Origin of the sequence: Bradyrhizobium sp. SZCCHNS30572 (genome assembly GCF_032484415.1) — a bacterium.
GTDB lineage: Bacteria > Pseudomonadota > Alphaproteobacteria > Rhizobiales > Xanthobacteraceae > Bradyrhizobium.
In genome coordinates, this window is sequence record NZ_JAUESY010000009.1 from 110,547 (window position 1) to 224,856 (window position 114,310).

At 65.9% G+C, this 114,310-nt stretch carries 100 protein-coding genes and 3 pseudogenes (2 of these 103 only partly in view); 53 read left to right on the forward strand and 50 right to left on the reverse strand.

Features of this window, described 5'->3' with window-relative positions; translation table 11 throughout:
• A protein-coding gene (locus QX048_RS25575) for a M23 family peptidase (RefSeq protein WP_315826898.1) crosses the window boundary here: on the forward strand, positions 1 to 785 show its end. Its footprint begins 832 nt before the window's first position; the window shows 785 of its 1,617 coding nt (coding positions 833-1,617); its start codon lies off the left edge, out of view; it ends in the stop codon at positions 783 to 785.
• Between the two features lie 61 nt (positions 786 to 846).
• Complete coding sequence (locus QX048_RS25580; protein WP_315712100.1) at positions 847 to 1,110, forward strand: hypothetical protein; 264 nt, start codon at positions 847 to 849, stop codon at positions 1,108 to 1,110.
• Positions 1,111 to 1,196: 86 nt separating this feature from the next.
• On the opposite strand, the gene QX048_RS25585 is transcribed toward QX048_RS25580, so the two are convergent.
• Positions 1,197 to 1,379, reverse strand: coding sequence for a hypothetical protein (locus QX048_RS25585; protein WP_315712101.1), 183 nt, complete (start codon positions 1,377 to 1,379; stop codon positions 1,197 to 1,199).
• Positions 1,380 to 1,438: 59 nt separating this feature from the next.
• Positions 1,439 to 1,909 (reverse strand): carboxymuconolactone decarboxylase family protein, encoded by a 471-nt coding sequence (locus tag QX048_RS25590; protein WP_315826897.1) that lies wholly within the window; start codon positions 1,907 to 1,909, stop codon positions 1,439 to 1,441.
• Between the two features lie 54 nt (positions 1,910 to 1,963).
• On the opposite strand from QX048_RS25590, the gene QX048_RS25595 reads away from it, so the two are divergent.
• From QX048_RS25595 to QX048_RS25610, 4 genes are all read left to right on the forward strand, one after another.
• Positions 1,964 to 2,518: a MarR family winged helix-turn-helix transcriptional regulator gene (locus QX048_RS25595; RefSeq protein WP_315826896.1), complete on the forward strand. Its 555-nt coding sequence runs from the start codon at positions 1,964 to 1,966 to the stop codon at positions 2,516 to 2,518.
• 60 nt (positions 2,519 to 2,578) lie between these two features.
• Entirely contained in the window at positions 2,579 to 3,799 is a 1,221-nt protein-coding gene (locus QX048_RS25600) for a lytic murein transglycosylase (protein ID WP_315826895.1), read from the forward strand.
• Between the two features lie 91 nt (positions 3,800 to 3,890).
• Positions 3,891 to 4,661 carry a DUF6968 family protein gene (locus QX048_RS25605; protein WP_315826894.1) on the forward strand — a complete coding sequence of 257 codons (771 nt, stop codon included), beginning with the start codon at positions 3,891 to 3,893 and terminating at the stop codon, positions 4,659 to 4,661.
• 317 nt (positions 4,662 to 4,978) lie between these two features.
• Positions 4,979 to 5,557 (forward strand): hypothetical protein, encoded by a 579-nt coding sequence (locus QX048_RS25610; RefSeq protein WP_315826893.1) that lies wholly within the window; start codon positions 4,979 to 4,981, stop codon positions 5,555 to 5,557.
• A gap of 54 nt (positions 5,558 to 5,611) precedes the next feature.
• Here QX048_RS25610 and QX048_RS25615 read toward each other — a convergent pair whose 3' ends face one another.
• A complete protein-coding gene (locus QX048_RS25615) occupies positions 5,612 to 6,409 on the reverse strand; it encodes an NYN domain-containing protein (RefSeq protein WP_315751654.1) in 798 nt (265 codons plus the stop codon).
• Positions 6,410 to 6,689: 280 nt separating this feature from the next.
• Here QX048_RS25615 and QX048_RS25620 point away from each other — a divergent pair, with 280 nt between their 5' ends.
• Complete coding sequence (locus QX048_RS25620) at positions 6,690 to 7,091, forward strand: hypothetical protein (RefSeq protein ID WP_315751655.1); 402 nt, start codon at positions 6,690 to 6,692, stop codon at positions 7,089 to 7,091.
• 153 nt (positions 7,092 to 7,244) lie between these two features.
• Here QX048_RS25620 and QX048_RS25625 read toward each other — a convergent pair whose 3' ends face one another.
• The 3 genes from QX048_RS25625 to recJ all read right to left on the reverse strand — a co-directional run bounded on the left by QX048_RS25625 (position 7,245) and on the right by recJ (position 10,962).
• On the reverse strand, positions 7,245 to 8,252 hold the full coding sequence (locus tag QX048_RS25625; RefSeq protein WP_315826892.1) for a serine hydrolase: 1,008 nt from the start codon (positions 8,250 to 8,252) through the stop codon (positions 7,245 to 7,247).
• A gap of 73 nt (positions 8,253 to 8,325) precedes the next feature.
• Positions 8,326 to 8,505 (reverse strand): hypothetical protein, encoded by a 180-nt coding sequence (locus QX048_RS25630; RefSeq protein ID WP_315826891.1) that lies wholly within the window; start codon positions 8,503 to 8,505, stop codon positions 8,326 to 8,328.
• A gap of 615 nt (positions 8,506 to 9,120) precedes the next feature.
• Positions 9,121 to 10,962 carry a single-stranded-DNA-specific exonuclease RecJ gene (gene recJ / locus QX048_RS25635; RefSeq protein WP_315826890.1) on the reverse strand — a complete coding sequence of 614 codons (1,842 nt, stop codon included), beginning with the start codon at positions 10,960 to 10,962 and terminating at the stop codon, positions 9,121 to 9,123.
• Positions 10,963 to 11,270: 308 nt separating this feature from the next.
• On the opposite strand from recJ, the gene QX048_RS25640 reads away from it, so the two are divergent.
• On the forward strand, positions 11,271 to 12,359 hold the full coding sequence (locus QX048_RS25640) for a methyl-accepting chemotaxis protein (RefSeq protein ID WP_315826889.1): 1,089 nt from the start codon (positions 11,271 to 11,273) through the stop codon (positions 12,357 to 12,359).
• Positions 12,360 to 12,369: 10 nt separating this feature from the next.
• On the opposite strand, the gene QX048_RS25645 is transcribed toward QX048_RS25640, so the two are convergent.
• The 5 genes from QX048_RS25645 to QX048_RS25665 all read right to left on the reverse strand — a co-directional run bounded on the left by QX048_RS25645 (position 12,370) and on the right by QX048_RS25665 (position 17,419).
• Positions 12,370 to 13,089: a haloacid dehalogenase type II gene (locus QX048_RS25645; protein WP_315826888.1), complete on the reverse strand. Its 720-nt coding sequence runs from the start codon at positions 13,087 to 13,089 to the stop codon at positions 12,370 to 12,372.
• Positions 13,090 to 13,211: 122 nt separating this feature from the next.
• Complete coding sequence (gene glpX / locus QX048_RS25650) at positions 13,212 to 14,213, reverse strand: class II fructose-bisphosphatase (RefSeq protein WP_315712118.1); 1,002 nt, start codon at positions 14,211 to 14,213, stop codon at positions 13,212 to 13,214.
• Positions 14,214 to 14,417: 204 nt separating this feature from the next.
• Positions 14,418 to 15,737, reverse strand: a complete 1,320-nt coding sequence (locus tag QX048_RS25655) for a homoserine dehydrogenase (protein ID WP_315712119.1) — start codon at positions 15,735 to 15,737, stop codon at positions 14,418 to 14,420.
• 39 nt (positions 15,738 to 15,776) lie between these two features.
• Positions 15,777 to 16,997 carry an LL-diaminopimelate aminotransferase gene (locus QX048_RS25660; protein WP_315712121.1) on the reverse strand — a complete coding sequence of 407 codons (1,221 nt, stop codon included), beginning with the start codon at positions 16,995 to 16,997 and terminating at the stop codon, positions 15,777 to 15,779.
• Positions 16,998 to 17,230: 233 nt separating this feature from the next.
• A complete protein-coding gene (locus tag QX048_RS25665; RefSeq protein ID WP_315712122.1) occupies positions 17,231 to 17,419 on the reverse strand; it encodes a hypothetical protein in 189 nt (62 codons plus the stop codon).
• A 369-nt stretch (positions 17,420 to 17,788) separates the two neighbouring features.
• Here QX048_RS25665 and QX048_RS25670 point away from each other — a divergent pair, with 369 nt between their 5' ends.
• On the forward strand, positions 17,789 to 19,594 hold the full coding sequence (locus QX048_RS25670; RefSeq protein WP_315826887.1) for a class I poly(R)-hydroxyalkanoic acid synthase: 1,806 nt from the start codon (positions 17,789 to 17,791) through the stop codon (positions 19,592 to 19,594).
• A 73-nt stretch (positions 19,595 to 19,667) separates the two neighbouring features.
• Positions 19,668 to 20,066 carry an MAPEG family protein gene (locus tag QX048_RS25675; protein WP_315751659.1) on the forward strand — a complete coding sequence of 133 codons (399 nt, stop codon included), beginning with the start codon at positions 19,668 to 19,670 and terminating at the stop codon, positions 20,064 to 20,066.
• Positions 20,067 to 20,075: 9 nt separating this feature from the next.
• Here QX048_RS25675 and QX048_RS25680 read toward each other — a convergent pair whose 3' ends face one another.
• From QX048_RS25680 to QX048_RS25725, 10 genes are all read right to left on the reverse strand, one after another.
• Positions 20,076 to 21,125, reverse strand: coding sequence for a LacI family DNA-binding transcriptional regulator (locus tag QX048_RS25680; RefSeq protein ID WP_315712126.1), 1,050 nt, complete (start codon positions 21,123 to 21,125; stop codon positions 20,076 to 20,078).
• Positions 21,122 to 21,766 carry a ThuA domain-containing protein gene (locus QX048_RS25685; protein WP_315712128.1) on the reverse strand — a complete coding sequence of 215 codons (645 nt, stop codon included), beginning with the start codon at positions 21,764 to 21,766 and terminating at the stop codon, positions 21,122 to 21,124. The genes QX048_RS25680 and QX048_RS25685 overlap by 4 nt, the downstream gene beginning before the upstream one ends.
• A gap of 10 nt (positions 21,767 to 21,776) precedes the next feature.
• Positions 21,777 to 22,874, reverse strand: coding sequence for a Gfo/Idh/MocA family oxidoreductase (locus QX048_RS25690; protein ID WP_315826886.1), 1,098 nt, complete (start codon positions 22,872 to 22,874; stop codon positions 21,777 to 21,779).
• 22 nt (positions 22,875 to 22,896) lie between these two features.
• Positions 22,897 to 23,745 carry a carbohydrate ABC transporter permease gene (locus tag QX048_RS25695; RefSeq protein ID WP_315826885.1) on the reverse strand — a complete coding sequence of 283 codons (849 nt, stop codon included), beginning with the start codon at positions 23,743 to 23,745 and terminating at the stop codon, positions 22,897 to 22,899.
• Positions 23,738 to 24,679: a sugar ABC transporter permease gene (locus tag QX048_RS25700; protein WP_315712132.1), complete on the reverse strand. Its 942-nt coding sequence runs from the start codon at positions 24,677 to 24,679 to the stop codon at positions 23,738 to 23,740. Before QX048_RS25700 ends, QX048_RS25695 begins: the two co-directional genes overlap by 8 nt.
• 1 nt (position 24,680) lies before the next feature.
• Positions 24,681 to 25,940, reverse strand: coding sequence for an extracellular solute-binding protein (locus tag QX048_RS25705; RefSeq protein ID WP_315826884.1), 1,260 nt, complete (start codon positions 25,938 to 25,940; stop codon positions 24,681 to 24,683).
• Positions 25,941 to 26,186: 246 nt separating this feature from the next.
• Positions 26,187 to 27,413, reverse strand: a complete 1,227-nt coding sequence (locus QX048_RS25710; RefSeq protein WP_315751663.1) for a threonine ammonia-lyase — start codon at positions 27,411 to 27,413, stop codon at positions 26,187 to 26,189.
• A gap of 114 nt (positions 27,414 to 27,527) precedes the next feature.
• Entirely contained in the window at positions 27,528 to 28,520 is a 993-nt protein-coding gene (argC, locus tag QX048_RS25715; RefSeq protein WP_315712138.1) for an N-acetyl-gamma-glutamyl-phosphate reductase, read from the reverse strand.
• A gap of 10 nt (positions 28,521 to 28,530) precedes the next feature.
• Entirely contained in the window at positions 28,531 to 29,181 is a 651-nt protein-coding gene (locus QX048_RS25720) for an FMN-binding negative transcriptional regulator (protein WP_315712139.1), read from the reverse strand.
• Positions 29,182 to 29,426: 245 nt separating this feature from the next.
• Entirely contained in the window at positions 29,427 to 29,957 is a 531-nt protein-coding gene (locus tag QX048_RS25725; RefSeq protein WP_315712141.1) for a DedA family protein, read from the reverse strand.
• Positions 29,958 to 30,228: 271 nt separating this feature from the next.
• On the opposite strand from QX048_RS25725, the gene parE reads away from it, so the two are divergent.
• From parE to QX048_RS25745, 4 genes are all read left to right on the forward strand, one after another.
• The gene (gene parE / locus QX048_RS25730) at positions 30,229 to 32,292 is read left to right on the forward strand and encodes a DNA topoisomerase IV subunit B (RefSeq protein WP_315826883.1); all 2,064 of its coding nucleotides are present in this window, start codon (positions 30,229 to 30,231) and stop codon (positions 32,290 to 32,292) included.
• Positions 32,293 to 32,530: 238 nt separating this feature from the next.
• The gene (locus QX048_RS25735; RefSeq protein ID WP_315751666.1) at positions 32,531 to 33,307 is read left to right on the forward strand and encodes an outer membrane beta-barrel protein; all 777 of its coding nucleotides are present in this window, start codon (positions 32,531 to 32,533) and stop codon (positions 33,305 to 33,307) included.
• A 202-nt stretch (positions 33,308 to 33,509) separates the two neighbouring features.
• Positions 33,510 to 33,695: a hypothetical protein gene (locus QX048_RS25740; protein WP_315712631.1), complete on the forward strand. Its 186-nt coding sequence runs from the start codon at positions 33,510 to 33,512 to the stop codon at positions 33,693 to 33,695.
• Between the two features lie 28 nt (positions 33,696 to 33,723).
• On the forward strand, positions 33,724 to 34,491 hold the full coding sequence (locus QX048_RS25745) for a glucose 1-dehydrogenase (RefSeq protein ID WP_315826882.1): 768 nt from the start codon (positions 33,724 to 33,726) through the stop codon (positions 34,489 to 34,491).
• Between the two features lie 8 nt (positions 34,492 to 34,499).
• On the opposite strand, the gene QX048_RS25750 is transcribed toward QX048_RS25745, so the two are convergent.
• A complete protein-coding gene (locus QX048_RS25750) occupies positions 34,500 to 35,999 on the reverse strand; it encodes a caspase domain-containing protein (RefSeq protein WP_409999246.1) in 1,500 nt (499 codons plus the stop codon).
• 480 nt (positions 36,000 to 36,479) lie between these two features.
• On the opposite strand from QX048_RS25750, the gene QX048_RS25755 reads away from it, so the two are divergent.
• Together QX048_RS25755 and QX048_RS25760 are read left to right on the forward strand one after the other, a co-directional pair.
• Complete coding sequence (locus tag QX048_RS25755; protein ID WP_315712146.1) at positions 36,480 to 37,937, forward strand: DEAD/DEAH box helicase; 1,458 nt, start codon at positions 36,480 to 36,482, stop codon at positions 37,935 to 37,937.
• Positions 37,938 to 38,266: 329 nt separating this feature from the next.
• Positions 38,267 to 39,334 (forward strand): GGDEF domain-containing protein, encoded by a 1,068-nt coding sequence (locus QX048_RS25760; RefSeq protein ID WP_315751668.1) that lies wholly within the window; start codon positions 38,267 to 38,269, stop codon positions 39,332 to 39,334.
• Between the two features lie 31 nt (positions 39,335 to 39,365).
• Here the strand turns inward: QX048_RS25760 and QX048_RS25765 are convergent, their stop codons facing one another.
• The 8 genes from QX048_RS25765 to QX048_RS25800 form a co-directional block, all read right to left on the reverse strand.
• Positions 39,366 to 39,923 carry a TfoX/Sxy family protein gene (locus QX048_RS25765; RefSeq protein ID WP_315826943.1) on the reverse strand — a complete coding sequence of 186 codons (558 nt, stop codon included), beginning with the start codon at positions 39,921 to 39,923 and terminating at the stop codon, positions 39,366 to 39,368.
• A gap of 117 nt (positions 39,924 to 40,040) precedes the next feature.
• Positions 40,041 to 40,442, reverse strand: coding sequence for an iron-sulfur cluster assembly accessory protein (locus tag QX048_RS25770; protein WP_315712149.1), 402 nt, complete (start codon positions 40,440 to 40,442; stop codon positions 40,041 to 40,043).
• 61 nt (positions 40,443 to 40,503) lie between these two features.
• On the reverse strand, positions 40,504 to 40,875 hold the full coding sequence (locus QX048_RS25775; protein WP_315712150.1) for an SUF system Fe-S cluster assembly protein: 372 nt from the start codon (positions 40,873 to 40,875) through the stop codon (positions 40,504 to 40,506).
• Positions 40,872 to 42,119, reverse strand: coding sequence for a cysteine desulfurase (locus QX048_RS25780; RefSeq protein WP_315712152.1), 1,248 nt, complete (start codon positions 42,117 to 42,119; stop codon positions 40,872 to 40,874). Before QX048_RS25780 ends, QX048_RS25775 begins: the two co-directional genes overlap by 4 nt.
• Positions 42,116 to 43,429 (reverse strand): Fe-S cluster assembly protein SufD, encoded by a 1,314-nt coding sequence (gene sufD / locus QX048_RS25785; protein ID WP_315826881.1) that lies wholly within the window; start codon positions 43,427 to 43,429, stop codon positions 42,116 to 42,118. The genes QX048_RS25780 and sufD overlap by 4 nt, the downstream gene beginning before the upstream one ends.
• A 22-nt stretch (positions 43,430 to 43,451) precedes the next feature.
• Positions 43,452 to 44,204 (reverse strand): Fe-S cluster assembly ATPase SufC, encoded by a 753-nt coding sequence (gene sufC / locus QX048_RS25790; protein WP_315712154.1) that lies wholly within the window; start codon positions 44,202 to 44,204, stop codon positions 43,452 to 43,454.
• A gap of 115 nt (positions 44,205 to 44,319) precedes the next feature.
• Entirely contained in the window at positions 44,320 to 45,816 is a 1,497-nt protein-coding gene (sufB, locus tag QX048_RS25795; RefSeq protein ID WP_315712155.1) for a Fe-S cluster assembly protein SufB, read from the reverse strand.
• An 84-nt stretch (positions 45,817 to 45,900) separates the two neighbouring features.
• Entirely contained in the window at positions 45,901 to 47,064 is a 1,164-nt protein-coding gene (locus QX048_RS25800) for a cysteine desulfurase family protein (RefSeq protein WP_315826880.1), read from the reverse strand.
• A 115-nt stretch (positions 47,065 to 47,179) separates the two neighbouring features.
• On the opposite strand from QX048_RS25800, the gene QX048_RS25805 reads away from it, so the two are divergent.
• Both QX048_RS25805 and QX048_RS25810 read left to right on the forward strand, forming a co-directional pair.
• The gene (locus QX048_RS25805; protein ID WP_315826879.1) at positions 47,180 to 48,028 is read left to right on the forward strand and encodes a LytTR family DNA-binding domain-containing protein; all 849 of its coding nucleotides are present in this window, start codon (positions 47,180 to 47,182) and stop codon (positions 48,026 to 48,028) included.
• 318 nt (positions 48,029 to 48,346) lie between these two features.
• Positions 48,347 to 48,994: an alpha/beta hydrolase gene (locus QX048_RS25810; protein WP_008971476.1), complete on the forward strand. Its 648-nt coding sequence runs from the start codon at positions 48,347 to 48,349 to the stop codon at positions 48,992 to 48,994.
• 189 nt (positions 48,995 to 49,183) lie between these two features.
• Here the strand turns inward: QX048_RS25810 and QX048_RS25815 are convergent, their stop codons facing one another.
• Together QX048_RS25815 and QX048_RS25820 are read right to left on the reverse strand one after the other, a co-directional pair.
• Positions 49,184 to 49,861: a glutathione S-transferase family protein gene (locus QX048_RS25815; RefSeq protein ID WP_315712159.1), complete on the reverse strand. Its 678-nt coding sequence runs from the start codon at positions 49,859 to 49,861 to the stop codon at positions 49,184 to 49,186.
• A gap of 81 nt (positions 49,862 to 49,942) precedes the next feature.
• Positions 49,943 to 51,046: an anhydro-N-acetylmuramic acid kinase gene (locus tag QX048_RS25820; protein ID WP_315751675.1), complete on the reverse strand. Its 1,104-nt coding sequence runs from the start codon at positions 51,044 to 51,046 to the stop codon at positions 49,943 to 49,945.
• Positions 51,047 to 51,239: 193 nt separating this feature from the next.
• On the opposite strand from QX048_RS25820, the gene tyrS reads away from it, so the two are divergent.
• The 3 genes and pseudogenes from tyrS to QX048_RS25835 all read left to right on the forward strand — a co-directional run.
• On the forward strand, positions 51,240 to 52,493 hold the full coding sequence (gene tyrS / locus QX048_RS25825; protein WP_315712161.1) for a tyrosine--tRNA ligase: 1,254 nt from the start codon (positions 51,240 to 51,242) through the stop codon (positions 52,491 to 52,493).
• 55 nt (positions 52,494 to 52,548) lie between these two features.
• Positions 52,549 to 53,808 carry an MFS transporter gene (locus QX048_RS25830; protein WP_315712162.1) on the forward strand — a complete coding sequence of 420 codons (1,260 nt, stop codon included), beginning with the start codon at positions 52,549 to 52,551 and terminating at the stop codon, positions 53,806 to 53,808.
• A 124-nt stretch (positions 53,809 to 53,932) separates the two neighbouring features.
• A pseudogene (locus QX048_RS25835) lies at positions 53,933 to 54,509 on the forward strand (methyl-accepting chemotaxis protein); the annotation flags it as partial.
• Positions 54,510 to 54,560: 51 nt separating this feature from the next.
• Here QX048_RS25835 and QX048_RS25840 read toward each other — a convergent pair.
• Positions 54,561 to 58,259 carry a DUF3971 domain-containing protein gene (locus tag QX048_RS25840; RefSeq protein ID WP_315826878.1) on the reverse strand — a complete coding sequence of 1,233 codons (3,699 nt, stop codon included), beginning with the start codon at positions 58,257 to 58,259 and terminating at the stop codon, positions 54,561 to 54,563.
• A gap of 516 nt (positions 58,260 to 58,775) precedes the next feature.
• Here QX048_RS25840 and QX048_RS25845 point away from each other — a divergent pair.
• Both QX048_RS25845 and QX048_RS25850 read left to right on the forward strand, forming a co-directional pair.
• Entirely contained in the window at positions 58,776 to 59,477 is a 702-nt protein-coding gene (locus tag QX048_RS25845; RefSeq protein ID WP_315826877.1) for a peroxiredoxin, read from the forward strand.
• Between the two features lie 105 nt (positions 59,478 to 59,582).
• The gene (locus tag QX048_RS25850; protein ID WP_315712165.1) at positions 59,583 to 60,947 is read left to right on the forward strand and encodes a M23 family metallopeptidase; all 1,365 of its coding nucleotides are present in this window, start codon (positions 59,583 to 59,585) and stop codon (positions 60,945 to 60,947) included.
• 63 nt (positions 60,948 to 61,010) lie between these two features.
• Here the strand turns inward: QX048_RS25850 and QX048_RS25855 are convergent, their stop codons facing one another.
• Positions 61,011 to 62,246, reverse strand: a complete 1,236-nt coding sequence (locus QX048_RS25855) for a LysM peptidoglycan-binding domain-containing protein (protein WP_316172211.1) — start codon at positions 62,244 to 62,246, stop codon at positions 61,011 to 61,013.
• A gap of 351 nt (positions 62,247 to 62,597) precedes the next feature.
• Entirely contained in the window at positions 62,598 to 63,545 is a 948-nt protein-coding gene (locus tag QX048_RS25860) for a LysR family transcriptional regulator (RefSeq protein ID WP_315751682.1), read from the reverse strand.
• 185 nt (positions 63,546 to 63,730) lie between these two features.
• Here QX048_RS25860 and QX048_RS25865 point away from each other — a divergent pair, with 185 nt between their 5' ends.
• The 5 genes from QX048_RS25865 to QX048_RS25885 all read left to right on the forward strand — a co-directional run bounded on the left by QX048_RS25865 (position 63,731) and on the right by QX048_RS25885 (position 70,574).
• Positions 63,731 to 64,891 (forward strand): MFS transporter, encoded by a 1,161-nt coding sequence (locus QX048_RS25865; protein ID WP_315826873.1) that lies wholly within the window; start codon positions 63,731 to 63,733, stop codon positions 64,889 to 64,891.
• Positions 64,892 to 64,916: 25 nt separating this feature from the next.
• Positions 64,917 to 66,386: a carotenoid oxygenase family protein gene (locus QX048_RS25870; protein WP_315826872.1), complete on the forward strand. Its 1,470-nt coding sequence runs from the start codon at positions 64,917 to 64,919 to the stop codon at positions 66,384 to 66,386.
• A gap of 114 nt (positions 66,387 to 66,500) precedes the next feature.
• Positions 66,501 to 67,160: a glutathione S-transferase family protein gene (locus QX048_RS25875; protein WP_315751685.1), complete on the forward strand. Its 660-nt coding sequence runs from the start codon at positions 66,501 to 66,503 to the stop codon at positions 67,158 to 67,160.
• Between the two features lie 35 nt (positions 67,161 to 67,195).
• Complete coding sequence (locus QX048_RS25880; protein ID WP_315826871.1) at positions 67,196 to 67,630, forward strand: GlcG/HbpS family heme-binding protein; 435 nt, start codon at positions 67,196 to 67,198, stop codon at positions 67,628 to 67,630.
• A gap of 793 nt (positions 67,631 to 68,423) precedes the next feature.
• Entirely contained in the window at positions 68,424 to 70,574 is a 2,151-nt protein-coding gene (locus QX048_RS25885; protein WP_315826870.1) for a methyl-accepting chemotaxis protein, read from the forward strand.
• Positions 70,575 to 70,586: 12 nt separating this feature from the next.
• Here QX048_RS25885 and QX048_RS25890 read toward each other — a convergent pair whose 3' ends face one another.
• Positions 70,587 to 71,141 carry a DUF3124 domain-containing protein gene (locus QX048_RS25890; RefSeq protein ID WP_315826869.1) on the reverse strand — a complete coding sequence of 185 codons (555 nt, stop codon included), beginning with the start codon at positions 71,139 to 71,141 and terminating at the stop codon, positions 70,587 to 70,589.
• 25 nt (positions 71,142 to 71,166) lie between these two features.
• Here QX048_RS25890 and QX048_RS25895 point away from each other — a divergent pair, with 25 nt between their 5' ends.
• Entirely contained in the window at positions 71,167 to 72,894 is a 1,728-nt protein-coding gene (locus QX048_RS25895; protein ID WP_315826868.1) for a cation:proton antiporter, read from the forward strand.
• Positions 72,895 to 72,947: 53 nt separating this feature from the next.
• Positions 72,948 to 73,583, forward strand: a complete 636-nt coding sequence (gene upp / locus QX048_RS25900) for a uracil phosphoribosyltransferase (protein WP_315751689.1) — start codon at positions 72,948 to 72,950, stop codon at positions 73,581 to 73,583.
• 15 nt (positions 73,584 to 73,598) lie between these two features.
• Here upp and QX048_RS25905 read toward each other — a convergent pair whose 3' ends face one another.
• The 5 genes and pseudogenes from QX048_RS25905 to QX048_RS25925 form a co-directional block, all read right to left on the reverse strand.
• On the reverse strand, positions 73,599 to 74,543 hold the full coding sequence (locus QX048_RS25905; protein ID WP_315826867.1) for a DMT family transporter: 945 nt from the start codon (positions 74,541 to 74,543) through the stop codon (positions 73,599 to 73,601).
• Positions 74,544 to 74,600: 57 nt separating this feature from the next.
• Positions 74,601 to 75,503: pseudogene (locus tag QX048_RS25910) on the reverse strand (NAD(P)-dependent oxidoreductase); the annotation flags it as partial.
• Positions 75,485 to 76,619 (reverse strand): peptide chain release factor 2 gene (gene prfB, locus QX048_RS25915; protein WP_315712184.1). Its coding sequence is split into 2 segments (ribosomal slippage): positions 75,485 to 76,549 and positions 76,551 to 76,619, totalling 1,134 coding nucleotides; the frame shifts between segments, so codons are not numbered across the junction. The pseudogene QX048_RS25910 and the gene prfB, both read right to left, overlap by 19 nt.
• 125 nt (positions 76,620 to 76,744) lie before the next feature.
• The gene (locus QX048_RS25920) at positions 76,745 to 79,252 is read right to left on the reverse strand and encodes a penicillin-binding protein 1A (protein ID WP_315712186.1); all 2,508 of its coding nucleotides are present in this window, start codon (positions 79,250 to 79,252) and stop codon (positions 76,745 to 76,747) included.
• A gap of 230 nt (positions 79,253 to 79,482) precedes the next feature.
• The gene (locus QX048_RS25925; protein WP_315751757.1) at positions 79,483 to 80,805 is read right to left on the reverse strand and encodes an N-acetylmuramoyl-L-alanine amidase; all 1,323 of its coding nucleotides are present in this window, start codon (positions 80,803 to 80,805) and stop codon (positions 79,483 to 79,485) included.
• 805 nt (positions 80,806 to 81,610) lie between these two features.
• Here QX048_RS25925 and QX048_RS25940 point away from each other — a divergent pair.
• A complete protein-coding gene (locus tag QX048_RS25940) occupies positions 81,611 to 84,856 on the forward strand; it encodes an Rne/Rng family ribonuclease (RefSeq protein ID WP_409999245.1) in 3,246 nt (1,081 codons plus the stop codon).
• A 116-nt stretch (positions 84,857 to 84,972) separates the two neighbouring features.
• On the opposite strand, the pseudogene QX048_RS25945 reads toward QX048_RS25940, so the two are convergent.
• Positions 84,973 to 85,125 (reverse strand): annotated as a pseudogene (locus tag QX048_RS25945) (dicarboxylate/amino acid:cation symporter); the annotation flags it as partial.
• Between the two features lie 7 nt (positions 85,126 to 85,132).
• The gene (locus QX048_RS25950) at positions 85,133 to 86,332 is read right to left on the reverse strand and encodes a pyridoxal phosphate-dependent aminotransferase (protein ID WP_315826864.1); all 1,200 of its coding nucleotides are present in this window, start codon (positions 86,330 to 86,332) and stop codon (positions 85,133 to 85,135) included.
• A 152-nt stretch (positions 86,333 to 86,484) separates the two neighbouring features.
• Here QX048_RS25950 and QX048_RS25955 point away from each other — a divergent pair, with 152 nt between their 5' ends.
• Together QX048_RS25955 and QX048_RS25960 are read left to right on the forward strand one after the other, a co-directional pair.
• Positions 86,485 to 87,879: a M48 family metalloprotease gene (locus QX048_RS25955; protein WP_315826863.1), complete on the forward strand. Its 1,395-nt coding sequence runs from the start codon at positions 86,485 to 86,487 to the stop codon at positions 87,877 to 87,879.
• 125 nt (positions 87,880 to 88,004) lie between these two features.
• Positions 88,005 to 88,769, forward strand: coding sequence for a DsbA family protein (locus tag QX048_RS25960; RefSeq protein WP_315712195.1), 765 nt, complete (start codon positions 88,005 to 88,007; stop codon positions 88,767 to 88,769).
• Between the two features lie 122 nt (positions 88,770 to 88,891).
• Here QX048_RS25960 and QX048_RS25965 read toward each other — a convergent pair whose 3' ends face one another.
• The gene (locus QX048_RS25965) at positions 88,892 to 89,563 is read right to left on the reverse strand and encodes a GntR family transcriptional regulator (RefSeq protein ID WP_315712636.1); all 672 of its coding nucleotides are present in this window, start codon (positions 89,561 to 89,563) and stop codon (positions 88,892 to 88,894) included.
• Positions 89,564 to 89,768: 205 nt separating this feature from the next.
• On the opposite strand from QX048_RS25965, the gene tcuA reads away from it, so the two are divergent.
• The 10 genes from tcuA (at position 89,769) to aat (ending at position 99,777) form a co-directional block, all read left to right on the forward strand.
• Positions 89,769 to 91,184 carry an FAD-dependent tricarballylate dehydrogenase TcuA gene (gene tcuA / locus QX048_RS25970; protein WP_315751696.1) on the forward strand — a complete coding sequence of 472 codons (1,416 nt, stop codon included), beginning with the start codon at positions 89,769 to 89,771 and terminating at the stop codon, positions 91,182 to 91,184.
• Positions 91,171 to 92,268 (forward strand): tricarballylate utilization 4Fe-4S protein TcuB, encoded by a 1,098-nt coding sequence (gene tcuB / locus QX048_RS25975; RefSeq protein ID WP_315826862.1) that lies wholly within the window; start codon positions 91,171 to 91,173, stop codon positions 92,266 to 92,268. The genes tcuA and tcuB overlap by 14 nt, the downstream gene beginning before the upstream one ends.
• 186 nt (positions 92,269 to 92,454) lie before the next feature.
• Entirely contained in the window at positions 92,455 to 93,162 is a 708-nt protein-coding gene (locus QX048_RS25980) for a DUF1236 domain-containing protein (RefSeq protein WP_315826861.1), read from the forward strand.
• 264 nt (positions 93,163 to 93,426) lie between these two features.
• Positions 93,427 to 93,906, forward strand: coding sequence for a type II 3-dehydroquinate dehydratase (gene aroQ / locus QX048_RS25985; RefSeq protein WP_315712200.1), 480 nt, complete (start codon positions 93,427 to 93,429; stop codon positions 93,904 to 93,906).
• A 50-nt stretch (positions 93,907 to 93,956) separates the two neighbouring features.
• Positions 93,957 to 94,442, forward strand: coding sequence for an acetyl-CoA carboxylase biotin carboxyl carrier protein (accB, locus tag QX048_RS25990; protein WP_315712201.1), 486 nt, complete (start codon positions 93,957 to 93,959; stop codon positions 94,440 to 94,442).
• A gap of 90 nt (positions 94,443 to 94,532) precedes the next feature.
• Positions 94,533 to 95,882 (forward strand): acetyl-CoA carboxylase biotin carboxylase subunit, encoded by a 1,350-nt coding sequence (gene accC / locus QX048_RS25995; RefSeq protein ID WP_315712202.1) that lies wholly within the window; start codon positions 94,533 to 94,535, stop codon positions 95,880 to 95,882.
• Positions 95,883 to 95,997: 115 nt separating this feature from the next.
• Positions 95,998 to 97,518 (forward strand): sensor histidine kinase, encoded by a 1,521-nt coding sequence (locus QX048_RS26000; protein WP_315826860.1) that lies wholly within the window; start codon positions 95,998 to 96,000, stop codon positions 97,516 to 97,518.
• The gene (locus QX048_RS26005) at positions 97,515 to 97,952 is read left to right on the forward strand and encodes a response regulator (protein WP_172109443.1); all 438 of its coding nucleotides are present in this window, start codon (positions 97,515 to 97,517) and stop codon (positions 97,950 to 97,952) included. The genes QX048_RS26000 and QX048_RS26005 overlap by 4 nt, the downstream gene beginning before the upstream one ends.
• Positions 97,949 to 99,037 (forward strand): sensor histidine kinase, encoded by a 1,089-nt coding sequence (locus QX048_RS26010; RefSeq protein WP_315751700.1) that lies wholly within the window; start codon positions 97,949 to 97,951, stop codon positions 99,035 to 99,037. Before QX048_RS26005 ends, QX048_RS26010 begins: the two co-directional genes overlap by 4 nt.
• 59 nt (positions 99,038 to 99,096) lie before the next feature.
• A complete protein-coding gene (gene aat, locus QX048_RS26015; protein ID WP_315826859.1) occupies positions 99,097 to 99,777 on the forward strand; it encodes a leucyl/phenylalanyl-tRNA--protein transferase in 681 nt (226 codons plus the stop codon).
• Positions 99,778 to 99,783: 6 nt separating this feature from the next.
• Here aat and QX048_RS26020 read toward each other — a convergent pair whose 3' ends face one another.
• The gene (locus tag QX048_RS26020; RefSeq protein ID WP_315751702.1) at positions 99,784 to 100,770 is read right to left on the reverse strand and encodes a DUF2155 domain-containing protein; all 987 of its coding nucleotides are present in this window, start codon (positions 100,768 to 100,770) and stop codon (positions 99,784 to 99,786) included.
• Between the two features lie 213 nt (positions 100,771 to 100,983).
• On the opposite strand from QX048_RS26020, the gene QX048_RS26025 reads away from it, so the two are divergent.
• From QX048_RS26025 to QX048_RS26065, 9 genes are all read left to right on the forward strand, one after another.
• Complete coding sequence (locus QX048_RS26025) at positions 100,984 to 101,757, forward strand: SDR family oxidoreductase (protein WP_315712210.1); 774 nt, start codon at positions 100,984 to 100,986, stop codon at positions 101,755 to 101,757.
• A 44-nt stretch (positions 101,758 to 101,801) separates the two neighbouring features.
• Positions 101,802 to 102,764 carry an alpha/beta hydrolase gene (locus QX048_RS26030; protein WP_315826858.1) on the forward strand — a complete coding sequence of 321 codons (963 nt, stop codon included), beginning with the start codon at positions 101,802 to 101,804 and terminating at the stop codon, positions 102,762 to 102,764.
• A gap of 182 nt (positions 102,765 to 102,946) precedes the next feature.
• A complete protein-coding gene (locus tag QX048_RS26035; protein WP_315712213.1) occupies positions 102,947 to 103,303 on the forward strand; it encodes a cupin domain-containing protein in 357 nt (118 codons plus the stop codon).
• A gap of 78 nt (positions 103,304 to 103,381) precedes the next feature.
• The gene (locus QX048_RS26040; RefSeq protein ID WP_315826857.1) at positions 103,382 to 103,711 is read left to right on the forward strand and encodes a hypothetical protein; all 330 of its coding nucleotides are present in this window, start codon (positions 103,382 to 103,384) and stop codon (positions 103,709 to 103,711) included.
• Positions 103,712 to 103,902: 191 nt separating this feature from the next.
• Positions 103,903 to 105,069 (forward strand): amino acid aminotransferase, encoded by a 1,167-nt coding sequence (locus QX048_RS26045; protein WP_315826856.1) that lies wholly within the window; start codon positions 103,903 to 103,905, stop codon positions 105,067 to 105,069.
• 25 nt (positions 105,070 to 105,094) lie between these two features.
• On the forward strand, positions 105,095 to 105,709 hold the full coding sequence (locus QX048_RS26050; protein ID WP_315826855.1) for a YitT family protein: 615 nt from the start codon (positions 105,095 to 105,097) through the stop codon (positions 105,707 to 105,709).
• A gap of 261 nt (positions 105,710 to 105,970) precedes the next feature.
• On the forward strand, positions 105,971 to 107,035 hold the full coding sequence (locus QX048_RS26055) for a ketopantoate reductase family protein (protein WP_315826854.1): 1,065 nt from the start codon (positions 105,971 to 105,973) through the stop codon (positions 107,033 to 107,035).
• A 102-nt stretch (positions 107,036 to 107,137) separates the two neighbouring features.
• Entirely contained in the window at positions 107,138 to 108,151 is a 1,014-nt protein-coding gene (locus QX048_RS26060; protein WP_315826853.1) for a Na+-dependent transporter, read from the forward strand.
• Positions 108,152 to 108,284: 133 nt separating this feature from the next.
• Positions 108,285 to 109,163: a transporter substrate-binding domain-containing protein gene (locus tag QX048_RS26065; RefSeq protein ID WP_315712225.1), complete on the forward strand. Its 879-nt coding sequence runs from the start codon at positions 108,285 to 108,287 to the stop codon at positions 109,161 to 109,163.
• 127 nt (positions 109,164 to 109,290) lie between these two features.
• Here the strand turns inward: QX048_RS26065 and QX048_RS26070 are convergent, their stop codons facing one another.
• From QX048_RS26070 to QX048_RS26090, 5 genes are all read right to left on the reverse strand, one after another.
• The gene (locus tag QX048_RS26070) at positions 109,291 to 109,959 is read right to left on the reverse strand and encodes an amino acid ABC transporter permease (protein ID WP_315712227.1); all 669 of its coding nucleotides are present in this window, start codon (positions 109,957 to 109,959) and stop codon (positions 109,291 to 109,293) included.
• A gap of 31 nt (positions 109,960 to 109,990) precedes the next feature.
• The gene (locus QX048_RS26075) at positions 109,991 to 111,241 is read right to left on the reverse strand and encodes an FAD-binding oxidoreductase (protein WP_316191225.1); all 1,251 of its coding nucleotides are present in this window, start codon (positions 111,239 to 111,241) and stop codon (positions 109,991 to 109,993) included.
• Between the two features lie 22 nt (positions 111,242 to 111,263).
• The gene (locus QX048_RS26080; protein WP_315826851.1) at positions 111,264 to 112,022 is read right to left on the reverse strand and encodes an SDR family oxidoreductase; all 759 of its coding nucleotides are present in this window, start codon (positions 112,020 to 112,022) and stop codon (positions 111,264 to 111,266) included.
• Positions 112,023 to 112,177: 155 nt separating this feature from the next.
• Positions 112,178 to 112,468, reverse strand: coding sequence for a hypothetical protein (locus tag QX048_RS26085; protein WP_315751711.1), 291 nt, complete (start codon positions 112,466 to 112,468; stop codon positions 112,178 to 112,180).
• 113 nt (positions 112,469 to 112,581) lie between these two features.
• Entirely contained in the window at positions 112,582 to 113,523 is a 942-nt protein-coding gene (locus QX048_RS26090) for a GlxA family transcriptional regulator (RefSeq protein WP_315712236.1), read from the reverse strand.
• Between the two features lie 143 nt (positions 113,524 to 113,666).
• On the opposite strand from QX048_RS26090, the gene QX048_RS26095 reads away from it, so the two are divergent.
• Positions 113,667 to 114,310: the 5' portion of a DJ-1/PfpI family protein gene (locus QX048_RS26095; RefSeq protein WP_315826850.1), read on the forward strand. The gene runs 55 nt beyond the window's last position; the window shows 644 of its 699 coding nt (coding positions 1-644); its start codon is at positions 113,667 to 113,669; the stop codon falls past the right edge of the window.

A 114,310-nucleotide genomic window follows, 5' to 3' on the forward strand; every position in this document is an offset into this window, starting at 1 on the left:
TCACACTGGATGCCGATTTCACCTATCGGCCTGTTGGCGACATCGTCGCCAACAGCGGCGGCCGCGGCCGGAGCGGGCGGGCCGACCGCACCGTCTATTCGCAGATCCGCTATCCGCTGGATGCGCCGGCCTATGTGCATTCGCAGTCGTTCGGCCGCCGGCGCGCGAGCGATAAATTCGACCAGCCATGGAGCCAGTATCCCTGGCGCGACAATTTCTGCGAGGCGCGCAGCTTCAACGTCGGCCAGTGCGCCAGCGGCTTCGGCCATCAGGGCCAGGATCTCAGGCCGGGCGCCTGCCCGGTGCGCCGCGACGGCGCCGACGGCTGCAACCCGTGGCGGCAGCGCGTGCTCGCCGTGCGCGACGGCGTCGTGATCCGCTCGACCCGGCAGCAGGCCGTGACGGTGCAGGTCAACAGCGGCACCGAGCACATCCGCTTCCGCTACATGCACATGAACCCCGCGGCGATGGATGCCGACGGCCTGCTCAACGGCCGCAGCCTTCGCGAGGGCGAGCCGATCGGCGTGGTCTCGAACTATCTCGACCATCCCAACGGCACCACGCGCCATTTGCATTTCGACGTCCAGTTGTTCACGCGCGACGGCTGGATCTGGGTCAATCCCTACGTGACGCTGATCACAGCCTATGAGCGCCTGATCGGCGGCCGTGGCCGCGAGGTCGGGCTGGAGGAGATCGCCGCGTCGCCGCCGTCGACGACCGGCGCACTCGGATCGTCACCGCTCGGACCAGCGGCCGACGCCGCCGCAGGGCGCGACCGGAACTGATCGCCGGCGGGCCCGGAACCGAGACCCACCGCTCCGGGTTGTCTGGTCAGGAGGATCGCAGATGATGACAGCCAACCCGCATCGCAGAGCCGGACCAGCGCTCGTTTCAACCGCGATTGCGCTGCTCTGCGTGGGCGCGCTGACGATGCTGGTGCGCGACCGCTGGCATCCGCCGGAAATCAAGTCCGCCGAGGCGGCACGGCATTCGATGACCGGCCAGGTCGCCCGCGCCGCCGGCGCGCGCGTGATGCCGACCGACCCCAGCCTCGCGGTCGAGCCGAAGCCGGAAGGTCCCCAGCGGGCGCAGCCGGCGAATCCGTTTTGAGCGCAGCCCCCTTGCTGATCAGTTCGAGCTGACTGCAAGCGGCATGTGTCTCTTGCAACTCAAGGAGACGGCCAAGGAGCAAGAAGTCACGCCGACCACTTGTCCTCTTCGCGGCGGTGCTCCTCGGCGTTGAGACGATCCGCAATCTCTTGCGCCATCGCCTCGTTCTTCGTCGTTGCGATCGGCTTGCCGTCCTGGCGCTGCACGCGCTCCTTGTCGGCTTCCAGCGGAAAATCCTCCGGCTTGAGCGGTTCGTCCGTCCCGGTCATGCGCGCCTCCTCTGCCTCCCGCGTATAACCCGCCGGGCCGTGCTGCGGTTCCGGACAACTCACGAAGCCGCCCGCACCGGCCGCTCCGCCGGCGTCCAGCGGAAGGCGACGCCATAGCGATTCCAGAGATTGATCACGCCGATCGCCGACGTCAGGAACACCAGCTCCGTTTCCGAGAATTCGGCCCGGGCCTGAGCATAGACCTCGTCGCTGACGCCGCCCTGCAGCGTGGTCAGCGCCTCGGTGAACGCCAGCGCCGCGCGCTCGCGGGCCGAGAATTGCGGCGCCTCGCGCCACACCACGACGAGATTGATCTTGTCGGCGGACACGCCGAGCTTCTCGGCCAGCAGCACATGATGCTGCACGCAGAATGCGCAGCCGTTGATCTGCGACGCCCTGATCTTGACGAGTTCGAGCAACTGCTTGTCGAGGCCGGCCTTCGCCGCCTGCTGACTCACCGCAAGGATGGCGTCGTAAAGCTCCGGCGCCTGGCTCCGGAACGCGGTGTACTCGCTGCGCGCATGTGACATGGGCCTGTCTCTCATGTTATCAGATGTCTGACAACTTATCAGGGCTCTGATGATATGCGCAAGGCACCGGAATTGACGACCGCGCGAGCGCCGCGAAAGGCTGGCCCCGCGCGTCGGCCCAGGAGTCAAACCGGGACTCGACCCAGGACGGCGGCCCGCCCGCCATCGCCCGGCAAGGGCAAGCGCGGCGAGGACGGCTACCTCGCCTATCTGCTGCGCCAGGCGCAGGCCGCGGCGCGGTTGTCGCTCGACCGCGCGCTCATCCCAACCGGGCTGACCCATCCGCAATTCGTGGTGCTGACGATGCTGAAGGCCTATCCCGGGCTGTCCGGCGCCGACCTCGCCCGCGTCGCGCTGCTGACGCCGCAGACCGTCAACGTGATCATCGGCAATCTCGAACGCGACGGCGCCATCGAGCGCACGCCGCATCCCGTCCACGGTCGGATGCTGCGATGGAGCCTGACGCGCCGCGGGCTGGCGCTGCTGGCCAAGGCGCGCCGGCAGGCCACCATCATCGAGCGCAGGCTGGCCCGCGGCTTGAAACGGAGCGAGCTCGCGACCATCCGCCGCTGGCTGGCGCACGTCGCCGCCGACCTCCACGGCGCCTAGCCGGTTCCCGCCGCTCCCAAGGCTTTGCCGCGCCCCGCCCTGACCGGGTAGACTGGCGCCATGACCCAGCCCGATTCCATGACCCGCCGCGCCTTGCTCCGCTCCGGCTTTGGCGCTGCCGCGCTGCTCGTCCCCGCGCTGCCGGTAGCGGCTGCCCCAGCCGAATTCGAGACCTGGCGCGACGGGTTTCGCGCCCGCGCGCTCGCCAAGGGCATCTCGCCGGCCACCTGGACGCGGGTCATGGCGCGGCTCGAGCCCGACATGACCGTGTTCAAGGAGATGCGCAACCAGCCGGAGTTCAAGGAGCAGCTCTGGCAGTACATCAACCGTCGCGTCTCCGACTGGCGCGTCATCAACGGCAAGATCGCGCTGCAGAAGAACGAGGCGCTGTTCGCCCGCATCGAGAAGGACTTTGGCGTCGAGCGCGGCACGCTTCTCGCGCTGTGGGGCGTCGAGTCCGCGTTCGGCGATCCCCTGGTGCAGCAGAACCACATGCGCCCGGTGTTTCCGGCGCTCGCCGCGCTCGCCTGGAACGAGCCGCGGCGCAAGGCCTATTGGGAGACCGAGCTCACCAATGCGCTGAAGATCGTCGACCGCGGCTGGAGCACGCCGGAGGAGATGCGCGGCTCCTGGGCCGGCGCCATGGGTCACACGCAATGGATGCCCGAGGTCTGGCTCAATGTCGGCTTCGACTATGATGGCGACGGCAAGATCAACCCGTTCGGCCGGCCCGACGACGCGCTCGGCTCGACCGCGCGCTATCTCGTCAACCGCGGCAAATATCACCGCGGCGAGCACTGGGGCTACGAGGTGCGCGCGCCCGGCAACATGTCTGGCAGTCGCAGCTATGCGGCGTGGCAGGCGGCCGGCGTCACCCGCGCCGACGGCCAGCCGTTCCCGCAGCCCAATGCGTCAGCGCAGCTCTGGATCCCGGTCGCAGGCGGCCCCGCCTTCCTGCTCGGCCCGAACTTCTACTCGGTGAAATCCTACAATCCGGCCATGAGCTACGCGCTCGCGATCTGCCATCTCGGCGACCGCATCCTGGGGGCACCGCCGTTCCTGCAGCCCTTCCCCGGCTCCGAGCGCGCGCTGACCTTGGCCGAGGTGCAGGAGATGCAGAAGCGCCTGACCGCAGCCGGCTTCGACACCGGCGGCACCGACGGCCGCGTCGGCAACGACACCATGAAAGCGATCCGCGACTTCCAGGCCAAGGCCGGCCTCCAGCCGGCCGACGGCTATGGCGGGCTCAAGGTGCTGGCGAAGCTGCGGCAAGGCGGCTGACGGCCGTCCGCGCGGGTCGGATCGCGCATACGTGCTTACCGCTCGCCGCACGATTTCATCGGGATCAGGAACCTATCGACCGGAGTGAGCAATGACGATGATCGTGGCCGAGCGCACCTACCGGAATGTGGCGACAGGCAACGATGTCGCAGCGCGGGTGTTCGCGCCCGAACGGGTCGACGACTTCGAGTGGCGCTGCAGGATTGCCATCGAGGGGCTGGAGAGCCCCGTCGACAAGTGGATCAGCGGTGTCGACTCGTTTCAGTCGCTGTGTCTGGGGCTGAAACTCCTCTGCAGGCTGCTTACGGAGGACGAGGGGAGCCTCGCCTTCCTCAATGGAGACCCCGGTGACGTCGATGTCCCGCTGATCGCAGACTGCTGCTTTCCGCAAACGCGGACCGAGGCTTTGCGCTTCATCACCGAGCGCGACCGCGAGCTGCTCGACGCCCTGCCTGGTCCGATCCCGTCGGTGCCGCCGGAAAATGTACCCGAGACGAAATTGACCGAGGTCGTCGCCGAGCGTGTGCTGCGCGATGTGACGACGGACACCGCCGTCGTCGCCAGACTGTCCGCGCCCAGACGGGCCGGACCGAGATCCTGGTACTGTGACATTGAAATTCGCGGCTTGGGCAACCCGTTCGAAATGGCCATCTCCGGCGTGGATTCGTTCCAGGCCTTGTATCTGGGCCTTTACCGGACCTGCGCCCATCTGGAGAAGCACGAGCATCACCTGGCCGATGCCGTGGACGGCGCACCGGCGGGAGACGCCAATCTTCCCTTCATCTCGTTCTGTCCGCCCGAGGCGAAGCAAGAGGTCCATCGCGACATGCACGACAAGCTCACGACGGAGGCCCGGCCGTAGCGACGGCGCGGAGTACGACGACCACTGGTCATTGTTCGCGATGACGGAGGGCTGAGGGCCTCCTCGATTGCGGCCACGGTCACACCTTGGCCGCCCACACGCCGGCTAGACTTCAGTGCCCTAGCTCTGGGCGGCGAATACGAATTGCGGGGATTGTTTGTAGGTTCCCTGAACTACACCATGGGAACTCAAACTTCATAGGACAGTCGTATTGTCCAACTGGACACAATTTACCCATTCTTTTGATCTGATTTCGAGCATCTGACGGCATGTTTATCAGTATGCGTGTGTACATCAACTAACAACGGAGCGACGCCATGCGTGTCGCGTTGATCCTCATCGTCATGGCAACCATGACGTCTCCATCGCAAGCGTCTCCTTCGTGTATGAACAAGAGCGAGGCGCGTCATCACTTCGGTTCGGTGCATATTTACTGGCATGGCTCAAACCACTGTTGGGACGCCACACCAATGACGAGGCGCCGCCACATAGCGAGAGTTGAACGCCAAATTGCCGAGCGCAAGCTGCAGAAGGAGCAGCCGCCGCATTGGCGCGACGCGCGATCGGAAATGTTGGCCGCCGCCCGGCCGTTTGAGCCGAGCACTGAATCAGACGACCCGCCCGAGACGACGATGACCAGATCCAACTGGTCAGCGCGGTGGATCGATGTCGCGCAAGTTGGTCCAGTGTCTCTACCCCAGAGCCTCCCCGCCTCCATACCCGCAGCGTCAAATTCCAAACATCAGGCCGAATCCGGCGCGGAGTCTTATGGCGTCGCCCTGATCGTTGTAGGCTCAATGTTGCTGCTTATCGTTGTCGTCGGATTCATGTTCCGACCTGGCGATACGCGCATAGGAGTGATGTTCGCGGCCGTGCACCGCCGAATGTACTCTTGAGTTCGTGGCCGCTCGCAAGTTCTCTCCGACCACGACACGCTGCCACCGACTGGATCACGATTTGGCCGTCGCCTCGCGGTGGCCGGACCTCGACGCCCGCGCCTTGGGCTGCGACGCGCTCGCCGCCTTCACGCGGATGCGCACCGAGCCGCCGCCCTTGGACTGTTCCTCGATCTCGAAGCCGCCCGTCTTGCGCACGAGGTCGCTGAGCTTGCGGCAGCCATAGGTGCGTGGATCGAAGTCGGAGACCAGGTTGGAGAGCTGCTTGCCGACCTCGCCGAGCGCGACCCAGCCGTCCTCGCTCTCCATCTGCGTGATGACCTTCTTGATCATCGGCGTCGCCGCGCTGATCGGCAGCAGCGACTTCGGCGCCGCAGCGCTGTCCGCGTCCTTGCTGCTCGCCGCGTCGCTGCGCAAATTCTCCGTGTAGATGAACCTGCGGCAGGCCTGCCGAAAGCTCTCCGGCGTCTTCTGCTCGCCGAAGCCGAACACGTCGATGCCCTGCTCGCGGATGCGCGCCGCCAGCCGGGTGAAGTCGCTGTCGGACGACACCAGGCAGAAGCCGTCGAAGCGTCCGCTATGCAACAGGTCCATCGCATCGATCACCAGCGTGATGTCGGAAGCGTTCTTGCCGGTCGTGTAGGCGAACTGCTGCTGCGGCACGATCGCGTGGCGCGCCAGCGTATCGGCCCACGGCCTCGAGCGCGGGCTGGAGAAGTCGCCATAGATCCGGCGCACGCTCGCCTCGCCGATCTTGGCGATCTCCTCGAACAGCCCGTCGACGATCTTGGCGGAGGCATTGTCGGCGTCGATCAGGACGGCCAGACGCGGCGAGCGGGGTTCGGACGGCATCAGATGGTCCTTGAGTAGGCCTTGGTCTCATTCCTTATACGCGGGCCGACGTCCATTCGAATGATTTTCTTGAGGCGAATGACGAGACTCGCGATGCGCGACAGGGCGCGGCCACGCGAGGCGCGGCGTGCAGAGGCCACAGAGATATGCGCTGCTGCGCCCCCCACCATTCGTATACGAACAAATTCCGGGTTCCCGGCCTGTTCTGGCGATCGTTTTCACCTTCCCTTAATTTGGGTCGCACAACGATGCGCCCACCCAACGATGGGATCTGCGGCAGATGATCAAGGAAGGCACTTATTCGGCCTGGTTCAGGACCCCCAAAGGCCAGGGAACCGGGATCGTCGAGCTGGTGGGCGGCAAGGTGTGCGGCGGCGACACCGTGCTGAGCTATGCCGGAAGCTACGAGGCCCATGGCGATCGTTTCACCGCCATCATCAAGACGAAGCGCCATGCCCCGGGACAGCCGTCGTTGTTCGGCCCGGACGAGCTGACGCTCAGCCTCGAAGGATGCTGCAGAGGCACGCCCGTCACGTGCACCGGTTATGCCGCGGAAGCACCCGACGTGCCGTTCGAGGCGTTGCTGCTGTTCTCGGCGTCCGACGACGCCCCATCTCCGCCCGCGCCCCGGCCGACGGCAAAATTCAGTCCCGATCATCTGCCGAAGCCGTCCTGGCGCTAGCATCCGACGCGATTGACGTCATCCTTTCCCCTGGGAACCGAACGCCTACGCGGTCGCCAGCGGCAGCTTGCGTTCGGCCACGATCCGCACCGGCGGAAACACGACGCAATCAATCGCATCGGAGGTTGATCGCCAGGGCCATCGACGTCCTGCTCAAGGAACCGACGCGCTGATCTTGCCGACGAGATCGAGGAAGCGCTGCGTTCGGACGCCTGTCCGATTCACGGCCAGATCGACCAGCTCGACGACCACCAGGTGCTTCGAGGGAACGACCACGATCTGCTGTCCGCCGTAGCCGGAGGCAAAATAGCCGCTGATGCCGGATCGGACGCTGCTGAAGGTCCACCAGAGATAGCCGTAACCCCGTCCGGGCTGCTCGGTGTCCGAGAGACGGCTGGTCGATTCCGTCACCCATGTCGGCGGGATCAGTTGAGCCCCATTCCAGCGTCCGCCGTTCAGGAACAGCAGGCCAAACCTCGCCAGGTCTCGCGCGCTCATCCGAAACACATAGGCCGGATGCGACGAGGAGGCTTCCTTCACGTACACGCCGTCTGCGGCGGAGAAATCCTCCATCCCGATCGGCCGGCCGATCCGTCTGTCGAAGCTTGCGAACACGTCGTCGACGGACTGCCGATAGATCGTGCCGAGCGCGTTGAAATCCCAGTTGTTGTAGTACCAGAAACTGCCCGGCGGATGGCTCTCGCGCGCCGGCCGCCTCTGCTTCATCTGCCCCGTCTCATAGGACGCGAGATGATAGACCCCGGAGCGCGCCATCAGTAGCTGACGCACCGTCGCGGTCTGCTCGGCCGGCGAAAGCCCCGGCGGAACGTCGTCGATCTCGAGCGCGGCAAGCGTGCTGTCGAGGTTGATCCGGCCGGCTTCGACGGCGATGCCATACAACGCGCTGAGCAGACTCTTGCGCACGGACCGGACATTGACCTTCGCACCGAGATCGCCGAACGAGGCAACAATGTCGTCGTCCCTCACGACCATGATCGCTGTCGGCTTCTGTTCGACCGCAAACTCCTGCACCTCGCGTGCGATCGGTGCAGACCAGGGCGTCTCGTCCGGGCTTGCCGTCCGCCAATGCAGTCCCGGCTCGGCCTGAGCCCAGGACCAACCCATCGCAAGGATTGCCAGCACGGCAAGCCGACGTCGCATTGGCACGTTCATTCCCGTCTCGACAAAACCGATGTCGAGAATGCTAGAGCAAGACCGACGGACGGTACAGAGGTCACCGGCCATCGATGTCTCTGTCTGCATGGCCGCGGATCTCCACTGCTCGATGACGCAACATGCCCCGTTGCAATTTTTTTATTTTCACCCGCAGCATCAGCCAGATGGCCGCCGCAGCCAGCCCCGCCTCAAACTTTCCGCTTGCTTTTGTTCCGAAAATCGGAAATAACATCCGCATCCCGTCCTCATGAGAGGGACGTTTCGCGATCGTCATGAACGTGGAGGGCGGGATGCGGTGGCCGCGATCGTGTTGCAGCGTGCTCGATGTACGCGGACGAACGGCAGGTTGCGGACGTGAAATCGCGTGGTCCTGGCGCCCCGATGCTGGCGCCAAGCTCTTGGGAGATGATGATCCCGGGGGCGACGGTGGCTAACAAGCCGGACACCGGGGAGATCGCGTATAAGCGTTAAGACCTCCGCGCAGGGAATGCCGGTTGAAACGGCTTTGCCTGTGGTGACTGCCGCCTGCTTTTTGTTTGCAGGCGGGCCATGGGTGAGGCCTTCACCCGGCATTCCCTGCGCCCTCTTTCATCGGGAGGGTCCTTGACGGTGCATCACTCGGGCGCGATGGCGCGGCGGGATGTGAAATCATGCGCGCATTATGGGAAGCGCGACGGCCGTCATACTCCGATGTCGTCCCGGCCTCCGCGCCGGGACCCATACCTACCGGGAGCAGTTCGAGGCACGATCGAGGTGGGCATCTCGTTCTCACAACAACGGCTGCGGCATATGGGTCAGGATCGGCGCTTCGACGACGCACGCAGCTTGTCCGGGACGACTCGTCGATGTTGCTCTACCTGATCATCGCCGGCCCATGGTCCGGCACGGCGACATCGAGCACGCGCAGTTGCACGCGCTCGACACCCTGGTAGCGGTCGACGGTGAGGGTGCCGGCGACGTGCAGGATCTGGCCGCGATGCTGAACCAGGGCGTTGCCGAGCTTCTGGCCCACGCTGCGGAATGCGATCGCATTCACGGCGGCGCCGTCGCCGGATTTGAAGCGCAGCTTGAGATGCGCCTGCCCGACCTCGTCGGCGTAAACCAGCTGATGCGACGGCAGCGCCACGATGGGCTCGGGATTGCCGCTGCCGAAGGGACCGGCGCGATTGAGCGTCGCGACCAGCTCGGGTGTCGCGGCGCGCGCGCTGATGGCGCCGTCGATCAGGATCTCGTTGACGTGACGTGCGTCGGCGACGTCGGCGGCGAGCGCGCTTTCGAGAAAGGCGCGAAACTCGGCCAACCGCTCCTTGCGCAAGGTGACGCCGGCGGCCATCGCGTGCCCGCCCCCCTTCATCAGGATGCCCTGCTCCACGGCGTGGCGGACGGCCTTGCCAAGATCGACTCCCGGAATCGAGCGGCCCGACCCGGTGCCGATGCCGCCCGGCTCGAGCGCGATCGCAAACGCCGGCCGGGCAAACTTTTCCTTGAGCCTGGATGCGACCAGCCCGACCACGCCGGGATGCCAGCCTTCGGATGCGGTCACGATGACGGCGCCCTTGTCCTCCAGCCCGAGCGAGGCCAGCGCCTCCGCTTCGGCCTGCGCTTCGGCCTGCTGCTCGATGATCCGGCGCTCGCTGTTGAGCCGATCGAGCTCGGCGGCGATGCGCGCGGCTTCGGAGATATCGCTTTCCAGGAGCAGGCGCACGCCGAGATCGGCGCGGCCGATGCGCCCGCCGGCATTGATGCGCGGTCCCAGCATGAAGCCGAGATGCCAGGCTTCGGGCGGACCGTTGAGCCGGGCGACATCCATCAGCGCGGTGTGCCCGACATGGTCGCGCCGGCGCATCGCGATCAGGCCCTTGGCGACGAAGGCGCGGTTGAGCGCGATCAGCGGCGCGACGTCGGCGACGGTGCCGAGCGCGACGTGATGCAGCATGCTGAGCAGATCCGGCTCCGGGCGCGTGCTGCTCCAGAAGCCGCGGCCGCGCAGCTCGCGATTGACCGCAACCAGCGTGACCAGCGTCAGCCCGACCGCGGCGAGATAGCCGAGGCCGGAAAGATCATCCGGCCGGTTCGGATTGACCAGCGCCTCGACCTCCGGCAGCTCCTCGCCGCATTGATGGTGATCGATCACCACCACGGACATGCCGAGCCGCCGCGCCTCCGCCAGCGGCTCGAGGCTGGTGGTGCCGCAGTCGACCGTCACGAGCAGCGTCGCGCCCTTGCCGGCGAGCGCCCGGATGGCGTCGACGTTCGGGCCGTAGCCTTCGAAGATGCGGTCGGGAATGTGGATCAGCGGATCGAGCCCGCAATGGCGCAGATGCCAGGCGAGCAGCGCCGCCGAGGTCGCGCCGTCGACATCGTAGTCGCCGAAGATCGCGACCTTCTCGCCCTTGACCGCGGCGTCGGCAATGCGCTGCGCCGCCGCCTCCATCTGCGTCACCGTGAACGGATCCGGCATCAGCTTGCGGATGGTCGGATCGAGGAAGTCGTTGACCGCGTCGATCTCGACGTCACGCCCGGCGAGCACGCGCGCTAGCATCTCGGGCAACTGATAGCGCTGCACCATCGCAAGCGCGCGCGCCGCGCCGCGCGCATCCAGCCGGTCGCGCCACAATTTGTTGGTCAGCGACAGCCGCACGCCCAGGAACGCCTGCGGGGCGCTCAGGGGCAGTGCAAGGGCGGATGGTGCCATGATGCGCGGGGCCTCGCTTGCAGCGCAGCGATTCGAAATGGACGCAGTCGAATCTACAGCAACTGGCCTGCCTCAGCAGGTTCCATCCATGAAACCCACCAGAATCGTCCCAGAACTTGGCGGAACTCACAGGAAATCAGGGAAATGCCGCCATATACGGCTGGTTGCCTAAAATTAGAGCTGCGTTCGATGGAGTGCATTAAACAGCCATTAGGCGAACTCCGTAACATTTCAATCAATTATTACGTCCGATTTGTCCGCCCTCTTCGTGCCGACCAGGAGGCGCGGCAACATGGAGTTCATTGCCGATGCTGACCGCGCCCGAGTTGAAGACGCAGCCCTCCGCCGCTCCGGCACAAACGACTCCCAAGGATGACGAGACCGACGTCTCGGCGCTGATCGCGCGGCTCACCGGCGAGGTCAATCAGATCGCCTGCGAGAAGACCAAATCGATCCAGCAGATCACCAACCAGATGAAGATGCTGGCGCTGAACGCGCTGATCGAGAGCTCGCGGGTCGGCGCGCAAGGCGCAGGCTTCGCCGTGGTGGCCCAGGAGGTGCGCGCCGTCGGCCAACTCGTCGAGACCATCGCGCGCGAGCTGGAGGGCCAGCTCACGACGCGCACCGGCAATCTGAAGAGCTCGATCGAGCGCATGACCGAACGCGCCCGCGGCGAGCGCATGGTCGATCTGGCGCTGAACGCGATCGAACTGATCGACCGCAATCTGTATGAGCGGACCTGCGACGTCCGCTGGTGGGCGACCGACTCCGCCGTGGTCGATTGCGCCGCCGCGCCCGATGCCGCCCGCGTCACGCACGTCTCCGAACGGCTCGCGGTGATTCTCTCCGCCTACACCGTCTATCTCGATCTGTGGCTGTGCGATCCGAGCGGCAAGGTGATCGCCAACGGCCGCGCCGACCGCTTCAACGTCATCGGCCAGAGCGTCGCCGACACCAAATGGTTTCGCGAGGCGCGGGGCTTGCGCTCGGGCGACGACTACGTCGCCGGCGACGTCGAGTGCCAGCCGCTGCTCGGCAACGCCCAGGTCGCGACCTATTGCGCCTCGGTGCGCGAGGACGGCAAGGCGCATGGCAAGCCGCTTGGCGTGCTCGCGATCCATTTCGATTGGGAAGCGCAGGCGCGCGCGATCGTCCAGGGCGTGCGCGTCAGCGAGAGCGACAAGGCCCGCGTGCTGCTGGTGGATTCCAATCTGCGCGTGATCGCATCCTCGGACGGTCAGGGCATTCTCAGCGAGCGCGTTTCACTGAAGCTCGATGGCAAGCGCAGTGGCTTCTATCAGGACATCTCCGGGCGCATGGTCGCGTTCCACGCCACGCCCGGTTACGAGACCTACAAGGGGCTCGGCTGGTATGGCGTGATCGTGTCGGGCGCGTGAGGCAGGGCGATCAGCAGCCGAGCCGGTCGGCGATGCCGTTGAAATCATCGGCGACGATGTCCCAGGCGCCGGTGGCGTCGAAGTCGCGGCTCTGCAGCGGGCCGTATTCGGTGGGGCGGGCGACGAAGGCGGTCTTCAGTCCGTAGCGTTGCGCCGCCTCGAGATCATTGTTGTGCGCGGCGACCATCATCACCTCGCCGGGCGCAAGACCGAGCAGACGCGCGGCGCCGAGATAGGTTTCGGGGTCGGGCTTGTAGTGCGCGAACAGCTCGGCGGAGAGCACGAGGTCCCAGGGCAGACCCGCGAACTTCGCCATGTTGGTGAGCAGTGCGACGTTGCCGTTGGAGAGCGGCGCGATGATGTATTTGGACTTCAGCCGGGTCAGCCCGGCGACACAGTCGGCCCACGGATGCAGCCGGTGCCAGCCACGGGTGAGATGATCGAGATCGGCTTCGGTCAAGCCGGTGATGCCGAGCTGGGCGACGAGCGTCTCCAGCGAGCGCCGGTGCAGCACGTCGAGGATGACGTAGCCGCGCTCCGGATGCCTGCGGACCTCGTCCATCGAGCCGACATAGAGCCCGCGCCAGCCATCGACCAGCGCGGTCCAGTCGCCCTGGATGCCGCGGGTCTTCGACCACGCGGTGAAGTCGTTGATCAGGCTGGTGCGCCAGTCGACGACGGTGCCGAACACATCGAACACCAGCGCCTTGACCATGGACAGGTCGGACATGCTGAGTCGCTCTCCAATTTCGTCATTCCGGATGCGCGCACAGCGCGCAGACCCGGAATCTCGCGCCACGATCTCGAGATTCCGGGGTCACGCTCCGCGTGCCCCGGAACGACTGTGCTGGATCAGTCGAGGTGGAACTTCGCCAACTGGCGATGCTCCGCGCGGATGTAGCGCACCGTGCCGGTGACCGAGCGCATCACGACGGTCTCGGTCTCGATCACGCCGTCCTTGCGGAACTTGACGCCGGAGAGCAGCGAGCCGGTAGTGACGCCGGTGGCCGCGAACAGACAGTCGCCGCGGGCCATGTCCTCGATGCCGTAGATCATCTTGGGATCACCGACGCCCATCTTGTGGGCGCGCTCGCGCTTCTCCTCGGTGTCGAGGATCAGGCGGCACTGCATCTGGCCGCCAATGCAGCGCAGCGCCACCGCGGCCAGCACGCCTTCCGGCGCGCCGCCGGTGCCGAGATACATGTCGACGCCGGTGTTGTCGGGATCGGCACAGTGGATCACGCCGGCGACGTCGCCGTCAGTGATCAGGCGCACCGCAGCGCCGGTCGAGCGGACGCCCTGAATGATGTCAGCGTGGCGCGGACGGTCGAGCACCAGCACCGTGATCGCGCCGGGCTCGACGCCCTTGGCCTTGGCGAGCCGTCGCACGTTGTCGGCCGGCGTCGCGTCGATGTCGACGACGCCCTTGGCGTAGCCGGGGCCGACCGCGATCTTCTGCATGTAGACGTCGGGGGCATGCAGCAGCGTGCCGCCATCGGCCATCGCCATGGTTGCGATCGCGCCCGGCATGTTCTTGGCGCACAAGGTCGTCCCCTCGAGCGGGTCGACCGCGATGTCGACCTTGGGCCCGGCATTGAGGCCGACCTTCTCGCCGATATAGAGCATGGGCGCCTCGTCACGCTCGCCCTCGCCGATCACGACCGTGCCCTCGATCGGCAGCTTGTTGAGCTCGCGGCGCATCGCATCCACGGCCGCCTGGTCGGCCGGCTTTTCCTGGCCGTGGCCGCGCAACCGCGCCGCCGACACCGCCGCCCGTTCGGTCACGCGCACCAGCTCCAGCGTCAGGATGCGCTCGAGCAGCAATTGTTGCGGGACAGAAATCTGCGTCGACATCGATCAACTCCTCAAGACGTCAAGGCGGACATCCGCCATCAAAATCTACCGCTCGCACGCCGCCCCCCTGGGCGGCATCCGGGTCAGGCGGTCGGCACGAACGGCCGCTCCCCGCCTGTCTATTCTCCCGGTTTGAGCATGAACCTATACCAAACGCCACGCGTTTGTTTGAGCAGGGACAAGTGGTTCCCTGGGCATCATGCGCTAGTTCTTCTCGATCCGGATCACCTGCGGCTTGCCGCTGATGACCTTGTCGCGCTGCACCGCCTGGAGCGCGCGATGCACGGCGTCCTCGTGTGTCGCATAGGTGATCAAGATGACCGGCACCGGCGCAGACTTGCCGGCCGTCTTCGCCGGCTCGCTGCCATTGGGATGGCGCTGCACGATCGATTCGATCGAGATCTTCTGCTCGGCGAGCCGGGTGGCGATGGTCGCGGCCGTGCCGGCGTGGTCACGCGCCATCAGGCGGATGTAATAGCCACCCTCGTGCCGCTCCATCGGCGCCTTCTCGGTCGCCTGCAGCCTGTCGACCGGACGCCCGAACGGCGCGGCGCGGATGCCGCGCGCGACGTCGGCAATGTCGGCGACGACGGCGGACGCCGTCGCGGCGCCCCCTGCTCCCGGACCGACCAGCGTGATCGGCGGGATACCGTCGCCGTCGATCGTGACCGCGTTGGTGACGCCCATCACCTGGGCGATCGAGGAGGATTTCGGCACCATCGTCGGGTGCACCCGCTGCTCGATGCCCTTGGCGGTGCGCACGGCAACGCCAAGCAGCTTGACGCGGTAGCCGAGCTCCGCCGCCGCGCGCAGGTCCTCCGGCGCGATCGAGGAGATGCCTTCGACATAGACCGAGTTCTGCGCCACCTGGGTGCCGAAGGCGAGGCTCGCCAGGATCGCGAGCTTCTGCGCGGTGTCGTGGCCATGGATGTCGAACGACGGATCGGCCTCGGCATAGCCGAGACGCTGGGCGTCCTTCAGACATTCGTCGAACGACAGCCCCTCCTGCTCCATCCGAGTCAGGATGTAGTTGCAGGTGCCGTTGAGGATGCCATAGACGCGGCTGATGCCGGTGCCGGTGAGTCCTTCGCGCAGGGTCTTGACCACCGGAATGGCCGCGCCGACGGCGGCTTCGAAGTTCAGCGCACCGCCATGCTTCTCGGCCGCCTTGGCGAGCTTCAGGCCGTGCTTGGCGATCAGCGCCTTGTTGGCCGTCACCACCGACTTGCCGGCCTTGAGAGCGGTGTCGATCGCCGACAGCGCGGGATCGCCGGCACCGCCCATCAGCTCGACCAGGCAGTCGATTTCGGGATCGCTCGCCAGCGCGATCGGATCCTTGGCCCATTTGATCCCGGACAGATCGATGCCGCGCTTCTTGGCCTTCGACCGCGCCGTCACGGCGACGACCTTCACCGGGCGCCCCGTGCGTTCGGTGAGCACGCGTCCCTCACGCTCGATGAGACGAACGACCTCGACACCCACGGTGCCGAGGCCCGCGATGCCCACTCTCAGGGGTGCGACCATGGAATCAAAGAACCTGTCGAAAGGAAAGTACGGGAGTTCTCAGCGCCGGTTGGCGATGGGAACGACGTTGTGCAACGTTTCGATCCCGCTTTCAAGGAAGCGGCGGACGCCGCGCGCGGCCTGCCGGATGCGCTGCTCGTTCTCGACCATCGCGATGCGGACATAGCCTTCGCCATGCTCGCCGAAGCCGACGCCCGGCGACACCGCGACGCCGGACTTCTCGACCATGAGCGTCGCGAACTGCATGCTGCCGAGGCTCTTGAACTTCTCTGGCAAAGGCGCCCAGGCGAACATCGACGCCTCAGGCGACGGAATCTCCCAGCCGGCCCGGCCGAACGCCTCGACCAGCGTGTCGCGGCGCTTGCGGTAGACGTCGCGCATCTCGCGAATGCAGTCGTCGGGACCGTTCAGGGCAGCCGTGGCCGCGACCTGCACCGGCGTGAACGCGCCGTAGTCGAGATAGGATTTCACGCGCGCGAGCGCCGCGATGATGCGCTCGTTGCCGACGGCAAAGCCCATGCGCCAACCGGCCATCGAATAGGTCTTCGACATCGAGGTGAACTCGACCGCGACATCCATCGCGCCAGGCACCTGCAGCACCGACGGCGGCGGGTTCTTGTCGTCGAAATACACCTCGGCATAAGCGAGGTCCGACAGGATCAGGATCTCGTGCTTCTTCGCGAATGCGACGAGGTCGCGATAGAAGTCGAGGCTCGCGACATAGGCGGTCGGGTTGCTCGGATAGCAGACGATCAGCGCAAGCGGCTTCGGGATGGAATGAATGATCGCGCGCTCGGCCGCCTCGAAGAACTGCGGCGTCGGCTCGGACGGCACCGACCGGATCACGCCGCCCGCCATCAGGAAGCCGAAGGCATGGATCGGATAGCTCGGATTCGGGCAGAGAATGACGTCGCCCGGCGCGGTGATCGCCTGCGCGACGTTGGCAAAGCCTTCCTTGGAGCCGAGCGTCGCCACGATCTGGGTGTCGGGATTGAGCTTCACCCCGAAACGGCGATCGTAATAGGCTGCCTGCGCCCGGCGCAGTCCGACGATGCCGCGCGAGGCCGAATAGCGGTCGGTCCGCGGCTTGCCCAGGGTCTCTCTGAGCTTCTCCAGCACGTGCGGCGGCGCCGGCAGATCCGGATTGCCCATGCCGAGATCGATGATGTCGGCCCCGGCGTTCCGCGCGGCCGCCTTGGCCCGGTTGACTTGCTCGAACACGTAAGGCGGCAGACGGCGGATGCGATAGAAATCTTCCATGGGTCTCTCGGCTCCGGCAACCGGGGGCGGATTCGCCAGCAGAGCTGGCGCTGCGGCGGCGCACGCCATGCCTTGAAACCGGTGCTGGATCAGGAGCTTAGCACGGGCTCGCGGCTTGGCTGGCAACGACACGCGGAGGTGTTGATTCTGGTTGTTTTATCATGGCCGCCGCGCCGCGCCAGACAATTACGCCGCTCCGGGCGGCCGATCGCCCAGCCCTTGTCCCTGGCCGATCATTTGGGCCTGGTGCTGGTGCCCGCCGAGGCTTGGCGGTCGCGCGCCGCGAGCAGCTCCTTTTCGATCTTGTCGCGCTCCTGCGGCGAGATGATCGGCGCATCGCGGTCGCGCGGCACGTCGTTGACGGGCAGATACCCGCCCGGCTCCTTGGGCCGGGCGATCGCATCCGCGTCGAGCGAAGGCATGTCCGCTATTGGACTGGAGCACCCGGCAAGCGCGAGCGCGCCGAACACAACGAGCCCCGCAACAGGGGCGCGCCGTCCCGAACTCCAGCCTCGCCCCTGCGTCCCCACGCGCACGTCCCTCAGCCCCCAACTTCCAGTCGACGGTCCCCGGCCCGACCGCAGCGCGGCGCATTTTGCCGCAGCACAACCAATTGTCACTCGAAACGTGACCGGCTTGAACAGGAATTTCATCCAGCTACGTGATCATGATGTCGGAAGCGAGAGATTTTTTCGCAACGCAACAATCAGAAATCGAATTTGCCGCAAACTCGCGGATTATTGATCTCGCTCGGTGACGAAACGGTCCCGACGCGATAGTGTGATCCAGCCATGACCGACGTTCAGAACAGCAGCAATCCAGAAAAAACATTCGATGCGGAAGCGTTCGCGATGAACATCGCGAAAGCCATGGAAAGCAGCGGCAAGGCGCTCTCGGCCTACCTGAAGCCGCGCGAGACGGGCGAAGTTCAGGACCGGCCACCGACCGAATTGACCGAAGTCGTCAAATCCTTCACCGCCGTCGCCGACTACTGGCTGTCGGACAAGGATCGCGCCAGCGACATCCAGACCAAGATCGCCAAGGGCTATCTCGATTTGTGGGGCTCGGCCGCGCGCCGTCTCGCCGGCGAAGACGCCCCCCCGGCCATTTCGCCCTCCCCGCGCGACAAGCGCTTCGCCGATCCGGAATGGAAGTCGAACCAGTTCTTCGATTTCGTGATGCAGGCCTATCTGCTGACGACGCAGTGGGCGCAGGACCTTGTCCACAATGCCGAGGGCCTCGATCCGCACACGCGCAAGAAGGCCGAGTTCTACGTCAACCAGATCACCAATGCGCTGGCGCCCTCGAATTTCGTCCTGACCAATCCGGAGGTGCTGCGGCAGACGGTAGCGTCGAGCGGCGATAATCTTGTGCGTGGCATGCAGATGCTCGCGGAGGACATCGAGGCCGGCAAGGGCTCGCTGAAGATCCGCCAATCCGACCCGGCCAATCTCGAGGTCGGCGTCAACATGGCGACGACGCCGGGCAAGGTGATCTTCCAGAACGAGATGATGCAGTTGATCCAGTACGCGCCGTCGACGGAGAACGTGCTGCGCACGCCGCTGCTGATCGTGCCGCCCTGGATCAACAAGTTCTACATCCTCGATCTGCGCCCCGAGAAATCCTTCATCAAATGGTGCGTCGATCAGGGCCTCACGGTGTTCGTGATCTCCTGGGTCAATCCCGACAAGAAGCTCGGGACCAAGACCTGGGAAGACTACATGAAGGAAGGTCCGCTCACCGCGATGGATGTCATCGAGAAGGTGACGGGTGAGATGAAGGTGCACACGCTCGGCTATTGCGTCGGCGGCACCATGCTCGCGACCACGCTGGCCTGGCTCGCCGACAAGCGCCGCCAGCGCGTGACCTCGGCGACCTTCCTCGCCGCACAGGTCGACTTCACCCATGCCGGCGATCTGCTGGTGTTCGTCGACGAAACCCAGATCTCGGCGCTGGAGCGCGACATGCAGGCTTCGGGCGTGCTCGAGGGCAGCAAGATGGCGATGGCCTTCAACATGCTGCGCTCGAACGACCTGATCTGGTCCTATGTCGTCAACAACTACCTGAAGGGCCAGCCGCCGCAGGCATTCGACCTGCTGCACTGGAACTCGGACGCCACGCGGATGTCGGCGGCGAACCATTCCTACTACCTGCGCAACTGCTATCTGGAGAACCGGCTGACGCAGGGCACGATGGTGCTGGACAACACGCTGCTGGATCTCTCCAAGGTGAAGGTGCCGGTCTACAACCTCGCCACCCGCGAGGACCACATCGCGCCGGCCGACTCCGTGCTGTACGGATCGCAATTTTTCGGCGGTCCGGTGAAGTACGTGCTTTCGGGCTCGGGCCACATCGCCGGCGTCGTCAATCCGCCCTCCTCCGGCAAGTATCAGTACTGGACCAATGACCAGATCCACGACATCTCGCTGAAGGACTGGATGAAGGGCGCGCAGGAGCACAAGGGCTCGTGGTGGCCGGACTGGCGCGAATGGCTGAGCCAGCTCGATCCGGAAGAGGTTCCCGCGCGCGGCGTCGGCAGCGAGGCCTATCCACCGCTCGAGGATGCGCCGGGCTCCTATGTCCGCGTCCGCGCATAGCGCGATCCGCCGCGATTGACTATAAACGCTCCGTCCCGCCGGGACGGGACGGGAATCAGTTGAGGGGATCTCGATGACGCGCGAACTGTTCTGGCTGACGCTCACGGTCATTCTGACCGGCCTGCTGTGGGTTCCCTACATCCTGAACCGCTGCCAGGTCCGCGGCCTGACGGGCGCGATGGCCAACCCTTCCCGCAACGACAAGCCGCACGCGCCGTGGGCGACCCGGCTGATGTTCGCGCACGACAACGCGGTCGAGAACCTCGTGATCTTCGCGCCGCTGGTGCTGATCCTCAACGCGATCGACTATTCGACCAAATGGACCGTGCTCGCCTGCGCCGTCTATTTCTGGTCGCGCGTCGCCCACGTCATCGTCTACGCGATCGGCCTGCCCGTATTTCGCACCCTTGCGTTCGTCGTCGGCTTCATCGCCCAGGCCGTCCTGGCGCTCGCGATCTTCGGCTGGCTCTAGGCCTGTCGGCTAGGGAAGATTGTCCCGCAGGAAGATGTCGATGCGGATGCGCTCCTGATCGGGGCTGATCGGCTCGCCCGAGCAATGCGCGAGCAGGACCCGCGCAGCCGAGCGCGCCTCGTGGCCGGGATCCTGGTTGATGATGGCGTCGCACGTGCCGCGGACCAGGAACCGCCTGGTGTGCTGGGTCAGCTCATGGGTGATCCAGACCACCTCCCGGGCGCGGCCGGATGCCTCGAGGGCATCGGCGATGCCACGGTTGCCGGCGCCACAACAGTAGATGCCGCGCAGATCCGGATGGCGCGCGAGCAGCGCGGCGGTCAGCTCCCGCGTGCGCTCGCTCTCATCGCGGCCTTCGATGGCCGGAAGCGCGAGCAGGTTCGGGTACTCGCTGGACAGGATCTGGTGAAAGCCGAATTGCCGCTCGGCGTGATCGCGCAGCGACAATGATCCCGCGATCACGGCAACCGTCCCCTCGCGACCGCCGAGATAGCGCCCCATCAGCGTGGCCGCCGTCCGCCCCGCGGCAGGGTTGTCGATGCCGACGTAGTGCAGGCGGCGCGAGCTCGGGGCGTCCGAGACCAGGGTCACCACCGCGACGCCGCGCGCGGTGAGTTCGTCGATCGCGGCGCGCACTCTGGGGTGATCCAGCGCGATGACCGCAACGCCCTGATAGGCCGGCGACAGGTTCTCCAGCGCACCGGCCAGCACGTCAGGATCGAACACGTCGACGTGGAGGATATCGATGAAGCCGCGCTGGCCGGCCAGCCACTCTGCCGTGCGCTGGACCTGCTCGGTCAGGATGGTCATGAAGCTGTTGCCACCGGTCGGCAGCACGAAGGCAAAGCGGAAGCTCTGGCCGCGCGCGAGCCGTGCCGCTGCGACGTCGGCGCGATAACCCAGCTTGGCAACAGCGGCCTCCACCCGGGCAACGGTCTTGGCACGCACGCCCTCGCGCCGGTTGATGACGCGGTCGACGGTGGCGAGCGACACGCCCGCCGTCCGCGCGACGTCCTCCAGCGTGGCCCGGACCGGTAACGGGTTCGCGTCAGCCGTCACTCGCGCGCCGCCCATAGCATGCCGCGGGTCATCAACGTCCGGATCTCCGGCACGTCGAGCTCGTAGGCACGGTGGCCGAGGGAGGAATAGAACACCCTGCCCGCGCCGTAACGCTTCTTCCAGACCACCGGCATCACCACCCCCTCGATCCACGGGGCGTGCTCTCCGGTGAAGGTCGTGGTCGCCAACACCTCGTTGGCCGGATCGACGTGCATGTAATACTGCTCTGAACGGTGCTCGAAACTTGTCAGGCCCTTCATGATGGGATCGTCCGGCCTGGTCAAGTCGACCCGATAGTCGATGATGTTGCCGGGATGGGCGACCCATTGCCCGCCGCACAGGAACTGGTAGTCGACCGAATCGCGGAAGGCATCGCACATGCCGCCATGATGGCCGGCGAGCCCGACGCCGCTGCGCACCGCCGCGCAGAGGTTGAGCGCTTCCGCCTTCTCGATCTTGGACATCGTGTAGATCGGGATGATCAGCGACAGATCGTGGATCGCAGGATCTGCGAACGCGGCCGTCGTGGTCTCGATCCGCACCTCGAAGCCTTCCGCCTTGAGCCAGCCGCGGATCATCGAGGCACAGAGATCGGGGTCATGTCCTGGCCAGCCGCCCCATACAATCATTGCCTTGCGCATGTCTCTGTCCTCAGTCGATCTGTCCGGTGTCGCGTCCAACAGGCAACATCGCCGGCCGCTCCACGCGGCTCTCGATCTTGACCCGCCGCCCTTCGCTTGCGGAGGTCTGGAACGCCTCCATGACCTCCAGCACGTGGAAGGCGAGCGCACCGCTGGCCCGATGCGGCCGGTCGTTCAGGATCGCGGTCGCCATATCGGCCACGCCGATGGAGCGGAACTCGCCGTCGACGTGACCATGCGTCAACGGCATCGTCTGCCAGTCCCCGCCGGTCTTGGCGATCTGGACCTCGCCGCCGAAGCGGTTCGGGTCCGGCACCAGCATGCTGCCCTCGGCGCCATAGATCTCGATGGGCGCGTGCCGGTGCTTCGGAACGTCGAAACTCATGGTGACCGAGACCACCGCCCCGCTCTCGAACTCGAGCGTGCCCGCGACGTGGGTCGCGACCTCGACCGGGATCAGCGTGCCGTTCATCGGCTGGCTGGTGACCAGGCGTTCGGATCTTGGGCGCGCGGTCGAGCCCATCACGCTCGCGACCGGGCCAAGCAACTGCACCAGATCGGTGATGTAGTACGGGCCCATGTCGAGCATCGGGCCGCCGCCGCGCAGGTAATAGAAGCCCGGCGCCGGATGCCAGCGCTCATGGCCGGGACAGCCGAAGAACGCGCTGCCCGCGACAGGCGTGCCGATCGCGCCGTCGTCGATCAGCTTGCGCGCGGTCTGGTGGCCGCCGCCGAGGAACGTGTCGGGCGCGCAGCCGGCCCGCAGGTTCTTCTGCGCGGCAAGCTCGATCACCTTGCGGGCTTCCGCGACGTCGATTCCGAGCGGCTTCTCGGAATGAACGTGCTTGCCGGCATTTAGCACGGCGAGACTGACGTCGGTATGGGCGAGCGGCACGGTGAGATTGATGACGATCTCGACGTCATCGCGCTTCAGCAATTGATCGACCCGCATCGCCGGCAGGCCGAAGGCTGCGCCCTGTCGCTCGGCTGCGTCGCTGCGCATGTCGGCGAGCGCCTTGATGTCCAGAACGGGGAAGCGCTGGGCCGCCTTCAGATAGGCGGTGCTGATGTTGCCGCAGCCGATGATGCCGATGCCGACTTTTCTCATTGGGGTCTCCGTGAGGTCCCGTTCATCCCTTGACCGCGCCCGACGTCAGGCCGGCAACGATGTGCTTCTGCGCCAGGAGGAAGAGGATGATCGTTGGCAGGATGGTCAGGGTGATGAAGGCGAGGATCAGGTGCCACTCGGACGAATACTCGCCCTGATAGACCATGATGCCGAGCGGCCATGGATACAGCGCATCGGTGTTGAGCATCACCAGCGGCAGCAGATAGGCGTTCCAGCTGTTGACGAAGGTAATGGTGCCGACCGTCGCCAGGATCGGGCGCGACAATGGCAACGTCACGTAGCGGAAGAATTTGATATAGCTGCAGCCGTCGACCAGCGCGGCCTCGAGCAGCTCGTAGGGGATGTCCTTGAAGAAGCGGCGCAGCAGCAGCACGCTCATGGCGAGGCTGAAGGCGACCTGCGGCAGCGCGACGCCGAAATAGGTGTCGAGCAGCCCGAGATCGCGCACCTTGATGAACAGCGGCAACACCGCGGTCGCCGCCGGAAACAGCAGGCCGAGCGTCAAATAGCTCAGCAGCATCGAGCTGCCGTAGAATCGGACATGGGCAAAGGTGAAGGCCGCCATCGACGCGACGATGAGAGTCAGAACGACCGTCAGCGTGGAGATGATCAGCGAATTGCGCAGGAGCTGCCAGTAGCGCCCGGAGAACAGGATATCGGCATAGTTCTGCCACGCCCAGTGCTGCGGCAGGCCGAACGGATTCACGCGCAATTCCCCGAGCGACTTGAAGCCACCGAGCAGCGTCGCAAGCAGCGGCACCAGCACGAAGATGGCGACGATCGCGAGGAACACCGTCTTGAACAGCACGGCGGGATCGAATGGTGCCCGGAACGTCTCCACCTTATTCATCGCGCATGAACCATCGCTTGTAGGTGAAGGCAAAGGTCACGCAGATCACGAACAGGATGACGCCGATGGCGCTGCCATAGCCGACCCGCATCCGGGAGATGCCGTTGTTGTAGAGAAAGCTCACCATTGTATTCGAGGAGTCGGCGGGCCCTCCGCGCGTCAGCGGCATCACCAGGTCGAACAGCTGCAGCGAGCCGACGATGGCGAAGAACACCGAGAGCCGAATCGTCGGGTAGAGCAAGGGAATGACGATGTGGCGCAGGCTCTGCGACCGCGTCGCACCGTCGATCCGGGCGGCCTCGATCAGGCTCTTGTCGATGCTCTGCAGCGCGGCGATGAACAGCATCATGTGGAAGCCGAAATACTTCCAGACGATCACGATCAGCACCGCCAGCATCGCCGTGTCGGTCGAGGCCAGCAGATGCGGCGGCTCGGCGCCGAAGCTGCGCCAGATCGACGCGACCAGGCCGTAATCGCCGTCATAGACGAAGCTGAAGATCAGCCCGGTCGCGATCTCGGCGAGGATATAGGGCATGAAGAACAGCATGCGCAGTGCCACCGCGCCGCGGAACCGCTCCGCGAGCATCAGGGCCAGCGTCAGAGCCAGCGGCAACTGGACACACAGCGAGACCGCAATGATCAGGCCGTTGTTGCGCAGCGCGAGCCAGAACGCGCGCGTCTCCAGCACGAAACGATAGTTGTCAAAGCCGATCCAATGGGTCGGCCTGCCGAACCCATTCCAGTTGAAGCCCGAGTACCAGGCGGCCTCGCCGATCGGCAGCACCACGAAGAGCGTGAACAGCAGCAGCGCCGGCGGCAGGAACAGGATCAGGACGGTGAAGCGGCCGTCCCAGCTCGGGCCGCCCACCGCGCGCGTGGAGAGCGATGCCGGCGATACACCCATCGCCGGCGAACTCGCGATCGGACGTGCCACGTCAGTTGCCCTGCTTCCGCGCTGCCTCGATCGCCTTGGCCGCCTCCTGCGGACTCATGCTGCCGCCGGCGATCTCCGCGGAGACATCGTTGACGACGTGACCGACGGAGGGGCCGAGGCTCTGGTCATAGAAGTTCTGGTGATAGTTCGATTTGGCCAGATTGGACGCGATCAGCTTCATGAAGGAATTGTTGAGGCCGGCGTCCGCGCCCTGCACCACCGGGATGATGAAATTTCCCGCCGCCAACCGTGTCTGGACGTCCTTGGAGATGAAGTACTTCAGGAAATCGACGGCTTCCTTGGGCGAGCCCTTGGTGACCAACCAGCCGGTGATGCCGCCGAGCGTATCCGTCGGCGCGCCCTTGCCGCCTTGCACGACCGGAAAATCGAACCAGCAGATCTTGTCTTCGCTCAAGCCGACCTTGTCGGCGGCGAGCGCCCGCTGCAGATTGTAGACGGAGCTGATCGCGAGCGTCATCGCCGCCTTGCCATCGCCGAAATATCCGACGGCCTGCGGGTTCTTGAAGCCAAGAAAGCCATTCTGGAATGGCTGGAGATCGACGAGCTGCTTGAACAGCTCGCCTGATTTGACGAAGGTGTCGCCGGCAAAGCCGCCATTCTCGCCGCGCAGCGCCGCGTCGAATGCCGGCTTGCCGCCGATCCGCACCGCAAGATGCGTCCAGTAGAAATGCAGCGGCCATTTGTCGGCGCCGCCGACCACGATCGGGGTCACGCCGGCCGCCTTCAACGTCTTCACGGCGCTCAGCAGATCGTCCCAGCTCTTGATCGCCGTGGGATCGACCTTGGCCTTGGCCATCAGCTCCTTGTTGCAGACGAAGCCGACCTGCGACAGCGAGATCGGAAGGCCGTAGACGTGGCCGCCATCGGTGAATGCCGCGAGCGCCGCCGGAGTCACGCTGTCGCTGTAGCCTTTCACCTGCTCGGTGATGTCCTCGAGCACGCCAGCCTCGATCTGCGCCTTCAGGACACCGCCCGCCCAGCTGTAGATGATGTTCGGCCGGTCCTTGGACTGCAGGATGGTCGGCAGCTTGGCCTTGTAGGCCTCGTTCTCGAGGAACTGCATCTCGATCTTGACGCCCGGATGCGACGCCTCATAGGCGCGGGCCACCTCCTCCCAGATCTTCACCTGGGCTGGATTGACCTCGATATGCAGCCATTTCACGGTGGTATCGGCGCTCGCGACGGTGGCCCAGAGCAGGCATGCGGCAGCGGCGAGTCCCAGCTTCGCGAGCAGTCTCATCACAATCCTCCCAACCGTCTTCTTTGTTGCGGTAATCCTGTCCTCATTTTTTGAGGTGCGCAACTGAAATTCTGACAGAGCAAACCTCAAACGTGTTCGCATTTGCGAACAGCTTCACGAGTAGACAGAGAGATTGCTAATTGGGCTGAGCAAGACTCGGCGGGCAGCCGCACGCGCCTTTCGCCTGGAAAAGGCGGAGCGGGCGTCTGCCGCACCGCGAAGGATATGCTGGAGATCGCCTGACGCTCAGGTGCAGCGCGCCTTGAAATTTGCGGCGACAAGCTTCGCCATCACGTCGTTGAGATGCGCCTGGTCGCGCGTCTCGATCACCAGCTCGAGCAGGGTCGCCTTGGCCGGCAGGTCCGAGAACGTTCGCTGATGCGACACCTCGATGATGTTGGCGCCGGCATCGGCGAGCAGCGTCGACACGGCAGCGAGTTGTCCGGGACGATCGACGATGTCGATCGACAGCTGCGTCAGCCGCCCCTCGCGAGCGAGCTCGCGGGTGAGCACCGAGGCGATCAGTCGGGTGTCGATGTTGCCGCCGCTCAGCACCAGGCCGACATTGCGGCCGGCAAACTGCGCGGGATGCGCGAGCACTGCGGCGAGACCGACGGCGCCGGCGCCTTCGACCACTGTCTTCTCGATCGAGATCAGCGTGGCGAGCGCACGCTCGATCTGCGCCTCGTTGACCAGCAGGATATCGTCGACGAGATGGCGGATGATCTCGGTCGTGATCCGGCCCGGCGATTTCACCGCGATGCCCTCGGCGAGCGTGTCGCCGCGCATCGGCAGCTGACTGCTGCGTATGGCGTTGTACATCGACGGATAGAGTTCGGCCTGAACGCCGACGATGCGCAAGCCCGGCTTGATCGCGCGCGCCGCGACCGCCATGCCGGAGATCAGCCCGCCGCCGCCGATCGGCACCACGAGCGTATCGAGCTCGGGGACCACCGCGAGCATCTCCAGCGCCACCGTGCCCTGCCCTGCGATGATCAGTGGATCGTCGTAAGGATGGATCATGGTCATGCCGTGCGCCGCGCCGTGCTCCCTGGCGAACGCGCCCGCCTCCTCCAAGGTGGCGCCGGAAATCACGACCTCGGCGCCGTGCCGCTTGGTGTTCTCCACCTTCACCATCGGCGTGCCCACCGGCATCACGATGGTCGCGGGAATGCCGAGACGCCGCGCGTTATACGCGACGCCCTGCGCGTGGTTGCCGGCCGACATCGCGATCACGCCGCGTTCGCGCTGCTCGGCGGACAGCGCATTCAGCCGGTTCAGCGCGCCGCGCTCCTTGAACGACGACGTGAACTGCAGGTTCTCGAATTTCAGCCAGACGTTGCAGCCGCAGATCTCGCCGAGCGTCCGGCTCTGGTTGCAGGCCGTCGCGAGCACGGCGCCACCGATGGTCTCGGCGGCGGCCCGCACATCGTTGGCGGTGACGGGCAGCGCGTTCAGATCAGTGGCGGTCATGGGTCTGCCCATCCCTCAGCGTGCGTCATTGCACGCGATGCCGGCGGCGCGCCGACCTCGCATGATGTTGCCGATCGTGCCGGCGCGTCTGCGGCCGGACGATCCAGATCGGTCTCAGCTCCCGAGATCGGGCAGTCCGAGCATCAGCCGCATGTTCTGCACGGCCGCGCCCGAGGCGCCCTTGCCGAGATTGTCGAGCCGCGCCACCAGCACCGCCTGGTGATGCTGGTCGCTGGCGAAGACGTAGAGCTCGAGCTTGTTCGTCTCGTTCAGCGCCTCCGGCTCGAGCCGGCCGCTCTTGGCCGCCGCGCCATCGAGCGGCATCACCGAGACGTATTTGCTGCCGGCATAATGCTTCGTCAGGGCCGCCTGCAGGTCCGAGCCTGACGGCTTGCCCGGCAGTGTGTCGAGTTGCAGCGGCACGGAGACCAGCATGCCCTGCCGGTAGTTGCCGACGGAGGGAATGAAGATCGGCCGCCGGGTCAGCCGCGAATAGAGCTGCAGCTCAGGCAGATGCTTGTGCTCGAGGCCGAGACCGTACAGCTCGAAGTTCGGCGCGGTGCCATTCTCAAAGGCCGCGATCATCGTCTTGCCGCCGCCGGAATAGCCGCTCACCGCGTTCACCGTGACCGGATAGTCCTGCGGCATCAGTCGGGCATCGACCAGCGGCCGCAGCAGCGCGATGCCGCCGGTGGGATAACAGCCGGGATTGGAGACCTTGCGCGCATTCCGGATCTTGTCGGCCTGGTCGGCGGCGAGCTCGGGAAAGCCATAGGCCCAGTCCGGCGCGACCCGGTATGCGGTCGACGCGTCCAGCACCTTCGGCGCAGAGCTGCCCATGCCGTCGATCAGCGCCACCGTCTCCTTGGCCGCATCGTCCGGCAGGCAAAGGATGACGAGATCGACCTCGGCCATCAGCGCCCGCTTGGCCGCCGGATCCTTGCGCTTGTCCTCGGCGATCGTCTTCACGACGATGTCCGGCTGGTGCCGGAGACGCTCGGCGATTCCCAGGCCGGTCGTTCCCGAGCCGCCGTCGACGAACACGGCGCGTGTCGCAGTCCCGGAGGCGGCGTGAGCTTTCGGCACGTTGCTGTCGATCACGGTCATGACACGCTCCTTAGGTCTGGGTTTCGCCGGCAAAGGCCTGGGGCCGCGCCTGCCGCATGAGAGAGGAAATCTGTTGCGAGCCGATGTCGGGCTGCTCGCCGAGCCTCGTCGCGATCGTCGCGTAGTCGGCCTCGGACTTGTGCTGGTTGAGCTTGAAGCTGCCTTCGACCTGGTCGATCGTCATGACGATGCCCACAATCGCCTTGCGCATCGCCTCGAGGCGTCCCGCCGTCATCTTGTCCGAGGTCCAGGGCTTCTTCGGCAGCAGCCGCTGCTCGAACTTCGCACTGACCTCATCCGTCTGCCGCGCGAGCTCGGCCTCCGACAAGATCCGCGCCGTACCGGTCAGATGCACGGCCTGATAGAGCCAGGTCGGCACCTGGTCGGGCGACACATACCAATCGGCGGAGACGTAAGCATCGGCGCCGCTGACGGCCAACAGCCAGGGCGTCGTACCGTCGGCGATCCTTGCCAGCGGATTGCCGCGCGCGACATGGAAGAACGCCTGCGGCGTGCCATCGTTCAAGGCGCCCAGGTGAAACGGTACCGGTGACGCGATCGGCTTTGTGCCGTCCCACGCGCAGACCATGCCGAAGCCGCGCGCGTCAGCGAAGCCGAGGCTCGCGGCGCGATCGGGCTTGAAGGGCGGTGGCGTGTACATCGGAAACTCCTGCTGGACGAAGGAGCCGCCTGATCAATCGCGCTGCAAGGAGAAAGTCTGCCGCGGGATCGGATCCGGCGGCAGGGGCTGTGATCTAGACGCAGATCATCGCCCGTACCGCGGAGGTACGACGGCGCATTTCGGCGATCATGTGGGTCGCTGCGTTGATCATGGGGGCAGGCCTATAAGGCTGCCGGGTTCCTGCGTCAAGCTCGCAAGTCGGCCCGGCGCGTTCAGGGCTGGCGTCAGACCGCATGCCACAGCCATTCCATGATGCGCCCGATGATGTCGCCGAACAGCAGCAGCACCGCCGACCACACCAGCGCCGACACGAAGTTGGCGATCTGGAACACCATGTAGGGCATCTCGAAAATGCCCGCCGCCAGCGGCACCGATGCGCGCAACGGGCCAAAGAACCGGCCGATGAAGATGCTCGGCACGCCCCAATCGCGCACGAAGGCCTCGCCGCGCGGCAGCAGCTCCGGGTAGCGCGACAGCGGCCACATCTGGGCGACGCGGTCCTTGTAGCGGTAGCCGAACCAGTAGGAGACCCAGTCGCCGAGCGCGGCGCCGATGCCCCCGGCCAGCCATATCGGCCAGAAGCTGATCCCGGTGGCGCCGATCAGGGCGCCGATCGCGACCAGGGCGCCCCAGGCGGGAATCAGGAGCGAGACGAAGGCCAGGGACTCGCCAAAGGCAAGCAGCAGGACGATCGGAGCAGCCCAGGCCTGATGGTCGCGCACGAAGTCGGCAACCGCGCGGCCAAAATCTTCCATCTGCTCGACGCCTTTCTGCTCCGCGGCGCTTAAGTGCTTGAAGGCCTTCGCGGTTCCATGGCGCAGACTGGTACGCCACCGAACCCGCCCACTTCAAGTCACAACAACCGGCTGAACCGCGTGAACAGCGGCGATCCAGCGTTCGGAACCGGCCAAGACGTGGCGGGCCGGTGAACGTCGTTGTTTCCCGGGGTCATTGTTTTATGCCGGTCCATGGCATAGTCAGGCCCAACGATTCGTTCCATCTTGCGCACACGCAACATCAGATTCCATGGGTAAGCCGTTGAAATCAGCTGCAAAAGCCAAGGCCAAGGGCGTCACGGACCCGTTGGCGGCGTTCGCCGCCAAGGGCAAGGCTCCGGCCAAGCCAGCCGCCCGCTCGGTGGGTGCCGAGGGCGATTACACTGCCCGTGACATCGAGGTCCTCGAGGGCCTGGAGCCGGTGCGGCGCCGCCCCGGCATGTATATCGGCGGCACCGACGAAAAGGCGCTGCACCACCTGTTCGCCGAGGTCATCGACAACTCGATGGACGAGGCGCTGGCCGGCCACGCCACCTTCATCGAGGTCGAGCTCGACGCCGAAGGCTTCCTCACCGTGACCGACAACGGCCGCGGCATTCCTATCGATCCCCATCCCAAATTTCCGAAGAAGTCGGCGCTCGAGATCATCATGTGCACGCTGCACGCGGGCGGCAAGTTCGATTCCAAGGTCTACGAGACCTCGGGCGGCCTGCACGGCGTCGGCATCTCCGTGGTGAACGCGCTGTCGACCCGGCTCGAGGTCGAGGTCGCCCGCAACCAGAAGCTCTACCGCATGGTGTTCGAACGCGGACATCCCAAGGGCAAGCTCGAGGAGGTCGGCAAGGTCGCCAACCGGCGCGGCACACGGGTGCGTTTCCAACCCGACCCGACCATCTTCGGCGCCAAGGCGACGTTCAAGCCGCAGCGCCTGTTCAAGATGGCGCGCTCGAAAGCCTATCTGTTCGGCGGCGTCGAGATCCGCTGGAAGTGCGATCCGTCGCTGCTGAAGGGCATCGAGGACGTCCAGGCCGAGGCGACGTTCCATTTCCCCGGCGGTCTGAAGGACTACCTGGCCGCAGCGATCCATGCCGACACGCTGGTCCATCCGGATATCTTCGCCGGCAAGTCGGGCCGCACCGGTGGCCATGGCGGCTGCGAATGGGCGGTCGCCTGGACCGCCGATGCCGACGGCTTCCTGTCCTCCTACTGCAACACGATTCCGACGCCGGACGGCGGCACGCACGAATCCGGCATCCGCAGCGCGCTTCTGCGCGGCCTGAAGGACCACGCCGAGCGCGTCGGCCAGGGCAAGCGATCGGCCAACATCACCTCCGAGGACATCATGGCGGGCGCCGCCATCATGCTCTCGGTGTTCGTGCGCGAGCCGGAATTCCAGGGCCAGACCAAGGACCGCCTCGCCACGGCAGAGGCCCAGCGCATCGTCGAGCAGGCCGTCAAGGACCCGTTCGACCACTGGCTGTCCGGCAATCCGGTGCAGGCCAACCGGCTGCTCGATTTCGTCATCGAGCGCGCCGAGGAACGCATCCGCCGCCGGCAGGAGAAGGAGACGGCGCGCAAGACCGCGACCAAGAAGCTGCGTCTGCCGGGCAAGCTCGCCGACTGCACCGACGCCGGCACCGAAGGCTCCGAGCTGTTCATCGTCGAGGGCGATTCGGCCGGCGGCAGCGCCAAGCAGGCGCGCGACCGCAAGAAGCAAGCGGTGCTGCCGCTGCGCGGCAAGATCCTCAACGTCGCCTCCGCCGGCAAGGACAAGCTGACCGCCAACGCCCAGCTCGCCGATCTCGTGATGGCGATCGGCGCCGGCACCGGCACGTCGTATCGCGAGGAGGATCTGCGCTACCAGCGCATCATCATCATGACCGATGCCGACGTCGACGGCGCCCACATCGCCTCGCTGCTGATCACCTTCTTCTACCGGCAGATGCGGCCGCTGATCGACGAGGGGCATCTCTACCTCGCCGTGCCGCCGCTCTACCGGCTCACCCATGGCAGCAAGACGTTCTATGCGCGCGACGATGCCCATCGGGACGAGCTCCTGAAGCGCGAGTTCAATGCCAACGCCAAGGTCGAGATCGGCCGCTTCAAAGGTCTCGGCGAGATGATGCCGGCCCAGCTCAAGGAAACCACCATGGATCCGGCCAAGCGCACCCTGCTGCGCGTGGTTCTGCTGGCCGAGGATCGCGACGGCACCGCCGACTCGGTCGAGCGGCTGATGGGGACCAAGGCAGAGGCCCGCTTCGCCTTCATTTCGGAAAAGGCCGAATTCGCCAGCGACGAGCTGCTCGACGTCTAGCTTTTGACCCGATTTCACGCCTCGATTGCAGGTTCCATTCGCTCGCGCGAGCCTGCAATCGACCTTTCCAATCAGAGGGTTACGAGAATCCCGAGCATCCCGCAGCGCACTTTCCCCTCCGGTGTGCTCAACCTGCAACAGCTTTTGGGCACCAATCGGCTATAGTTCGGGCACATCTGGCGAGGGAATCGCCGCCGCAACCCAGCACCTGCGACATGACGATCTTGGGGAATTGAATATGAAAAAGCTTTTGCTTGCTGCCACTGCGCTGGTTGCGATCACGGGTGCCGCTTCGGCTGCTGATCTGGCAGCTCGCCCCTACGTGAAGGCTCCGATGATGCCGGTGGCGCCGAGCTGGACCGGCTTCTACATCTTCGGTGGTGCCGGCGGCGGCATCTGGGATGCCGACTCGCACACCAACTTCAACGGCGTGCCGGTGACGATCGATCAGCGCGTCGGTGGCGACGGCTGGTTCGGCACCGTCGGCGCCGGCTACGACTGGCAGTTCAATCCGTCCTGGGTCTTCGGCGTGTTCGCCGATGGTCAGTTCGGCAGCATGCGCGGCACCGTGCAGGATCAGATTGCGCCGGCCCTCACTGGCCGCATCAAGATGCAGGATGCCTGGGCCGCGGGCGCTCGCATTGGCTATTTGGTTGCTCCGAATGTCCTGTCGTACGTCAATGCCGGTTACTCCGGATCGCATTGGTCGGGCACTGGTCTGACCACCCTCACCGGTGCTGCCTCGGGCTTGCATACCGACTCGTTCAACCGGAACGGCTGGTTCGTCGGCGGCGGCGTCGAGAACAACCTGAACATCTTCGGCATCTCGGCGCCGGGCTGGTTCATGAAGACCGAATATCGCGCGGCCTATTACGACCGCAAGGACATTGCCGTCCGCTTCGATGGCACCAATGCTCTGAGCACGGACTCCGTCAGCTTCAAGCCGTGGGTGCAGACCATCAGCACCTCGCTGGTCTACCGCTTCAACTGGACCGGCCCGGTCGTCAAGTACTGAGCCGAACGCACTCGGTCTTTCAATAATTCTGCGAAAAGCCCCGGTTGATCCGGGGCTTTTTGTTTTTGGCTCGGATATTGGCGGCTGGAGCCGCTGGTCATCTGCCGCGCCGGCCGCTAGCCTCCTCGTCACAAAACTTCACAAAAAAGACGGCAGCAGCGTTTCCGATGCTGTGACGCGGTCGACGAGGGAGGAAGTGGCCATGCGGAAATTCCTGATGATCGGCGGCCTGCTTCTGCTTGCCATCGGCCTGCTCTGGGTCGGTCAGGGCACCGGGGTGGTGGCATGGCCGCGGACGAGCTTCATGATCAACCAGCTGCAGTGGGCAGGTTACGGCGTCGGCATGGGTGCGCTCGGCCTGGTGATGATCTGGCAGGGCACCTGCTGATCTCTGACAACAACAATGGAGACACTGCATGGCGGGCCGTTTCGACCTGAGGGGCAAGGTTGCGATCGTGACGGGCGGCAACGGCGGAATTGGCCTGGGGATGGCACGCGGGCTTGCCGATGCAGGCGCCGACATCGCCGTGGTCGGCCGCAACGAAGCCAAGTCGCAGGCGGCAGTTGCCGATCTGGCGGCGCGCGGCGTCAACGCCATCGCCGTCACGGCCGACGTCAGCGACAAGGACGACGTCGCCGCCATGGTCGCGCGCGTGATCGGCGAGCTCGGTCGCATCGACATCCTCATCAACAATGCCGGCATGAGCATCCGCAAGCCGCCGCACGTGCTCGAGCTGGAGGAGTGGCAGCAGGTGATCGACACCAATCTCACCAGCGCGTTCCTGTGCTCGAAGGCCGCCTACCCGGCCCTCAAGGCGAACGGCGGCGGCAAGATCATCAACATCGGCTCGATGCTGTCGATCTTCGGCGCCAGCTTCGCGCCGGCCTATGCGGCCAGCAAGGGCGGCATCGTGCAGTACACGCGCGCCTGTGCCTGCGCCTGGGCGCCCGACAACGTCCAGGTCAACGCGATCTTGCCAGGCTGGATCGACACCGACCTGACGCGCGTGGCGCGCAGCCAGATCGACGGCCTGCACGACCGCGTGCTGGCGCGTACGCCGGCTGCACGGTGGGGCGACATCGACGACTTCGCCGGCATCGCGACGTTCCTGAGCTCGCCGGCCTCGGACTTCGTCACCGGCACAGCCATTCCCGTCGATGGTGGCTATTCGATCATGGCCTAGCCGAGGCCTCAGCGTCGAAAGCTCTTGATCTCGGAGACGCTGCCGTCGCGATAGGTCAACTCCACCGAGACGAACTTCGTCGCTGGCGGCAGCTTCAAATAGGGCGTGGCGTTGGAGGGAATCGCAATGGGATCGCGCATGTCGCAGCCGGGCATGTTGAGGACCTTGTCCGGCACCGCCGTGTCGATGCCGATGCGGACCTCGCGGATGGCGCAGCGATACGACATCAGGTGCGTGTAGTAGACCAGGAGACCGTTGAACTCGCGGAACGACAGCCAGCTCGTCGCGGTCATGTCGAGGATCTTGCGCTGGTCATGCACCAGCGCGGCCTCCGGCTCGAAGCGGATCGGGAACGGTCCCTGCATCTCGCCCGATGCATCGACATAGCGGACCTGGATGGTGCCCGCGGGCGCATCCGACGGCAGCTGGATCGAGGGATTGGGCATGCGCTTGCGCGTGCGCGGATCGAGCACGTCCATGAAGCCGGTCTCGCGAAACTCTCCTGCCTCACCCATGCGCCAGGAAATGCCGAGCGTCGGATCGGCGATCGAGAAGGTGACGGTCCAGCCGCCATTGTGGCGCGAGAACATCGCAATCGGTGCGTTCAGGCTCTCGTTCGCCGGCGGAATGCGCGGCGCCGAGACGGGAGGCAGCGCCGCGAGCTTCTGCTGCGGCTCGGCCGGCTTGTCGGTTGCAGCCGGCCCCTTCGCCATGCCGTTGAGAAAGACATCGTCGACCATCTGGTCGAAATAGACCGGAATCTGCTTGTGCCGCACGGTCTCGGCGAGCTCGCTGACCAGCCGGCGGGTGCGTTGCGCCACCTGCACCAGATTGACGCCGGGCTGCGTCAGCTCCTTGGCGAAGGTGCGCGTGAACACCGAGTTTGGATTGACGTCATCGTTGGAGAGCCGGTCGAGCGCGGTCTGGCGCGGACCGGCCGAGAACACTGAGAATACGCCTTCCGGCAACTGCGTCATCGGCGCCAGGCCACCCCCGCCCGCCACCGCGCGCGTGCCCGAGCGCTCGAACGGATTGTTGCGGCAGGCGTCGAACACCAGGATCGAGGTGCGCGCCTTCTTGTTCTGCAGCCGCTCGATGACGCGGTCCGCGAGGATCGAGGCGTCGCGTACCAGCTCTTCCTGGCCTTCGGTGGCCGCGGGCACGTCGGTCGGCAACAGGAAGTTCTGACCGGCGATTTCGAAGCCGTGACCGGCATAGAAGAAGAACGCGGTGTCGCCCGGCTCGACGGCGTTGTCGAACGCCAGCAGTGTCTGGCTGAACTGCTGGCGATTGAGATTCTCCGCGACCATGACATTGAAGCCGAGTTGTTTCAGCGTGTCGCCCATCGTCCGCGCGTCGTTGACGGCCTTCTGCAGCTTCGGCACGAAGCGGTAGTCGTTGTTGCCGATCACGAGCGCAACGCGCTTCTCGGCACGCGCGGCGGCCGGCGCCAGAACCACTGCCAGCATCGCCAGCCCGCACGCCAGCCACGTCCGCATCGATCTCATCGTTCGTCCCTGCCCTCATCGCGTGGGCTGCCGCCCTCGGATAGTCGACGGCACCGCGCCACCGGTTCATGCCCGGCGGCACACGCGGCTGCTCCCCTGCCGAACACACGCCGCAATTCCGTCGACAATTCGACCAGAGCGCTTTCCGCGACCGGCCGTAGGAAGCTTCGGAGCACCCGAATACGACAGCTCGACGACAGGTTGCCTGCAAATAATGCAAAAACATTAAGCTTTTTCGGTACTTCGCTCCCCTCTTCCATTGACTTTGCAGAATTCGCCCCTATCTTCCGCAACAGCGCGGCCGGATCGCATCCGATTCCTGAGAGATTGACCGCGGGTCGGCGTTAGTCAGAAAACCCCCAGCTTCGTTAGAGCATGCCGTTTCGGGGTTGAGCGCGACCACAGCCTTTTACCCTCGATTCCTAACGGCGGCGTCGAATAGAGGCCCCGTCGCCTATCGGCGCGTGACATAGAGGCTCGATGTCTTTTTCCAATCTCGGCTTGTCCGACAAGGTGTTGGCTGCAGTTGCGGCCACTGGTTACACCACCCCGACCCCCATTCAGGAACAGGCGATTCCTCATGTGCTGGCGCGCCGCGACGTGCTCGGCATCGCCCAGACCGGCACCGGCAAGACCGCCGCTTTCGTCCTGCCGATGCTCACGATCCTCGAGAAGGGCCGTGCCCGCGCCCGAATGCCGCGCACCCTGATCCTGGAGCCGACCCGTGAGTTGGCCGCCCAGGTCAAAGAGAACTTCGATCGCTACGGCGCCGGACAGAAGCTCAACGTCGCCCTGTTGATCGGCGGCGTCTCCTTCGGCGACCAGGACGCCAAGCTGACCCGCGGGGTCGACGTGCTGATCGCCACGCCAGGCCGACTGCTCGATCATACGGAACGCGGCGGATTGCTGCTCACGGGCGTGGAGCTCCTGGTCATCGACGAAGCCGACCGCATGCTCGACATGGGTTTCATCCCCGACATCGAGCGCATCTGCAAGCTCGTCCCCTTCACCCGCCAGACCCTGTTCTTCACCGCGACCATGCCGCCGGAAATCCGGCGCATCACCGAAACCTTCCTGCACAACCCGCAGAAGGTCGAGGTCTCCAAGCCGGCCACGACCGCCGTCACCGTGACCCAGTTGCAGGTCCCATCCGGACGCGAGGCGCATCAGAAGCGCGAGGTGCTGCGCAGGCTGTTGCGGAACGCCAAGGATCTCAACAACGCGATCATCTTCTGCAACCGCAAGCGCGACGTCGCCATCGTTCACAAGTCGCTGCAGAAGCACGGCTTCAGTGTTGGCGCCCTGCACGGCGACATGGACCAGTCGGCCCGCACCGCGGCGCTCGATCAATTCCGCAAGGGCGAACTGCCCTTGCTCGTCGCCTCCGACGTCGCCGCACGCGGCCTCGACATTCCCGAAGTCAGCCACGTCTTCAATTTCGACGTGCCGCATCATTCCGACGACTACGTTCACCGCATTGGCCGTACCGGCCGCGCCGGACGGACCGGCACGGCAATCTCGATCGTGGCCCCGGCCGACCAGAAGTCGATGGTCGCCATCGAGAAGCTGATCGGACAGGGCATTCCGACGATCGAGGGTGACTACGAAGTGCAGGAGTCCTCGGGCGACGAGGATACGCGTGAGCGACGTCCGCGTGACGCCGCGCGTCGCGGCAGCCGCGGCAAGGCCCGGGAGCGCGATGCGGCCCCGCGCGAGCGTGATCCAGCCCCGCGGGAGCGCGAGCCGCGCGCGGCAGCTCCGCGCGCCGCACAGGCAAATTCTCCGCGGCCTGCGCCGAGCGCTCGCAAGGAACAGCCTCGCAACGAACAGCCTCGCAATGAAGCGCGGCGGCCGCGGCGCGACCACGACAACGAGCCCGCCGATCACTCACATCTGCCCGCCTTCCTGCTTCGCCCGGTGCGGGCACCGCTTCCCTGAGCGCGGGCACAAGATTCCGGGCTGCCCCCCATGTGGTCGCCCGGAACATCAGCCGCTGCATTCGTAGACCTGACTTAAGTCGACAGCGCTGAGCTCTCGGCGAGGCGTGCGTCGAGCGAACAGTTCCAGCCCGCGTCAGCAGTTTCCGGCAGCATCCTATGTAGCTCATTGAACATATGAGCTGCCGTTCCCGTATCCACGGCGCGGCGCATCCGGGACTCTACGGCCGTATTTACCCCTGGTTCACAAACGTCCTTTAGCTTGGCCGGCATTGTTTATTTCATTGCTGTGACGACGACGGCGACGCGGGCGATTGGGGGGAACCTGTGGTGGTCAATGCGCTTGACGAACACGAACGCACGATAGGCTTCGCCGAAGTCGCGCTCAGCCAGATCAGAACGCTCCGCCATTCGGCCAATCCGCGCAATTACGAGGTCTGGTACGTCTACGCGACGGGCTACAACGCACCGCTGAACGAGATCATCAACGAGACGCTTTCGCGCAACGGCAAGCTGTCGCAGTCCGATCTCGATCAGCTCTACGACTCCTACCTCGCGCAGCTCAAGACGTCGGATCGCATCGACAAGGTCGGCGCGCGCGTCGTCGGCGAGATCGACGACCTGGTGAACATGCTCACCGATGCTCTCGGCAGGACGGCGAGCTACGATGCGAGCCTCGCGGGCGCCGATCAACGACTCGCGTCGGCCACCAGCCGCGAGCAACTGGTCGACATCATCGAGGCGCTGGCCCATTCGACCAAGCAGATGCGCGAAACCAACCGGATCCTCGAAGAGCGGCTGACGCTGTCCAAGGACGAGATCAGCGGGCTGCAGCACAGCCTGGAGGTAATTCGGGCCGAGAGCCTGACCGATCCCCTCACCGGCCTCGGCAATCGCAAATATTTCGACCGGATGATCGAGACGACGGTGCAGTCGGGGCTCGCGACCGAGCAGCCGCTGTCGCTGTTGATGTTCGACATCGACCACTTCAAGTCCTTCAACGATTCCTACGGACATCTCACCGGAGACCAGGTACTGCGCCTGGTCGGGATGACCCTGAAGCACGCCATCAAGGGCCAGGATATCGCAGCGCGCTACGGCGGCGAGGAGTTCGCCGTCGTGCTGCCCAACACCTCGCTACAGCACGCGCTGACGGTGGCCGATCACATCCGCCGCGCCGTCACGGCAAAGGAGCTCAAGAAGAAATCGACGGGAGAGATTCTCGGACGTGTGACCATCTCGGTCGGCGTATCCGTGCTGCGGGCCGGCGATGACACCGACGCCCTGATCGAGCGCGCGGACGCCTGCCTCTATGCCGCCAAGCGCAACGGCCGCAACAAGGTGGTATGCGAGAACGATCCCGAATACGCGACGACGACGCGAGGTCAGGTCGCCTGACGGCAAGGTCGCCAGCGACGCATATGGAGCATCAGCGTGCTCGCGACGATGCTGCGCGCGACGTCTGCCGGCCCCGCGCCACTGTCGCGCTGCGTGTTTTGCGACCGGCGGGACCCTTGTCTGCGCTCTTGTCAACGCTCTTGGCCACCTTTCCCGTCTTGGCCGGCTTGGTCTTTTTCACTGCCGGCCTGGTTGGTCCAGGCTTCGCCCCACCCCGGGTCGGGACCAGTCTGTTGCCCCGCGCCGCCCGCTTCTTGCTGGTCCGCTTGCTCAAGGCCGCCCTCTGGGCCGCTGCGAATGCATCTCTCGCCCAGACCGCGAACTCGTCGGTGTCATCGAACAGATGTGCCGGCACCTGCCAATACGACCGCACCGTCATGGTCCGCGCGCGGGTCTCGTAGGAAAACGGCTTGGATCCGGCCTCCTCGAATCTGGCAAAGCTGGTTTCGTCAGCACGGAGATAAAGGCCGCTGCGCAGCGCGAGCGCGAAGTTGATGCCGTCGGCGGAGATGCCGAAGCCGGAGAACATCCGCCGGATCGTGACCGGACCGAAGCCGGCGAACAGATCGATCAGGAATTCGCGGTCCATCGCGCCAGCTCCCGCCAACACCCCACTTGCTCGCCCGGAGTTTTCGGTCGGGAAGGTGGCGCGTGTCAATGTCCGGAACGTGACAGCTCCGGAGCCGCACTGGCTGGAAGCGGACGATCAGACCTCGGCCGGCTTGAGCTGCACCGACTCGCCGCAGCCGCAGGCACTGATCTGGTTCGGATTGTTGAAGACGAACTGGGCCTGCATCTTGTCAGCCTGATAGTCCATCTCGGTGCCGAGCAGAAACAGCACGGCCTTGGGATCGACCAGGATCTTGACGCCCTTGTCCTCGACGACCTCGTCGGTCGGCCGGATATCATGGGCATACTCGACCGTGTAGGACTGACCGGCGCAGCCGCCATTCTTGACACCGACACGCAATCCGATGATCTCGGACTCGGCGCGATCGGTGAGCTCACGGATGCGCTTGGCCGCCGCATCGGTGAGCCGCATCACCTGCGGGCGGGGCCGCGGCTTGGGCTTGGCAACAGGCGCTGTCGAATTCGTCGTGCTGGTCATGGCGTCATCCCGGCGGGGTATGTGATCCGCCCTTACTATTCAAACTTCGTGCCCGCTCGTCTCACCACATGTTCAGGACGAGCCGGGCCTCGTCGCTCATCCGGTCCGGCGTCCATTGCGGCTCCCAGACGATGCTGACGTTGACGACGCCGACACCCGGGACGCTCGCGATCGCGTTCTCCACCATGGTCGGCAGCTCGCCGGCCGCCGGACAGTTCGGCGTCGTCAGCGTCATCATGACGTCGACGCTGCGGTCGTCCTTGATGTCGACCTTGTAGATCAGGCCGAGCTCGTAGATGTCGGCCGGGATCTCCGGATCGAACACCGTCTTCAGCGCCGCGATGATCTCGCTGGAGAGCCGCTCGGTCTCCTCCGGCGGCAGCGCCGAATGCGTTTCGACGGACTGAGTTTTGACGTCGGCCGTGTCGGTCATGCAAACAATTCCCGCGCCTTGATCAATGCCTGTGCAAGCTGATCGACCTCTTCCCTCGTATTGTACATGCCAAACGAGGCCCGGCAGGTCGCCGTGACGTTGAATCTCTCCAAAAGCGGCATCACGCAGTGCGTGCCCGCACGCACCGCGACGCCCTGCCGATCGATCACGGTCGCGATGTCATGGGCATGCGCCCCCTTCATCTCGAACGAGATCACAGGGCCCTTGCCCTTGGCGGTGCCGATCAGCCGCAGCGAGTTGATCTCGCGCAGCCGATCCTGGGCATAGGTGAGCAGGTCGTGCTCATGCGCGGCGATGCGCTCCTTGCCGACCGAGTTGACGTAATCGATCGCGGCGCCGAGCCCAACCGCCTCGACGATCATCGGGGTGCCAGCCTCGAACTTGTGCGGCGGATCGCCATAAGTGACCCAGTCGCGCGCAACCTCGCGGATCATCTCGCCGCCGCCATTGTAGGGGCGCATGGCAACGAGGTGGTCGTACTTGGCGTAGAGCACGCCGATGCCGGTCGGCCCGTACAGCTTGTGGCCGGTGAAGACGTAGAAGTCGCAGTCGATGTCCTGGACGTCGATGGCGAGGTGCACGGCGGCCTGGCTGCCATCGACCAGCACCGGAATGCCGCGCGCATGCGCAATGCGCACGACCTCCTTCACCGGGACCAGCGTGCCGAGCATGTTCGACATCTGGGTGATAGCGACCAGCTTGGTTTTCGGCGTGAGCAGCTTCTCGAACTCGTCGATCAGGAAATTGCCGTCGTCGTCGACCGGAGCCCACTTGATCACCGCGCCCTGGCGCTCGCGCAAGAAGTGCCAGGGCACGATGTTGGAATGGTGCTCCATGATCGAGAGCACGATCTCGTCGCCCTCGCCGATGTTCGGTCCGCCCCACGACGACGCCACGAGATTGATCGCCTCGGTCGCGTTGCGGGTGAAGATGATCTCCTCGCTGCGCCGTGCATTGAGAAAGCGCGTGACCCGCTCGCGGCCGCCCTCATAGGCCTCGGTCGCGGCGTTGGCGAGATAGTGCAGGCCACGATGCACGTTGGCGTATTCGCTGGTGTAGGCCTGCGTCATGCGATCGAGCACCGCGCGCGGCTTCTGCGCAGACGCCGCGTTGTCGAGATAGACGAGCTTCTTGCCGTAGACCTGCAGCGCCAACGCAGGAAAATCCTCGCGGATGCGGGCGACGTCGTAGGATCCGTTGGAGACGGCGGGATGCGTGCTCATGCGCGCGCCTCCATCCAGTCCTGGGCAGCAGCAATGACGCGCTCGCGCAAGGAATCGTCCTCGATCGCTTCGATCGCCTCGCCGACGAAGGCCTGGATCAGCAGCGCCTGGGCCTGCTTCTCCGGCAGGCCGCGGGCCTGCAAATAGAACAACAGGCTGTCGTCGAGCGCGCCAGCGGTGGCGCCGTGGCCGCAGGAGACGTCGTCGGCGAAGATCTCGAGTTCCGGTTTCGAGTCGGCCTCGGCCTCGTCGGACAGCAGCAGCGCACGGGTCATCATCTTGCCGTCGGTCTTCTGCGCGTGGGGGCGGACGATGATGCGGCCCTGGAACACGGAATGAGCGCGATCGTCGAGCACCGCGCGGAAGTTTTCGCGGCTGGTGCAGCCCGGCACCGCATGGTCGACGACGAGCGTCAGGTCGCCATGCTGCTTGTCACGCAGCAGGTTGACGCCGTTGACGATCAGCTCGCTGCCTTCGCCCTTGAGAGTAATGAAGCCCTGCAGACGACTGACGGCGCCGCCTGTCGTCATGTTGAAGAGATTGAGTTTCGACCGCGCACCGACCTCGTACCTGGCTGAGGTGATGTTCACAGCATCGCTGGCATCGCGCATCAGGCGAATGGTGGACAGCGCAGCGTCATCACCGAGGGAGACGACCACGGCGTCATTGGCCTGATAGCCTGAGGCATCATCGGCGGCGATCGCGCTTTCGATCAAGGTGGCCTGCGCGCCGTTCCCCACCGAAAGATGTGAGCGACTGGCACGCGATGCTTGCGATGCTGTCGCGATGTGAATGATCTGCAGCGGATGCGAGAGCTTTGCACCGTCCGCCACGGAGATCAGGACTCCGTCGGTCGCAAGCGCCCCGTTCAACAGGACCATCGCATCGTTGACAGTCGTCTCCAGCAGCCGCTCGCTGCCGGCGCTCTGCAGCGCCTCGCGAAGCGTGCGAACCTTGACACCATCCTCGGAGGCCGAAATATCCGAGAGCTCCGCCACGAACACGCCGTCGACCAGCACCAGCTTCCGAGCACCGTCGACGGCAACAGAAGCCAGCACGGCCTTAGCCCGCGCCAGCGCCGCCGCATCCGGCGCGCCTGCCAGCGGCAGCACCTCGCGCATCAGCGCACGCAGATCGGTGTACTTCCATTCCTCGATACGACGGTGCGGCAGGCCTGTGCGCTCGAAAGCCGAGAAGGCTTCGCGCCGGATATCGGCCACCTTGCCGGTGCCGGGCAGACGGCCCCAAGCGGCAGAGAGCAAGCTGCTCGCCGCCGGACCGCTGTCGTTCTTGACCAAAGCTACGTTCATCACAGATCCATTCACGCGAGGCTCAGGCCGCGTCTTCGAACTGGGCGTAACCGGACGCCTCCAGCTCGAGCGCGAGCTCCTTGCCGCCGCTCTTCACGACGCGGCCCTTCGACATCACATGAACGACGTCGGGGACGATGTAGTTCAGCAGCCGCTGATAGTGGGTGATCACGATCATCGAGCGCTCCGGCGAGCGCAGCGCGTTGACGCCGTCGGCGGCGATGCGCAGCGCGTCGATGTCGAGGCCGGAATCCATCTCGTCGAGGATGCAGAGCGACGGCTGAAACAGGGCCATCTGCAGCACCTCGTTGCGCTTCTTCTCGCCGCCGGAAAAGCCGACATTGACGCCGCGCTTGAGCATGTCCTGCGGAATGCTGAGCGATTTCGAGATCTCGCGCACCTTCCTGAGGAAGTCCGGCGTCGAATACTCCTCCTCGCCGCGCGCCTTGCGCTGCGCATTCAGCGCGGTGCGCAGGAAGGTCATGGTGGCGACGCCGGGGATCTCGACCGGATACTGGAACGCCAGGAACACGCCCTTGGCGGCACGCTCGTCCGGCGCCATGGCAAGCAGATCCTCGCCCTTGAACAGGATCTCACCGCCGGTCACCTCATAGCCCGGCTTGCCGGCGATGACGTGGGACAGCGTCGACTTGCCGGAGCCGTTCGGCCCCATGATCGCGTGCACCTTGCCGGCGTCGATCGACAGCGTCAGGCCGTGGAGAATCTCGCGCTCCTCGACGCGGACCTGCAGGTTGTTGATTTCGAGTAGTGCCATGATCTGTTTCCGCTCAACGCTTGCCCTGGCGCCACCGATTCCACCGGGTTCCGAGGGCGTATGATATCGATGTCAGCACGAGCGGGCCGCGCCGCGGCCCCGCTGCAATGTGGCCTCAGCCGACCGAACCTTCGAGGCTGATCGAAATCAGCTTCTGCGCCTCGACCGCGAACTCCATCGGGAGCTGCTGCAGCACGTCCTTGACGAAGCCGTTGACGACGAGCCCGACCGCCTCCTCCTGCGAAAGACCGCGCTGGATGCAGTAGAACAGCACGTCCTCGGAGATCTTGGACGTGGTAGCCTCGTGCTCGAAGGTGGCCGAGGAATTCTTGGCCTCGATATACGGCACGGTATGCGCGCCGCATTTGTCGCCGATCAGCAACGAATCGCAGGCGGTGAAGTTGCGCGCGCCGGTGGCTTTGCGATGCGCCGTGACGAGACCGCGATAGGTGTTCTGCGAGCGGCCTGCGGCGATGCCCTTGGAGATGATCCGGCTGGTCGTGTTCTTGCCGAGATGGATCATCTTGGTGCCGCTATCGACCTGCTGATAGCCGTTCGAGATCGCGATCGAATAGAACTCACCGCGCGAATTGTCGCCGCGCAGGATGCAGCTCGGATATTTCCAGGTGATCGCCGATCCCGTCTCGACCTGGGTCCAGGAGATCTTGGAATTGTCGCCGCGGCAGTCGCCACGCTTGGTGACGAAATTATAGATGCCGCCCTTGCCTTCCGAATTGCCCGGATACCAGTTCTGCACCGTCGAGTACTTGATCTCGGCGTCGTCATGCGCGATCAGCTCGACCACGGCGGCATGCAGCTGGTTCTCGTCGCGCTGCGGCGCCGTGCAGCCTTCGAGGTAGCTTACGTAGGCGCCCTTGTCGGCGATGATCAGCGTGCGCTCGAACTGGCCGGTGTTGCGCTCGTTGATGCGGAAGTAGGTCGACAGCTCCATCGGGCAGCGCACGCCCGGCGGCACGTAGACGAACGAGCCGTCGGAGAACACCGCCGAATTCAAGGTCGCGTAGAAATTGTCGGACGTCGGCACCACGCTGCCGAGATATTTCTGTACGAGCTCGGGATGCTCGCGGATGGCTTCCGAGATCGGCATGAAGATCACGCCGGCCTTCCTCAGCTCCTCCTTGAACGTCGTCGCCACCGACACCGAATCGAACACGGCGTCGACCGCGATCTTGCGCGTCTCGGGGCTGCCGGCGCCGGGCACCGGCTCGACGCCTTCGAGGATCGCGACCTCGCGCAAGGGAATGCCGAGCTTCTCATAGGTCTTCAGGATCTCCGGATCGATCTCGTCGATCGAGGAGAGCTGCTTCTTCGGCTTCGGCGCCGAGTAGTAGTAGAGATCCTGGAAATCGATCTTCGGATAGTCGACGCGCGCCCAGGTCGGCTCGGTCATGGTCAGCCACCGGCGATAGGCCTCAAGGCGCCATTCGAGCATCCAGGCGGGCTCGTTCTTCTTGCCCGAGATGAAGCGGACGGTGTCTTCGGAAAGCCCCTTCGGAGCCTTCTCGGATTCGATGACGGTCTCGAACCCATAGCGATATTGGTCGACGTCGATCCGCCTGACGCGGTCGACCGTCTCTTGTACGGCTGGCATTCAATCCTCCGCTCGCGGTTTCAAGGACCGCGGTGGACACGTTCTGGAACCGTCTTACGACGTTTCCTCGACGAAATCACGCCCTTAGAATCGCTCAAGCACGGTTTCGTCGCCACCTTTAAGTAGGGTCAATGACAGCTTTCGCCAAGCCTGCAGGCCGCGATCGACGTCCGCCTCCGTCGTGGACCAGCCCAGACTGAGGCGCACCGCTCCCTGGGCCGCTGCGGAACTGGCGCCCATCGCTTCCAGGACATGGGAGGGCTGGACCTTGCCGGACGAGCAGGCCGAGCCGGAAGACACCGCGATTCCTTCGAGATCGAACCCGATCACGGCTGTCTCGGCCTTCAGCCCCGGCGCCGTGAACAGCGTCGTGTTCGGAAGCCGCGCCGCTTCGGAGGAAAATACCGTCACGCCAGCGGTTTGACGAAGGCCCGTTTCCAGCCGGTCGCGCAGCGCCGTGATCCGGGGCAGGTCGACCTCGAGCTCAGCCAGGGCAGCACCGGCCGCGGCGCCAAATCCGGCAATTCCTGCGACGTTTTCGGTTCCAGCCCGGCGACCGCGCTCCTGGCCGCCACCGCGGAGAACCGGAATCGGCTCCTCCACACCAGCGCCCAGAACCAGCGCGCCGACGCCCTTGGGTCCGCCGATCTTGTGCGCAGAGATGGTTACAAGGTCTGCGCCCATCCCTTTGATATCGAGGGGTATTTTCCCGAATGCCTGGACCGCGTCGACCTGCAGCAGGCCGCCCGCCTGGTGCACGATCTCAGCAACTTTCGAAGCCGGTTGAAGCACCCCGGTCTCGTTGTTGGCGGCCATGACGGATACCAGCGCCGGCGGCCCTCCGGCCAGCAGGGCTTCCAGGCGGCCGAGATCGACCACGCCGGAGGGGTCGACCGGGATCGTCTGCACGACGGATGGCGCGAACCGGCCGCCGGCCAGCACCGAGGCATGCTCGACCGCCGACACCAGCAGCCGCTCGACGGGGCCGGCCGGCGCGCGCAGGCCTGGGCTCAAGGCGAGCACATTGGCCTCGGTTCCGCCGGAGGTGAACACCACGCGGCGCGCGACGGTGCCGAGCCCCCGGGCGATCACCTCGCGGGCCTCCTCGGTCAGCCGCCGCGCCTTGCGGCCTTCGGCGTGAACCGACGAGGGATTGCCGACCAGATCCATGGCGGCGAGAATCGCCGCGCGCGCTTGCGGTCGCAGCGGGGTCGTCGCATTCCAGTCGAGATAGATCCTGTCGGCCATGGCTTCTTCTTATCAACTCGGGCCACGAACGACCATCGCTCGCCCGCGCCATGATGATGCGCGACGGCCCGCGTGATATTGTCGGGCGCGAGATTGAGATAGCGGGTCCGGTGCCATGAACAAGCTTGTCGGCTCGATGCTGCGTCCGAATGATCGGATCTTCTACGCGATCATGGCCGGGCTCTCGCTCGGCATCGGCGTCGTCAACGCCCTTTCCGCCGCCCACGATGCCGTCAGGCGGGGCGCGGCCTATGATCTGGAAAAACAGTTGCTGTGGGAGATGACGAGCATTGTCGTCCTCATCCTGCTGGCGCCGCTGCTGGTCGCTACGGTTCGTTCCATCCGGCTGGGTCCGGCTACCATGGCACGTCACATCGCGCTCGCAATTGCCGCCGTGGTCGCCTTCTCTGCGCTTCACATGATTGGCATGGTGACGCTGCGCAAGCTGCTGATGTGGACCGCGGGCGGCGCCTACGACTTCCAGCTCTCGCTGGCCACCATCGTGTACGAGTTCCGCAAGGACGTCATGACGGCGCTCCTCATCGGTGCCACGCTCTGGCTGTACGACGGCTATCGCGCGAGCGCTGTCCGAGAGCCGACACGGCGATCCGAGCCGCCTGCCCCTGCCACGCTCTGGCTGCGCGACGGCGCGAGCCGCATCCGCATCTCGCCGGCCGACATCCTGTGGGTCGCCGCGGCCGGCAACTACGTCGAATATGCCATGGCCGACGGCAGGCGACATTTGATCCGCGGCACCTTGTCGGCCGCCGAGGTCGAGCTCGCTCGCTTCGCGCTCGTCCGCATCCACCGCGGCCGGCTGGTCAACATGGCCCGGGTCGCCGCGCTTTCGGTCCTGCCAACGGGCGATTTCGGCCTGACCTTCGACAACGGACAATCCGCGCAGGGCAGCCGCCGCTATCGCAGCGCCGTTGCGCAGCTGGAGCAGACGGCGTCGCTGCGCTGAACGGCCGGGCTGCAGACGAAAACGCCAGTATTTTCATCGAATTGCAGGCGCATTCGGATCACGTTCCGCGACCGCTTCGCCCCGCCGCTGTATCGGCGGCCCGGTCTGCATCCCTGCCGCAGCCGCCTTGCCGGGCGTTGAAAATCCTTGCTTTTTGCCCCGCGCTCCATGCTAGAAGGCCAACTTCCAGTCACGCCAGCGCTGCTCCGTCCAAGCGAACGGATGGCGCTCGATCACCACTTTTCCTGCTGAACTCGTCGGCGAGGCGCCAGATGAAGCATGGACGAAGTCGGTCGACGCTCTGCCAAGGATTCTCTGATGCCTGAAGTCATCTTCAACGGTCCGGCCGGCCGCCTCGAAGGCCGTTACCATCCGGCGAAGCAGAAGAACGCGCCGATCGCGATGATCCTGCATCCGCATCCGCAGTTCCACGGCACGATGAACCATCAGATCGTGTACCAGTGCTACTATGCCTTCGCGCATCGCGGCTTTTCGGTGCTGCGCTTCAATTTCCGCGGCGTCGGCCGCAGCCAGGGTTCGTTCGATCACGGCACCGGCGAGCTGTCCGATGCGGCCTCCGCGCTCGATTGGGCGCAGACCATCAACCCCGAAGCTCGCGCCTGCTGGGTCGCCGGCTTCTCGTTCGGCGCCTGGATCGGCATGCAGCTCCTGATGCGCCGCCCGGAGGTCGAGGGCTTCATCTCGATCGCGCCGCCCGCCAACCTCTACGACTTCTCGTTCCTGGCGCCCTGCCCGTCCTCGGGCCTGATCGTGCACGGCGAGCGCGATGCGGTGGTGCCGCCCAAGGACGTCAACACGCTGGTCGAGAAGCTGAAGACGCAGAAGGGCATCGTGATCGACCAGCAGGTCATCCCCGGCGCCAACCACTTCTTCGACGGCAAGCTCGAGCCGCTGATGGAAACCATCACCGCCTATCTCGACATGCGCCTCGCCAATGTGAGGTGAGGTTGCGCGCGTTGCCGGATGTTCGAACGGACGCCCCTTGACGCACTGCTGTCATCACCCGCGAAAGCGGGCGATCCAGTACGCCGCGGTTCTCGGCTGATCATCAGCGTCTCGGAATACTGGATCGCCCGTTCAAGCCGGGCGATGGCACTGTGAGTGGCGTGAGCGCTCGGTACGACAACAACCTCCCTACGCCGCCTGCTTCAACAAATACGCATCGTGCCGCGCGAGGAACGCGCGCAGCAGCTGCGGATAGTCGGCGCTGACCGCCGTCCTCACGCTCGGCCGCTGCGCGAGCCGATCGCGCCACGCCCGAACCTTCGGCGTGGACGCAAAGATGCCGAGATCGCCGTAGCCATCGAACACATCGAAGTAGCGGAAGATCGGCGCGAACACGGCGTCGACCAGGCTGAAGCGGACGCCATCGAAATACGGCCCCTCGCCCAACGCAGCCTCAACGCGGACGAACTTCGCCGTCAGCGCCTCGCGCTTGGCCGCGAACACCGCGGCATCCTGCGTCGTCTCCAGGCCCCAGAGATCGCCGAGGATCGCTGAACCGAACTCCATCCAGGCGCGATGCTGCGCACGCGCGAGCGCGCCCTCGGGATGCAGCCGCGCGCCGGCTTGCGTGTCCTCGATGTACTCGCAGATCACGTTGCTCTCGAACAGCGCCACCTCGCCTTGCGCCGTCGGCACGACCAGCACCGGCACCTTGCCGAGCGGCGATATCTTCAGGAACCAGTCGGGCTTGTTGGCGAGATCGATGTCGATCCGCTCGAATGCGACGCCCTTCTCGGTGAGCGCGATGACGGCGCGTTGCACATAGGGGCAGAGCTTGTGGCTGATCAGCTTCAGGGCAGGCGCCATGACATCCTCGGCAGTTTGATGCAGATGCATCAAACTAGATGCATGCGCATGGAACTGTCAAGGTCCATGCAGATGCATAGATCATGGTCGCGCGATCACTCCGCCGGTCATCGGAAACGGCACGCCGGTGGTGGTGGGATAGCTCAGCGGCAGGCCCTTCATGCCGCGGACCGCCAGGAAGCCGAACGCCTGGGCCTCGATGGCGTCCGCCGACCAGCCCAGCGCATCGGCCGATTCGACGCTCGCCGGCGCGACACGCTCCCGTAGCATCCGCATCATGGTATGGTTGCGGGCGCCGCCGCCGCAGACGATCCAGCTCGCCGGCGGCTTCGGCAGCAGCGGGACGATGCGGGCAATCGCTGCGGCCGTGAACGCCGTCAGGGTCGCGGCCCCGTCCGCCGGCTTCACATCGCCCAGCTTCAGCGCGGCAAAATCATTGCGGTCGAGAGATTTCGGCGGCGGCAGCGCGAAGAAGGGCATTTCCAGCGCACTGGTGATCCAGGCCTCGTCCGGGTTGCCCTGCTCCGCCACGCGGCCATCCTGATCGAATGCCTGTCCCGTGGTCCGGTGCATGAAATCGTCGAGCAGCGCATTACCGGGACCGGTGTCGCAGGCGATCAGCACGTCGTCGCCGTCGATATAGGTGATGTTGGAGACGCCGCCGATATTGACCACGGCGATCGGCCCCGCGCGCGACAGCGACTGCGCCAGGGCGCGGTGATAGACGGGTACGAACGGCGCGCCCTGCCCGCCGAAATCGACGTCGGCGGCGCGGAAATCGTGCATCACCGGGATGTGGACGGACTTGGCAAGCACGGCCGCGTCGCCGATCTGCACGGTCAGGCGGCGCTCGGGGCGGTGCAGCACAGTCTGGCCGTGGAAGCCGATGATATCGATGTCCTCGGGCTTGAGCCGGTGCTGCGCCAGGAACGCGGCGACCGCCTCGGCATGCGCCACCGTCACGACGCGCTCGGCGTCGCGCACCCGTCCGGGGCGCGCATCGCGCCGCTCGATCTGCACCGCATCGGCGAGCGCCTCGCGCAGCAGGCTGCGCTCCGCGGCGCTATAGGCCCGGTAGCCCGAGGGACCGAGGCTCTTGACCTGCCGCCCATCGGTCTCGATCAGGGCCACGTCCACCCCGTCGAGCGAGGTGCCACTCATGAGGCCAAGTGCGGTCAGAATCATTGCAGTCGAACCTGAAAACCCTGCCCTGCTTGCCAAGTACGGCCGATTTGAGGTCCCGCCCAGGCCGTGCACATGCTTGTACAAGCCCGGCGCATCTTATAATGCCACAACGCCCGTATCCGTGGCATGTGCCTCCCGCACGTCCCCGCGACAAGCGGTCAATACCGTAAACAAATGCTCAGAGTCGCCGACAATGACTGGCTTCAAGTCTGATTTCCTGAACGTGCTGCAGAGCCGCGGGTTCATTCATCAGTGCTCGGATTTCGAGGGGCTGGATGCCCTCGCCGCCAAGGGCCAGGCGACCGCCTATGTCGGCTACGACTGCACCGCACGCTCGCTGCACATCGGCAACTTCCTGACCATGATGATGCTGTATTGGCTGCAGCAGACCGGGAACAAGCCGATCACCCTGATGGGCGGCGGCACGACGATGGTCGGCGATCCCTCCGGCAAGGACGAGACCCGCGCGATGCGCACGGTCGAGGAGATCGAGGCCAACAAGGCGTCGATCCGCGGCGTGTTCGCCAAGGTGCTGCGCTACGGCAATGGCGCCACCGACGCCATCATGCTCGACAATGCCGAATGGCTGACGAAGCTGAACTGGATCGAGATGCTGCGCGACATCGGCCGGCATTTCTCGGTCAACCGCATGCTGACCATGGACTCGGTCAAGCTGCGGCTTGAGCGCGAGCAGGAGATGAGCTTCATCGAGTTCAACTACATGGTCTGCCAGGCCTACGACTTCGTCGAGCTGGCGCGGCGCACCGGCTGCCGGCTGCAGATGGGCGGCTCCGACCAGTGGGGCAACATCGTCAACGGCGTCGAGCTCGGACGCCGCATGGGCACCGAGCAGCTCTTCGCGCTGACCACGCCGCTCTTGACCACCGCATCCGGCGCCAAGATGGGCAAGACCGCGCAGGGCGCGATCTGGCTCAATGCCGACCAGTGCAGCCCGTATGATTTCTGGCAGTACTGGCGCAACACCGAGGACGCCGACGTCGTCAAGTTCCTCAAGCTGTTCACCACGCTGCCGCTGTCCGAGATCGAGAAGCTCGGTGCACTGCAGGGTGCCGAGATCAACGAGGCCAAGAAGGCACTGGCCGATGCGGCCACCACCTTGCTGCATGGCGAAGAGGCGGCACGCACCGCTGCCGAGACCGCCCGCCGCACCTTCGAGGAAGGCGCCATCGCCGAGAACCTGCCGACGGTCGAGGTGCCGCAGGCCGAGCTCGACGCTGGCCTTGGCGTGCTCAACGCCTTCGTCAAGGCCGGCCTCGTCGGCTCCAACGGCGAGGCGCGGCGGCAGATCAAGGGCGGTGGCCTGCGCGTCAACGACATTGCGGTCACCGACGAGAAGATGGCGCTGACGCCGGCTGCACTGACCAGCGAGGGCGTGATCAAGCTGTCGCTGGGCAAGAAGCGCCACGTGCTGGTCAGGCCTGCATAGCCGCATTCGTTTTTGCCTGCTTGTCAGGGAAGGCCGAAAGGCGCTCCCTCAGGGCATGACGATCAGCGCGCCGCAAGAGACTGCGCAAGCCGAGGAAACGCCGACAGCTCCACCACGCGCGCGCATGGCGTTCGTGGTGCTGGGTCTCTGCTTTGCGCTCTCGGTGGTCGGCCGCGGGCTGGGGGAAAGCTTCACCGTCTTTCTCAAGCCGATCTCCGACAGCTTCGGCTGGGACCGTTCCGAGGTCGTCTCGATCTATTCGCTGACGGCGCTCGCCGGCGGCCTCGCCGCACCGCTGATCGGGCGGCTGTTCGATCACTCCGGACCACGCGCCGTCTATGCGCTCGGCCTCCTGCTGCTTGGTTCCGCCTTCACGGCCGCGGCGCACGCGCGGGCGCTGTGGCAGTTCCAGATCAGCATCGGCCTGTGCGTCGGCATCGGCATCGCGCTGATCGGCAACGTCCCCAACTCGATCCTGCTGGGCCGCTGGTTCGGCAAGAAGCTGCCGACCGCGATGGCGGTGATCTATTCCGCCACCGGCGCCGGCGTGCTGATCCTGCTACCGGGCTCGCAACTGCTGATCGACGCGATCGGGTGGCGCAGCACATATCAGGCGTTCGGCGCCGCTACCTTCATCCTGCTGGTGCCGCTGGCGCTGCTGCCCTGGCGGCTGTTTGCCGCCGGCGCGCCCCACATCACCAGGCCCGTCGCCGACGAGTTCGCCGACGATGCCTGGACCTTGTCGCGAGCGCTGCGCCATCACGCCTTCTGGGCGTTGTTCTCGACCTTCTTCTTCACCGCCGTTGGCATGTATGCGATCGCGCCGCAGGTCGTCGCCTATCTGATCGATGCCGGCTTTGCGCCGCTGCAGGCCGCCACCGCCTGGGGCTTCTCGGGCGTGGTGCTGCTGTTTGGCATGCTCGGCGTCTCGGCCCTCGACGGGCTGATCGGCCGGCGGCCGTCGGTGCTGTTCTCCTACGCCGTATCGATCGCAGGAATCCTGATGCTGTGGGCGCTGCAATTCTCGCCGAACATCTTCCTGCTCACCGGCTTCGTCGTCTGCTTCGGCAGCATGATCGGCTCGCGCGGGCCGCTCCTGTCGGCGACCGCGATGAAGATCTTCCGCGGCAGGCGGCTTGGGACCATCTACGGCACGATCACGATCGGCAGCGGGCTCGGATCGGCACTGGGATCATGGAGCGGCGGCGTCATCCACGATCTCACCCACGGCTATGATGCCGTCATTCTGCTCGCGCTCGTGAGCGTCGTCATCGGCATGATCCCGTTCCTGGTCGTTCCGGCCCTTCGCACCTAGTCGGCCCGCGGTCCAAGTACGATGTGCTTGCGCGCTCCGATAGCCGCCCGTCCACATAGTGGACGGCGCACAACAACCACGCGTTCATGATTAGTAAGCAGCTTGATGATAGTTGTTTCGGCAAGGACGCGCCGTCGAAAGCGCGCGCCATACCGACGGGATCGTCCGCGCCCTGGCCGATGGCGCCAAGCAGATCGAGCACGTCGCCGAGCTGATCTCGAGCATCGCGGGCCAGACCAACCTGCTGGCGCTCAACGCCACGATCGAGGCCGCGCACGCCGGCGAAGCCGGGCGCGGCTTTGCCGTGGTCGCGGCGGAGGTGAAGAGTCTGGCCAGCCAGACCGGCACAGGCCACGCAGGAGATCGGCGACCGCATCGCCCGGATCCAGAACGCGACGCGGGAAGCGGTCGGCGCGCTCGACGCCATCACCCTGACCATCGAGGAGGTGTCCGCGATCGCGGCCACGATCGGATCGGCGATCGAGGAACAGGGAACGGCCACCGCGGAGATCGCGCGCAACGTCACCCAGACCGCGCAGGCCACCCGCGAGGTCACCGCCAACATCGGCGGCGTCTCGACGGCGGCCAATGAGACCGGGAGTGCCGGCCACGTGCTGATCGCGGGCGGCAACCTCTCCAAGCAGGCCGAGCAGCTCTCCCGCGAGGTCGACACCTTCCTTGCTGGCCTCAGAGCGGCCTGAACCGCATCGATCGGGTCTGTTGACGTCGCCGAACGCCGGCGGCCGGCAGCGTCAATTGTTCGGCGGCAGCTCCGCCGGCGGGTATGGCTGCTTGCCGGTGTTGAAGTCCATGATCTTGCGCGTCACGCCCGGCAGCATGGCCGAGATCGGGTTGATGCGCACCACAGGCTGGCTTGGCGTGCCCACAACCTCATAGGTCACGCCGAACAGACCTTCATTGCTGCCGCCGAGGAACAGCCCGACGATCGGGATCTGGTTGAACATGTTGTTCAGCCCGTACAGCGGCACGATCGTGCCCGAAGCCCGGACCTGGTTGACGTTGTAGTCGATGCTGCCCTCGATGGTCAGGCCGAGCGTCGGTCCCTTGACGACGCCGTCGCGGATCGAGAGCAGCCCGTTCTGCCGCGTGAACTCCGCGCGCAGCATGGTGAATGCGATGCCTTGCGAGGCGCCCTGTGCTGCGCCGGAGGCGGCGCGATCCAGCGCCTGCTCACCCCTGACGGTGAAGTTGCGAACGATCGCCAGGCCTTCCTTGGGGCTGGAGTCGGCCGTCGGCGGCTCCATCGCCAGTTCCAGCTCGCCGCCAGCCATCTTGGAATAGGTGTCGGCGAAGCGCAGCAGCGCGCCGGCATCGTTGGTTACCAGATAGATCACCTCGCGGCCCTGGCGACGCGCGCGAGGATCAGCGCTCGGCGCCTCGCGGCCGACGCGGATGTCGGCGGTGACGGGCGTGTCGCGGCCGACCTTGCCGGTCAAATTGAAGCTCTTGAAGGCGCCGCCGCGCCTGGAGAACTTGAGGTCGACGCTGCGCAGCGCCTCGCCGTTGAAGCCGGCGACGGCGCCCAACTTGACCTCGGCGTCGAAGTCGAGGTTGGAGCGTGCCTTGTTCTTGTCGGCGTCCTTGTTGGTGCCCGAGATCGCCGACTTCAGGAAGCCGCGGCCGTCGAACACGTCGCCGCGCATCGACAGCTTCAGCACGCCGTCCTGGCCGCGCTCTGCCTTGAGCTGCGTCTTGTCGCCTTCCGACGGCGAATAGGTCGGGAAGTTGGCGTTCATCAGGTCGCCGTTCTGGTCGACTTCCAGCGAGCCCTTGATGGAGACGCCGCCGCCTTCGATGTTGATGTCCTCGAAGCGCGTCGATTGCTGCTTGGCGACGACGTTGAAGGTGGCCTTGCCGGATTTGCCCGGGTTCTTCACCCAGCCCGGCAGCAGGTTGTCGAGCTTGAGCTGGGTCAGATCGGCCTCGACGCCGATGCGGCTGTCGCGATCGGCAGAGCCCGCGATCTTGCCATTGAGCTTGAGCGGCACGTTGCCGGTGATCGCGGTGCCCAGATCCATGCCCAGCCGGGCCCGGCTGGCATCGTCGAGGATCGCCTGCATCTTGATGTCGGCGTCGCCCTCGGTCGGCTTGCGATAGTCGAGCGTCGCCGGCTGGCCGTTGATCTTGACGTCGCCCTTCACCTGATAGCCGGCGGTGTTGGCCACGATCTTGAGCGTGTTGGCCTCGAGCTTCTGGTTCATCACCAGCTTGTCGGCGGCAAAGCCGTTGAGATCGGCCGTGACCGCGTAGCTGGTGTCGGCCTTGGTCAGCTCGCCCTTGACCGGCATCGCGAGATTGACGCTGGCCTGGAACGTTCCCTTGGTCTGGTTGGGATCGATCGGCATCGACGACAGATCGTTGAGCCGGTCGGAGGCGAGGATCTCGGCGGCAGCGGCGACCTGCCCTTCGACGCGCATGCGTACCCGCGACGGCGACGGCTTCGGCGCCATGTCCGGTACTTCGAACACGACGTCGGAGAAGTTGAGCTTGCGCCCGGCCGGCGTATCCGCGACGCCCTGCCCGATCGTCACCGTCGCGGTGCGGCCGGTGACATGCGCCTTCACGTCGGCATCGCGCACCGACGGCAAGCCGTCGACCGGATGCACGGTGACATTGGTGGCGACGATGTTGACGTCGAGACCATCGTCGGGAATCGGCGGCCCCTTGCGCGGCAGGTTGCGCGTCGGCGAATTGACGGCGACGTCGATCCGCTGCACCGAGCCGCGCTCGATGCGCTCGATGATCCAGGCCCGCACCTCCGGCACGATCAGCGCCGGCCAGATCCGTTTCATCGCCAGCGCGGGCATCGGCGTCGCCGCGAAGCCGAGCTTCAGCCGCGGCTCGCCGGCATACTCGACGCTGCCGGTGCCGGCGACGCCGATTTCGCCGTTGGACACCTCGGCCTGCGTCAGCAGCACGCGCTTGCCCTCGGTGTCGAAGCGGAAGTTGATCGAGATGCGGTTGAAGATCAGCGGTGGCTCGTTTTCGATGGCGCCAAGCAGAATGGTGCCGCCGCTGAGACCCAGCCGCCAGTCGTTTGCGGTGTCGTTCGGAGGCTCGAGATTGGCGTTGAGCGTGATGCGGTTGGCGCCCGAGATCACCTTCAACGGCGCGATCAGCACGCGGCGCCCGGCGTCCCATTCCATGCTGATCTCGGCGGAGTCGATCGCCATCGGATAGTCGGGCGTATCGGTGTCGATGATCTTGCCGGCGCCGATGTTGATCTTGCCGCGCAGATAGGTCGGCAGCCCGTCGCGCGCGAGCTCGCCCTTGATCTCGCCGGTCATGGGCAGGTCCGCCATGTAGGTGAGATCCTTGACCCGCATCGCCAGCAGGATGTTGCTGGTGGAGACCTTGTCGGCCTTGATGTCCACCGTGCGCACGCCGTTGGCCTGGGGCCCGACCAGGATGCGCAGCTGCCACGGCTTGGCGCCCTCTTCGCCGAGGCTCAGCGCCACCCCGCCGCCGGACGGCCGGCGCAGGCTGAGGCTGATGTTCTCGAACGTCCATTTGTTGCCGCGCTGCTGGTCGTCGACGATCAGCACGCCGTTCTTCAACCCGATCTCGTTCAGGTTCTGGCCATCGAGCCCGGTGAGGCTGAGGCTGTCGAGCCAGTCCAGGCCGGCGAGCAGGCCGTTCGGCGCAGCGGTCGCGGGCACAGTCGACATGGCCGGCGGTGCTGGCTGCGAGCCGGCCTGCGGTCCCGGTGCATTGGGCGGTGGCGCGGCCTGTCCCGGTCGCGGGAATGTCGGCGGCAGGCCGGCATCGCGCTTGGAGGCGACGCCCGTTGCCAGCGGCTTGGTGGTCTCCCCCGTCGACACCGTGACGGTGCCGTCCGGGGTGATGCGAATCGCGAGCTCGGCGTCGACCAGCTTGAGGCTCTCGGCACGCAGCTGGCCCATCAGCAGCGCGGCGCCGGACAGCCGCACCTCGGCCTTGGGCGCGCTGGCGACGATGGCGTGATCCTGATCGCGCACGATGATGTCGCGGATCCGGACCGCGATCCTGATCCGGCCGGCACGCTCGATCTGGGTGCCGCCGACCTCGACGGTGTTGCCGTGGCCGATATTGTCCTCGATCGCCGCCGCGAGCCACGGCGTCGCCAGATCGAGGCTGATCGGGCCCGCACCGAGCCGCAGCCACAGGCCGGCGAAGCCGAGCCCGACGAGCAGCATGAGCGATGCCAGCGTGATGACGATCCGCTTGGCCACGCGGCCGCCCGGCAGACGCGGACGCGCCCAGCCGAATCGACCGGTGCTCCCGCCCGAATCGGGCCGCGACAACAGGCGCCGGGCGCGCTGCCCGACCGTCTCGTCGTGCTCGGCGGCAGCCTCATACTGGTCGGCCACATCCCAGTCGGCCTCATCCCACTGCTGGCCCTGGGTGTCCGCTTGCAGATGGGGCCGGTGGGGTGATGTCTGTCTTGCCATTGCCTCTCGGTGCCGGCCCCTCGTGTCCGAAACATTCGTGCCAACCTGGCCTCGGCCAGGTTGGTCGCCGGTGTGGCCCCGCCCGTTCACGCAGCGCGCGTGCTCACTGCCGGCAGGACTCGATGCCCCAAATGATCCCGTCACGCTTCGGCGGGTGCTGTCAACACGCCGCTGGCGCTTCGCCGGCGGCGCGGACGACGCGCGACATCCTCGTCACTATACCCCGCCGCCGTCAGGTTTGCCCACCTGCTCGCGCCAGCGGACCGGCGCCTCTCCACCGCCGGACGAATTCTGTGGCGGGGACGTCTGATCCGGAGACGGTACGAGAGTCGTCATTGCACTGTGCTCAACTGCGCTGGTGCTCACGCCTGCTGGTAGCCGTGATCTTCGCTTCATCGCAAGAGACACGATCCCCTGCGCGCCGCGAAGCACGGATTCCCGATCGATCCCGGGACACCGGACAAGAACCGAGATACTTTCATTTTTGAGCCGCCGAAAGCGACGAAAGGAAGGCGTATGTCAAAGGAATCACAAAAGAAATCCTCCAACCCGGCGTCCTACGGGGCGATTGACGGGAACCGGCTCGCCACCGCGGCCAAGAAGGCCACCAAGAAGACGGCCAAACCGGCAGTGACGAAAGCCACCAAGACGACCTCCGCAAAGACGACCTCCGCAAAGACCGCGACGTCCAAAGCCGCGACCACCAAAACGGGAGCTGCGAAGGCCGGGCCCAGGACGCCAGCCACCACTGGAACGGGCCTCGCCGAGGGCGTCAAGGCACCCGCGTTCAAGCTGCCGCGCGATGGCGGCGGAACCGTTTCGCTGGCCGATTACGGCGGCCAGAAGCTCGTGCTGTTCTTCTATCCCAAGGCCAATACGCCCGGCTGCACCAAGGAGGCGATCGACTTCACCCGCCTGTCGAAGGACTTCGCCGCCGCCGGCGCCGCAGTGCTCGGCGTCTCCGCCGATTCGGTCAAGGCGCAGGACAATTTCCGCGACAAGCACGATCTCGCCGTGCCCCTGATCTCGGACGAGACACATGAGATGCTGGAGGCCTACGGCGCCTGGGGCGAGAAGTCGCTCTATGGCCGCAAGTTTCTCGGCATCATCCGAAGCACCGTCTTGATCGGCGCCGACGGCCGCGTCGCCAAAGTGTGGCGCAACGTCAAGGTCGACGGCCATGCCGACGCGGTGCTCGCGGCGGCGCGCGCGCTCTGAGAATGCGCCTGACGGCGTTGGCGGAAAATTAACCATGCAGGGGTCAAATCGCTCCCGTAAATGACGCCGCTGGAACGACGATCTCCGGCCGGCGCGGGAGTGCCGATGTCGTATCGTTCCGGCCATCACGCCGAATATCCCCAGCACCATTCTCATGACCGTGGGCACGCCCATCACCATCGGCGCGCCCCCGTCAGCCATCCGGCGCCGGTCGCGGCCGCGTCGCAGAGCGACTACACGCTGGTGCATGCCGGCAAGCAGGTGCGCATCGGCCCGGTGGTATTCTGGATCGTGGTCGGCACCGTCAGCCTGCTCGGGCTGTGGTCGGCGGCGACCGCGACCTATTTCGCGTTTCGCGACGACGTGCTGACGCGGCTGATCGCGCGCCAGGCCGAGATGCAATACGCCTATGAGGACCGCATCGCCGAGCTACGCGCCAAGGTCGATCGCGCCACCAGCCGGCAATTGCTCGACCAGGAGCAATTCGACCAGAAGCTCGACCAGATCCTGAAGCGCCAGAGCGCGCTTGAAGGCCGCGCCACCGCGCTCGGCAGCATGCCCGACATCACCGGCTCGATCCGCGCCCCGGCGCGCGCGCCTGTCGCGATCGAGCCGCCGTCGGCGCCAGCCACGCCCAAGCCGTCGCCGATCAGCGACACCGTGATCTTCACCGCGCCGCCGGACCGCGAGGCCCGGCTCGAATCGCGCAGCCCCGTGATGGCCAACGCGCAGCCGAACCCATCGACCAAGCTCGCCGGCGTCGACAACGTGCTGACGCGGCTGACGCGCTCGCTCGACCAGGTCGAGGCGCGGCAGATCGCGATGCTGTCCTCGGCCGAGGAGACGCTGGAATCGAAGCTGCGCCGGATGCGCGGCGTCATCACCGATCTCGGCCTCGACATGGGTCAGCTCGAAGCCGCGGCACCGAAGGGCGGCATGGGCGGCCCGTTCGTGCCGGTCAAGCTCGGCGCCGAATCCGGTCCGTTCGAGCGCCAGCTCTACCGCATCAGCATCACCCGCGCCCAGGTCGAGAAGATGAATCGCACGCTGTCGCTGGTGCCCTATCGCAAGCCGGTGATCGGCGAGGTCGAGTTCACTTCCGGCTTCGGCGTGCGCTCCGATCCGTTCCTCGGCCGCCCAGCCATGCACACCGGCCTCGACTTCCGCGCCGCCACCGGCGATCCGGTCCGCGTCACCGCCAACGGCAAGGTGGTCAACGCCGGCTGGGCCGGCGGCTACGGCCGCATGGTCGAGGTTGATCACGGCAACGGCCTCTCCACCCGCTACGGCCATCTCTCCGAGATCAACGTCAAGATCGGCCAGCATGTGAAGATCGGCGACATCATCGGTGAGGTCGGCTCGACCGGCCGCTCGACCGGCCCGCATCTGCACTACGAGACCCGCATCGACGGCGAAGCCGTCGACCCGCAGAAATTCCTGCGCGCCGGCGTCCGGCTGAGCGCGGGCTAAGTCAATTCGCTCACATCAAGTTGGTGCGGTGCAGCGCCCCGCGCGGGCGCTCCGGAGCCGGGCCTATCGCCTGGCCGGGAGCATGAAGACCTGCCCCGGATAGATCAGATCGGGACTTCGGATCTGCTCCCGGTTTGCCTTGTAGATGACCGCGTAGCGCGTGCCGCCTCCGAGCAGGCGGCGGCTGATGTGCCACAAGCTATCGCCGCGGGCGACCGTTACCGTCGTCATCTTCGGCTCGCCTCTGGCAGCGGGCACGATCGCCTCACGCGGGTTGCCTGCAGCCGCGACCAGCGTGGACTGAGCGGCCGCGCGTGCCTTGGCCGTCTCGGCCCCCGCAACAACCGAGGACAGCGATGCAGTCGTCGCGTCGTCGGGCAGGCTCAACGGGACCTCGGCGCGCGCCTGGACGGAGCCGGATGCCGGATCGACCTCGTCGAGCCTGATCCGGTCTTTGCCCGCCCGGCTGACGTCCTTGCCGATCGCGATGCTGAGACGTCCGTCGGCACCCGCCACCGTCGATGAGATCAGGCGATCGTTCAAATAAAGCCTCACCGTCGCGCCCGGACGCGCCCGGCCGTTGACGCGCAGGACGCCATTCGTCTCGTGATCCACCGCGTCCACCGCCAGCGCCTGCGGGATCGCGCCGGCCGGCTTCGACAGAACGCGCGTCGGCTCATCCGGCGACAGCAGAGCCACCGTGGCCTGCTGCCGCCCGGCCTCGACGTTCACCGCCACGCTCTGCTTCGACGTCACCTCGTGTCCGTCGGCGAGCTTCGATCGCAGGGTCAGATCGTAGGTTCCGGCAGGGAGACGGGGCGGCACCATGGCGAACTGTCCGGCCCGGTCGGCAACGACGCGGTCATGAACCTCGCCGTTGCGCAGCAGCTCCACGGTGGCGCCGGGCGCTGCGCGCCCGGCGACGACGGCGTCACCCGAAGGAGCGACGTTGACGACATCGAACGCCGGACCATCGCTTTCGGCGCCCGACTGCGGAACCAGCGGGCCCAGCGCGTCGGCAAGACCACTCGCCTGCTGCTGCATCGTCGCAAGCGGGCTCGCGCCGCGACCATGGTCCGCGGCGGACGGCGCTTGCTCGGCGGTCGGAACCGATGCGGACTGCCCCGGCGCTTCGGCCGCCGGGATTGCCGCTCCGCTCGCGGCCGTTTTGTCCCGCCCGATGATCGGGACGTCACGGACCAGGGCGGGATCGAACACGACGACCAGCGCTGCCGCCAGGACAATGAGGGCCGCGACCCCAAGAATGATCCGGATCACCGGCTTGCCGCTCATGATCATGCCTCGGTCCATTGCTGGTCGCGTCGATCGCGCGTGTGTCGAGCCATACCATCCGGTCCGGCGAAACACCATTGCAGCCGGGCGGGCACGACACCGGACAATTCCGGGATACCGGCCGCCGAGGCCGCCCATGGCTGGCCCGGCCGCGCCCGGACCCGGCCGGCTCACGCCGCGCCGAGCGCATCGACAAAGCGCGACAAATCTTTCCCCAACTCGCCCGGCTCCTCGAGGCCGATGCTGCCGCACCAGCACATCCTTGAGCGCCTTGCGCAAGGCCAGATCCTTCACCGTGATCGCGCCGAGCAGCAGGTCGGAATGGCCGCCGACCGACGGGCACGAGACAACATCCGGTCATTTGCGCGACGCGCGTGCCCTGCTCCGGCCTTCGGACGCAATCTGCGCCGCGCATTCGGCGAACACCTGGCGCAGGAATTTGTGGCTGGGGTCCTGATCCCTGAACGAGGGCCAGATCATGGACTCGTTCAGGCGCGGAATCTCGAACGGGAAGCCGACGAACTTCACGGGATAATGCAGCGCCAGATCCTGCGCGAGCAGCCGATGCAGTGTCGCGATCCGGTCCGTCCCGCACAGCATCCTGGGCAGCAGGCAGTAGGAATCGACCGTACAGGCAATCTTTCGCGGCCGGCCGGCGCGCGGGAAGAACAATTCCTCGAACGAGAAGGAGCCGGCTTCGCCGAGGCGGACGTTGACGTGATCGGCCGCGAAATAATCGTCCTCGGACAGCTTGCCGCGCCGCAACGGCCGCTCCCGGCACATCATGCAGACATGATCGTCCGACAGCAGATGCGTCTGCGGATGCGCTATCCGTGATGCATACTGCTCGGGCAATATCAGCAGGTCGATGTCGCCGAGCCCGAACACCTGCTCGACATGCTTGGGCAGATGCGCGATCTCGAGCTGGAATCCGCTCGCGCGCTGCGCGAGCGCGATCGCCACTCGCGACACCAGCACATAGGTCGCGTAGTCGGATGCACAGATTCGGAACGTGCGGCTGATCGTCGAGGGATCGAAGTCCGGCCTCGTGCTGATCGCGGCGCGCGCACGAACGAGCGTGTCCTTGACCGGCTCGACCAGCGCCTGGGCGAGCGGCGTCAGCTCGAACTGCCGTCCGACCTGGGTCAACAACTCGTCCTCGAAGAACTCGCGCAGACGCGCCAGCGCGGCGCTGGTCGCGGATTGACCGAGCCGGAGGCGATCCGCAGCCCGCGTGACGTTGCGCTCGTCGAGCAGCGCGTCGAGCGCCACCAGCAGATTGAGATCGAACCTGTCCAGCCGCATCGCAGCGCGCTCCCTTCCCCTGGACTTGTCACTTGGTATCGATCGTATCGATGACGATGCGCAATTCAATCGATTTTGCCGGATCACGGGTTCGACCTAGCGTGTGCTCGGACCAGCGTCGGCAGAGGGCGCGAAAGCCCGGGCCAAGGGGCCCCCGCGACTGGTCCGTTCACGGGGAGGGAAACATGAGCCGATCGAGCTCGGGTGGAGTCGTGCTCGCCACGTGCCACGTGGCCGGCATGCTGGACCTGGTGGCGCTGCCGGTCTGGGTCGGAACGTTCATCGAATTCTACGGTCTGTCGCCGGCGCAGGCGGGTGCGACCGTCACCAGCTTCCTGGCGGGCATCGTGCTCGCGAGCCTGGTGACCGCGCGATCGTTCACGCGGCTCGACGCGCGCAGCATCGTGGTCGGCGGCTTCGTCGTGGCCGCTGCGGCGTTCGGCTATCTCGCCGGCAGGCCGCCAGAGCTGGTGCCATTCTGGGTTCTGCCGATCATCCACGCCATCGCGGGCCTCGCAGCCGGTGCCGCCTTGTCGATGACGCACGGCACGATGGGCCGTACCGACAATCCGCACCGCCTGTTCGGCCTCGCCAATGTCGCGCTCGCCGTCTTCAGCGTCGCCTTCTTCGCCACCGTGCCGGCCCTGATCCATGCGATCAGCCCGCGCCTGCTGTTCGCGGTGTTCGCAGCCAGCATGGCGGTCGCGGCGCTCCTGGCCTCTCTCGGCTTCCCGCGCTCCGTCGCCGCCGCCGAGACCGGCGGCGAGATGCTGCACGCGATGCCCGGCCGAGCCTGGCTGATCATCGCCGTCGTGATCTGCCTCGCCTTCAACCAGTCGCTCGTTTTCTCCTTCCTGGAGCGCATCGGCCATCACAAGGGGCTGTCGCAGGACGACGTCACCAAGGTTCTGATCGCCGTCGGCTTCATCAACCTGCTTCCCGGCGCGCTGGCGGCGGCCCTGCAACGACGCCTGTCGCCGATCGCGATCGGCATTGCCGGCCCGCTGCTGCAGGCCATGCTGGCTTTCGTGATCGTCAATGCCCAGGGCTTCTCGACCTACGCGGCCTTTGCGATCCCCTACGTCTCGATCGTGATCTTCACCCACACGTTCCTGTTCGGACTGCTGTCGCAGATCGACCCGAGCCGGCGCGCAGTCGCGGCGACACCGGCGATGATGATGATCGGATCGGCCGCGGGACCCGCCGTCGCCGGCGCGATCGTGGAGAGCCTGGGCTACGGCGGCCTGAGCTACGTGGCCGGAACGATATCCACGCTCGCCGTCGTCCTGATGCTGACCTTCAAGGCACGCACCGCCGCATCACCGGCCATGCTGCGCTCCGCCTGAGCCCCCTGCCCCCAAGGAGAGTCCCATGAACAAACACGTCACGCAGCACAACGGCCTGGAGTTTCCGCAGGATATCGTGTTCTCCGGCTATGCAGCTCCGGTGCGGATCGAAGGCGACGTGCACGACCTCGAGGTGATCGGCCGCATTCCGGCGGGGCTGGAAGGCGTCTACTACCGCAACAGCGCCGACCACACCTACCCGCCTCTGCTGGGCAAGGACATCTTCCTCAACGGCGACGGCATGGTGCACATGGTCCGCATCCAGAACGGTCATGCCGATCTGGCGATGCGCTACGTCCGTACCCGCAAGTTCCTGATCGAGCGGCAGGCGGGCAAGGCGCTGTTCGGCGCCTATCGCAATCCGTTCACCGATTCACCCGAGGTGGCGGGCGAGGATGCCAACACCGCCAACACCTCGGTGATGTGGCACCATGGCAAGCTCTATGCCCTGAAGGAATCCGGCCGCCCCTACGAGCTCGATCCGGTCACGCTGGAGACCCGTGGCGAGACCGATTTCGGCGGCCAGCTCCGGAGCCGCACCTTCACCGCCCATCCCAAGATGGACCCGCTCACCGGCGAGTGCATCGCGTTCGCCTATAATTGCGAGGGCACGGCCAGCAATGACATCGAGCTCTACACCATCGCGCCGGACGGCGAGTTCACCCGCACCGAGCGCTTTACCGCGCCCTACTGCTCGATGGTCCACGACTTCCTGGTATCACGCAACTACATCGCCTTCGTGATCTGCCCGATGGTCTGCGACTGGGATCGCGTCACGAAGGGCGAGCCCTATTGGCATTGGGACAGCCACAGGCAGACCCATGTCGCCGTGATCCCGCGCCGGCAGGGCGTGGCCGGCATCCGCTGGTTCACCGCGCCGAAGCTCGCGATGCAGACCCACACCTTCAACGCCTGGGAGCACGGCAGCCGCCTGGTGCTCGACCAGTTCGTCACGGAGTCCGGCTGGCTCAGCCAGTTCCCGGACATCCGCGATCCCGAGGCCAAGGAGCTGCCGCCCTTCGGCGAACGTTGGACGATCGATCTGTCGAGTGCATCTGGCGCCATCGACATCTCGCGCTTCATCGGACACATCGGCGAGATGCCGGTCATCGACCAGCGCTTCGCGATGGCCCGCGTCCGGCACTTCTGGTTCGGCACCAACAATCCCAGGCTCGGCCCGATGCTGCCCTTCGGCCCCAAGGGACCGCCCTTCACCTGCCTCGGACATTTCGACGAGGAGACAGGCAAGCTCGACTTCTACTACGCCGGCCCCGAGAGCTCGCCCGAGGAGCCATGCTTCGTTCCCCGCAGCGCGCACGCAGCCGAGGGCGACGGCTGGCTGCTCAGCATCGTCGGACGGCGGGCGGAGAACCGCACCGATCTCGTCATCCTCGACGCACGCAATCTGTCGGCCGGCCCCATTGCGACAATCCGCTTCCCGTGCCGGGTGCATGAGGGTTTCCACGGCATCTGGGTGAACGCCGACGTCCTTTAACGCATCCGGCCACCGGAGGCGCCAGCCGCGGATCCGCCAGCGCCTCGCGCTGAACGACAAACACTCCAATGACAAAGAGCCTCGCAGCAGGCCTGTCACAACCGGGGAAACACCATGATACGTCTGTACGGCTCGATGCACTCGCGCGCGCATCGCTGCGCCTGGATGCTGAAGGAGCTCGCGCTCGACTTCGAGCACGTTCCGACCGGCTTCACCGACGGCAGCACCCACACGCCGGACTTCCTGAAGATCAATCCCAACGGACGCGTGCCCGCGTTCGTCTCCGACGAGATCCGCCTGTTCGAGTCGCTCGCGATCAACCTTCATTTGGCGCGCCGCTACCGCAGCGACCTTTCTCCGGCCACCCTGGAAGAAGACGCGCTCGTCACCCAGTGGAGCTTCTGGGTCGTGACCGAGATCGAGAAGCCCCTGCTTCTCGCCGCAGCCAATCGCGTCCTGTTCGATGCGGACAAGCGCGATGCCGACGAGCTCGGGATCGCGCTCACCAAGCTCGGCCGTCCGCTGGCGGTCCTCGATCGGCATCTCACCGAGAGGCCCTATCTCGTCAGCGGCCGCTTCACCGTGGCCGACCTGAATGTCGCCGCCGTCATGACGCTGGCCCGGCTCGGCACGCTCGACATGTCACCATGGCCCCATGTCGACCGCTGGCTCGATCGCTGCCTGGAACGGCCGGCCGCTGCGGACTGGAAGACGATCAGTTTCCGCGTTCCGCGGCCCGAGAACCCTCTCGGCATCCTCGCGATGTTCGTCTGAGGCACTATCGCAGATTGAATGAGGAACCGCACATCATGCTGATGCTCGCCGACGCAGTGATCATCATCGACGCCGCGCTGCGCGAAGCGCGTGCGAAGAACCTCGCGCCGCTCGCGGTCGCCGTGCTCGATCCAGGCGGACACCTGATCGCCTATCAGCGCGAGGACGGCGCCGGCATCGTCCGCTTCGACATCGCCTTCGGCAAGGCCTTCGGCTCGCTCGGCATGGGCTTCGGATCACGCGAGCTGAGCCGTCGCGCCGGCAACATGCCGACATTCTTCACGATGCTATCAGCCACGACCGGCGGCCGCCTCGTCGCCTCGCCCGGCGGCGTCCTGGTGCTCGGACCGGACAGGCAGGTGCTCGGCGCCGTCGGCATCTCCGGCGATCTCGGCGACAATGACGAAGCCTGCGCGATCGCCGGCATCGCCGCGGCGGGCTTTCGAACGGAAGAGCCGCCCGGCGCGTGAACCGGTGAAGAACGGCCAAGCGGACCGCCGAAACGGTCCACGCGGCTGATCATCGCTTGGCCGGGAGCACGAAGACGTGGCCGGCCCCACCGCGGGCGGGTGCCCATCATTCGGCTGAAGGGGAGGACCACGCCCGGCAGCAACTCCCTCATCCGAATTCTCCCACGCGATTTTGTTATTTCTTTTTTCCAGAAATCATGTATGATCCCCCCATCCTGCCCTCTCTGCGAGGGGCGTACGCGTCGTCACGGACGTTGGGGCGGGATGCGGTGGACGCGGGCTGCGATGCACGACGGGCATGGCGGTCGCGGACGATGAAGTCGCGTGGTCCTGGCGCCCCGATGCTGGCGCCAAGTTCGTGCCGGTGCAGATGCGCTGGCGCGGATGACGGGGGCAAGAAAGCCGGTCCCCGGGGAGATCGCGTATAAGTTGTTAAAACCATCGCGCAGGGAATGCCGGTTACGGCTTTGCCTGTGGTACCTGCCGCCTGCATTCTTCTCGCAGGCGGGCCATGGGTGAGGCCTTCACCCGGCATTCCCTGCACCCTCGCGTCGAGGGGGGCGCTGCCGAAAACCCCGGGTGCACCGCGCCGCGGGAGCTCTTTCTGCACGCTGAATCACATACTTGCGCGCGAGAGCGAGCATTCCATACAAATTGCAACCTTTATGAGCAGTGCGTAGTCGTACGGTGCCTAGGTTTTACGCAACTTTTAAGGAGTCGGCGCCTTCTAGGCGGTGATCTGAAACTCTGCATCCAGTGTCCGCATGCAGGTGGGACAATTTGGAGTCATACCGTGCGCAAAAATCTGCCTGTCACCCACAACGAATACCCGATCACCGACGAGACGCTGATCGTCTCGCGCACCGATCTGAAGGGCAAGCTGACCTACTTCAACGACCAGTTCGTCGATGCCGCCGGCTTCACCCCCGACGAGCTGATGGGCCAGCCGCACAACATCATCCGCCACCCCGACATGCCGGAGGCCGCATTCGCCAATCTCTGGGACACGCTGAAGCAAGGCAAGCCGTGGGCCGGCGCCGTCAAGAACCGCCGCAAGAACGGTGACTTCTACTGGGTACTGGCGAGCGCATCCCCCATCCGCGAGAACGGCCGGATCACGGGCTACACCTCCATCCGCACCAAGCTGCCGGCCGAGCAGCGCGCCGAGGCCGAGAAGGTCTACGGGCTGTTGAATCAGAACAAGGCGCAGGGCTACGCGATCAGCGCGGGCGTCATCCGCCGCCGCTCGGTGTTCGACCGCCTGTCGCTCTTCACGGGTACGCTCAGGGCGCGCCTGACGACCTTGGCCGCGGTGCTGGGCGTGTTCATGCTGATCATCGGCGCGGCCGGCCTGCTGTCGACCCGCTCCACCAACGTCGCCATGAAGTCGCTGTACGAGGATCGCACGATCCCGCTGGCGCAATTGCTCGAGATCAACGATCGCACCTTGCAGAACATGTCGTCGCAACAGTCTGCGGCGGCGAACGGCAAGGCCGGAAAACCGATCGACGGCATCAGGGCGCTGGTGGACGGAAACAGCGCCAGGATCACCAAGGTCTGGGCCGACTACATGGCGAGCTACCTGACGCCGGAGGAGAAGATCGTCGCCGATGCCTTCGCGATCAAGCGCAAGGCCTATCTGGAGGAAGGCATCAGGCCGGGATTGGCTCTGCTCGAGCAGGGCAAGTTCGACGAGGCGAGCCAGCATATCGCCACCAAGGGGCATGATCTGTTCGAGGCCGCCAAGCACGAACTCGACAAGCTCGTTCAGATCCAGGTGAAGGAAGGCAAGGCGCTCTACGAGGAGGCCGAGAGACAATATCTGGTGGTGCTCGCGATCATTTCTGTGATGATCCTGGCCGGTATCGGAATCGGCGCTACGTTCAGCCTGCAGAGCATCCGCGCGGTGCTGCGGCCGCTCAAGGTGCTCAACGACGCCATGCAGAACATCACCGCCGGCAAGCTCGACAACCGCATTCCGGTGGAGCGCGACGACGAGCTCGGCGAGGCGCTGCGCAACCTGCAGACCGTGCAGGCGATCGTCCGTTTCAACAGCGAGGAAGTGAAGGCCGTGCAGCACTCGGCCGAGGTCAAGCGCAAGGCCGGAATGAACAAGCTCGCCAGCGAATTCGAAAGCGCGATCGGCGGCATCGTGCAGACGGTGTCCTCGGCCTCGTCGCAGCTCGAGACGTCCGCCGGCACGCTGACCTCGACCGCGACGCGCTCGCAGGAGCTCGCCACCACCGTGGCCGCCGCGTCCGAGCAGGCCGCGACGAACGTGCAGTCGGTCGCCTCGGCCACCGAGGAACTGACCTCGTCGGTGACCGAGATCAGCCGCCAGGTGCAGGAATCGGCGCGCATCGCCAACGGCGCCGTCGATCAGGCGCGCACCACCAACGACCGCGTCAACGAGCTCTCGAAGGCAGCCGCGAGGATCGGCGACGTGGTCGAGCTGATCAACACCATCGCCGGCCAGACCAACCTGCTGGCGCTGAACGCCACCATCGAGGCGGCGCGCGCCGGCGATGCCGGCCGCGGCTTCGCCGTGGTCGCGTCCGAGGTCAAGGCGCTCGCCGAGCAGACCTCGAAGGCCACCGGTGAGATCGCCCAGCAGATCTCGGGCATCCAGGCAGCGACACAGGAATCGGTGTCGGCGATCCGCGAGATCAGCACGACGATCGAGCGGCTGTCGGAAATCTCCTCGACCATCGCCGCCGCCGTCGAGCAGCAGGGCGCGGCGACGCAGGAGATCTCGCGCAACATCCAGGAAGCGTCGCGCGGCACCACCGAGGTCAACACCAACATAGTCGACGTCCAGCGCGGCGCCTCGCAGACCGGCTCTGCTTCGGGCAACGTGCTGTCGGCGGCGCAGTCGCTGTCGCGGGAGAGCGACCGGCTGCGGCAGGAGGTCGACCGATTCCTCGGCAACGTGCGGGCGGCCTGAGCCGCCCCGCGCTCACCGCCCGGTCAGCCGGATCGGGCGGCCCTGACTGATGAAGGCGTAATGGCCGGCGCCGATGCCGCCGACCATCAGCGCCTCGACGACGGGCTCGGCAATCTCACCGGTCGCGGCCCAGTCGATGACGAAATTGGCGCCGGTGCCGCCGCGGGTGTCCTTGATGGGCACGAAGACCTCGACGGTCGCGAACGGCCTCAAGGCGACGGGCTCGCGCAGATGCGCCTCCACCAGCGTGCCGGCCGTATCGTAATAGTTGATGCGCCGGACGATCAGCGGCCGCTGCTCGGAGGCGTTGTGGATGCTCAGCGTCACCGAGAAATCGGCCTGGACCCGGCCCGGGGTCATCGCGACGCTGGAATAGACGGGGACATAGACGGCGCCCGTGACCGTGACGGGCTCCGCCGGAACTGGCGTCAGCGAGCTCGCGAAAGCGGTGGTCACGTCGTCGGCGGCCTGCGCCGCGCCGGCCGCAACAGCTGCGATGAGCAGCAGCGCGAATGCGCCCGTCCGGATGTGACAGATTGCGGGTTTCCTTGCGCGGCGGCACGACATAAGTTGCCGCCTTGGGGGTTGCTTCATGCATGAACTGATCGGCGACATCACGCTCTGCATCCTGTTTGCGTGGGTGCTTGGACTGGCGGCACATAGATGGCGCCAGCCCTCGATTCTCGCTTATCTGGTCGCGGGCTTCGCCATTGGCCCCTTCGGCACCGGCTGGGTCAAGTCCCAGGAGTCGATTTCGGTGATCTCCGAGCTCGGCCTGATCTTCATGCTGTTCATGATCGGGCTCGAGATCGACCTCAAGAAGATCATCCGTGCCGGCCCGGTGATTCTGATCGCTGGTGGGGTCCAACTGCTCGGGGGTGCCGCGCTCGGCATCCTGTTCTTCGTCGCGATCGGCATGCGGATGGGCGCCGAGAGCTACGACGCACTCTATCTCTGCGTCGCCTGCGCGCTGTCCTCGACCGTCATCATCGTCAAGGTGCTGTACGAGAAGCGCGAGCTCGACACCCTGCCCGGCCGCATCACGCTCGGCGTGCTCGTGCTGCAGGACGTGTTCGCGATCCTGTTCCTGGCGGTGCAGCCGAGCCTCGACGACCTCCATGTCAGCGTGATCCTGCTGTCGTTCGCCCGCGCCGGCACACTGGTCGCGATCGCCCTGCTCCTCAGCCGCTACGTCTTGCCGCCGGTGTTCCATCGCATCGCGCGTACTCCGGAGCTGATCCTGCTCGGCGCGCTGGCCTGGTGCTTCCTGATCGGCGAGATCGCTGAAAGGCTGCACCTGTCGCGCGAGATGGGCTCGCTGGTCGCGGGCGTCTCGCTGTCGACCTTCCCCTACGCGCTCGACGTCACCGCCAAGGTCACGACGTTGCGCGATTTCTTCATCACGCTGTTCTTCGTCGCGCTCGGCATGACGATCCCGATCCCGACGATGTCCGTGGTGGGGCTGGCGCTCGTGATCGCGCTGTTCACGGTGGCGAGCCGGCTGCTCACGACGTTCACGCCGCTCTACATGATGCGGCAGGGCCTGCGTGCCAGCCTGCTGCCGGCGCTCAACCTCGCCCAGATCAGCGAATTCTCGCTGGTGGTGATCCAGACCGGCGCCGCCGCCGGGCACCTCAAGAACGGCACGTCGAGCGCAGCGTCCTTTGCTTTCGTGCTGCTCGCCGTGCTCTCGACCTTCGTCATCGTACGCTCCGATCCGATCGCGCGGCGAAGTATCCCGCTGCTCAAGCGGATCGGTCTGCGCGACCTCGATGCAAGCAAGGATGGCGAGGCCGGACATGAGGGCGGACACGGCGCCGGACGGCCGATCGTTCTCCTCGGATTCTTCCGCACCGCCAGCGCCCTGCTCAGCGAGATCGAGCGCAACGAGCCGGCGCTGCTGGAGCAGATCGGCGTGGTCGATTTCAACCCCGTCGTCTTCCGAACCTTGTCCGATCGCGGCATCCAGGTGACCTATGGCGACATCAGCAACGTCGACACGCTGATTCATGCGGGGGTGGGCCAGGCCGAGCTGATCATCCTGAGCATCCCGGATTCGCTGCTCAAGGGTGCCAACAACGAAAAGCTGGTGCGCCATGTCCGCAGCATCAATGCATCGGCCAAGATCATCGCGACCGCCGACCTGCTCGCCGACGTCAACGACCTCTACGCTGCCGGCGCCGACTACGTGACCGTGCCGCGGCTCAGCGATGCGCAGGTGCTGCTCAACCTGATCCAGGACGTCAGCGCCGGGCTCCTCTCCGAGCGCCGCAGCCAGGCGGAGACGATGCTCGCCGACCGCCGCGAGGTGCTGCCATGAGCCTGGCACGCATCCATCTCCCACAGAACCTGCGATCCTGCTGGACTTGAATCATGGCAAACACGAGCGTTCACGTCGTCGATCACCCGCTGGTCCAGCACAAGCTCTCCTTGATGCGCGAGCGTGACCGCTCGACCAAGGGCTTCCGTGAGCTGTTGAACGAGATCGGCATGCTGCTGGCCTACGAGGTCACGCGCGACCTGCCGCTCGAGCTGGTCGACATCGAAACGCCGATCGCGCCGATGAAGGCGCCGAAGATCGCCGGCAAGAAGCTGACGCTTGCGCCAATCCTGCGCGCCGGCGTCGGCTTCCTCGACGGCATGCTGGCGCTGATGCCGTCCGCGCGCATCGCCCATATCGGACTCTACCGCGATCCCAACACGCTGCAGGCCATCGAGTATTACTTCAAGGCGCCGCAGGACCTGAGCGACCGCACGGTGATCCTGATGGACCCGATGCTCGCGACCGGCAACTCCGCCTGCGCGGCTGCCGAGCTGCTCAAGACGCGCGGCGCCCGCGACATCCGTTTCGTCTGCCTGCTGGCGGCACCGGAAGGCATCGCCAAGTTCGAGAAGGAGCATCCGGACATCCCGATCTGGACCGCGGCGATCGACGAGAAGCTGAATGACCACGCCTACATCGTGCCCGGTCTGGGCGATGCCGGCGATCGGATGTTCGGCACGAAGTGATCGTGCGCGTGCAGTTCAGCAGGACGGTCGCGGTGAAGGGCGAATGACGCTGAAGATGCGACCGTCGATCACCAGCAGCGCACTCCCGATCACCAGCGCGCCGCTGATCTCCCCCAACGAGATGCTTTCGCCGAGCACCAGCGACCCGAGCAGGATCGTCGTCAACGGGATCAACAACGTCACCAGCATCACGTTGGTCGCCCCGGAGCGGCGCAGGATTTGGAAGAACACGATATAGGCGAACGCCGTCGACAGCGCCGCAAGGCTTATGACCGCGACCCAGGTCTGCAGTCCGGGAAGCGGGAGACGCCAGGGCTGGTCGACGACAGCGGCGATGGCCAGCATCATCACGCTGGAAGCCGAGAGCTGGAAGGTGGCGGTTGCAAGCGGCGGCGAATGGGCGAGATGGCGGCGCACCAGCAGCGCGGCGATGCCGTAGCTGAGCGACGCGCCAAGACCGAACAGAATGCCGTACCCGCCTGCCGAGCCGTCGAGCCCCGGTCCGCCCCGCAGGATCACGACCCCGACGAGGCCGACGACCAGACCCGCTGCCCGCCGGGCCGACAGCCTTTCCTCTCCCGCGGCGGCCATCACCACGATTGTGAACAGCGGCGTCGTCGCATTGAGGACAGCAGCAAGGCCGGAGGTGATGAACGTCTGGCCGATCACGATCAGGCAGAATGGCACGACATTGTTGAACAGCGCCACGGCAAGGAACGGCAGCCAGCCGACAACCCCCTGGGGAAAGCCGAGCCCGCGCAGTCGCGCCACCGGCAGCAGAATCGCCGCCGCCAGCACGATGCGCAGCAGCACCAGCGTCAGCGGGGGCAGTTCCTCCAAGGCGAGGCCGTTGAAGATGAACGATCCGCTCCACAGCAGCGAGAGCAGGCCGAGCAACGACCAGTCCCGCGCGTCCATGCTCTCGTTCTGGGATGTCATCGCCGCAAACCGCTGTTTCATCTGCGCGAGCCTTGCAGGTGAAGCCTCGCGCCGTCCACCCGCTTTCCGGTGGTGTGCCTACGGCATGGATCTCGGCCGCGACACCAGCTCGATCATGCGGCCTTCGTCCTCATCCGGCATCGCCGCCTTCGCCCGCGCATAAGCATCGACGGCCGCCTGGGCCATGATGGGACGCTCTCCAAGCAGCTGCTCGGCGAGCTGCAGCGCATAGGCTGCATCCTTGTGACGGAGCGCCGCGGTGAAGCTTGCATCGGCGAAGTTGCGCGCGATCATGCGCGGCGCGTGGCGCAGAACCTGGGGGCTCGCCGCGACGCCGCTCTGGATTGCCTCCAGCACGAGCTTCATGTCGAGGCCGGCCTGCTCGGCGATTGCGAGCCCCTCCGCAAGACCTGCGATCTGCATCGCGCCAAGCAGGTTGTTGATCAGCTTGTAGACTGTCCCGGCGCCCACGGGCCCGAAATGGCGAATGGTCGAGCCGATCGGCGCCAGATACGGCCGCGCGCGGTCGAGATCGGCAGCGTCGGCACCGACCAGCAAGGTCAGCTTGCCGCTCGCGGCCGCGTCGGGCAGCCCGGTCACCGGGCAGTCGAGATAGGTCACGCCGCGCGCATCCAGCTCGCGCGACAGACGCAGCGCATGGTCGCGCGATACGGTCGAGCATTCGATCGCGATCGTGCCGACCCGCATGGTGGCCGCGGCGCCATCCGGCCCGAGCCAAACCGCGCGCGAGGCGTCGTCATCAGCCACCATCGTCACGACCGCATCGGCATCGATTGCCGCATCAGCTGGCGAGGTCGACCAGCGCGCGCCGCGCGCGATCAGATCCTCCGCCTTCGCCCGGCTGCGATTCCAGACCGCCACGGAATAGCCTGCGTCGAGATAACGACCGGCCATACCATGGCCCATGCGCCCGAGCCCGATGAAGGCAACGCGCGCCACGCTCAATCGACGTCCTCGATCGCAGCGCCTGGCGTCGTGCCGAACGCGCGCTGCGCCAGCGTCGCCGCCATGAACTCGTCGAGATCGCCATCGAGCACGCCGGCGGTGTCGGACGTCTGCACGCCCGTGCGCAGATCCTTCACCATCTGATACGGCTGCAGCACGTAGGAGCGGATCTGGTGGCCCCAACCGATCTCGGTCTTGGCCGCCTGGTCGGCCGCCGCTTTCTCCTCGCGCTTCTTCAGCTCGATCTCATAGAGACGTGCGCGCAGCATGTCCCAGGCCTGGGCGCGGTTCTTGTGCTGTGACCGGCCAGCCTGACAGACCACCGCAACGCCGGTTGGGATGTGCGTCAGCCGGACCGCCGATTCGGTCTTGTTGACGTGCTGGCCGCCGGCGCCACCGGACCGCATGGTGTCGACGCGGACATCGGACTCCTTGATGTCGATCTTGATGCTGTCGTCGATGACCGGGAAGATCTGCACCGAAGAGAACGAGGTGTGGCGGCGTGCATTCGAATCGAACGGAGAGATTCGGACCAAGCGATGCACGCCAGCTTCAGTCTTCAGCCAACCATAGGCATTATGCCCGGAGATCTGGATGGTCGCCGACTTGATGCCGGCCTCTTCGCCCAACGATTCTTCGAGATACTCGATCTTGAAACCGTGCTTCTCGGCCCATCGGGCGTACATGCGCAGCAGCATCTGCGCCCAGTCCTGGCTCTCGGTGCCGCCGGCGCCGGCATGGACCTCGAGATAGGTGTCGAACTTGTCGGCCTCGCCGGACAGGAGCGCCTCGAGCTCGCGCCGCGCGACCTCCTTCTTCAGCTCCTTCAGCGCATTCTCGGCTTCGGTGACGACACCGGGATCGTTCTCGGCCTCGCCAAGCTCGATCATCTCGATATTGTCGCTGAGCTCACGTTCGACCTTGCCAATGCCGGTGAGCGAATCCTCCAGCGAGGTCCGCTCCTGCATCAGCCGCTGAGCTTTTTGGGGGTCGTTCCAGAGATTGGGGTCTTCGGCGAGCTTGTTCAGCTCGGCCAGCCTTGCCGTCGATGTCTCGACGTCAAAGATGCCTCCTCAGCAGCCCGACCGACTGCTTGATCTCTTCTACGATTTTCTCGATTTCCGCGCGCATGTCGCTCTCTTCAGGCCACGGCTCGAAGCGCCGCAGCATCGTCTGTCACAGGGGATGTAACGGCGCTCGGCGCAAAGCGCAATCGCTCTGCACCGCACCGGCATCAGTTTCAGCCGGCCCAATGCCTAATAGAGGCTTCCCGTGCCTGGACGGATGATGAAGCTGCCAGCATCAGGCTGGCCGCCGCTCTGCGACGGCATCACGCGTCCATCGGCGTCGGCGACACCGATGACCGAGTAGTTGTCCGGCGGAGCCGTACCAGGTTTGAACGCTTCCATGATCGTGCGGCCGCCGTCGCCAGGGCTCGCGCGCATGCCAGTCTTGGCATCGACACGGACCAGCTTGATGCCGGCCGGGATCTTGAAGGGCGTGGCCGGCTTGTCGGCCAGCGCGAGCTTCATGAAGTCTTTTGCGATCGGCGCGGCCAGATGACCGCCGGTCGCAGCATTACCCCTACCGAGCGGCCGGGGCTTGTCGTAACCCATGTAGATGGCGACGGCGAGGTCCGGCGAGAAGCCGACGAACCATGCGTCCTTGGCCTCGTTGGTGGTGCCGGTCTTGCCGGCGATCGGCTTGCCGACCTCCTTCAGCACGGTCGCCGTGCCCGCCTGCACCACGCCCTCGAGCATCGAGGTGATCTGGTAGGCCGTCATCGTATCCAGAACCTGCTCCCGGCGGTCGACCAGCTGCGGCTCGCTCTGGTTCTTCCAGCCGTCCGGTGCGTCGCAGCCGCGGCACTCGCGGGCATCATGCTTGAAGATGGTGTGGCCGTAGCGGTCCTGGATGCGGTCGATCAAGGTCGGCTTCACCCGACGGCCGCCATTGGCGATCATCGAATAGGCCGTGACCATGCGCATGGCCGTGGTTTCGCCGGCGCCGAGGGCGTAGGAGAGGTAATTCGGCAGCTCGTCATAGACTCCGAACCGCTTGGCGTATTCGGAAATCAACGGCATGCCGACGTCCTGCGCGAGACGCACGGTCACCGTGTTCAGCGACAGACGCAGCGCGTTGCGCAAGGTCGTTGGCCCGAGATATTTGCCGTTGGAGAAGTTGTCGGGGCGCCAGACCTGCCCGCCCTGCCCCTGGTCGATCTCGATTGGTGCGTCGACGACCTGGGTCGACGGCGTATAGCCGTTGTCGAGCGCCGAAGAATAGACGATCGGCTTGAATGACGATCCGGGCTGCCGGTAGGCCTGCGTTGCGCGGTTGAACTGGCTCTGGTCGAAGGAGAAGCCGCCGACCATCGCGAGCACACGGCCAGTGTTCGGATCCATGGCAACCATCGCGCCGGACACTTCGGGCAGTTGCTCGAGGCGATACTGGCCTTCGACCGGATTGCCTTCTTTGTACAGCGGATCGGCATAGATCACGTCGCCCGGCTGCAGCACCTGGGCGACCGACGTCGGCACCTTGCCACGGCCGTTGGCCGTCGCAGCCCGCGCCCATTTCACGCCGTCAAGCGTGATCAGGCCAGTCTGGCGTTCCTTGCTGACGGCGCCGCCGAGTTCGCGCGGCGGCTGGAAGCCGATGCGGGCGGACTGGTCGCTGGTCTCGAGCACCACGGCCATCCGCCACGGTGAGATGTCCGAGAGCGATTTGATGTCGGCGAGCTTCACCCCCCAATCGCCCGAAGTATCGAGCTTGGAGACAGGCCCGCGATAGCCCTGCTCCTGGTCGTACCTCACGAGTCCGGCGACCATGGCCTTGCGCGCCATGACCTGAATCTTCGGATCGAGCGTCGTCCGGACGGACAGGCCGCCTTCGTAGAGCTTCTTCTCGCCATAGCGCTCGAAGATGTCGCGGCGAACTTCCTCGGCGAAATATTCACCCGCAAAGATGTGGGCGCCGGTGTTGCGGCTCGCGATCGTCAGCGGATCCTTGCGCGCCTTGTCGGCGTCGGCCTGCTTGATCCAGCCGTTCTCAAGCAGACGATCGACGACGTAGTTGCGGCGCTCGATGGCGCGGTCGCGATTGCGGATCGGATGCAGGCTGCCCGGCATCTTCGGCAGCGCGGCGAGATAGGACGCCTCCGCCACGGTGAGCTCGTTCACCGACTTGTCGAAATAGACCAGCGACGCCGCGGCGATGCCATAGGCGCCCGAGCCGAGATAGATCTCGTTGAGATAGAGCTCGAGAATCTTGTCCTTCGAGTAGGTGCGCTCGATGCGCATCGCCAGCAGCGCTTCCTTGATCTTGCGGGCGAACGACACCTCGTTGGTCAACAGGAAGTTCTTGGCGACCTGCTGGGTGATGGTGGAGGCGCCCTGCGGACGGCGATTGGAGCCGAAGTTCTGGGCGTAGACCACGGCGGCACGCGCCATGCCGGTGAAATCGATGCCGCCATGCTCGTAGAAGTTCTTGTCCTCGGCGGCGAGGAAGGCGTTGATCACGAGCTTGGGAACCGCCTGGATCGGCAGGTACAGCCGGCGCTCCCGGGCATATTCACCGACCAGCGAGCCGTCGACCGCGTGCACGCGCGTCATCACCGGCGGCTCATAATCCTGCAACTGGGAGTAGTCAGGCAGGTCCTTGGAAAAATGCCAGATCAGGCCGGCCGCTGCTGCCACACCGACCAGGAACAAGACGGTACCGGCCGCGAACAGGAAGCCCAAAAACCGCACCAGAAAGCGCATCGGCGAATATCCGTTCCAACTCTTGTTTCGTCTCTCGGCTCGGACGCGGCGCACCCACAGGCGCTACCGCCAAAAATCACACGGTCGGCTGCAATGCCGCGTGACCCATGCCAGAGAAACGCATGGTCAAGCCTATCAGCGGTCAAGCCTATCACAAGTCTGCCGAGAAGGAATCCTCACTGATTCCGGGTGCCTCGCAGCACGTTTATACGGATGTTGCTGTGGCCAAACTAGGGCTTTGCGCGTACCGCCGCCGGCTTGTCCGGCCTCTCGGGGCCCGCGTTGGCGATGCGCTTGGCCAGAAAGGCATCGATCGCCCGCGCCATTGCGTCCGCCGTGCGCGACCGCCATGCGTCGGAGACCAGGTTCCCCATATCGCCCTTATTGGAGACATAGCCGAGTTCGACCAGCACGGATGGCACGTCGGGCGCCTTGAGCACGCGGAAACCGGCCGATTTCAGCGGGCGCTTATGCATATGCACCGCCGTCTTCATGTCGTTCATCAGCACACGGGCGAACCTGTTGGAAAACGTGCGGGTTTCCCGGCGGGCCAGATCGATCAGGATGTCGGCGACGTCAGCCGGCTCCTCGGTCAGATTGACCCCGCCGATCTGGTCGGCCCGGTTCTCGGCCTCGGCCAGCCGTTCCGCCTCGACGTCGGACGCCTTGTCCGACAGCGTATAGATGGTCGCGCCCTGCGCAGTGCCCTCACCTCGCGGCAGCGCATCGGCGTGGATGGAGACGAACAGAGCCGCCGACTGCTTCTGGGCGATGCGGACCCGGTCTCCAAGCGGGATGAAGGTGTCGTCGTCGCGAGTCATGATCACGCGGAACTTGCCCGACCGTTCCAGCCGGTCGCGCAGCGCCTGGCCGAAGGCGAGCACCAGATTCTTCTCCGGCACCTCGCCGCCCTGGGTGCCGTAGTCGATACCACCATGACCGGGGTCGATCACGACCACGGGCCGGGTGTCCGGCGGACCATCCGTCGGAGGGGGGGCGATGGCGACCGTCGTCGGCGGCGGCCGGACTGCCGGCGCGGGGTTTCCTGCGACCGCGACCGACGCCGTCGCGGAACCTGAATCGGCAGGCCTGGGCGCAAGACGGCTGTCGCTGCCGATGGCGCGGGCGAAGGTCGCCTCGTCGACCTCCTCCAGTTCGAGCACCAGCCGCGGCGGCTGACCGTTGGCGGCATCCAGCACCGTGGAGTTGGCGATTCGAGCCGGGCCGGTGAGATCGAAGACGATGCGGGACCCACCGGGCATCACCATCCCATAGCGGAACGCCTTCACCAAACCACGGCCGCTGGTCCCGGCTCCAGTGGGCAGATGAAAGCTGACCTGGGGCAGGTCGACGACGACGCGATAGGGTTCGCTGAGCAGGAAGGTTCGAAACGGCACCGTCCGGTCGAGATCGAGCACGAATCGGGTCTGTCGGGAATCGCCGGCGACCCGTGCGTCGGTGGCGATGGGGAACCCGGGCCCGACCACGGCAGGCGGCACCTGGCCGACCGGCCCGCTCTGGGCGCGGGCCGGAATGACCGCCGCACATAACATTTGCGTGACGCACAGCGACGCGCATCCCAGCAAGGAAAGGTAATTCGCCCGGCCAATTGCCAAATCGATGCCTCCGCGGGATCGTCTTACCGCAACCAATCCCAGGGGTTAACCGCCAAATTTTGTCATTTTCGTTAAAGGCCACCGATTGTTGCGGTTCCGCGACGCTTCGCTTGCGCGACCTGACCATTCCTCGTATGTACGAAGGGCTGAAGGCTAATCCTTACTGCCGGTTGTGTCGCGTTCAACCTCCGGTGAAACGCCGGAAGCTTCGTGATCGGGGTGCTCGATATCGGGTCCTCGGTCGTTGCGAAGAGTCCAGCGCCTTTCCGACGCTCCACCAAAGCCTGCGCGATCCCGCGCGGCCGCAACGGAGAGCCGGTCACGAGCCGAGTGGCGCCTGTCAGGGCGCCTCCTCGCAGAGACCGCCCGGGCACCAGGTCAGACACGGTATAGCCTGATACCGCACCCGTGACAGGGTGGGTATTCGATCCAGGCAAGCGTTTCGGCGCAATCTGGCCTTCGGCAACAGAGAAGGCGGCACCCGCTGCCGCCCACATATTCCAGACGGGCCGACGCTTGATGCGCCAGACTGAGTTGCCAACCATGACCAGCGGACGATCCGCGCCGATGCGGGGCCAGACCCCCGTCCGGCCAATCGCCCCGCCGGCATCAGGGTTGGCGCGGCGCGACCAGCTGCGTTTAGGCCTTCCCCTCACCCCCGAATCAGGTGGACCGTCGCGTCATCCGACAGCGCGCCACGCGCTCGCGGCCAATCGCGCCCGTCGCCTCCAAGAGTTCCAATATGCCCAACAAGATGTTGATCGATGCTACCCACCCGGAAGAGACCCGGGTCGTTGTCGTCCGCGGCAACCGCGTCGAGGAATTTGATTTCGAAACGGCCCAACGCAAGCAGCTCCGCGGCAACATCTACCTGGCCAAGGTTACCCGGGTCGAGCCCTCGCTGCAGGCCGCCTTCGTCGAGTATGGCGGCAACCGCCACGGCTTCCTGGCCTTCAGCGAAATCCATCCGGACTACTATCAGATCCCGGTCGCCGACCGGCAGGCTCTGATCGAGGCCGAGGAGCGCGCGCACCGCGAAGCCGAAGAGGAAAGCGAGAACCGCTCCAACCGCCGCCGCAACCGGCACCGCAGTTCACGGCGCCGCGGCAGCGGCGAACGGGTCCAGAGCGAGATCGTCGAGGTCGCCGAGGCGGGCCTCCCTGCCCCGACCGAAGGGCACGAGGCCGACCACGAGGCGCAAGACCACCGCGCCTATGCGCAGGACGATCAGCCGCACGCCGACGCGACCGCTCCCAGCGAGGCGCAGGGCTTCTCCGAAGGCCCGGTCGAGGCTCAAGGTCGGGACGCCTCGGGCGAAGCTTGGCAGGGCGCAGCCGACGAATCGCGCGAGCATGCCGACCGCCAGCCTGATGCCGTCGCCGCGCAGGACCATGACGCTGCTGCCGAGCAGCCCTCCGGCGAAGCTGCGGAGGCCGCGAGCGCGCAGACCGGCGGCTCGCACCCTGCCGAGGCGGCCAGCCCGGCTGTCGCGGCAGACGAGCACGACGACGAGCATGACCATGAGCACCACGGTCACGACGAGCATCATGACGGCGAGCACGAGCATGATGAGCACGAACATCACGAATACCACCATCATGAGCATGATCACGATGAGCACGACGACGATGACGTCGCTGCCGTGGGCGAACATGCTGATCACGGCGTCACCATCGTGCCCGGCGACGAGAACGGCTCCGACACCGCGTCCGGCGACCATGAGGACGACGAGGACGACGGCGAGGAGATCGAGGAAGAGCTCGTCGAATCCGTCGGCGGCGATGACGTGCTGGAGGAAGTGCCGGAGCGCACCTTCCGTCCGCGCCGGCAGTACAAGATCCAGGAAGTCATCAAGCGCCGCCAGGTGATGCTGGTGCAGGTCGTGAAGGAGGAGCGCGGCAACAAGGGCGCGGCGCTGACGACCTATCTGTCGCTGGCCGGCCGCTATGCCGTGCTGATGCCCAACACGGCGCGCGGTGGCGGCATCAGCCGCAAGATCACCTCGGCGCAGGACCGCTCGCGCCTGAAGGAAGTGGTGCAGGACCTCGACGTGCCCGAGGGCATGGGCGTGATCCTGCGCACCGCCGGCGCCAACCGCACCAAGCCCGAGATCAAGCGCGACTTCGAATATCTGCTGCGTCTCTGGGAAACGGTCCGCGACATGACCCTGAAGTCGCAGGCCCCGACCCTCGTGTATGAGGAAGGCTCGCTGATCAAGCGCTCGCTGCGCGACCTCTACAACAAGGAGATCGACGAGATCCTCGTGGCCGGCGAAGACGGCTACCGCGAGGCGCACGATTTCATGAAGATGCTGATGCCGACCAATGTCCGGGCGGTGAAGCAGTATCGCGACGGCCAGCCGCTGTTCTCCCGGATGGGCGTCGAGAGCCAGCTCGACGCGATGTTCTCGCCGACCGTGCAGCTGCGCTCGGGCGGCTATATCGTGCTCAACCAGACCGAGGCGCTGGTCTCGATCGACGTGAACTCCGGCCGCGCCACGCGCGAGCATCACATCGAGGACACAGCGCTCAAGACCAATATGGAGGCGGCCGAGGAAGTGGCGCGGCAGCTCCGTTTGCGCGACCTGGCCGGGCTGATCGTCATCGACTTCATCGACATGGACGAGAAGCGCAACAACCGCTCCGTGGAACGCAAGCTGTCGGACTGCCTGCGGCAGGATCGCGCGCGCATCCAGGTCGGCCGGATCTCGCATTTCGGCCTTCTGGAGATGTCGCGGCAGCGCATCCGGGCCAGCGTGCTCGAAAGCTCGACCGAGCCGTGCGCGCATTGCGGCGGCACCGGTCACGTGCGCTCGGTGTCCTCGGTGGCGCTGCAACTGCTGCGCAGCCTCGAAGAGACGCTGATGAAGGGCGCCACCCACAATCTCGTGGTCCGCACCCGCACCGAGGTGGCGCTCTACGTGCTCAATCACAAGCGCGGCCATCTGCGTGACCTCGAGAACAGCTTCAAGGTCTCGCTCGCCGTCATCGCCGATCCGAGCGTGAGCGGCCAGCAATCCTTCATCATCGATCGGGGCGAGCAGGTGCACACGCTCGAGGCCGCCAAGGCGCTGCTCGCCGCGCAGGCCTCCGCCCCGCCGCTGGCGGCCGAGGAAATCTACGACGAGGAAGAACCGTTCGATATCGAGACGGAATCCGAGGTCGAGACCGAGGAGACCGAAGGCCTGTCCGAGGACGCAGCCGACGGCAGCGCAGCCGAAGGCGAGCGGGACGGCGCGCGCCGCAAGCGGCGACGGCGCCGGCGTGGCCGCGGCAGCGAGGCCCGCGAGGGCGCGCTCCCAGAAGGCACGGCCGGACTGCAGTCCGCCGAGCCGGGCTCTGCCGCCGAGCAGTCAGCCGAGGACACCGACGGCGAAGACGACGAGTCGGAGGAACAGCCTGCGTTCGCACAAGGCGAGCAGACGGATCAGCCTGGCGGCGAGCGGCGTCCGCGCCGGCGTGGACGCCGCGGCGGTCGCCGTCGGCGCGGTGGCGCGGAAGAAGGTCTCGCCGCGTCGATCGGCGACGAGCTCGCGCCGGCTTCGGCATCGGAGGCAGAAGCCGCCGTGGCCGATTTCGACGGCAATGGCGCTTCCCACCACGACGAGGAAGAGCCGGCAGAACCTGCGGCGCCAGTCCATGCGTCGGCCGCAACCGAGGCCGATGAGTCCGTCGCTGGCGCCTCCGTGCCCATGCCACAGGCTGCTCCGGGACAGCCCGAAGTGCAGCAGACCGAGGCTCCGAAGACGGAATCCGAGAAGACCCCACGCCGTTCAACGGTTCGCGAGAAGGTCAGCTTCCTCACCGAGCCGAGGCCGGAGGGCGCGGTTTCAGCCGTCAACGTCGCCGAGAGCAGCGCACCCACTCCGGCTGTCGACGTCGCGGCGTCCGGACCGGTTGCCTCCGAACCGGCGGCCACCGATTCCTCGTCCCCTGCGGCCCCGCGCCGGGCCGGCTGGTGGTCCCGCCGTTTCGGTGGCGGGCAGTAAGCCCCCGCTCTCCGACGCTTCGATGCAAAACGCCCGGCCAGATTGGCCGGGCGTTTTTCATATGGCGTTCTTCGTATGGCGATCGTTCTTGACCGTGACGACCGACCGGAGGCCGCTCAGCCGGTCGTCACGGCCGGCTCGACATCCGACGGATCGATCTGCTGATTGAGCCGTCGCTGCAGGAGATCATGGTCGAGTTCGTCTTCGCGCCACGAGACGAACACGGCGGCGATGCCGTTGCCGATGATGTTGGTCAGTGCACGCGGCTCGCGCGCCCTAGCCTAACCAGCGCGCGATCCGGGCCACCGCCTCACGCATGTCCTCGGCCGAACGCGCATAGGAAAAGCGCACGAAGCTGCGGCCGTGGATCGGATCGAAGTCGACGCCCGGCGTGGCCGCCACATGGGTCTCCTCCAGCATCCGCTTGGCGAAGTCGAAACTGTCGGAGGTGAAGTCGGACACGTCGGCATAGAGGTAGAAGGCGCCGTCGGCCGGCAGGAACCGGGTCAGGCCGGCCTTCGGGAAACCCTCGATCAGGATGTGCCGGTTCTCCTGGTAACCGTGCTTGATGGCCTCCATTTCGGTCCGGCCGTCGAACGCCGCTTCCGCCGCGATCTGCGACAGGGTCGGAACCGAGATCGCGAGGTTCTGTTGCAGACGCTCGATCGGCCGCACCAGCGCATCTGGCACCACCATCCAGCCGATGCGCCAGCCCGTCATGCAGAAGTACTTCGAGAACGAGTTGATGATCAGGGCCTCGCGCGACAGCTCCGCCGCCGTCACCGCCGGAAACGCGTAGTCCAGACCGTGATAGATCTCGTCGGAGATGAAGCGGATGCCGGCGTCGCGTGCGGCTGCGATGACACCGCCCAGCGCCTCACGCGACATCATGGTGCCGGTCGGATTGGCGGGACTTGCCACCAGCACACCCTTCAGCGGCGTCTTGCGGTGCGCGGCGAGCAGCGCTTCGCCGGTCAGGGCGTGACGGTTCTCCGCCGTGGTCTCGATCAGCACCGGCTCGCAGCCCAGCGCCGTCAGGATATGGCGATAGGGCGGATAGCCCGGCACGGTCACGGCCACGCGGTCGCCGGGCTCGAACATGGCCAGGAACGCCAGGATGAATCCGGCCGAGGATCCCGTCGTGATCACGATCCGCGCCGGATCGACCTCGCAAGCGTGCGTCTCACGATAGTGCCGCGCGATTCGCTGTCGCAGCGACAGCAGACCGAGCGCCGAGGTGTAGTCGATGCGGGCCTGATCGAGCGCGGCATGCGCGGCCGCAATGGCCGCTCGTGGCGCAGGCGCCGCCGGTTGGCCGACCTCCATGTGGATGACATGTCCACCGCCCGCCTCGATCCGCTCGGCCGCAGCCATCACGTCCATCACCATGAACGGCGGAACATTGCTGCGCGCGGACGGCGCCGTCAGGTCGGCGATCCGCTGTTCCAATGTCGGTATCACTGTCGCATCCACCATCGATATCTGCTATTGACCGCGGCTGTTCGGACCCGCTCCGTGAACCGGTCGGGGTCAGCCCATGGGCCTCGTTCGCCGCAGATGAGCCGCATTCCGCCGTTTGGTGGGCAATAGCCCGTCTCGCGCCTCGCGCCAATTGCAAAGATCGCCTGATGTCGCTCCGTATCGTGCTTCGCAAGAAACTGTCCGGCGGGCTTGCCGCGGTCGTCGCGGCGGCCGTGACGCTGGCGCCGCTCGCGCCTGCATCGGCGCAGCAAGGCAAGGGACCGCCGATCCTGCGCGACACCGAGACCGAGGTGCTGCTGCGTGAATATACCCGGCCGATCCTGCGCGTCGCCGGGCTCGAAAAGCAGAACATCCAGATGGTCATCATCAACGATGCGTCCTTCAACGCGTTCGTTGCCGACGGCCGCCGCATCTTCGTCAATTACGGCGCCATCCTGCAGTCGGAAAATCCGAACCAGCTGATCGGCGTTCTCGCGCACGAGACCGGCCATCTCGCCGGCGGCCATCTCGCCAAGCTGCGCCAGCAGCTCGCCACCGCCCAGACCCAGATGATCATCGCCACCATTCTCGGCGCCGGCGCCCTCGCGGTCGGCGCGCGCGGCGGCGGCAGCGGCCTTGCCAATGCCGGCGCCGCGACGCTGTCGGCCCCGGGCGAGGTCATCCGCCGATCGCTGTTGTCGTATCAGCGTCAGCAGGAGGAGAACGCCGACCGCGCGGGGGTGAAATTCCTCACTGCGACAGCGCAATCGCCGAAGGGCATGTACGAGACGTTCAAGCGCTTCACCAATGAGAGCCTGTTCGCCGCGCGCGGCGCCGACCCCTATCTGCAATCACATCCGATGCCGGCCGATCGCGTCGAGGCGCTCGAGGGCCTCGCGCGCCAAAGCCCCTATTGGGACAAGAAGGACGACCCCGCATTGCAGCTCCGTCACGACATGGTCCGTGCCAAGATCTCGGCCTTCATGGAACGGCCGGACACGGTGGCACGGCGCTATCCATTGTCGGACACCGGCCTGCCCGCCCGCTACGCCAGGGCAATCTCCACCTACCTGCATGGCGACCTGCGCAGCGCCCTGAGCCAGATCGATGCCCTGATCCAGGTGCAACCCAACAACGCCTATTTCTACGAGGTCCGCGGCCAGGCCCTGCTGGAGGGCGGCCGCCCCACTGAGGCGATCGCCCCGCTGCGCAAGGCGGTGCACCTGTCCAATAACGCCCCGCTCATCGAGATGTTACTTGGTCAGGCCTTGGTGGCATCCGAGAACAAGGCCTACACTGACGAGGCGATCTCGATCTTGCGCGCGGCGGTCGCGCGCGAATCCGAGGCGCCGCTCGGCTATTCCCAGCTCGCGATGGCCTACGGTCGCAAGGGCGATTATGCGGAGGCGGATCTCGCCTCGGCGCAGGCCGCCTTCCTGCGTGGCGACAACAAGACGGCGCGCGAGCTTGCCTCGCGTGCAAAAACCCGCTTCGCGGTCGGCTCGCCGGGCTGGGTCAGGGCCGACGACATCGTCATGGCAAAGCCGCTTTCCGGCCAGTAGGTGTCGGACAGCGGAGTTGGCGCCCGCTGAAGTTTTGAACTACTGCTATCATCCGATCCAGAATATCAAAATACCGTCACGACCATCGACAAGGACCCGATCATTTGACCCAGAGGACCTCCTTCATGCCGTCAGTCCGCACGCTCATTCCCGCGATGTTGCTCGCGCTTTCGCTCTGCGGCGTGCCTCAGCTCGCGTCGGCGGAGAGCTTCTCCGACAGCCAGCGGGGCGAGATCGAGACCATCGTCCGAAACTACCTGATCGCGCATCCCGAGGTGCTCGAAGAGGCGATGGCCGAGCTGCAGAAGCGCCAGACGGCAGCCGAGGCGGCCAAGCACGAGGCCAGCGTCAGCAAGAACGCCGAGACCATCTTCAACTCGCCGCGCGGCGTCGTGCTCGGCAACAAGGATGGCGACGTCACCTTCGTCGAGTTCTTCGATTACAATTGCGGCTACTGCAAGCGCGCGATGGCCGACATGATGGAGCTGATGAAGAGCGACCCGAAGCTGAAGGTCGTGCTCAAGGAATTTCCCGTGCTGAGCCAGGGCTCCGTCGAGGCCGCGCAGGTCGCGGTTGCCGTTCGCATGCAGGCCCCGCAGAAATATCTCGACTTCCACCAGAAACTGCTGGGCGGCCGCGGCCAAGCCGACAAGGCCCATGCGCTCGCGGTCGCCAAGGATCTCGGGCTCGACATGGCGCGCGTCGAGAAGGACATGGCGAGCCCCGAGGCCAAGGCGACGATCGAGGAAAACTTCAAGCTCGCCGAGGAGATGGGCATGAACGGGACGCCGAGCTACGTGATCGGCAAGCAGGTCGTGATCGGCGCCGTCGGCGTCGAGGGCCTGCGCGAGAAGATCAGCGCGGCCCGCTGCGGCAAGGCGAGCTGCTGAGCATCTCTGCCAAAGCGTCTCGCCATCACGGGATCAATCGAAGGCCGGCTGTCTCAGCCGGCCTTCTGCTTTTGCCGTGAGCCGGTGGCGAAGCGGCAGCCGGGTGGCGGCAGCGCCCTCGCCTATCCCTTCAGCTTCATGCCGAGCCGGGTTCGAAGTGCCTCGCGGATGTGCCCGCGTGCAATCGCCTCGGCCCGATCGGGATCGCGGATCGCGATCGCTTCGATCAGCTCACCATGCTCGGCCGCGGCTGTTGCTGCACGTCCTTCGGCCGCAAACGTCGTGGTTCCCAGCAGCGCTGTCGCGACATGCATGTCCTCGAGGGCGGCATCGAGGTAGCGGTTGCGCGCCGCGCGCTGGATCGCACCGTGCATTAGCCGGTTCAGCCGCGCGAGCTCGGCGGCGTCGTCCCCCCCGCTGACAAAGCGTGCATGAATGTCGCGGAGCGCCGCGATCTCGGCCGACACGGCATACTGCGCGGCGAGCCGGGCCGCGGCGCCTTCGAGAATTTCCCGCATCGCGTACAGCTCGAGGACTTCATTCTCGTCGAGACTGCGCACGATCAGGCCGCGTCCACCAGCCGGCTGCACCCACCCCTTGGCCACCAGCTTGCCGAAAGCCTCACGGACCGGCGTCCGGCTGACGTTCAGCTTCTGGGCGACCTCGTCCTCACGCAGCCGATCGCCGGAGCGATAGAAGCCGTTCTCCAGCGCATGGCACAGCGCACGAAATACCGCTTCGCCGAGAGAGACGTTGTCACGATCGATGGTGAGCGATGGCGCTTCCGAGGACATGGGGGTCACGATTTCACAATCTCGTTGCGAACAACAGCCTATCTTGCATATTTTTGTATACAATGGCATACCAATTCTATGCCTACTGCAGCCTTTACTTCCGTACCATCCATCATCGCTTGGCCGACGGCTGGCATGCGGAGGGGTGGCTGTGTGGACCAAACCCGGTCCAGGCCCCGCCGCCTTGCGTCCGCGAGGGCCTGCAATGACTGATCAGAGCGATATCGCCGACCATCCCCTGACCTACGACGTCGTCGTGGTTGGCGGCGGCAACGCAGCCCTCTGCGCCGCCATTGCGGCACGGCGCGCCGGGGCCTCGGTCATCGTGCTGGAGGCTGCCTCCAAGTTCTATCGCGGTGGCAATACGCGCCACACCCGCAACATGCGCTGCGCCCATGACGCGGCGACCGCGACGTTGAGTGGCCCCTACACCGAGGACGAGTTCTGGGACGATCTCCTGCGCGTCACCGAAGGCCAGACCAACGAACAACTGGCGCGCCTGATGATCCGCGAGTCCAAGGACATGCTCGACTGGATCGTCGCACAGGGCGTGCGTTTCCAGCCGTCGCTCGGCGGGACGCTGAGCTTAGGGCGGACCAACTCGTTCTTCCTGGGCGGCGGCCGGGCCATGCTCAATGCGTTGTATCTCACCGCCGAGCGGCTCGGCGTCGACGTGCTGTATGAGGCGGAGGTCGTCGGGCTCGACATCGATGAGACCCGTTTCGACGCTGCGATCATCCGGCAGCGTGACGCCAGGACGCGAATCTGCGGCAAGGCGCTGGTTGCGGCAGCGGGCGGCTTCGAAGCCAACATCGACAGGCTGGTCGAGGGCTGGGGCGAGATCGCGCGCAACTTCCTGATCCGCGGCACGCCCAACAATCGCGGTACGGTGCTCGACATGCTGCTCGGCGCCGGCGTCGACAGCATTGGCGATCCGACCCAGTGCCACGCGGTGGCCATCGATGCGCGCGCCCCCAAATATGACGGCGGCATCATCACGCGGCTCGACTGCGTCGTGTTCGGCATCGTCGTCAACAACAACGCTGAGCGATTCTACGACGAAGGCGAGGACGTCTGGCCGAAGCGCTACGCGATCTGGGGACGCTTGGTTGCCGCTCAGCCGGACCAGATTGCCTACATCATCTTCGACGCGAAATCGGCGAACCTGTTCATGCCGTCGCTCTACCCCGCGATCGAGGCGGCCAGCATCACCGAGCTCGCTGGCAGGCTCGGCCTCGATCCGGACAAGCTGACCGCCACCGTCGCGCACTTCAACGCATCGGTGCGCGACGGACAATTCAATCCCGACATCCTCGACGATTGCCGCACCGAGAACCTGACGCCGCCGAAATCGCATTGGGCGCGCCGCATCGATAGCGGCCCCTACTACGCCTATCCAGTTCGGCCCGGCATTACCTTCACCTATCTCGGCGTGCGGGTCGATCACGCCGCAAAGATGATGATGAAGTCCGGCGGTCCCGCCGACAACATGTACGCCGCAGGCGAGATCATGGCCGGCAACGTGCTCGGCCGCGGCTATGCCGCAGGAATCGGCATGACGATCGGCAGCGTGTTCGGGCGTATCGCCGGCCAGGGAGCAGCGACACATGCAGCGCAGTGAGGCGTTGACCGAGGCGGATCGGCTGATGACGATCTGCAATTCCTGCCGCTATTGCGAGGGACTCTGCGCCGTGTTTCCGGCAATGGAGATGCGCCGCGCCTTCACCGGCGGCGACCTCAACTATCTCGCCAATCTCTGCCATGCCTGCGGGGCCTGCTACGTCGACTGCCAGTTCTCCCCCCCGCACGAGTTCGACGTTCGCGTCCCCTCCGTTCTGGCCCGGGTGCGGCACGAGAGCTATGCCGACTATGCCTGGCCGCGCGCGCTGGCGCCGCTGTTCAGGCGCAATGGTCTCGCGGTGTCGCTCATCGTGGTGGTCAGCATGGCCGCGTTCATCGTCGGCATCGTGGCCTTCAACGATCCCGCCGCGGTGTTTGCAAGCCGGCACGGCCCCGGCTCGTTCTACGCGCTCATGCCCCACAACGCGATGGCGCTGTTGTTCGGCGCCGCCTTCCTGTGGGCCATCATCGCCTTCATCATGGGCGCTCGGGCGTTCTGGAATGATATCGGCGAGCCGAGCTCGACCTTGACGCGCCCACGTCCACTGCTGCGCGCCGTTCGCGACGCAGCCAGCCTGCGCTATCTCGATGGCGGCGGCGTTGGCTGCTACAACGAGGATGAGCGGCCACGCGACACCCGGCGGTTCTATCACCATCTGACGTTCTGGGGCTTCATGCTCTGCGTCGCATCGACCAGCGTCGCGACGCTCTATCACTATCTTCTGCACCGTGAGGCGCCCTATCCGTTGTGGGACCTGCCGGTCGTGCTCGGCACGCTGGGCGGATTGGGCATCGTGGTCGGTCCGCTCGGACTCCACACCGCCAAGCGCAGGCGTGAGCCTGCGATGATGGATGCGGGCAGTCGCGCCATGGATGTCGCGTTCCTGGCGATGCTCGTCCTTACCGGCGCAACCGGGCTCGCCCTCCTCTTGCTACGCGAGACCAGCACGATGGGCCTGCTGCTCGCGCTCCATCTCGGTGCGGTGTTCGCGCTCTTCATCACGATGCCCTACGGCAAGTTCGTGCACGGCCTCTATCGATTCTTGGCGCTCGTCCGCTACGCGCGCGAACGTCACGGCGCGTAGCTCATGCGAGGTCGCCGGCGACACGCAACGGATCACTGTTGTCGTCATGCAGCATTCATGACCCTGAGCATCCGTTCATAAAGTTGCGATCTGCGACATTTTTCCGGAACGATCAGCGACGCACGGAACGACTCCTACCTCCTGCCGTTGTCGGCGCGGGCAGTGCAAATACGAGGAGGATAGAGGATGACCAATCGCTTGATGGTATCAGTTGCTGCAATCGCGCTCCTGGCGGGTGCAGGTTTTGCTCATGCGCAAGGTACCGGCGGTGCGGGCGGCGCAGCTGGACAGTCCGGCGGCGCAGCCATGCAGGGCGGTGCGACCGGTGGTGCTGCCGGCGGAGCATCGAGCGGTGGCATGAACGCGCCCGGCGGCGCGATGCATCGCGACAGCGGCTCGCCTGCGTCCGACATGCGCTCCAGTCAGTCCGAGCAGAAGCCCGGTGCGACCAAGGGCCAGCGCGCCGAGGAAGGCATGAAGGGTCCGAATGCCAAGGGCGCGACCTCCGAGACCGACAAGGCCGGCTCCAAGAACATGAAGGCCGAGGGTCGCGACAGCAAGAGCGGCACCAGCACGAACGCCGAAACCAAGACCGGCAGCGACCGGTCGCAGACCACCACCGGACAGGCTGGCGCCGGCGCCAAGCTCTCGACCGAGCAGCGCACCAAGATCACCAGCGTGATCCGCAGCCAGCGCGTCGAGCCGGTGACCAACGTGAACTTCAACATCTCGGTCGGCACCCGGGTGCCGCGCGACGTTCACTTCCACCGGCTCCCGGCGGAAGTCGTGACGATCTATCCGGAATGGCGCGGATACGACTTCATCTTGGTTCGTGAGCAGATCATCGTGATCGATCCCCGCACCTACGAGATCGTCGCAGTTCTCGACGCCTGATCCCGACCAGGCAGGCGATGAGGACATGGGGCGGGCAGCAATGCCCGCCCCATTCTATTGCGCAAAGAGCACGTAAGGGCGATCACACGCAGCCCGTGCAGCCGGGTGGACAAACCTGGTTAACCAGCAATTTCGTACACTTAAGACGGTTTTTTCGTCTGACGGACCAAGCCTCGGGCAGCCGGCCCGGCTGCCGAAAGGCTTCCCCTTGGCGGCTTTGTTACCTATAACGCCGCCCACTGCCGCCACACCGCCGGGATGGGAATGGCCGACGCCGCGCACAACACGATCTATGTCCTCAACGGACCCAACCTCAACCTGCTGGGCACCCGCGAGCCGGAGACCTATGGCCATGCCACCCTGGCAGACGTCGAACGGCTCTGCGTCGAGACGGCCGCGCGCTTCGGCCTGACGGCGGAGTGCCGGCAGTCGAACCATGAGGGTGTGCTCGTGGATTGCATCCATGAGGCCCGCAGCCGCGGTGCGGTCGGAATCATCCTCAATGCCGGCGCCTACTCTCATACCTCCATTGCCTTGCACGACGCGCTGATGGGGGTGAAGATCCCCACCGTCGAAGTGCACATCAGCAACATTCACGCCCGCGAGAGCTTCCGGCACCATTCTTTCACCGCGAAGGCCGCGTTTGCCTCGATCTGCGGCTTCGGCATCGACGGCTACCGGCTGGCGATCACCGGCCTCGCCGCCAAGATCGGCGCCAAAGCCGTCACGCAGACCGACATCTAGCGCAAGCCTGACGTCACAGTCCTCACGCACCCAACGTTCCGGATCAGATCATGGCGCCCCAGCCCGACGACAAGACCATCGCGAAATCCGAAGACAGCCAGCTCATTCGCGAGCTCGCAGCGCTGCTGGATGAGACCAGCCTGACCGAGATCGAGCTGGAGCGTGCCGGCCTTCGCATCCGCGTTGCCCGCAACGTGACCGTTGCGGCGGCCGTCCATTCGGCCATCGGAACCGCCGCCGCTGGCGTTCCCGTGGTCGCAGCCGCCACCGCGGCAGCCGCCGGCGCGGACTTGTCAAAACATCCCGGCGTGGTGCCCTCTCCCATGGTCGGTACCGCCTACTGGGCGCCCGAGCCCGGCGCCAAGCCGTTCGTCGAGGTCGGCTCCAAGGTGTCCGTCGGTCAGACCCTGATGATCATCGAGGCGATGAAGACGATGAACCAGATTCCGTCACCGCGCGCCGGGACGGTGACGCAGATCCTGGTCGAGGACGGCCAGCCCGTTGAGTTCGGCGAGCCGCTGGTGATCATTGAATAATTGCGAGTAGCGAATGGCGAATAGCGAATAGCCGTCCGTTCCCTATTCGCTACTCCCTATTCGCTACTCGCCACTCGCGCCCGAGGCACCATGTTCGACAAGATCCTCATCGCCAATCGCGGCGAAATCGCCCTTCGCATCCTCAGGGCCTGCAAGGAGCTCGGTATCTCCACCGTCGCGGTGCATTCCACCGCCGACGCCGATGCGATGCATGTCCGCCTCGCGGACGAAAGCGTCTGCATCGGGCCGCCGCCGTCGAAGGACAGCTATCTCAACATTCCCGCCCTGCTCGCCGCCTGCGAGATCACCGGCGCCGACGCCGTGCATCCCGGCTACGGCTTCCTGTCGGAGAACGCGCGCTTCGCCGAGATTCTCGCGGACCACAATCTGCATTTCATCGGGCCGAAGGCGGAGCACATCCGCCTGATGGGCGACAAGATCGAGGCCAAGAAGACGGCCAAGCGGCTGGGCATTCCCGTCGTTCCAGGCTCGGATGGCGCTGTCACTCCGGACCACGACGCGATGGCGATCGCCAAGGAGATCGGCTTCCCGGTGCTGGTCAAGGCAGCCGCCGGCGGCGGCGGCCGCGGCATGAAGGTCGCCCACACCGAGGCCGACCTACAGCTGGCGCTGACCACAGCGGCCAACGAGGCGAGATCGGCGTTCGGCGACGCCTCGGTCTATCTGGAGAAGTATCTGCAGAAGCCGCGTCACATCGAGATCCAGGTGCTCGGCGACGGCCGCGGCGGCGCCATCCATCTCGGCGAGCGCGACTGCTCGTTGCAGCGGCGCCATCAGAAGGTCTGGGAGGAAGGCCCCTCCCCGGTGCTTGACGCAGCGGCCCGGGCCAAGATCGGCAACACCGTCGCCAAGGCGATGCAGGAGCTGAAATACATCGGCGTCGGCACCATCGAATTCCTCTACGAGGACGGCGAATTCTATTTCATCGAGATGAATACCCGCATCCAGGTCGAGCATCCCGTCACGGAGATGATCACCGGGATCGACCTCGTGCTGGAGCAGATCCGCATCGCCGCCGGCGGCGACCTGCCGATGACCCAGGACCAGGTTGTCATCAACGGCCACTCCATCGAGTGCCGCGTCAATGCGGAAAACCCTGTCACCTTCCGGCCCTCGCCGGGCAAGATCCTGCAGTACCACCCGCCTGGCGGCCTCGGCGTCCGCATCGACTCTGCCGTCTACCAGGGCTACGTGATCCCGCCCTATTACGACTCGCTGGTCGGCAAGCTGATCGTCCACGGCAAGACCCGGGTCGAATGCCTGATGCGGCTGCGGCGCGCACTGGACGAGATGGTCGTCGACGGCATCGAGACCACGCTGCCGCTGTTCAGGGCCCTTGTCCGCGAGCCGGCCATCATCGATGGCGACTATCACATCCACTGGCTCGAACAGTACCTCGCTGGCCAGAAGGCGGAGTGAGCGGCTAACCGCAAAATTCCACTGACGCGCCGGAACCCTCCAGCCCGCACTGCGTTCTGCTCTTTCGGCGGTTCCGCTGAGGGGGCAGGTATTTCAATTGGCATGCGAGTGAGCGGTGGCGCCTGAGATTGGACAAAGGCGCACGCTGGGACAAATCCTGCTGCTGTCGGCGGGATTCCTGGTGCTGGTCGTCGTCAGCACGGCCTCGGTGCTGCTCGTCAACAAGGCCCGCAAAGACAACGCCTGGGTGGTGCACACCATCGAGGCGGAGAACCAGATCAACGCGCTGCTGCTCGAGGTCCGCCGGGCCGAGAGCGGCGCCCGCGCCTACCTGCTGACCCAGGACAATACGTTTCTGACGGATCACGACGCCGCCGTCACCGCGATCGCGCCGGTGCTCGACAAGCTCGGAACACTCGTGGCCGACAATCCTGCCCAGGTCGAGCTGCTCCGCCAGGTCCGCGCCGAAATCGACACCCGCCTCGGCCAGTTCAGGCGGGAGAAGGACCTGGCCGCGCAGGGTGACCTCGCCGCCGCCGCCGCGCTCGTGCGGAGCGCCGCTTCCGGCAACACCAGCATCAACATCCGCGATCTCGCCAATCGCATGCGGCTGGAGGAAGAGCGGCTGTTCGTGCTGCGCACCGCCAATGCCGACCGCAGCCAGCAGCTGGCGACCGTCGTGACGGTGACTGGCTCGGCCCTGGTCGTCCTGCTCGCGATCATCTCGGTGCTCCTTGTGCGCCGCTCGACCAGCGCGCGCGACGAGGCCGAGGCCAGGCTGCGCGAGAGCAACCTCAACCTCGAAGCCACCGTCGACGAGCGCACCGCGGACCTGCGCGAGGCCAATGAGGAGATCCAGCGCTTCGCCTATATCGTGAGCCACGACCTGCGCTCGCCGCTCGTCAACATCATGGGCTTCACCAGCGAGCTCGACGAGCTGCGCAACGACATCTTCCGGCGGATCGCAACGCTGGCGCGGGCGGCCTCCGACGCGCCGCCGCCGGCGGAAGGCGCCGAGCCCGAGCTCGAAGGCGCCGACCAGCAGCTGTCGGAGGATTTCAGCGAGGCGCTCGGCTTCATCAAATCCTCGATCGCCAAGATGGACCGGCTGATCACGGCCATCCTCAACCTGACCCGCGAGGGCCGCCGCGAGTTCGTGCCGGTGCGGATCGATACCCGCGAGCTGATCGAGGGCATCGTCTCGACCCTGGCGCATCAGGCGGCGGAAACCGACACCACCATCCGCGTGGAACCGTTGCCGGCCATCGTCAGCGACCGCCTGGCGCTGGAGCAGATCTTCTCCAACCTGATCGACAACGCGATCAAATATCTCAAGCCGGGCGTTCCCGGCGACATCGCCATTCGCGCCCGTACCAAGCTCGGTTTTGCCATCTTCGAGGTTACGGACAACGGCCGGGGGATTGATCCCAGGGATCATCAACGTATCTTTGATCTTTTCCGTCGCGCCGGAACCCAGGACCGTCCGGGTCAGGGGATTGGATTGGCGCATGTCCGCGCGCTGGTGCGCCGGCTCGGCGGAACCATGTCGGTCGCGTCGGAGCTAGACCAGGGCAGCACGTTCACCATCACGCTCCCGATCAACTGGAACGCCTCAAACCGGAACTCAGACCGATGACCATGCCCGTGACGATCATCATGATCGAGGACGACGAAGGCCACGCCCGCCTGATCGAGCGCAACATCCGCCGGTCCGGCGTCAACAACGAGATCAAGCCGTTCACCAATGGTACAGATGCCGTGAAGTATCTGCTGGGTGCTGACGGCACCGGCCTTGATCACAAGGGGCACGCATTGCTGATCCTGCTCGACCTGAACCTGCCGGACATGACCGGCATCGACATCCTCAAGATGGTCAAGCAGAACAGTTTCCTGAAGAGCGCGCCGGTGGTCATCCTCACCACGACGGACGACTCGCAGGAGATCAAGCGCTGCTACGAACTCGGCTGCAACGTCTACATCACCAAGCCGGTCAACTACGAAAGCTTCGCCAACGCCATTCGCCAACTCGGCCTGTTCTTCTCCGTCATCCAGGTTCCGCCCGCCGCATGAGCTCCGCCGCCCCCACGCTGCTCTATATCGACGACGACGCAGCGCTCGCGCGGCTGGTCGAGCGCGGGCTCAAGCGATTGGGCTTCACGGTGGAACACGCCGCCGACGGCAGCGCGGGCTTGCAGCGGCTGGAGCGCGGCGGCATCGACGTCGTGGCGCTCGACCAGTACATGCCAGGCTTCGACGGGCTCGAGACGCTGGAGCGCATCATGGCGCTGCCGGAACCGCCGCCGGTGGTGTTCGTCACCGCCTCACAGGATTCCAAGATCGCGGTCACGGCCCTGAAGGCCGGCGCGGCCGACTACCTGGTCAAGGACGTGCAGGGCGAGTTCATTCCCCTGCTGCAGGTCGCGGCCGAAGGCGCGGTGCGCCAGGCCCGGCTGCAGAAGGCCCGCGACGAGGCGGAGGCGGAAGTGCGGGCATCACGCGACCGCTACGCGGCGCTGGCGGCCGAGCGCGAGGTCCTGCTGCGCGAGGTCAATCACCGCGTCGGCAATTCGCTGCAGATCATCGCCTCGCTGCTGCATCTTCAGGCCAACTCCAGCACCCAGGACGACGTCAAGGCCGCGCTCACCAATGCAATGGGCCGCGTCGCCGCCGTGGCGCAGGTGCACCGCCGCCTCTACACGTCTCAGGATCTCAAGAGCGTGCTGCTCAACCAGTATCTGGATTCGCTGCTCGACGACTTGCGCCGCTCGGCCGAGGGCAACCGGATGTCGCGGCTGACCCTGAAGGCGGAGCCGGTCGAGATCGACCCGGATCGCGCGGTCGCGATCGGTATCGTCGTCAACGAGCTGGTCATGAACGCGGTCAAATACGCCTACCCCGATGGGCCGGGCCCGATCCACGTCGAGCTTAAGCTTGCAGGCGGGGACATCGTGCTGTCGATCGCCGACAACGGCGTCGGCCTGAACGCAACCAGCGATCCGCGCTCGACCGGAATGGGCCAGCGCATCGTCAGCGCCATGGCGACCAAGCTCGACGCCACCGTCGGCCCCGATCCGAGCCATGCTGGCACCAAGATCGTGGTCCGCTTCCGCCTCGAAAAAGATACTCCCAAGCCCGCGGCTGCCGCGGTCGGCTGAGCCGACGCAGCCGGCACGCGACCATCGCGCGCCCGGCATCGGCCTGCTATGCTGGTCCCATGAATACGCGCGACTCTGCAGCGTCCGAGATCACGCCCGAGGTCCTGCTGCGTGCCTATGCCTGCGGCATCTTCCCGATGGCCGAAAGCGCTGACGACCCGACCTTGTTCTGGGTCGAGCCGGAGCTGCGCGGCGTCATTCCTCTCGACGGCTTTCGCGTCGCCTCGCGCCTTGCGCGCACGGTCCGGTCGGATGCCTTCGCCGTGACCGTGAACCAGGCGTTCAAGGCGGTGCTGGATGGCTGCGCCGAGCCGCAGCCCGGCCGCGAGGACACCTGGATCAACAAGCGTATCCGCGAGCTCTACAGCGGCCTCCACGCGCTCGGCCATTGCCACAGCGTCGAATGCTGGCAGGATGGCGAGCTGGTGGGCGGCCTCTACGGCGTCAGCCTGGGCCGCGCCTTCTTCGGCGAGAGCATGTTTCACCGCACCCGCGACGCCTCGAAGGTCGCACTGGTGCATCTCGTCGCGCGGCTGATCGCCGGGGGCTTCGAGCTGCTCGACACCCAATATGTCACCGAGCACCTCAAGACCTTCGGCGCCGTCGAGATCCCGCGCCGGCGCTACACCGTGCTGCTCGAAAAGGCCCTGAGGGGGCCGGCCGCCAATTTCGCCAGGCTGGCGGTTGATCGGCCGATCTCGGGCACCGAGGCACTCGCGATCATCGCAGCGCGCGGCTGAGCGAGGTTATCTGAACACTCCGCCGAACGGTCCGCCCGCCTGGGGCGGCGGCGGTGGTGGCGGCACCTGCTGGGTCTGATACTGCTGCGGCGGCGATGGCGGCCTGGGCGCCGCCTGCCGCTGCTGCGGCGGACGCTTTTGCGCAGGCTGCGGCGCCGCGGCCGGCTTCTGATCCGGCGCGGCGCTGACGACCGTGGTCTGCGGCTCTTTGCAGTCGACCAGCCAGATGTCGTAGATCGGGTGCTCGACGCCGTGCAGACCGGGGCTAGCCGCGAACATCCAGCCCGAGAAGATGCGCTTCACCTCGCCCTGCAACGTGATCTCGTCGACCTGCACGAACGCGTCGGTGTTGGCGGCCTCGGTGGCTGGCCTCGTGTAGCAGGCGTCGGTCTTTACCCGGAGCGCCCCGAACTGCACGGTCTCGCCGATATCCTCGTCGAAATTGATGATGCGGCCGGTGATCTTGTCGAGCCCGGAGAAGCTCGCCTTCTTGTTGACGATCTTCTGCGCCGGCGGTTCGGTCACGACCTCGTCGCCCGGCTGGATGGTGGCCGGGGTCTGCGGTACCGCGCCGTTCGGCGGGATCGCCGCATTCTGGGGTGCGCCGCGTGGCGGTGCCTGCCGCTGACCAGGCGCAGCCCCCGGCTGGCCGGGTGGCGGCACGGCCGCGACCGGAGGATTGTTCTGTGGCAGGATCGTCGTTCCCGGCGGCGGCGCCAGCGGCTGGGATTGGACCGGACCCGGCAGGGCGGCGCCCTGCCCCGGCGGCGGACGGGTTGGCGCCGGCAGCACCCGGCCCTGCGGCAGCTCCGGGATCTCCTCCTCTTCCTCAGGAGGCGGAATCGGCTCGCCACGGCGCGGAATGTTGCCCGGCGGGCGCGGAACGGGATCGGAGAAAATGGTACCGATCTGCGCGCGCGCCGGCACGGACAGCGTGAGGGATGTGGCGGCCAGCAATGCCGCGATACCGGTCAGGACGATTGTTCGGTGCATCTCGCGCGGCTTTATCAGGCGAATCGGGGTTCAGGACAATCAAATCGCGTCATGACCCATCCGCCGCTCTCGATCAGCCCTCCCGTTAACATGTCGAATACGGCGGGGGAAGGGCGAGCTGCCAGCACTCCGCGTGCTGGTCAGCCGGTTCTTCCAATGAGATAGTCGTGATCAAGAGCCGGATCGGAACCGGCGCCAAAGGGAAGGAAATCGATGTCTGATTCGATCCGTCTCGACGGCCGAGTGGCCGTCGTTACCGGCGCGGCCGGCGTCATCGGCGCCGCGACCATGCGGTTGCTGGCCGCGCGCGGGGCCCGCATCGTCGCCGTGGACCGGCGCGAGGCCGATCTCGCCGCCGCGACGGCCGCCCTGCCGGCGAGCGCCGAGGCGCTCGCCGTGGCCGCCGACGTCACCGACGAGGACCAGGTCGCGGCTTATGTGCGACAAGCGTGCGATCGGTTCGGCACCATCGACGTGTTCTTCAACAATGCCGGCATCGAAGGCGAGATCAAGCCGATCACCGCATATCCGCTGGAGGCGTTCCGTCGCGTGCTCGACGTCAACGTCGTCGGCGTCTTCCTCGGCCTCAAGCACGTGCTGCCGGTGATGCTGAAGCAGAACCGCGGCTCGATCATCAACACCGCCTCGATCGCCGGCCTGATCGGCTCGCCGCAGATCGCCGTCTACAGCGCCAGCAAGCACGCGGTCATCGGCCTGACCAAGAGCGCGTCCTGGGAGTGCACCGGCACCAATGTCCGTGTGAACTGCATCTGCCCCGGGCTGATCGAGAGCCGCATGCTGAGCGCGATCATCGAAGGGCGCAGCGGCGCCGCGGTTCCGGCCGACAAGGTGGTCGATCGCGTCCCCGCGCGCCGGCTCGGCCAGGGCGCGGAGGTCGCCTCGATCGTCGCCTTCCTCGCCTCCGACGATGCCAGCTACGTCTCCGGCGCGGCCTACACCGTCGATGGCGGCCGCACCGCCGCCTGACGTCCCTTCAACTTGACCGTCTTTCAACCCGACAGGTTTTTGCAATGCCCGTGCAACTCGATGTCGATGCCGCTGCCGTCTACAAAGCATTTCAGGAGGCCGGTCGGCCGGCCTATGAGACGCTGACACCACAGGAGGCGCGGGACTACTACCTGGCCGCGCGCGTCGTGAGCAATCCCGAGCCGCCCGAGCTTGCGGACGTCAAGGACCTCGCCATCCCTGCCCCGCATGGCACAATCCCGGCACGGCTCTATCGACCAAGGACGGTGCGGCAGACCAACGGTCTTGCACCAGGATTGGTGTTCTATCACGGCGGCGGCTGGGTGATCGGCAATCTGGAGTCGCATGACGTGGTCTGCCGCGCGCTGGCGCACGAAGGCGAACTGATCGTGATCTCGGTCGACTACCGCCTCGCGCCCGAGCACAAGTTTCCGGCCGCGGTCGACGACGCCGCCGCGGCCATACGATGGATCGCCGACAATGCTGCCGCGCTCGGCATCGATGCCGCCAGGCTCAGCGTCGGCGGCGATTCCGCCGGCGGCAATCTCGCCGCCGTCGTCGCGCTCTTGGCGCGTGACGGCAAGGGCCCGAAGCTCTCAGGCCAGGTGCTGATCTATCCGGCCACCGACTTTTCGATGAGCCATCCCTCGCACAGCGAGCCCGAGACCAGCGTGCTGCTGACGCATTCGGTGATCCGCTGGTTTCGCGACCATTATCTCAACAGTGCCGCCGACGTCCACGATTGGCGGGCCTCCCCGGCGAAGGCGGAAACCCTAGCCGGGCTACCGCCCGCCTATGTGCTCACGGCCGGCGCCGATCCGCTGCGCGACGAGGGCGACGACTACGCGCGCCGCTTGCGCGAGGCCGGCGTGCCGGTGACGCATCGCAACCATCCCGGCCAATTCCACGGCTTCTTCACGATGGGCAAGCTGCTCGACCAGGCCAATGTCGCCGCACGCGACATCGGCGCCTGGCTGAAGCAGCTCGACCGGCCCGGCGGCATCTGAGCGTTACCGCGCTGAGCTCAGAACGCACCGACCCGCGAGTTCGCGGGTCGTGCTCACATGCGGCCGAAGTCGTCGCGTGTGAGATCGGCTTGCTCGCGCTCGAGCAGCAGCTACATCCCGCGCAAGCCGGCCGGGACGACTGGACAGCTCACATTTCATTCCTCGCAGCAGGAGACTCCCACATGAAGACCGTGAACCTCGCCGACAAGCTGAGCCAATTCTCAGGCCATTGGGACCCGCACGTGGTCGCGGACTACAACGATAATGACGTGATGGTCGTGAAGTTCATGGGAGAATTCCCGTTCCACAAGCATGACACGACGGATGACTTCTTCCTGGTCCTGGAAGGCGAGATGGAGATGGACATTCAGGGGCAGCCGTCGCGGACGGTGAAGGCCGGCGAGTTGTTCGTCGTCCCCAAAGGGGTCGTCCACCGGCCGCGCGCGGCCAAGGAGGTCAAGGTGCTCCTGATCGAACCCAAGGGCGAACCGAACTCCGGCGACTCCGACCGGGTGCCCGCGCCCAAGCCGCGCATCTGACTCGCCGGAAGGCGTCAGACCTTCGGGCCTCCGCGAGCTTGAGATATCATTCAGAGCGGACAGGTGAGCAGGATAAACATGGAGCCAACTCTGGAGATTGCGCTGGCTTGGTTCCAGCCCGAAGAGTGGGAGGACATCAGGCGGATCTGCCCGGATCTGCACGACACTTATGAAGAATGGCTGGCCAGCGCTCAGGAGGTCATCGACACGATCGGCAGTCGCCCGGACGAGCGGATCGTGAAAGTGATCCTGACCGCGGCCGAGCTTCGGAAATGGCAACGTGCGACAGGCCGCAAAGTCGATGGCAGGGTTCGCTCACAGCTTGCCGCCAGGCGCGCGCGCAAGATCCGCAACGAGTCCCCACATCCGGCTCCCGAGCCCCGTTCTGGCTCAGAAGGCAGTCGCTGACGCTTGTCGCTCAGTTCGCTCAGGCGGGCCACGGCAAGTTCTGAGGGCGCAACGGCCGCCCATGCAGCGAACGAAGCGGAGCATCGCCGAAATGTCCGCTGTTCTTGCGCTGCAACCGAGATAGTGTCCCGTCGCCCGCAAGGACGGCTTATGGCCGTCTGGCAGGCCCCTCCTCCAATAGGATCGCCCCGATGTTCGACCGCTTGACCCGCCAGCCCGAGGATCCCCTGCTCGCTCTGATCGGCATCTTCAAGGCTGACCCGAGAGCCGACAAGGTCGATCTCGGCGTCGGCGTGTATCGCGACGAGGCCGGCCATTCGCCGATCTTCCGCGCTGTGAAAGCTGCGGAGCGCATCATCTGGGAGAGCCAGGACAGCAAGAGCTATGTGGCGCCGGAAGGCGACCAGCTCTTCCTCGACCTATTGTGGTCGCTCGTCGGCGGCCCCGCGCCCTCGGTCCATGCCGCAGGCGTGCAGACCCCGGGCGGCTCGGGTGCGCTCCGCCTCGCCGCCGATTTGATCCGCCAGGCCGGCACCGGCAAGATCTGGCTCGGACTGCCGAGCTGGCCCAACCACGCCGGCATCTTCGCCGCGGCGGGGCTCGAGGTCGAGACCTATCCCTACTTCGACGTTCCGTCGCAGACGCTGCAGTTCGACCGCATGCTGGAGGCGCTGCAGCGCGCCGCGCCCGGCGACGCCGTCCTGATCCACGCCTCCTGCCACAACCCGACCGGCGCCCCGCTCAGCACCGAGGACTTTGCGCGCATCACCGCCGTGATGGCCGCGCGTGGCCTCGTGCCGCTGATCGACTCCGCTTATCAGGGTTTTGGCGCCGGTCTCGAGGGCGATGCCGCCGGCCTGCGGGCAATGGTCGCGGCCGTGCCCGAGGCGCTGCTGGCGGTGTCCTGCTCGAAGTCCTTCGGACTCTACCGCGAGCGGACCGGCGCGCTCTACGCCGTCGCCTCGGCACAGGCCGCAGCCGAGACCGCGCGCTCCAATCTCGTCTCCATCGCCCGCACCAGCTATTCGATGCCGCCCGACCATGGCTCGGCGATCGTCAAGACGATTCTCGACACGCCGGACCTCTATGCCGACTGGAGCAGCGAGCTCGAGACGATGCGCCAGCGCCTCGCCGCGCTGCGCCGCTCTTTTGCCGAGGCGCTCGGCGGGCGCTGGTCCAACACGATCGCGATCGGCGTCCAGGAAGGCATGTTCTCGCTGCTGCCGGTGACGCCGGCCGAGGTCATGACTTTGCGCGAAAAGCACGGCGTGTACATGCCGACCTCGGGCCGCATCAACATTGCAGGCCTGAAGCTCGCCGAGGTCGCGCGCGTTGCCGGCCTGTTCAAGTCGCTTTGAAACATCGCCTGCAAGGATCAAGGCCGTGACAGAGATCGTCGCTCAGGAGCGGCACAAGCTCTACGAGGACGCGATGGCGCTGACGCTGGGCACGCTGTTCGTGTCGCTCGGCATGCTGATCTACAGCAAGACGGTGCTGCTGGTCGGCAGCACCGCCGGTCTGTCGCTGCTGTTGAGCTACATCAGCGGCTATGGTTTCGGCGTCAGCTTCTTCCTGATCAATCTGCCGTTCTATGCGTTGGCCGTCCGGCGCATGGGCTGGCCGTTCACGATCCGCACCTTTGTCGCGGTCGGGCTCGTCGCCCTGTTCTCACGGCTGACGACGTCATGGATCGACATCAGCCATATCGATCCGGTCTATGCCACCGTAATCGGCGCCGGCCTGACCGGGACCGGCCTGTTGATGCTGTTCCGGCATCGCACCGGGCTTGGCGGGATCAACATTCTGGCGCTGTATCTGCAGGAGCACTGGAAGATCCGCGCCGGCTATTTCCAGCTCGCCGTCGATTTCCTCATCATCATCGCCGCGTTCTTCGTCATCCCCGTGAACCGGCTGGCGCTGTCGATCCTCGGCATCGTGATCGTCAACGTCATCATCGCGATCAACCACAAGCCGGGGCGCTATATGGCGCTGAGCTGAACGGCCCAGCTCCAAGCGCAAGGTCGATCTGCGCTCGGATAGCCCCACCGTGACACGCGCCGGATGCCGCACGAGTGCGCTGCACCTTGCCAGACGGCGCATTCCGTGGGATGAAAGCTCTGGTATGCCAGCAACCGAGGCAATGGGTTACCGCATCCGTCCGCTCCTGCCGGACGCCTGACGGACTCGTCGGTACGGCTGGATCGCCAACAAGAAACGCGAACGCAAAATCTCGAACCGATCTCTGGGGACGACCAAGGTATGGCACGCAACATTCTGATTCTCGGGGCCTCCTACGGCTCCCTCCTCGGCACCAAGCTGCTGATGGCCGGCCACAACGTGACGCTGGTCTGCCGCAAGAAGACAGCCGAGCTGATCAACCGCGACGGCACGGAAGTCCGCATCAAGCTGCGCGACGAGCCGGCGCATCGCTCGATCTTCTCGCGCGACCTGCCGGGCAAGCTCGACGCGGCCACGCCCGATAGCGTCGACCTGTCGCGCTACGACCTGGTCGGTCTTGCAATGCAGGAGCCGCAGTACACCAACCACACCATTCGCGTGCTGATGGTGAAGATCGCCGAGGCCAAGCTGCCGTGCCTCTCGATCATGAACATGCCGCCGCTGCCCTATCTCAAGCGCATCCCGGCGCTCGCCAACGTCGACCTCGACGAGGCCTACACCAATCCCGCGGTGTGGGAACGCTTCACGCCCGGGCTGGTCACGCTGTGCTCGCCGGATCCGCAGGCCTTCCGTCCGCCGGAGGAAGCCGCCAACGTGCTGCATGTCGGCCTGCCGACCAACTTCAAGGCCGCCGCGTTCGAGGACGAAAAGCACAATGCGCTGCTGCGTGAGCTGGAGCGCGACATCGACGCAGTCAGGCTCGACGGCCAGGACGTCCCCGTGAAGCTGAAGGTGTTCGACTCGCTGTTCGTGCCGCTGGCGAAGTGGTCGATGCTGCTTACCGGCAACTATCGCTGCATCACGCGCGGCGAGCCGCAGGCGATCCGCGATGCCGTTCATGGCAATCTCGCCCAGTCGAAATCGATCTACGAGCACGTCGATGCCATCGCGCGCAAGCTCGGCGCAGATCCGAGCGACCAGGTGCCGTTCGAAAAATACGCCAAGGCGGCCGAGAGCCTGCTCAAGCCGTCGTCGGCCGCGCGGGCCGTCGCCGCGGGCGCGCCGTTCATCGAGCGCGTCGACCTTCTGGTGAAGCTGATCTCGCAGCAGCTCGGCATGCCCAATGCCGAGATCGACCAGACGGTGCAGACCGTCGACTTCAAGCTCAACGAGAAGATCGTGGTCGGCGGCTCCAGCGCGCAGTGATGAGCAGGCGCCGACATCGTCCGTAACCAGATGTGACTTTGCATGAACGCGCGGCCAACGCATGGTTCGCGCGTTCATTGATTCACAGCGTTCGGAATGAAGATGCCGTCCTTCGAGCCTCTCGCTTTTCCTCTGCAGGCCCTGAGCTGGCTCGGCAATCAGGGCACCCGCGCCATCGTCGCGGTGCTGCTGGCGGCGATCGCCGTGCCGCCGCTCGGCGAGCTGGCGCGCCCCTACGTCACGCACGCGATCTTCCTGCTGCTCTGCATCTCGTTCATGCGCGTCGACGTCGCGATGCTAACAGCGCACCTGCGCCGCCCGCTGCTGGTGGTGGCCGCGACGGCCTGGACCACGATCGCCGTGCCGGCGCTGGTCGGCTCGATCGGGCGCATCACGGGCGTCGATGCCACAGCACCCGACCTGTATCTCGCGCTGATGCTGCAGGGGACGGCCTCGCCGATGATGGCCTCGCCCGCGCTCGCCGCGCTGATGGGGCTCGACGCGACGCTCGTTCTCATCACGCTGGTGACCTCGACCGCGCTGGTGCCGCTGACGGCGCCGCTGTTCGGCTATATGTTTTTGGGCGAGACATTGTCACTGTCTCCGGCCGCGCTAGGGCTGAAGCTCGCCGCCATCCTTGCGGGCGCGCTGGCTGCGGCCGCCGCGATCCGCCTTGCCTTCGGCATCGATACGATCCGCCGCCATCGCGCGCCGATCGATGGCTTCAACGTCCTCATCCTGTTCGTGTTCGCCTCCGCCATCATGGCTCATTTCCTGGCCGACCTGACCGCGAGCCCGTTCCGCATGCTGGGACTGGCACTGCTCGCCTTCACCGTGTTCTTGCTGTTGCTTGGTACCACGATGCTGCTGTTTCGCGGCGCGGGCCGCGAACGCGCCATGGCGCTCGGCATGATGGTGTCGCTGCGCAACATGGGGCTGATGCTGGCGGCGACCGAGGGCGCGATCCCGGGCACCACCTGGCTGTATTTCGCGATGAGCCAGTTCCCGATTCACCTTGCCCCGCAGTTGCTGCGGCCGCTCGCCGAGCGCTTGCGTCCCAAGGCGCTTCCATCTGGCGGGACCGATCACAGCTTGATCAGCCCTGCATCGGAATGAGGCAGAGCAGCAACGGCCTGCGGCCGCTTCGGCATGACGCGACGGCCAGCCGCTTACTATCAAGGCCGACATGGTTGTTGCTGGCGTGCAAGGCCGGCGCTACGCTCCGTGCCTGTTGGTGCAGGAGGATTATGTGACCACGTCAGACGATCAGAAAATTTCCGAAGACCGCCGCGATGCGCTGCGCTACGCGCTCGCCATCGGCTCCGGTGCCGCGCTCGCGTCCGCCATGACGACGACGCCCGCCTCGGCGCAAGCGGCCGACAACACGCTCGACCGCGTCCGCGCCAACAAAGTGCTGCGCATCGCCGTGCTGCCGGGCGAGCTGCCCTATTTCAACAAGGATCTTGCCACCGGCACCTGGTCGGGCTTCTCGATCGAGATGGCCAACGACATCGCCAAGCTGCTCGACGTGAAGCTCGAATATGTCGAGTCGACCTACGGCAATTCAGTGCTCGACCTGCAGGCCGGCAAGATCGATCTCGGCTTCGCCCTCAACCCGACGCCGCAGCGCGCGCTGGTCATCGACTTCTGCGGCACGGTGTTCCCGCATCCGTTCGGCGCCATGCTGAAGAAGGGCATGGAAGCGAAGACCTGGGCCGACATCAACAAGCCCGAGGTCAAGATCGCCGTCGACGTCGGCTCGGCCAACGAGGCGGTGGCGCGGCGCTTTGCTCCCAACGCCACGATCAAGTCGCTCAAGTCGCGCGACGAAGTGATGCTGGAGATGGCCTCGGGCCGCGTCGACGTCGTCGTCAACGCCCTGATCCTGGGCCTCACCGCAATCGCCAAGAACCCCAATCTCGGCTCCTACAAGATCCTGCAGTCGCCCTCGGTCGCGATTCCCTCCAGCATGGGCGTGCGCCGCGAGGCCGACAAGCGCTGGCGCGACTTCCTCGCGGTGTGGATCGACTACAACCGCGGCATCGGCCAGATGCGCGAATGGTTCGTCAAGGGCCTGGGGCTGGCCGGCGTCAAGGCCGAGGACGTGCCGGTCGAGGTGAACATCTAAGCGAAGCCACGCTCTCTCCGAGCGTCATTGCGAGGAGCGCAGCGACGAAGCAATCCAGGACCGTTCGTGCCGCCCTGGATTGCTTCGCTTCGCTCGCAATGACGGAGGCATTCGATGATGTATCGCCTCACGCCTTGTCGTACGTCATGCCGCGCTCGAAGCGGCGGCCCAGGAGCGTCGCCGGAAACAGGATCGCGAAATAGATCAGCGCGATGATGGTGTAGACCTCGAGCGGCCGATAGGTGTCGGCGTTGATCAGCGTCGCGTTGTAGACGAGATCGGGCACCGCGATCACCGACACCAGCGAGGTGTTCTTCAACTGCGTCACCGACTGGTTGACGTAGGGCGCCAGCATCGGCTTCAAGGCCTGTGGCAGGATCACGAGCCGCATCATCCGCCACGGACGCAGGCCGAGCGCGCGCGCCGCATCCCATTGCCCGCGCGGCACGCTCTCGATGCTGCCGCGCACGATCTCGGCATAGAACGCCCCGGCGTAGAGCGACAGCACGGTGACCGCGGCGACATGCGCCGGAATGTTGACGCCGATCACCACCGGGAACGCGTAGTAGAACCAGATGATCTGCACCAGCAGCGGGGTGCAGCGGAACAGCTCGATATAGCCGATCAGCAGCCAGTCGATCACGACCGGACGGCGCAGCCTGACGATGCCGACGACGAGCCCGATCACCGAGCCGAGCAGGATGGTGCCGAGCGTATACGCCATGGTCCAGCCGAGCCCCAGCCAGAACAGATGGCTGTACTTGGCGAGGATGGCGAAATCCCAGGTATAGTTCATCGCAGCTCCGGCGTGACGCGGTCGCGGCCCCTCACAGATACCGGCTCGGAGCAAAGGCGGAGACGTCGAACGACGGCGCCTCGCCCGTGATCATCGCGGCGATCGCCGCGCCCGTGGCCGGCCCCGTGGTGAAACCGATATGCTGATTGCCGAATGCAAGCCACAGGCCGGAATGGCGCGGCGCCGGCCCGATCATCGGCAGCGAATCCGGCAAGGTCGGCCGCGCGCCGCGCCATGGCTGGGCCACGGCCTCGCCGAACTCGACCACGCCGCGCGCCAGCGGGACCACCTGCTCGAGCTGGGCGAAATTCGACGGCGCATCGCGATTGGTCAGCTCGACGCCGGAGGTGACGCGCACGCCGTTCTCCATCGGCGTCATCAGGAAGCTGCCTTCGGCGTCGTGGATCGGACGGTGCAACATGCGCGCCGGGTTGGGCGTGAACTCCTGGTGATAGCCGCGCTCGAACGCCATCGGCACCCGGTAGCCGAGCGACCTGAGAATGTCCGGCGACCAGGGACCGAGCGCAACCACGACATGACGGGCGCGAATCTCGCCGTCGCCGAGCACGACACGCCAGCCGTCCCCGTCGGACAGCACCGCCCTGATCTCGGACTGCCGCAGCACGCCGCCCGCGCCCTCGAACATCCGCGCATAGGCTTTCGTCACATTGCCGGGCGAGTCGACCGACGCGGTCTGGCTGTGCAGCAGTCCCACTTTGTAGACCGGCAGCATATTAGGCTCGAGCGCGGAAATGCCCTGGCGGTCGAGCAGCTCGCTCTTGATGCCGTATTCGGCCAGGAGAGCCTGCTCCGCCTTGGCCGCTCCGACAGCGTCGCTGCGCCACGCCTTGAGCCAGCCGGTCTCGCGGATCCGCTGCGGCTCGCCGGCGCGAACGATCCAGTCGCGATGCAGTCTCAGCGACGCACCGATCAGGCCATGCAGCGCGGTGGCGCGCGGCTTGACGCGGGACTCCACGGCATTGGCGAGAAAGCGCAGCACCCATTCGACATTGCGCAGCGTCCATGCCGGATCCCAGCGCAGCGCCGCGCTCTTGTTGCCGAGATAGGACGGCAGGGCCTTGAACAGCGAGGGCTTGTTGAGCGGAAGGATCGAACCGGAGGAGAGAATGCCGGCATTGCCGTACGATGTCTCCTCGCCCGGCGCCTTGCGGTCGACCAGCACCACCGAGAGCCCGCGCTCCCGGATGGCGTAGGCGGAGGAGACGCCGACGATCCCCGCTCCCAGCACGACCACGTCGGCTGTCTGCTGCATACGCTCCATCGTCTCTCGATCCATCTGCTGCTTACATCAGGGTCAGGCCGCCATCGACCGGCAGCACCGCGCCGGTGACGTGGCCGGCGTCTTTCGACAGCAGGAAGGTCACGGCCGCGGCGATGTCGTCGGGCTCGGCGAGGCGCTGTTGCGGATTGGCCGCCGCCGCCGTCTGCCACGCGGCCGGATCGAGCGAGCCGAGCCGTCCCGCATCCTTGCGCGTATAGCCGGGCACGACGACATTCGCGGTGCCGCCGCACGCAGCCAGCTCGATGGCGAGGCATTTCACCAGCGCCTCCAGCGCCGCCTTGGCGGCGGCCGAGGCCGGGAAGGTGCCGCCCGGCACGAAGCGGTGCGCGACGAAGCTGGAGATCGCGACCACGCGCGCATGGGTGCTCTGCACGAGGTCAGGGAGCGCGGCGCTGGCGAGCTCATGAAATGCCGCGGGCATCACTGCGAGTGAGCGGTCGAGCCCGTCGCGCGGCAGATCGCGAAAGCTGCGGCGGTCGGCAAAGCCGGCAGCATGCACCACCGCGTCGATCCGGCCGAACCGCGTTCGTGCCGCAGCCGCCAGCTCGGCGGCAACGCCCTGTCTGGCCAGATCGCCGCAATGAAACTCGGCTTCGGCGCCGGCCTCCCGGCACGCCGCGGCGACGTCCCGCAGACGCGCGAGACCTGCTTCGTCAGCCCCCTGCCCGTGCAGCATCACAGCCTGCCCCGGCGCGGCCATGCGGCGCGCCACCGCAGCGCCGATGCCGGCCCCGCTGCCGGTGATGATGGTGACACGCATCGCGCCTCGTCTACCCCTCGGTTTCGCGGGGCGGACTATAGGTCTCACACCTGCCGATGCCAACACGCGGACGGACATGCGCCGATGTCCGTCGCGCGGGACTTCTTGCGCCTCAGACGTTCAGAACGTCCAGGTCGAACGGCTGAGTTCGCCGCTCAGCACTTGGCGCCGACTTTGCACTTGTTGGTCGACTGTGAAATCGTGCCGCCCTTGCCGCTGCAGGTGGCGGCATAGGCATTCACGCAGGCGACCTTCGCGGATGTGCAGCCCGCATGATCGTTCTTCACGCAGATCGTCTCGCTATAGGTCTCGATCGTGCTGCCGCCTTTCTTGCAGACGCACATTCCGGTGACTTCGGCTTTGGCCGCAAAAGCGCTGTCGACACTGCCGACCGCGGCAGCAGCAAACAAAATCAGGGACAGAAATACGCGCATCGTATCCTCCATGGACAAAGTGGCAATGCGCGTACTATGCGCGCTTCGCGCATGTCACACAACTTTAAATTGTATCAACTGCCATCGAGGATCGTCGCCCGCCGCCGCTCGTCCACTGATCCAGGTCAGGCGGTGAGGCGTGCCGCGCGCCGCAGGGCCTGCGGCGGCTGGCCGAAGGCGCGAATGAAGGCGCGGCGCATCCGCTCAGGATCGCGAAAGCCGGTCGCCTCGGCCACCAGCTCGATCGGCTGATGCGAAGCCTGCACGCGATCGCGCGCCACCTCCAGCCTGAGACGCTCGATCGCCTTCGACGGCGTCGTGCCGGTCTCGGCCACGAAGGCGCGGGTGAAATGCCGCGTGCTCATGCCGGCACGCTCGGCAAGGTCGTCGACCGTCAGCGGCGCATCGAGATGCTCGCGCGCCCAGGTCAGGAGCTCGGCGAAGCGGCCGCTCGGCGCCTTCAGCTCCAGCAGCGAGGAGAACTGCGACTGCCCGCCGCTGCGGCGATGATACAGCACGAGCTGACGTGCGGTCTTCTGCGCGATCTCCTCGCCGTGATCGTCGGCGACCATGGCGAGTGCGAGATCGATGCCGGCAGTGATCCCAGCCGAGCTCCAGACATTGCCGTCGCGGACGTAGATGCTGTCAGGCTCGAGCTTCACTTGGGGGTAGGCTCGCAGGAACTGCCGCGTGCGCTGCCAATGCGTGGTCGCGCGCCGCCCGTCCAGCAGGCCCGCTTCGGCCAGCACGAAGGCGCCGGAACAGATGCTGGCAAGCCGGGTGCCCCGCTGCGCGACCTTACGAACGAAGTTCAGCGTGCATGCGTTGCGGCTCGCAGCTTCCACGCCCTCGCCGCCGGCGATCAGCAGCGTGGTCAGCGCCGACACCGGACCGAATTTGCGCGCCAGCATTTCGGCCCCTGACGACGACCGCACGGGTCCGGGCGTGGCGGCGACGACCCTGATCGATGGCGCGGCGCGCGCATAACGCGAAGCGATCTCGAACACCGAGATCGGTCCGGCGGCATCGAGCAACTGAAAATCGGGGTAGATGAGCACGCCGATCATGGTGGATGGCTCCGTGAGCCCAAGTCCGTGAGCCAAGTGTGAAATCCCAAGCCCGTCCGGAAACGAGGGAACTTTGGCATATGCGCCATCCAGCGGACCATGCAGAATGCCCGCCGTCAAGCACCACACCTGCGAGCACCGCCATGGCCCAACCGCTCTCGATCGCTCTCGTCCTGTTTCCACATCTGACCCAGCTCGATCTCACCGGTCCGGTGCAGGTGTTCTCCAGCGTGCCGGGGGCGACACTGCATCTGGCGTGGAAGAGGATCGAGCCGATTCCGACCGACTCGGTCCTCACACTGATGCCGACCACCACCTTCGCTGACTGTCCGCGGGCGGACGTGATCTGCATTCCCGGCGGCTTCGGCGTCGACGCCATCCTCGATGACGCCGAGGTCATCGGCTTCATCCGCCGCCAGGCCGAAGGAGCCAGGTACGTCACCTCGGTGTGCACGGGCTCGCTCGCGCTCGGCGCCGCCGGCCTGCTGGATGGCTATCGCGCGGCAACCCATTGGAGCGCGCGCGAGTGCCTGCCGCTGTTCGGGGCAACCGTCAGCACCGAGCGCGTCTGCATCGACCGCAACCGGATCACCGGCGGCGGCGTCACGGCCGGCATCGACTTCGCGCTGACCCTGGTGGCGCAGTTGGTCGATCGTCAGACGGCGGAGGCAATCCAGCTCAGACTCGAATACAATCCGGCGCCCCCTTTCACCGCTGGATCCCCCGACACGGCGCCGCCCGAGGTGGTGTCACGCATGCTGGAGCGGATCGCACCGTTCCGGAAGCG

Bases quoted from the DNA above. Each gene is read 5' to 3' on its own strand.
- accC (WP_315712202.1), top strand. From the start codon at position 94,533: ATGTTCGACAAGATCCTCATCGCCAATCGCGGCGAAATCGCCCTTCGC.
- QX048_RS25890 (WP_315826869.1), bottom strand. From the start codon at position 71,141: ATGTCGTGCCGCCGCGCAAGGAAACCCGCAATCTGTCACATCCGGACG.
- QX048_RS26005 (WP_172109443.1), top strand. From the start codon at position 97,515: ATGACCATGCCCGTGACGATCATCATGATCGAGGACGACGAAGGCCAC.
- tcuB (WP_315826862.1), top strand. From the start codon at position 91,171: ATGCAGCGCAGTGAGGCGTTGACCGAGGCGGATCGGCTGATGACGATC.
- QX048_RS26020 (WP_315751702.1), bottom strand. From the start codon at position 100,770: ATGCACCGAACAATCGTCCTGACCGGTATCGCGGCATTGCTGGCCGCC.
- QX048_RS25745 (WP_315826882.1), top strand. From the start codon at position 33,724: ATGGCGGGCCGTTTCGACCTGAGGGGCAAGGTTGCGATCGTGACGGGC.
- QX048_RS26055 (WP_315826854.1), top strand. From the start codon at position 105,971: ATGGCACGCAACATTCTGATTCTCGGGGCCTCCTACGGCTCCCTCCTC.
- QX048_RS26025 (WP_315712210.1), top strand. From the start codon at position 100,984: ATGTCTGATTCGATCCGTCTCGACGGCCGAGTGGCCGTCGTTACCGGC.
- QX048_RS25610 (WP_315826893.1), top strand. From the start codon at position 4,979: ATGCGTGTCGCGTTGATCCTCATCGTCATGGCAACCATGACGTCTCCA.
- QX048_RS25770 (WP_315712149.1), bottom strand. From the start codon at position 40,442: ATGACCAGCACGACGAATTCGACAGCGCCTGTTGCCAAGCCCAAGCCG.
- QX048_RS25585 (WP_315712101.1), bottom strand. From the start codon at position 1,379: ATGACCGGGACGGACGAACCGCTCAAGCCGGAGGATTTTCCGCTGGAA.
- QX048_RS26090 (WP_315712236.1), bottom strand. From the start codon at position 113,523: ATGATCGGCGTGCTCATCTACCCCGATTTTCAGTTGCTCGATGCCGCC.
- QX048_RS25810 (WP_008971476.1), top strand. From the start codon at position 48,347: ATGCCTGAAGTCATCTTCAACGGTCCGGCCGGCCGCCTCGAAGGCCGT.
- QX048_RS25695 (WP_315826885.1), bottom strand. From the start codon at position 23,745: ATGAATAAGGTGGAGACGTTCCGGGCACCATTCGATCCCGCCGTGCTG.
- argC (WP_315712138.1), bottom strand. From the start codon at position 28,520: ATGACCGTGATCGACAGCAACGTGCCGAAAGCTCACGCCGCCTCCGGG.
- QX048_RS25920 (WP_315712186.1), bottom strand. From the start codon at position 79,252: ATGCGCTTTCTGGTGCGGTTTTTGGGCTTCCTGTTCGCGGCCGGTACC.
- QX048_RS26035 (WP_315712213.1), top strand. From the start codon at position 102,947: ATGAAGACCGTGAACCTCGCCGACAAGCTGAGCCAATTCTCAGGCCAT.
- QX048_RS25940 (WP_409999245.1), top strand. From the start codon at position 81,611: ATGCCCAACAAGATGTTGATCGATGCTACCCACCCGGAAGAGACCCGG.
- QX048_RS25740 (WP_315712631.1), top strand. From the start codon at position 33,510: ATGCGGAAATTCCTGATGATCGGCGGCCTGCTTCTGCTTGCCATCGGC.
- sufC (WP_315712154.1), bottom strand. From the start codon at position 44,204: ATGGCACTACTCGAAATCAACAACCTGCAGGTCCGCGTCGAGGAGCGC.
- QX048_RS25815 (WP_315712159.1), bottom strand. From the start codon at position 49,861: ATGGCGCCTGCCCTGAAGCTGATCAGCCACAAGCTCTGCCCCTATGTG.
- QX048_RS26080 (WP_315826851.1), bottom strand. From the start codon at position 112,022: ATGCGTGTCACCATCATCACCGGCAGCGGGGCCGGCATCGGCGCTGCG.
- QX048_RS25955 (WP_315826863.1), top strand. From the start codon at position 86,485: ATGTCGCTCCGTATCGTGCTTCGCAAGAAACTGTCCGGCGGGCTTGCC.
- QX048_RS26030 (WP_315826858.1), top strand. From the start codon at position 101,802: ATGCCCGTGCAACTCGATGTCGATGCCGCTGCCGTCTACAAAGCATTT.
- QX048_RS25615 (WP_315751654.1), bottom strand. From the start codon at position 6,409: ATGCCGTCCGAACCCCGCTCGCCGCGTCTGGCCGTCCTGATCGACGCC.
- QX048_RS25655 (WP_315712119.1), bottom strand. From the start codon at position 15,737: ATGGTCGCACCCCTGAGAGTGGGCATCGCGGGCCTCGGCACCGTGGGT.
- QX048_RS25725 (WP_315712141.1), bottom strand. From the start codon at position 29,957: ATGGAAGATTTTGGCCGCGCGGTTGCCGACTTCGTGCGCGACCATCAG.
- aroQ (WP_315712200.1), top strand. From the start codon at position 93,427: ATGGCCGACGCCGCGCACAACACGATCTATGTCCTCAACGGACCCAAC.
- QX048_RS25580 (WP_315712100.1), top strand. From the start codon at position 847: ATGATGACAGCCAACCCGCATCGCAGAGCCGGACCAGCGCTCGTTTCA.
- QX048_RS25690 (WP_315826886.1), bottom strand. From the start codon at position 22,874: ATGAGAAAAGTCGGCATCGGCATCATCGGCTGCGGCAACATCAGCACC.
- QX048_RS25820 (WP_315751675.1), bottom strand. From the start codon at position 51,046: ATGATTCTGACCGCACTTGGCCTCATGAGTGGCACCTCGCTCGACGGG.
- QX048_RS25755 (WP_315712146.1), top strand. From the start codon at position 36,480: ATGTCTTTTTCCAATCTCGGCTTGTCCGACAAGGTGTTGGCTGCAGTT.
- QX048_RS25600 (WP_315826895.1), top strand. From the start codon at position 2,579: ATGACCCAGCCCGATTCCATGACCCGCCGCGCCTTGCTCCGCTCCGGC.
- QX048_RS25870 (WP_315826872.1), top strand. From the start codon at position 64,917: ATGAACAAACACGTCACGCAGCACAACGGCCTGGAGTTTCCGCAGGAT.
- QX048_RS25685 (WP_315712128.1), bottom strand. From the start codon at position 21,766: ATGCGCAAGGCAATGATTGTATGGGGCGGCTGGCCAGGACATGACCCC.
- QX048_RS26040 (WP_315826857.1), top strand. From the start codon at position 103,382: ATGGAGCCAACTCTGGAGATTGCGCTGGCTTGGTTCCAGCCCGAAGAG.
- QX048_RS26010 (WP_315751700.1), top strand. From the start codon at position 97,949: ATGAGCTCCGCCGCCCCCACGCTGCTCTATATCGACGACGACGCAGCG.
- QX048_RS25875 (WP_315751685.1), top strand. From the start codon at position 66,501: ATGATACGTCTGTACGGCTCGATGCACTCGCGCGCGCATCGCTGCGCC.
- QX048_RS25880 (WP_315826871.1), top strand. From the start codon at position 67,196: ATGCTGATGCTCGCCGACGCAGTGATCATCATCGACGCCGCGCTGCGC.
- QX048_RS25950 (WP_315826864.1), bottom strand. From the start codon at position 86,332: ATGGTGGATGCGACAGTGATACCGACATTGGAACAGCGGATCGCCGAC.
- QX048_RS26045 (WP_315826856.1), top strand. From the start codon at position 103,903: ATGTTCGACCGCTTGACCCGCCAGCCCGAGGATCCCCTGCTCGCTCTG.
- QX048_RS25805 (WP_315826879.1), top strand. From the start codon at position 47,180: ATGAACAAGCTTGTCGGCTCGATGCTGCGTCCGAATGATCGGATCTTC.
- QX048_RS25840 (WP_315826878.1), bottom strand. From the start codon at position 58,259: ATGGCAAGACAGACATCACCCCACCGGCCCCATCTGCAAGCGGACACC.
- QX048_RS25720 (WP_315712139.1), bottom strand. From the start codon at position 29,181: ATGTACACGCCACCGCCCTTCAAGCCCGATCGCGCCGCGAGCCTCGGC.
- QX048_RS25640 (WP_315826889.1), top strand. From the start codon at position 11,271: ATGCTGACCGCGCCCGAGTTGAAGACGCAGCCCTCCGCCGCTCCGGCA.
- QX048_RS25665 (WP_315712122.1), bottom strand. From the start codon at position 17,419: ATGCCTTCGCTCGACGCGGATGCGATCGCCCGGCCCAAGGAGCCGGGC.
- accB (WP_315712201.1), top strand. From the start codon at position 93,957: ATGGCGCCCCAGCCCGACGACAAGACCATCGCGAAATCCGAAGACAGC.
- QX048_RS25705 (WP_315826884.1), bottom strand. From the start codon at position 25,940: ATGAGACTGCTCGCGAAGCTGGGACTCGCCGCTGCCGCATGCCTGCTC.
- QX048_RS25905 (WP_315826867.1), bottom strand. From the start codon at position 74,543: ATGAAACAGCGGTTTGCGGCGATGACATCCCAGAACGAGAGCATGGAC.
- QX048_RS25750 (WP_409999246.1), bottom strand. From the start codon at position 35,999: ATGAGATCGATGCGGACGTGGCTGGCGTGCGGGCTGGCGATGCTGGCA.
- QX048_RS25605 (WP_315826894.1), top strand. From the start codon at position 3,891: ATGACGATGATCGTGGCCGAGCGCACCTACCGGAATGTGGCGACAGGC.
- QX048_RS26075 (WP_316191225.1), bottom strand. From the start codon at position 111,241: ATGGAGCGTATGCAGCAGACAGCCGACGTGGTCGTGCTGGGAGCGGGG.
- recJ (WP_315826890.1), bottom strand. From the start codon at position 10,962: ATGGCACCATCCGCCCTTGCACTGCCCCTGAGCGCCCCGCAGGCGTTC.
- sufD (WP_315826881.1), bottom strand. From the start codon at position 43,429: ATGAACGTAGCTTTGGTCAAGAACGACAGCGGTCCGGCGGCGAGCAGC.
- parE (WP_315826883.1), top strand. From the start codon at position 30,229: ATGGGTAAGCCGTTGAAATCAGCTGCAAAAGCCAAGGCCAAGGGCGTC.
- QX048_RS25925 (WP_315751757.1), bottom strand. From the start codon at position 80,805: ATGTTATGTGCGGCGGTCATTCCGGCCCGCGCCCAGAGCGGGCCGGTC.
- QX048_RS25670 (WP_315826887.1), top strand. From the start codon at position 17,789: ATGACCGACGTTCAGAACAGCAGCAATCCAGAAAAAACATTCGATGCG.
- QX048_RS25865 (WP_315826873.1), top strand. From the start codon at position 63,731: ATGAGCCGATCGAGCTCGGGTGGAGTCGTGCTCGCCACGTGCCACGTG.
- QX048_RS25845 (WP_315826877.1), top strand. From the start codon at position 58,776: ATGTCAAAGGAATCACAAAAGAAATCCTCCAACCCGGCGTCCTACGGG.
- QX048_RS25800 (WP_315826880.1), bottom strand. From the start codon at position 47,064: ATGGCCGACAGGATCTATCTCGACTGGAATGCGACGACCCCGCTGCGA.
- QX048_RS25960 (WP_315712195.1), top strand. From the start codon at position 88,005: ATGCCGTCAGTCCGCACGCTCATTCCCGCGATGTTGCTCGCGCTTTCG.
- QX048_RS25660 (WP_315712121.1), bottom strand. From the start codon at position 16,997: ATGGAAGATTTCTATCGCATCCGCCGTCTGCCGCCTTACGTGTTCGAG.
- QX048_RS26060 (WP_315826853.1), top strand. From the start codon at position 107,138: ATGCCGTCCTTCGAGCCTCTCGCTTTTCCTCTGCAGGCCCTGAGCTGG.
- QX048_RS25625 (WP_315826892.1), bottom strand. From the start codon at position 8,252: ATGCGACGTCGGCTTGCCGTGCTGGCAATCCTTGCGATGGGTTGGTCC.
- QX048_RS25780 (WP_315712152.1), bottom strand. From the start codon at position 42,119: ATGAGCACGCATCCCGCCGTCTCCAACGGATCCTACGACGTCGCCCGC.
- QX048_RS25645 (WP_315826888.1), bottom strand. From the start codon at position 13,089: ATGTCCGACCTGTCCATGGTCAAGGCGCTGGTGTTCGATGTGTTCGGC.
- upp (WP_315751689.1), top strand. From the start codon at position 72,948: ATGGCAAACACGAGCGTTCACGTCGTCGATCACCCGCTGGTCCAGCAC.
- QX048_RS25980 (WP_315826861.1), top strand. From the start codon at position 92,455: ATGACCAATCGCTTGATGGTATCAGTTGCTGCAATCGCGCTCCTGGCG.
- QX048_RS25765 (WP_315826943.1), bottom strand. From the start codon at position 39,923: ATGGACCGCGAATTCCTGATCGATCTGTTCGCCGGCTTCGGTCCGGTC.
- QX048_RS25630 (WP_315826891.1), bottom strand. From the start codon at position 8,505: ATGCGGATGTTATTTCCGATTTTCGGAACAAAAGCAAGCGGAAAGTTT.
- QX048_RS25895 (WP_315826868.1), top strand. From the start codon at position 71,167: ATGCATGAACTGATCGGCGACATCACGCTCTGCATCCTGTTTGCGTGG.
- QX048_RS26070 (WP_315712227.1), bottom strand. From the start codon at position 109,959: ATGAACTATACCTGGGATTTCGCCATCCTCGCCAAGTACAGCCATCTG.
- tcuA (WP_315751696.1), top strand. From the start codon at position 89,769: ATGACTGATCAGAGCGATATCGCCGACCATCCCCTGACCTACGACGTC.
- QX048_RS25830 (WP_315712162.1), top strand. From the start codon at position 52,549: ATGACGATCAGCGCGCCGCAAGAGACTGCGCAAGCCGAGGAAACGCCG.
- QX048_RS25850 (WP_315712165.1), top strand. From the start codon at position 59,583: ATGTCGTATCGTTCCGGCCATCACGCCGAATATCCCCAGCACCATTCT.
- QX048_RS25855 (WP_316172211.1), bottom strand. From the start codon at position 62,246: ATGATCATGAGCGGCAAGCCGGTGATCCGGATCATTCTTGGGGTCGCG.
- tyrS (WP_315712161.1), top strand. From the start codon at position 51,240: ATGACTGGCTTCAAGTCTGATTTCCTGAACGTGCTGCAGAGCCGCGGG.
- QX048_RS25965 (WP_315712636.1), bottom strand. From the start codon at position 89,563: ATGTCCTCGGAAGCGCCATCGCTCACCATCGATCGTGACAACGTCTCT.
- QX048_RS25860 (WP_315751682.1), bottom strand. From the start codon at position 63,545: ATGCGGCTGGACAGGTTCGATCTCAATCTGCTGGTGGCGCTCGACGCG.
- QX048_RS26085 (WP_315751711.1), bottom strand. From the start codon at position 112,468: ATGGAGGATACGATGCGCGTATTTCTGTCCCTGATTTTGTTTGCTGCT.
- glpX (WP_315712118.1), bottom strand. From the start codon at position 14,213: ATGTCGACGCAGATTTCTGTCCCGCAACAATTGCTGCTCGAGCGCATC.
- aat (WP_315826859.1), top strand. From the start codon at position 99,097: ATGAATACGCGCGACTCTGCAGCGTCCGAGATCACGCCCGAGGTCCTG.
- QX048_RS25735 (WP_315751666.1), top strand. From the start codon at position 32,531: ATGAAAAAGCTTTTGCTTGCTGCCACTGCGCTGGTTGCGATCACGGGT.
- QX048_RS25620 (WP_315751655.1), top strand. From the start codon at position 6,690: ATGATCAAGGAAGGCACTTATTCGGCCTGGTTCAGGACCCCCAAAGGC.
- QX048_RS25675 (WP_315751659.1), top strand. From the start codon at position 19,668: ATGACGCGCGAACTGTTCTGGCTGACGCTCACGGTCATTCTGACCGGC.
- QX048_RS25590 (WP_315826897.1), bottom strand. From the start codon at position 1,909: ATGTCACATGCGCGCAGCGAGTACACCGCGTTCCGGAGCCAGGCGCCG.
- sufB (WP_315712155.1), bottom strand. From the start codon at position 45,816: ATGCCAGCCGTACAAGAGACGGTCGACCGCGTCAGGCGGATCGACGTC.
- QX048_RS25710 (WP_315751663.1), bottom strand. From the start codon at position 27,413: ATGACCGCCACTGATCTGAACGCGCTGCCCGTCACCGCCAACGATGTG.
- QX048_RS25595 (WP_315826896.1), top strand. From the start codon at position 1,964: ATGCGCAAGGCACCGGAATTGACGACCGCGCGAGCGCCGCGAAAGGCT.
- QX048_RS25775 (WP_315712150.1), bottom strand. From the start codon at position 40,875: ATGACCGACACGGCCGACGTCAAAACTCAGTCCGTCGAAACGCATTCG.